Raw genomic sequence first — 110,418 nt, 5'->3', positions numbered from 1 at the left:
GCGCAGTGGCGCGCTTTCCTGGACAAGGAAGTGACCCCGCGCTTCCCGGATGGACTGACCGTGTTCGATGCGTATGGCCAGTGGCTGTTCCGCGGTGATGCCGCGCCCAACCGCCTGCGCACCAAGGTGCTGGTGGTGCTGCACGAGGACACCCCGCAGCGCCGTGCTGATATCGAAGCGATCCGCCTGGCGTGGAAGCAGCAGACCAAGCACCAATCGGTGCTGTGGTCGCGGCAAGCGGTCGAGGTATCGTTCTGAGTTGAAGGTGCCGCCGCGGTGCCGCAGGGAGCGATGATGAACTACAGGGAATGCCTGCTGGGCCTGGTATTGGCAGGTGTGCTGGCACCGACGGCGCAGGCGCGTGGGGACGATAGCGAAACGCTACGCTTCCAGGTGGCCGCGCATGTGCAGGCGCATGCCGATCCCCGGCAGGACGGCAGCATCGCAGTGCAGCTGTCACCGTGAGGCAAGCGCCAGACGCTGGCGGGTGCGGCGGATGCCGATGGCAATTCGCGATGGTCTCTCGAAGATGTCGATTTCGATGGCTACCCGGAACTGGTCGCGCGCGCCTCGGTGGGCATGGTCAACGAAGCGGTGACGGTGTACCGCTTCGATCCGTCCAGTGCCGGGTTCCGCGCGCTGCAGGCCGACACCCATGGCAAGGACAGCTGCGGTGACCTGATGGGGTTGAGCGTGGATGCTGCCACTCGAACCCTGACCAGCAGCTGCCGCAGTGGCCCGATGTGGTACGCCGACCAGTACCGGTTTGCAGGTGCGAAGCTCTATCTCTACCGCAGCGAATGCGTGCTGATGCTGGGCGACACGGTGAACGCCGCGTTGCAATGGGAACAGAGCGACGAGCAGGGCCCGTTGGCGGTCTGGCGTACCTATGATCCCGCCGGTCGTGTGCTGGAGACCGCCATCGCTGATGGCCTGGGCGCACCGCCGGATGGGCCGCTGCGTGGCCAGCAGGCCACCGTGGTGCCAGCGCGCCTGTTCCTGTTCGACCGGCCCGGTGCATCCAGCACCAAGCGTTATCTGGTGCAGGGCGACCGTGTGGAAATGCTGGATGAACAGGATGGCTGGATGAAGCTGCGCTACCGCAATCCGAAGCTGGGCGCGGTGGAAGGTTGGATCAACGTCAACGATTGAAGAAAAAAGGGGACGGAGGGAATTAAGTCGTTTGTGCCGTTAACGACTTAATTCCCTCCGTCCCCTTTTTTTGCGGTGGCATCACTTCATCGGGTCTAGCCTCGGATGTTCCCCCGTTCGAGGATGTATCCGATGAGCAAGCGCGTGGCCGAAATCGTGGTGGACGCCCTGCAGCAGGCTGGTGTCCGCCGTTGCTACGGCATCGTGGGCGATACGCTCAACCATGTGACCGATGCGATGCATGGCAGCGAGATCGCTTGGGTGCACGTACGCCATGAAGAAGTGGCAGCGTTCGCTGCCGGCGCCGATTCGCTGGTCAGCGGCCAGTTGACGGCGTGTGCTGGCTCCTGCGGGCCAGGTGGCCTGCACTTCATCAACGGTATCTTCGAAAGCAATCGCAACCGCGCGCCGATGGTGCTGATCGCCAGCCAGATCGTCACCAGCGAGCTGGGCATGGAGTTCCCGCAGGAAGTGGACTTCAAGGCGGTGTATGGCAGCTGCACGGTGTTCTGCGAGCAGGTGCACAGTGCCGAACAGGCGCGACGCGTGGTGGCGCTGGCCTGCCAGGCCGCGATCAGCCGTCGCGGCGTCGCCGTAGTGATCCTGCCGGCTGACATCAGCGAGGCCGAGGTGAAGCACGATGTGCCGTTCTCAGTGCACTACACCCAGCCGGTGCTGCGCCCGTCCGACGCCGAACTGCAGCGCATCGCCGAGCTGCTGGGGCAGGGCAAGCGCATCGGCATCTATGCCGGCGCCGGCTGCCAGGGCGCACACCCGCAGCTGCTGGAACTGGCACGACGCCTGCAGGCGCCGGTCGCGCATACCTCGCGCGCCAAGGATTTCGTCGAGCCGGACAACCCGTACAACATGGGCATGACCGGCATCTTCGGCATCGAATCCGGCTTCCACACGCTGATGGAGTGCGACACGCTGCTGCTGCTCGGCGCCGACTTTGCCTGGGGCCAGTTCTACCCGGACAAGGCCACGATCATCCAGGTCGACCGCGATGGCAGCCACCTGGGTCGCCGCCATCCGGTGAATCTGGGTGTGGTCGGTGACATCGCACCGACGCTGGATGCCTTGCTGCCGATGCTGCCGCCGCGCGAGGACTGCAGTTTCCTGGACGAGTGCATCGAGCGCCGTGACAAGGCACTGAAGAAGCGCGAGAAGGAAGAGCAGCCCGGCGAGGGCGAGCTGATCCATCCGCAGCACCTGACCGCGCTGCTGTCGAAATATGCCACCGATGATGCGCTGTTCACTGCCGACGGTGGCTCGCCGATGGTGTGGGTGTTGCGCCACATCCGCGTCAACGGACGCCGCCGCACGCTGACCAGCCTGCTTCACGGCACGATGGCCAACGCGATGCCGCAGGCGCTGGGCCTGCAGAAGGCGTTCCCCGGCCGGCAGGTGATCTCGCTGTCCGGCGATGGCGGTCTGGCAATGCTGTTGGGCGACCTGCTGACCGCCGTGCAGGAAAACCTGCCGATCAAGGTGGTGGTGTTCAACAACGGCTCGCTGAATTTCGTCGAGCTGGAGCAGAAGGTGGAAGGTCTTCTGGACAACTACACCGACCTGAAGAACCCGGACTTCGGCCGCCTGGCTGAGGTGATCGGCTTCCACGGACGCACGGTGACCCGCAGCGAGGATCTGGAGGAGGCGGTGCAGGACTTCCTGGCGCAGCGCGGCCCGGCGCTGTTGGATGTGCATACCAGCCGCGCTGAACTGGTGATGCCGCCGCAGATCGAGGCCAAGCAGGTGGCCGGTACCGCGCTGTATGCGGCCAAGGCGGTGTTGAACGGACGCTTCGACGACGTGAAGCATCTGCTGGTGGACAACTTCCTGAAGAAGTAGGGGGTTGGTTGATGCAGGGCTGCGCCCTGCACCCGCGGTAGTGCCGGCCGCTGGCCGGCAACACCAACAGCAGGAGCAGGTTTCTGAGGGATGGCGGGGTGGGTCCGGTTGCGGGGGACGCTGCAAGTACATCCATGTAAGCTCGGTCGCGCCATCCATGGCGCTCACGCCCCCGCAACCGGACCCACCCCGCCTTCGACAGATCATCGCTGCTGTTGGTAGGTGTCGACCTTGGTCGACACAGTAGATCCACGCCATGCGTGGATAGCGTGGAAATGATCGAATTGTTCTTGTAGAGCCGAGCCATGCTCGGCTGAGAGGCTTCGCGTACAGCAGCCGAGCATGGGCTCGGCGCAACAACGAGAGCCTGCCTTTGCTTTTGATCTTTTGATTCTCTTCCGTGGCTGGCACGCGCAGGAAACTGTCAGGGGCCGTTCGGGATGGGCTGCGCAGGACCGTTGGCGCCATGGATGGCGCCATCGAGCCCCAGGGATGGGTTTACGGCGTGTCCTGCGCAGCCCATCCCGACCGGCCCAACCCAGAAATCGCTGTCCGCGACCAACCCAGCCACGAGGGGCCCCGCCGTTGGCTGGAACCCATCATTCCACGACGGAATTGGCGCCCGGGCCCCGCTGGGCCTACCATCGGCGGTCCCCACCCCCACCACCCCTTCCATGTCCGCTCCCGCTTCCGCCGCACCGCGTCGCTGGTTCATCGCCGGCGACTTCAACGGCTTCTTCGGCCTGGTCGTCGACAACCTCTCCATCCTCGGCTTCATCGCCATGGCCCTGGTCGGGATCTTCCAGTTCCCCGCCGACGTGGTGTTCGGCCGCATGTTCCCCGGCACCGCCTTCGGCGTGCTGGTCGGCAACCTGCTGTACACCCTGATGGCCCGCCGGCTGGCTGCGCGTACCGGTCGCGACGATGTCACTGCCATGCCGCTCGGCCTGGATGCACCGACCAGCATCGGCATGGCGTTGCTGGTGCTCGGCCCGGCCTTCATCGCCTTCAAGCAGCAGGGCATGGATCCGCACGAGGCGGGCATCGCCACCTGGCAGCTGGGCATGGCCGCGCTGGTCATCATGGGCGTGCTCAAGTTCGTGCTGTCGTTCTTTGGCGAGGCGGTCACGCGCGCGCTGCCGCGTGCGGCGCTGCTGGGCTCCATCGCCGGCATCGCGCTGGTGCTGATGGGCCTGCTGCCGCTGCTGGAAACGCTGCGCTCGCCGCTGGTTGGCTTCACCACGCTGGGCTTGCTGCTGTATGTGCTGATCGCCAAAGGCAAGCTGCCGGTGCGTGGCCCGGGCGTGCTGCTGGCCTTCGTGTTCGGCACCGTGCTGTATTACGGCCTTGGCCTGGCCGGGCTGGGCGCACCGGGCTTCCACGTGCCGGCGTGGGTGCCGCCGCAGGTGGTGCTGCCGCTGCCGACGCTGGGCTTCCTCGACGGCCTGCCCACCGCGATGACCTACCTGCCGCTGCTGTTGCCGTTCGGCCTGCTGATGGTGGTCGGTGGCATCAACGTCTCCGAAAGCGCGCGCGCGGCCGGCGATGACTACCGCACCCGTGACATCCTGCTGGTGGAAGCGGTGGCTACGCTGGTGGCCGGTGTCTGCGGTGGCGTGGCGCAGACCACGCCGTACATCGGCCAGCCGGCCTACAAGCACATGGGCGCGCGCAGCGGCTACACGCTGCTGACCGGCCTGTTCGTCGGCATCGGCGGCATGCTCGGCATCATCTCCGGGCTGGTGCAGTGGCTGCCGCTGGCGGTGCTGGCACCGATCATCGTGTACGTGGCCATCGACATCACCACCCAGGCCTTCCAGGCCACGCCGCGCCACCATACCGGCGCGATGGTGTTCGGTTTCCTGCCGTCGGTAGCGTACCTGCTGGCGATCAAGGCGCCAGGCTGGATCGCACCGGACCAGCTGCCGCAGCTGCTGACCAAGCTCGATGGCCACGGATTGCCTGAGCTGGCGGTGATCTTCACTCTCGGCAATGGCTTCATCATCACCTCGATGCTGTGGATCTCTGCGGTGGCGGCCATGGTTGATGGCCGCCTGCGCCGCGCCTGCGGCTTCCTGCTGGTGGCGGCGGTGCTGACCCTGTTCGGCCTGATCCACTCGGTGGACCCGCGCGGTGGCATCTACCTGCCGTGGGATCTGGACGGCCTGGCGCGCATGATCAGCTGGCAGTTCGCCGGCGCCTATGTGGCATTGGCGCTGCTGCTGGGCCTGCTGTCACTGCAGAAGCAGGCGGTGAAGCCGCTGGGTGAGAACAGCTGACCCCAGGGTAGTGCCGGCCGCCGGCCCGCATCCTCATGGACCTCGGACGTAGTGTGCAGCTGCCGGCCAGCGGCCGGCACTACCGCTCTCCGTCCAGTTCCGGGTAGTGGCGGAAGATGCCGTTGGTGTTGAACGGCAATCGCCGTTCCGAGTCCAGATAGGAGGCAATGTTGGGTCGTTTCGCCACCCGCTCCTGCAGCGCGCGCAGCAGGGGCAGGGTAGGTTCCAGTGCCTGCATGCGGCGTGGGAACATGTAGTTCAGCCCGCTCAGCAGCTGGAACAGCGACAGATCCACATACGAGTGCTCGCGCAGTGCATGGCGGCCACCGTTGGCGGCCAGCACCTGCTCGAAGTAGCCGAGGAACTTCGGCAGCCTCTCGCTGCGCAGTGACGCGGCGCGTGCCTTGGCTTCGGTCTTCTGCTCTTCGTAGTACCTCGATGCAGCGATCGGATGGTGGGTGTCATGCACCTCGGCCACCAGGTCGGCGATGGTCAGCTGCAACTGCAGTGCCTGCGTCCGCCGCGAGGCCGCCTGCGGCACCAGGTCCAGCGTCGGGCCCAGGAAATCCAGGATTGCCGCGACCTGCGCGATGACCTGGCGACCGGCCTTCAGGAACGGCGGCGCGAAGGGCTGCGCACCTTCACTGCTGCCATCGAGAAACGGCTGCATCACTGCATCGCCGTGCGCCCGCGCCATGTCGATGTAGTCGGCACCGGCATCCTCCAGCGCCAGGCGCACGAACTCGCCACGGCCCTGGATGCCGGTCCAGTAATACAGCGCGTACTGCATGGCTGTGTCTCCACGGGACAGGATGCATAGCGTCGCGCTGCTCGCGCAAAGCGGGCGTGAGTGCAATGCCTACCTGGCGTTGGATGTCGGAGTGTTCAGGCCGATGGCGCGACGGTGATGATGTCGTGTTCATTGACGCTGCCAGCCAGCGTGTAGCGATATCCCTTGGCCAGCACTTCAACGTAGCTGTCATGTGCGGCAAGGATGAAAAGCTGCAGGTCGTGGACATTGCGGGGATCGTAGTGCGCGAGCAGTGCCGCCAGGCCAGGATCGTGGATGACCCGGTAGAAGCCGGGGAAAGGGCAGAGACCGGTTTGCCGCCAGTGCGCGGTTTCATCGGCTGGTCCGGTTTCCTCGACGATCTCGCCGTGGCGCATCTCGTGAAAATTTCCGCCCCGGCAACGCGCTTCATGGACAAGTTCGAAATCCACCTGCAGTGAGCGGTAACGCATGCCCGGCTGCGCTGCATAGTCCTCCAGCGTCTGTGCCTCCACGTTCACCTGTGCGCTCGCGTTCTGCTCTCGATACACCAGTGTCAGGTCGAGCGTGCTGATGCGGAAAGGCACCGGTTCCGGGCGAAGCTCCATGGGTCGTTCGTCGAAGGGGCTGGACTGCTCATTGGGCCGCCCGTCGCACTGCGCTGTCAACGCGTTTCCCGAACCTTACCGGAACGGGTGGGGAACCCACGGAAATCAGCCGGGTCACACCTTCTCCATGCGTGTGAAACGAGGTGCTGCATCATGCAGAGTGGAAAGGCGGTATGGCCCTGGGTGTTGGGTGTAGTGGTGATCGGTGGCGCGGGCGGTTGGTTGTTCCGCGATCAGCTGAAGAGCTTGGCAGACGGTGTTTCGGTGCCGGTGCAATCAACCCCTGCCAGTACCAGCGCACCGCCACAACCGCAGGCGGCCGCAGAACCCGCGCCAGCGTCGCCTCCGATCAAGCATCCGCTGGATACCGGGGCCGCGGCAGATCCGGCGCTGCCGAAGCTGGCTGACAGCGATGCCGCTGCCTGGGGCGCGCTGAGCCAGCTGTTCCAGGGCGAGGGTCCGCTGACCCTGCTGTTGCGCGACCATCTGATCCAGCGCCTGGTCACCCAGGTCGACAACCTGGACAAGCCCAGCGTGCCACCCACCGCGCTGGCCGCGCGGCCGCTGCCGGGCAACCTGCAGGTCGAGGCGGGTGAGGGCGGCGAACGCATCGCCGCCAGCAATGCGGCGCGCTATGCGCCCTACGTGCAGGCATTTGCCGCGCTCGACCCGGCGGCAACGGCTACCGCCTACAAGCGCTTCTATCCGCTGATCCAGCAGGCTTACGTGGACCTTGGCCGGCCCGAGGGCTATTTCAACGACCGTCTGGTCACGGTGATCGACCACCTGCTGGAGACCCCGGAACTGGCCCAGGCGCCGCTGGTGCAGCGCGACGAACGGGGCCGCTATCGCTTCGTCGATCCCACCCTGCAGTCACGCTCGATCGGGCAGAAGGCCCTGCTGCGCATGGATCCGGCGCAGGCGCGGGCGGTCAAGCAGCAGCTGCGGGCGATCCGCAGCGCGATCACCCGCTGAGTCCCTCCACCGCGCGGAACTGATCGGGATCAACGCGCCGACCACACCCGTTCCGGCATGCTGGCCGCAGGCTGACTGGCCTCGGGGTGCAGTCGCAGCCACCCTTGAAACGGGGTGGGGCAACCGCATCTTTCCAGCATCGCCGGCGCGGGCCGGCCCTGATGACCGATGAGGATTCGCAATGCGGATGGACAAGCTCACCTCGCGTTTCCAGCAGGCGCTGGCAGACGCACAGTCGCTGGCCGTGGGCCGCGACAACAGCATCATCGAACCGGTTCACCTGTTCAGCGCGTTGCTGGACCAGCAGGGCGGCAGCACGCGCCCGCTGCTGGCCCAGGCGGGAGTGAACGTGCCGGTGTTGCGCGAGCGCCTGACCGAGGCGCTGGATGCGTTGCCCAAGGTGTCCGGCCAGGCCGGCAACGTCTCGATGGGCAACGACCTGGGGCGCCTGCTGAACCAGACCGACAAGCTGGCCCAGCAGCACGGCGATGCCTTCATTGCCAGCGAGTGGTTCGTGCTGGCGGCGCTGGAAGACAGTGGCACGCTGGGCATGGCGCTGCGCGCCGCCGGTGCCGACAAGACCCGCCTGCAGGCCGCCATCGACAAGCTGCGTGGCGGCGAGAACGTGCAGTCGGAGAATGCCGAGGAACAGCGGCAGGCGCTGGAGAAGTACACCATCGATCTGACCGCGCGCGCCGAGAGCGGCAAGCTCGATCCGGTGATCGGCCGCGACGAGGAAATCCGCCGCACCATCCAGGTGCTGCAGCGCCGGACCAAGAACAACCCGGTGCTGATCGGCGAACCCGGCGTGGGCAAGACTGCCATTGTCGAGGGGCTGGCCCAGCGCATCATCAACGACGAAGTGCCCGAAGGCCTGCGCGGCAAGCGCGTGCTGTCGCTGGACATGGGCGCGCTGATCGCCGGTGCCAAGTTCCGTGGTGAGTTCGAAGAGCGGTTGAAGGGCGTGCTCAACGACCTGGCCAAGAGCGAAGGGCAGATCATCCTGTTCATCGATGAGCTGCACACCATGGTCGGTGCGGGTAAGGCCGATGGCGCGATGGATGCCGGCAACATGCTGAAGCCAGCGCTGGCGCGCGGCGAGCTGCACTGCATCGGCGCCACCACGCTGGACGAATACCGCAAGTACATCGAGAAGGATGCCGCGCTGGAGCGTCGTTTCCAGAAGGTGTTCGTGGGCGAGCCGTCGGTGGAGGACACCATCGCGATCCTGCGCGGCCTGAAGGAAAAGTACGCGGTGCACCACGGCGTGGAGATCACCGATCCGGCCATCGTGGCTGCTGCGACGTTGTCCAACCGCTACATCACCGACCGCCAGCTGCCGGACAAGGCCATCGACCTGATGGACGAAGCCGCCTCGCGACTGCGCATGGAGATCGACTCCAAGCCGGAAGAGCTGGACCGCCTTGAGCGCCGGGTGATCCAGCTGAAGATCCAGCGCGAGATGCTGAAGAAGGAGAAGGACGAAGCCTCGCGGCAGCGCCTGGCCGACCTGGAAAACGACATCGACGGGCTGGAGCGCGAGTTCTCCGACCTCAATGAAATCTGGAAGTCGGAGAAGGCCGCGCTGCAGGGCGCGACCAAGATCAAGGAACAGGTCGAGCAGGCCAAGCTGGAGCTGGAGGCCGCGCAGCGCCGCCAGGATTTCGCCAAGATGAGCGAGATCCAGTACGGGCTGCTGCCGCAGCTGGAAAAGCAGCTGGCCGCGGCCCAGGAGGCCGAGCACAAGGACTTCAAGCTGGTGCAGGACCGCGTGACCGACGAGGAGATCGCCGAGGTCGTATCGCGCTGGACCGGCATCCCGGTCAACAAGATGCTCGAAGGCGAGCGCGACAAGCTGTTGCGCATGGAAGAGGTGCTGCACAACCGCGTGGTCGGCCAGGAAGAAGCGATCAAGGTCGTCTCCGATGCCGTGCGCCGCTCGCGTGCAGGCCTGTCCGATCCGAATCGCCCGGCCGGCTCGTTCCTGTTCCTCGGCCCGACCGGTGTCGGCAAGACCGAGCTGTGCAAGTCGCTGGCCGAATTCCTGTTCGACAGTGCCGACGCGATGATCCGCATCGACATGAGCGAATTCATGGAGAAGCACAGCGTGGCCCGCCTGATCGGCGCGCCTCCGGGTTACGTGGGCTACGAGGAAGGCGGCTACCTGACCGAGGCCGTGCGTCGTCGCCCGTATTCGCTGATCCTGCTGGACGAAGTGGAGAAGGCGCATCCGGATGTGTTCAACATCCTGCTGCAGGTGCTGGACGATGGCCGCCTGACCGATGGACAGGGCCGTACCGTGGACTTCCGCAACACCGTCATCGTGATGACCTCGAACCTGGGCTCGCACCAGATCCAGGACATGAGCGCCGACGACAGTCCGGAGGCCTACACGCAGATGAAGGCGGCGGTGATGGGCGTGGTGCAGGCGCACTTCCGGCCGGAGTTCATCAACCGCCTGGACGACATCGTGGTGTTCCACCCGCTGGACAAGCAGCAGATCAAGCAGATCGCGCGCATCCAGATGCGCGGGCTGGAGAAGCGCCTGGCCGAGCGCGGGCTGAAGCTGGCGGTCTCCGATGCGGCCTTCGACCTGCTCGGCAACGTCGGCTTCGATCCAGTGTACGGCGCGCGCCCGTTGAAGCGCGCAATCCAGGCACAGCTGGAGAACCCGTTGGCGCAGCAGATCCTGTCCGGCGCCTTCGTCAACGGCGATACCATCGAAGTCGGAAACGACGGCGGCCGCCTGGTGTTCGCCAAAGCGTGATTCACACGGGGCGCTGCCTGGCCGCAGCGCCCCGTTTCCTGCGAAGTGGGCCGGGCCATGCCCGGCGCTCACTCAGAAGCGGTGCGTGTAGCCGCTCATCAGGCCGAACTGGTTGGGCTTCTGCACGATCGGGCTGTCGGCGGCGTCGCCAAGCAGTCGCGTGCCCTCAGCCGAGATGTACCAGTTGCCGTTGCGGCCCACGCGGTGGCTCCATTTCAGGCCAAGACCGGCACTGACCAGGCCGGCCTTCGGCGTGTGCTGGGCAAAGCCGGTGCGCGCCGCCTGTTCCGGGCTGACGCCGTACCAGGTCTGCATGTAGCCACGGTTGCCGTAGTCGGTGGACACGCTGCCGCTGACCACACCGCCGGCCAGGTCGAACAGCGGCATGCTCAGGTTCAGATGGATCTGCTGGGTGGCCAGGCCGTTCTCTGCCTTGTCCTCGTCCTTGCGGGTGAACTGCCAGGAGCCGCTCAGCACGGCTTCGCCCAGCGTATAACCAGCCGAGATGCCGACCAGGGGACGGGTATCGATATCACCCATGCCGCGCAGGAAGTCGGAACCGCCGAGCAGCGAGTCCTTTTCCTTGCGGATGCCGCTGGCGCCGACATAAGCGCGCACGCGGGTGTGCTCGCCGATGGAGGTGCCCCAGCCAATGCCACTGGTGCCCAGAAACCATCCACCCGGCGAGGTGACATCAAAGGACAACGACGGCGTCGCACGATACTCCTCGCTGCCGCTGTAGCGCGGCGCCACGCCACCGCCGGCAGCGACCTCGAAGGTCCAGTGGTCATCCTTGGCGTGGGCGATCGGTGCGGCGAACAGCGGCAACAGGGCCAGGCAGAGCAGGGCGGGGGAACGGCGAAGCTGGGACATGGAAACTCTCGACAATGGGAGGAAGGCAGCACGCGCATCCGGCGAGTGCTGCAGGGTCGCTAGCGTGGCGATACGCTGGCGACCGATCCGTCCGCAGTTGTGCGGGAGTTGTAATCAACTGTAATCGCGCCCAAGGGCGTTCAGCTGGCAGCCAGCGGCCAGTGCATTTCCATGCGCGCGCCGCCCAACGTGGCGCGGCTGATGCGAAGTTCGCCGCCGTGGCGGACGGCAATGCGGCTGACGATGGCCAGGCCCAGGCCGAAGCCCCCGGTATCGCGGCTGCGGCTGTCATCCAGGCGGGTGAACGGGCGCATCACCTTCTCGCGATCGGCTTCGGCAATGCCGGGACCGTCGTCATCCACACGCAGGCAGGCGCGGCCGCTGACACCGACCAGCGAGACTTCCACCTGCGAACGCGCATGGCGCAGCGCATTGCCCACCAGATTGCTGAGTGCCAGCTGCAGCAGGCGTGGTTCGGCATCCACCTGCGGCAACGCACTGGGCTGCACGCGCAGTACCACCCCGGCACGTTCGGCATCACGGCGCGCATCGGCCAGGCAGGCCTGCAGCCAGTCGTTGGCTTCGATGCGCTGCATCGGCTCGCCCTCGCTGGGATGCTCCAGCCGTTCGTAAGCCAGCAGTTCGCTGACCAGCCGGTTGAGTTCGGCCAGATCGCCGTGCAGGCCCCGCGCCAGCCGTTCGCGGCGTTCGCGGTCATCGCTGTCCTGCATCAGGTCCAGGCCGAAGGCCACGCGCGCGATCGGCGTGCGCAGCTCGTGGGAGATCGCATGGGTCAGGTCGCGCTGGCGCTGCACCAGTTCGGCCACGCGTGCCGCCATGCGGTTGGAGTGGTCGACGATGACCCGGATCTGCGAGCGTGGCGAGACCTGGGCACGTGCCTGCAGATCGCCCGAACCGATGCGGTCGGCATGCCGGCGCAGCGCTTCCAGGTCGCGCCAGAGCAGGCGCACCCACGCGTACAGGCTGGCGCCCACCAGCAGCAGGATGCTGAGGTAGGCGGCGATGGTCATGTACGTCGTCATCTGCACCGCGCCAGGCAGGCGCAGGTGCAGCCAGCGGCCATCGCTGCCCTCGATGGGCAGCAGGACCTGCTGGTATTGATCGCGCACGATGAAACCATCGGCCTTCACGGCCACCTGTTCCTGCGCGTCGAGTGCGGGAGGTTTGTCGAGCAGGGTCAGGGCGATGCCGTAGTGTGGCTGCCACTGCTGCAGGCGCTCACGCTGCTGGTCGGCATCCAGGCCGGCCAGGCCACTGCGCAGGGCGTACACCTGACCACGCACCTGCTGGACGAAGACGCGATCCTGCACGGGCGTGTAGATGCCGTCCAGGATGTGGTTGAGGAAGAACACCGACACTAGGAAGCAGGCACCCGTGATAAACCACAACCACAGGAACAGCCGCTTCATGCCGACCAGGACGAGGGATTGAACTGGTAGCCGCGGCCCCACACCGTCTTGATCCGCCGCGGTTCGCGCGCGTCATCGCCCAGCTTGCGGCGAAGCTTGCCGATGCTGACATCGACACTACGGTCCAGCCCGTCGAAGCCGATGCCGCGCACCGCCTGCAGGATCTGGTCACGCGACAGGATCTGCCCCGGCTGGCTGGCCAGCAGCCACAGGATCTCGAATTCGGTGGTGCCCATGTCCACCGGCTGGCCGTGCAGATGCACCTCGCGCTGCATGCGGTCGATCAGCAGCTCGCCGTGCATCAGGCGGCAGGGGGTTCCGGTGTTGCTGCTGCCATGGCGGCGGCGCAGCAGGGCGCGCAGGCGGGCCAGCAGCAGGCGCGGCTCGATCGGCTTGTGCACATAGTCGTCGGCGCCTGATTCCAGGCCGAGCACCTGCTCGATGTCGTCCTCGCAGGCCGTCAGCATCAGGATCGGCACATCGGAGAAGCTGCGGATCTGCCGGCACACATCGATGCCGCCAAGGCCGGGCAGCATCAGGTCCAGCACCACCAGTTCCGGCGCGTGCTGGCGGCAGGCCGCACCGGCGAGGTCGCCACGGGCCACATGCTGCACGGCGAAGCCATGTTCGTGCAGGTAGTCGCTGACCAGTTCGGCCAGGCGGCGGTCGTCCTCCACCAGCAGCACCGGGGTCGGCGAGCCGCTGGCGGCGGGTGTCCAGGGGGATGACTGCATGCGCTTGGGCCTCCGTGCCCGGGCAGGAGCGCCCGGCGGCGAAGCCTAGCAACGACCCATGACGGCTGCCTGAATCGCGGCCAACCTGATAACCGGTGGTACTGGCGTCATCGCCAGCAGCTTTCAGCGCGTGGTTCTGGCTGGCCTATCGTGGCGGTTTCCCCGGATGGAGCCTGGCGCAATGAGCGACCCGCAGTGGCAACTGGAAACCCTGGCCGTGCATGGCGGCTACCGTCCCGATCCGACCACCCGCGCGGTGGCGGTGCCGATCTACCAGACGGTGGCGTATGCCTTCGATGACACCCAGCACGGCGCCGATCTGTTCGACCTGAAGGTGCCGGGCAACATCTACACCCGCATCATGAACCCCACCACCGACGTGCTGGAACAGCGCCTGGCCGCACTGGAGGGTGGCATCGGCGCGCTGGCACTGGCCTCGGGGCAGGCGGCGATCACCTATGCCATCCAGACCATCGCCGAGGCCGGTGACAACATCGTTGCCTCCAGTGCGCTGTATGGCGGCAGCCTCAACCTGCTGGCGCATACGCTGCCGCAGTACGGCATCCAGGCGCGCTTCGCCGACCCGGCCGATCCGTCCGCGTTCGCCGCGCTGATCGACGAACGCACCAAGGCGGTGTTCGTCGAATCGATCGGCAACCCGCGTGGCAACGTCACCGACATCGCGGCGATTGCCGAGGTCGCGCATGCCGCCGGCGTGCCGCTGATTGTCGACAACACCGTGGCCACGCCGGTCCTGCTGCGCCCGTTCGAGCACGGCGCCGACATCGTGGTGCATTCGCTGACCAAGTACCTCGGCGGCCACGGCAACAGCCTCGGCGGCGCGATCGTCGATTCCGGCCGCTTCGACTGGGCTGCACAACCCCAGCGCTTCGCGCGGCTCAACCAGCCCGACCCCAGCTACCACGGCGTGGTCTATACCGAAGCGCTGGGGCCGGCGGCCTACATCGGCCGCGCGCGGGTGGTGCCGCTGCGCAATACCGGCGCGGCGCTGTCGCCGTTCAATGCGTTCCTGATCCTGCAGGGCATTGAAACCCTGGCGCTGCGCATGGAGCGCATCAACGCCAACGCGCTGGCTGTCGCGCAGTTTCTGAAGTCACACGCAAAGGTGGCCTGGGTGCGCTACGCTGGGCTGGCCGACGACCCCGAGCATGCCGCCGCGCAACGTTACCTGGGTGGGCACGGCTCGGGCGTACTGACCTTCGGCCTGCCGGGCGGCCGTGAAGCCGGCGCACGTTTCCTCGATGCGCTGAAGCTGTTCACCCGCCTGGTCAACCTGGGCGATGCAAAATCGCTGGCCACCCATCCGGCCTCGACCACCCATCGCCAGCTGGATGCCGCCGAACTGGCCAAGGCCGGCGTCAGCGAGGACACCGTGCGGCTGTCGATCGGCATCGAGCACATCGGCGACCTGCGTGCCGACCTGGAGCAGGCCCTGGCAGGCGCCTGATAGCCGCACGCTTGGTCGTCATCGCCACAGGCGATCACCATCGGTCACCCAATGCGCTACGGTGGAGCTGCCTCTCCAAGGCATGGCAACGTGGCGATCCAGATCCCCGGTCGATGCGGGTCGACCGGGGATTTTTTTGTTTCCGGGGTCAGATGCACCGCCGTGTCGACCAAGGTCGTCACCTACCAACAGCCGCAGGAAATTGTCGAAGGCGGGGTGGGCCCGGTTGCAGGGGCGTGAGCGCCATGGATGGCGCGACCGAGCCTCCATGGACGGATTCACGGTGTCCCCTGCAACCGGACCCACCCCGCCATCCCACGGAATGCCAGCTTTTGCTTTTGTCGTTGCCGTTGCTTCAGCAGGTGCAGGGCTGCAAGCCCTGCCGCACCCACACTCCTCACACCACCGGAATACTGTGCTGTCCCAGCCCGCGATACGGCGGCGTGGCCATCACCATCTCGGCCAGCGAGTACGCCAGCTCACGCTCGGCCATCACCGTGCCATCCGCACCGTGCTCCAACAGATGCTTCACCTCTGCATCGCTGTGTGCTCGCGCCAGCAGGGTCAGATCCGGATTGATCGCACGCAGCTTGGCCAGCGCCTCACCGGCTTCCAGCGGCTGAGGAATCGCCAGCACCGCAATCTTCGCGCGTTCCGGATGCGCTTCGGCCAGCACGCGGTCGGCAGCAGCACTACCACGGATCGCCGCCAGGCCCTTGGCGTGCGCCTGTTCGACGTGCTCCTTGTTGTCATCGATCACCAGCACCGGCACGCCACGATCGCGCAGCACCTGCGCCAGCTCGCTGCCGACCCGGCCGTAACCAATGACGATGGCATGGTCACGCAGGTCACGCGAGGGACCGGTGGCCTCTTCCGGCTCGGCGGCCTGGGGCGACTGCTCCTGCTTGGCCTGCCAACGGTCAAGCAGCCCGAACACCAGCGGGTTGAGCATGATCGACACCAGCGCACCGGCCAGCACCAGCGACTGGCCTTCCTTCGGCAGGATCTGCAGGGCGACGCCGAGGCCGGCGATGATGAAGGCGAACTCGCCGATCTGCGCCAGGCTGGCCGAGATGGTCAGCGCGGTGCTGGTCGGGTGGCCGAACGCACGCACGATGAAGAACGCGGCGGCCGACTTGCCGAACATGATGATCAGCACCGTGGCCAGCACCTGCCACGGGTGCTGGACGAGGATGTTGGGGTCGAACAGCATGCCGACCGAAACAAAGAACAGCACCGCGAACGCATCGCGCAGCGGCAGCGAATCATGCGCGGCCTTGTGGCTCAGCTCCGATTCGTTGAGCAGCATGCCGGCGAAGAACGCGCCCAGCGCGAACGAGACGCCGAACAGCATCGCCGAGCCGAACGCCACGCCCAGCGCGATCGCCAGCACCGACAGGGTGAACAGTTCGCGCGAACCGGTGCCGGCGATACGTTCGAGGATCCACGGGATGACCCGGCGCCCGACCACCAGCATCACCGCCACGAACAGGCCCAGCTGCACGAAGGTCCAGCCGATGTCGGCCAGCACGCTGCCCAGCGAGTGCGATTCCTTGGCCGCATCGGGGCCGAACACACCGGCCATCACCGGCATCATCACCAGCGCCAGCACACAGGCCAGGTCTTCCACGATCAGCCAGCCGACCGCGATCTTGCCGCGCATGGTTTCCAGCAGGCGGCGCTCCTCCATCGCCCGCAACAGCACCACGGTACTGGCGGTGGCCAGCGAGAAACCGAAGATGACGCCATGCAGGGCTGGCCAGCCCATCAGCGAGGCCACGCCCCAGCCGAGCAGGGTAGCGACCGCGATCTGGCCGATGGCACCGGGGATGGCGATGGCCTTGACCGCCATCAGGTCCTTCAGCGAGAAGTGCAGGCCGACGCCGAACATCAGCAGCATCACGCCCAGCTCGGCCAGCTGGTTGGCCAGCGCCTGGTCGGCGACGAAGCCGGGGGTGAACGGGCCTACGCAGATGCCAGCAACCAGGTAACCGACCAAGGGAGACAAGCGGAGCTTGTTGGCCAGCGCGCCGAAGATGAAGGCGAGCCCGAGGCCAACGGCAACGATGTTGATCAGGTCGGTGTCATGGTGCATCGGCACTCGCAGGAAAACGGGGGGTATCCCGATTTTCACCGATGACGCCAGATACGGCAAACCTTAAATGCGAATGGGGTCAGATCCCTCTCCCGCAGGAAAAAGGATCTGACCCCACCAGGGAGTTGCCGGCCAGCGGCCGGCACTACCAGAGAGGCGCCCGCCAGCGCTTACCAGGTGTACTTGACCCGGCCGTACACGTACGCGCCGTTGAAGCCGAACGGCGAGTAGTTGCTGTACGGCAGCATGCCGAAGGTGGAGTTCTGCAGGTCTTCTGTGCGGTCCGGGTACTTGTCCAGCAGGTTGTCGGCGCCCACGGTCAGGGTCCAGTTGCTGCTCGGCTTGTAGCTGGCCGAGGCATCCACCACCCAGGCGTCGCCATAGGTCTGGTCGCGCAGTGCGGTGGCCGAGTTGCGCACGGTGAATTTGCCGTAGCGGGTCGCGGCCAGGCCCAGTTCCCAGTGGTCCGAACGCCAGGTGCCGCTCAGGATCGCCTTGTCGCGCGGATAGCTGTCCTCGATGCGGCCGATCTCATCGCGGCCGATCAGCGACTGGGTCAGGCCCAGCGTGCCGAACACCGCCGGGGTGCCGCCGACGCGGCGCACTTCGGTGTCGTTGTAGCTGTACGCGGCGGTCAGTTCCAGGCTGCTGGCGCTGAAGGGCACCGTGTAGCTGGACACGAAATCGACACCGCGGGTGCGCGTATCCAGGCCGTTGGTGAAGTACGAGAACGCGGTCACCTGCGGCAGGCCCAGCGTGCCCAGCAGCGCGCTGGTGGCGGCGTTGGTGGTGATGCTGGACGACAATGCGATGCGGTCATCGATGTCGATCTGGTAGGCGTCGACGGTGATGTACAGGCGGTCGACCGGCTGCAGCACCAGGCCCAGGCTGTAGGAGGTGGAGGTCTCGGCCTTCAGTGGCGAGGCGCCCAGCGCCTGCGCAGCCGGGCTGGTGGTCGGGAAGGTGCCGCGCTCGACGAACACGCCGTTGAGGAACTGGCTGGTGACCGCCTGGTAGCCCTGCTGCGCCAGCGACGGTGCACGGAAGCCGCTGGACGCGGTGGCCCGCAGCGCGACCTTGTCGGTGAACGCGTAGCGCGCCGACAGCTTGCCGGAGAAGCGGTCGCCGAAGTCCGAGTAATCCTCGTAGCGGCCGGTGATGCCGGCCGAGAACTTCTCGGTCAGGTCCGCTTCCAGACCCGCATAGACCGCGTAGTTGTGGCGGTCGGCATGCACTTCATTGGTCGGGGTGAAGCCACCGAAGCCCTGCGCGCCACTGCCGGTGTACGAGTTCAGCTCGCCCGGCTTCTGGTCCCACTTCTCCTTGCGGTATTCACCACCGAAGGACAGCGTGACCGGGTAGGCCAAGCCCCAGTCCAGCGACTTGGTCAGGTCGGCATTGAAGATGTCCTGCTGGTATTTCAGCGTGCCGTCGTAGAACGAGCGCGGGCTGGTTGCGCCGAGGCTGTAGTTGATGCTGTTGCGGGTGTGGAAGTCGAGGGTGTTCTCGCCGTGGTTCAGGCTCAGGTCCCAGGTCCAGCCGTTATCGGTGTTGCCCTTGACCCCGGCCACCAGCGAGCGGTCCTTGGAGTACTGGTTGATCTCCGGCACGAAGCCGTCCGGGTAGGTCTGCGCCAGCAGCGCGCTCTGCCCGCTGTGGTTGCGCGAGCGGTAGAACGCGAACGAGGTGATGTCGCGGTTGCTGAGCAGCGCGCTGGCGTAGCCGGTCACGCGGTCGCTGAAATCGAAGCTGGCGTTGACCGAAGCCGCAGTCGCATCCACGCGCGGGTCGCCGACGATGAAGGTCTTCTGGCCGATGCTCGGGAAGTTGCCGGTGTTCGGGGTGGCGCCGCGGTACGGGCCGGCGCGGTTGCTTTCGTCCTGCTGGCTGATCTGGCCGGCCACGCGCACGCGGCCACGGCCGTTGCCGAACTCGACGCCGGTATCGCCGGAGAGCTGGTACTTGTTGCCGTCACCGGCCGAGTACTGGCCGTAGTCCACCGCCAGGCTGCCGCCACTGCCGCTGCCCTTGAGCACGATGTTGATGACGCCGGCGATGGCGTCCGAGCCGTACTGCGCCGACGCACCGTCGCGCAGCACTTCCACGCGCTCGATGGCGGCGATCGGGATCGCATTGATGTCCACCGCCGACGAACCACGGCCGATGCTGCCGTTGACGTTGATCATCGCCGAGGTGTGGCGGCGCTTGCCGTTGACCAGCACCAGCACCTGGTCCGGTGACAGGCCGCGCAGCTGCGCCGGGCGCACGCCGCTGGTGCCATCGGTCAGCGCCGGGCGTGGGAAGTTCAGTGAGGGCAGGGCGCGCGACAGTGCGGTGGCCAGCTCGCTGGTGCCAGTGGACTGCAGGGCTTCTGGGGTGATGATGTCGATCGGCGACTGCGATTCGGCCACCGTGCGGTCGGCCACGCGGGTGCCGGTGACGATCACCGTGTCCAGGGTGTTGGCGGCGGTGCCGGCCTGCTGGGCAGCGGCAACGAACGGAGAGCCACCGAGTGCGACAGCGACGGCGGCGGCGATCAGGCTGGTCTTGCGGGTCATCGGGACGGAGCTCCGGTTGGCGGGGGCGGCACCGGAATCGACATCACGGGGGTGAGGCGGACGGCGGTTGTTGCGGTGCGCAAAGCAGGAATTAACGGGATATTCAGTGCGTGTCAAATGCCGGTCATCGGAAAAAACGTTGCAGCAGCAACCATTTAGCCCGGATCGGCACTGGCGGGGGAGGGAGCCCGGGACGCGCGCGGCAAGGACGTGGGAGAGAGGAACGCCGGCCGCCGCGCATCCCGGGACGCGTCAAGTATTCGTTAACGCTAGAATTGCGTCGCAGGAACAGTGCTCACCAGCACATTCCATCTGGTTATATGGACGCCTCCCCCGATGATTTCCCTTCGTAATTTCGCCTTGCGCCGCGGCGAGCGGCTGCTGTTGTCCAATGTCGACCTGACCCTGCACGCCGGTTACCGGGTGGGTGTGGTCGGCCGCAACGGTGCTGGCAAGTCCAGCCTGTTCGCGGCGGTGAAGGGCGAGCTGGAGGCGGACAAGGGCGATGTCGATCTGCCCGGCAAGGTGCGCATCGCCAGCGTCGCCCAGGAAACCCCGTCGCTGCCCGACCCGGCGCTGAGCTTTGTGCTGGGCGGGGATACCGATGTGGCTGCGGTACTGGCTGAAGAGGCTGAAGCAACCGCGCGCGAAGACTGGGAGGCGGTGGCCAACGCGCACACGAAGATGGCCGAGATGGGGGCCTACGACGCCGAAGCGCGCGCCGGCAAGCTGCTGCACGGCCTCGGTTTCCCGGCCGAGACCCACCACCGCGCGGTGTCCTCGTTCTCCGGCGGCTGGCGCGTGCGCCTGAACCTGGCCCGCGCGTTGATGATGCCAAGCGACCTGCTGCTGCTGGACGAACCGACCAACCACCTGGATCTGGACGCGGTGTACTGGCTGGAGCAGTGGCTGCTGAAGTATCCCGGCACCCTGCTGCTGATCTCGCATGACCGCGAGTTCCTCGACAACGTGGCCACCCACACCCTGCACCTGCACGGTGGCGGCGCCAAGCTCTATCCGGGCGGCTACACCGACTTCGAGCGCCAGCGCGCCGAACAGCTGCGCCAGCAGCAGATCGCGCACGAGAAGGAACAGGCCGAGCGTGCCCACCTGCAGAGCTTCATCGACCGCTTCAAGGCGCAGGCCAGCAAGGCCGCGCAGGCGCAGAGCCGCATGAAGCGCCTGGCCAAGCTGGCCGGCACCGAAGCGGTGCGTGCCGAGCGCGAATTCCGCATCGAGTTCGCGCCGCCGGCCAAGCTGCCGTTCTCGCTGATCCGCCTGAACCACGTCGAGGCCGGCTACGGCAAGGACGCGGTGATCCTGCACAACGTCGGCTTCGGCCTGGAAGCGGGCCAGCGCATCGGCCTGCTCGGCCCGAACGGTGCCGGCAAGACCACCCTGGTGAAGACCCTGGTGGGCGAGCTGGCGCCGATCGTCGGCGAGCGCATGGCGCATCCGGACCTGAAGATCGGCTACTTCGCCCAGCACACGGTGGAGTCGCTGCACGAAGGCCAGTCGCCGATGGAGCACTTCCGCGAGATCGCCCCGGACGCACCGAACCAGTCGTTCCGCGATTTCCTTGGCAAGTGGAACTTCCCGGGCGACCGCGCGTTCGAGCCGGTCGATGGCTTCTCCGGTGGCGAGCGCGCACGCCTGGCGCTGGCGCTGATCGCCTGGCAGCAGCCGAACGTGCTGCTGCTGGACGAACCGACCAACCACCTTGACCTGGAAATGCGCGAAGCGCTGGCCGAAGCACTGGCCACCTTCGAAGGCGCGATCGTGATGGTCTCGCATGACCGCCATCTGATCGGCCTGGTCTGCGATACCTACTGGCGCGTGGCCGATGGCGTGGTCGAGCCGTTCGACGGCGACCTCGACGCCTACGCGGCCTGGCTGCGCACCCGTCCGCAGGCGCAGGGCACCAAGGCGCGCATGGAACAGGTGGAAGAGCCGGTGGTGGTTAAGACCGCGCCGGTGGCGCAGGTGGTGCAGAAGAAGCCGGTGAACCCGCACAAGCTGGCCGCCGCCGAAGCCAAGGTGGCCGAGCTGGAAAGCGCCCTGGCCGAGCTGGACCGCCAGCTGGCCGACCCGGCCAACTACGCCGATGCCACCCGCATGGCGGTGATCGGCCGTGACCGCGAAACCGCTGCCGCCCAGCTGGAAAAAGCCGAGGCAGCGTGGATGGAGCTGCTGGAGTCCTGACCGGTAGTGCCGGCCGCTGGCCGGCAGCGCGATGCGCCCACAACGATCAAGGGGTTGCCGGCCAGCGGCCGGCACTACCTACGCGCCCTGTGCCTGCAGCCATTCGCGGAACCGCTTCGCCGGCTCACGCTCGGCACGCGAGCATGGCGGTGATCGGCCGTGACCGCGAAACCGCTGCCGCCCAGCTGGAAAAAGCTGAGGCAGCGTGGATGGAACTGCTGGAGTCCTGATCGGTAGTGCCGGCCGCTGGCCGGCAGCGCGATGCGCCCACGACGATCAAAAAGCTGAGGCAGCGTGGATGGAACTGCTGGAGTCCTGACCGGTAGTGCCGGCCGCTGGCCGGCAGCGCGATGCGCCCACGACGATCAAGAGGTTGCCGGCCAGCGGCCGGCACTACCTACGCGCCCTGCGCCTGCAGCCATTCGCGGAACCGCTTCGCCGGCTCACGCTCGGCACGCGAGCATGGCGGTGATCGGCCGTGACCGCGAAACCGCTGCCGCCCAGCTGGAAAAAGCTGAGGCAGCGTGGATGGAACTGCTGGAGTCCTGATCGGTAGTGCCGGCCGCTGGCCGGCAGCGCGATGCGCCCACGACGATCAAGGGGTTGCCGGCCAGCGGCCGGCACTACCTACGCGCCCTGTGCCTGCAGCCATTCGCGGAAGCGCCTGGCCGGCTCACGTTCGGCACGCGATCGCAACCGCGTCAGCCAGTAGCGCCCCAGCTCCAGCGTGGTGCTGAACGGCTGCAGCAAACGGCCTTCAGCCAACTCCTGCTCGAACATGCGCAATGGCAGCAGCGCCACGCCGGCACCACCGACCGCGGCCATCGCGACCGTCAACGAGGAATCGAATACCGGCCCGCGCGCTTCCACGCCGCTGACCCCGGCCGCCTGCAGCCAGCGCGGCCATTCGTCGCTGCGGTAGGAACGAAGCAGCGGCAGCGTGCCCAGGTCGCGTGGCTGTTTCAGCCGCCGCGCCAGCGCCGGTGCGCACAGCGGTGCAAACGGCGCGTCGAGGATCGCCGTGCACGCCTGGCCCTGCCAGTCGCCATCACCGAAGCGGATCGCCAGGTCCAGGCCCTCGCCGGCCAGATCGATGCGATTGTTGTGGGTCTGCAGTCGCAGCTCGATGTCCGGGTGCGCGGCCTCGAACGCAGCCAGCCGTGGCAGCAGCCAACCGGTGGCGAAGGTGCCGACCACGCCCAGCGTCAGTACTTCACGGGCCGGGCCACCGGTGTAGCGCGCGATGCTGGCCGAGATACGCTCGAATGATTCGTTGAGCACCGGATACAGCGCCGCGCCCTCCTCGGTGAGCGCCACGCCGCGCGGTAGGCGATGGAACAGGCGGATGCCGAGCCGGTCCTCCAGCCCGCGGATCTGGTGGCTCAGCGCGGCCTGGCTGACGCACAGCTCCAGCGCGGCACGGGTGAAGTTCTGGTGGCGTGCGGCCGCCTCGAAGGCACGCAGGGCGTTCAGCGGCAGGGTAGGGTGCAGCATCAGAGTAGTCGTGAGCCAGGGTGATGGCTGATCCTACCTTCCCAGTAGCTAGTTCAGAAGAATTAAAGGGTTGATTGCGACAGGCATTAATCCAGCTAATGCCTTCCGCTGATTTTTCGCGCTGGTCGCCTGCGTGCGAGGCTTCAATAATCGGGCGGTCCCCAGGAGAACCCCGCATGCTCGCCCGTCGCCGATTCCTGCAGTTCAGTGGTGCCGCTGTTGCTTCCTCGCTTGCCCTGCCGTTGCTGGCACGTGCGGCGGGCAAGACCACCGCCAGTGCACCGACTGATGCCGCCCTCACCGCCGCCACCGACTTCGCCGCGCTGGAAAAGGCCTGTGCCGGCCGCCTCGGCGTGACCCTGCTGGATACCGCCAGCGGCCGCCGCATCGGTCATCGCCAGGACGAGCGTTTCCCGATGTGCAGCACGTTCAAGAGCGTGCTGGCCGCCACCGTGCTCAGCCAGGCCGAGCGCAGGCCCGCGTTGCTGGACACGCGCGTGCCGGTGCGCGATGCCGACCTGCTCTCGCACGCGCCGGTCACCCGTCGCCACGCCGGCAAGGACATGACCGTGCGCGATCTGTGCCGTGCCACGATCATCACCAGCGACAACACTGCCGCCAACCTGCTGTTCGGCGTGGTCGGTGGCCCGCCCGCGGTGACTGCGTTCCTGCGCGCGAGCGGTGATGCGGTGAGCCGCAGTGATCGCCTGGAGCCGGAGCTGAACAGCTTTGCCAAGGGCGATCCGCGCGACACCACCACGCCGGCGGCGATGGCTGCGACCCTGCAGCGCGTGGTGCTGGGCGAGGTGCTGCAGCCGGCGTCGCGGCAGCAGCTGGCCGATTGGCTGATCGACAACGAAACCGGCGACGCCTGCCTGCGCGCGGGCCTGGGCAAGCGCTGGCGCGTCGGTGACAAGACCGGCAGCAACGGCGAGGACGCGCGCAACGACATCGCCGTGTTGTGGCCGCTGGCCGGCGGCACGCCCTGGGTGCTGACCGCCTACCTGCAGGCGGGTGCGATCAGCAACGAACGGCGTGCCACGGTGCTGGCGCAGGTAGGCCGCATCGCCGATCGGCTGATCGGTTGAGGTAACCGGGGTCATTCAGAAGTGGCTTGCCGGATCGGTTCGGCGCGCGCATCCTGCGCGCGTTCGAATCACACGGAAGTCCCCCATGAGCCATGAACTGATCTACCTGCTGCTGATCTTTGCGCTGCTGGTGATCCCGCGCGCGCTGCAGCGTTTCAGCCTGCCCGCGCCGCTGACCTGCCTGCTGTTCGGCATCATCGGCATGCTCTGGCTGGGCGACCAGGCGCACGACGCGGTGATCGGTCTGTTGGCCACGCTGGGCATTTCCTCGCTGTTCCTGTTCGCCGGCCTGGAAGTGGATCTGCAGGCGCTGCGCCGTGGCATGTGGCCGCTGCTGGCGCATCTGGTGATCCGTACCGGCACGCTGTTCGGTGTGGGCTGGCTGGCCTGGCGCTACGCGGGGCTGCCGTGGCAGGCCGCGGGCCTGCTGGCGCTGGCGCTGCTGACGCCGTCCACCGGTTTCATCATGGATTCGCTGTCGCGGCTTGGCCTGAGCGAGGACGAGCGATTCTGGGTGACCAGCAAGGCCATTGCCGGTGAACTGCTGGCGCTGGCCGCGTTGTTCATCGTGCTGCAGGCCGGCGACCCGGGGCACATGGCGCTGTCCAGCCTGGCGCTGCTGGCGATGATGGTCGGCCTGCCGCTGCTGTTCATCGCGCTGGGCCGCTGGGTGGCGCCGCACGCGCCGGGTTCGGAGTTCTCGCTGCTGGTCATGGTCGGCATGGTCGCGGCGTACATCACCTATCTGCTGGGTGTGTATTACCTGGTCGGTGCCTTCATCGCCGGCCTGGTCGCGCGCCTGCTGCACCAGCGCATGCCGCTGCTGGCCTCGCACGAGAACCTGCATGCGCTGCGCCTGTTCGCCTCGTTCTTCGTGCCGTTCTACTTCTTCAACGCCGGCACCAAGGTGCCCAGCGAAGCACTGAGCTTTGAGGCGCTGGGGCTGGGCATCGTGATCACCCTGGTGGTGCTGCCGCTGCGCATCGGCGTGGTCTGGCTGCAGCGTCGGGTGATGTTCGGCGAGAGCTTCCGCAGCAGCCTGCGGGTCTCGCTGGCGTTGGCCCCGACGCTGATTTTCACCCTGGTGCTGGCGGCGATCATGCGCGAGCGTTTCCAGATTCCGGCGGTGCTGTTCGGCGCGCTGCTGCTGTATGCCGCACTGACCACGCTGTTGCCGTCGCTGGTGTTCCGCACGCCGTTCGATGTCGATCCGGTTGAACAGGAACCTGCGGGTGAAGGCGAAGCCGCGCCGGTGGCGGCCACCGAAACCCTGCCAGCGGCATCTGCAGTCGATCGCTGAGCGGATGCTGCGCGTGCGGTTTGCGCACTTCGGCCATGGCCGTTAGGGTTGGGGCATGAAACTGCCTGCCGTTGTCACCGCTTCCGCCCTCCTGCTCAGCCTTGCTGCGTGTTCGCAGCGCTCCGATACGGTCGCCCATGATCTGGCGACCGCACCGGCCGATGCCTTCATGGCCGCCATCGCCGCGCATTGCGGCCAGGCTTACGCCGGCAAGGTGGTGGAGGACACGCCGGCACCGACCGGCAAGGATCCGTTCGCCGGGCAGCGCCTGGTCATGCATGTGCGCGGCTGTGCCGATCCGGCGCACGAGCTGCGCATCCCGTTCCATGTCGGCGATGACCACTCGCGGACCTGGGTGCTGACCCGTACTGAAACCGGCCTGCGCCTGAAGCACGACCATCGCCACGAAGACGGCAGCCCCGACGCGATCACCCTCTACGGTGGCGACAGCACGCCGCCGGGCACCGCCGAGCGCCAGCAGTTCCCCGCCGACGCCGATTCGGTGGCGATGTTCCGCCGCGCCGACATGCTGGCCTCCACGCACAACACCTGGGCGATGGAGATTGATCCCGACCAGACCTTTGTCTACGAGCTGACCCGCCCGGAGGGCCGCCGCTTCCGCGTGCAGTTCGACCTGAGCAAGCCGGTTGCCCTGCCGCCTGCACCGTGGGGCGACGACAAAGCGTCCGCCCCGTGATCCCAGGGTCGGATTCCTCCTGCGGAGGGCCTCGACCCCAGAAAGGCCCTCAGTAGATCCACACCATGCGTGGATGCGGGATACCGGACCGGGATCAGAGCCCTGGCCGTCGGCAAGGGATCCGGCCGTGTGCTTACCGCGTACCGAAACGCGCGCGGCAGCCATTGCTCACCCACACCTGGCCACGTGAGTAGCCCCAGCTGCGGCCTTCCTGGCAGGCACTGCCGGACAGCTGCTGCTGCAGCACCGGGCGGCCCTGACGCTCATCCCAGTCGCAGGTCTGCGAGCGGTTGTTGTTGCTGCTGCAGGTAACTGAGTAATTGCTGTTGCCGCCCCCCCAGCCACCGCCACCACCGCCCCAGCCGCGGGCTTCGGCGAATTCGGCACGGCAGCCGCCACTGACCCAGACCGCGCCGTTGCGCACGCCCCAGGTACGCCCTTCGTTGCAGGGGCTGCCGGACAGCTGGCGGACCAGGCGGGCATTGCGCCAGCCGACCGGGCAGCTGCGCTCGCGGTTGTTCTGGCTCTCGCAGCGGATGGTCTCGCCGGGCCGGCCGTTGTTGCCGCCCCAGCCACCGCCATTGCCGCCGCCCCAGCCACCGCGGGCCTCGACGAATTCCGCGCGGCAACCGTTGGTGACCCAGATGCTGCCGTTACGGCTGCCCCAGGTGCGTCCTTCATCGCAGTCCGAGCCGGACAGCTGGCGCACCAGCTGCGCATTGCGCCAGCCGGTGTTGCAGACCCGTTCGCGGTTGTTCTGGCTTTCGCAGCGGACCACGCCGCTCTGCGCATGCGCGGAAGGGGCGGGCAGGGCAAGGGTGCCCGCGGCACCCAGGCTGAGGGTTACGGCCAGGCTGGCCAGGGACAGCGGTTTCATGGCGGCATCCCATACGGTGGCAGGTGCCCGACTATAGGGAGGGGGGCGATCAAGCCGGTGTGACTGGCCGGATTTGCCCCGGCCGGGGCCTCGGCCGCAGAATACGAGGCTTTCCGGCCCCCATCCGGTGCCGGCGTTCTCCAGCGGAGCTTCCCCCCATGCGTACCCACTTCTGCGGCCTGGTCGATGAGACCCTGATTGGCCAGACTGTCACCCTCGCCGGCTGGACCGACGTGGCCCGTAACCAGGGCGGCGTCTGCTTCATCGATCTTCGAGATCATGAAGGCATCGTGCAGGTGACCGTGGAAGTCGACAACGCCGACGTGTTCGCCGTGGCCGCGTCGCTGGGCTACGAGGATGTGCTGCAGGTGGAAGGCGTGGTGCGTGCCCGCCACGCGGTGAACGACAAGATGCGCACCGGCAAGGTGGAAGTGATCGCCACCGCCATCACCGTGCTGAACAAGGCCGCGCCGCTGCCGTTCCACGCCCACGAGAATCCGGGCGAGGAAACCCGCCTGAAGTACCGCTACCTGGACCTGCGCCGCCCGGAAATGCAGCGCATGCAGCGCACCCGCATCAAGCTGGTGCAGGCCCTGCGCCGCCATCTGGACGAAAAGGGCTTCCAGGACATCGAGACCCCGATCCTGACCAAGGCCACCCCGGAAGGCGCGCGCGACTTCCTGGTGCCGGCGCGCATGCATCCGGGCGAGTTCTACGCCCTGCCGCAGAGCCCGCAGCTGTTCAAGCAGATCCTGATGGTGGCCGGCTTCGACCGCTACTACCAGATCGCGCGCTGCTTCCGCGACGAGGCCCTGCGTGCCGACCGCCAGCTGGAATTCACCCAGCTGGACATGGAATTCGCCTTCGTCCGCGAGCGCGACGTGCAGGATTTCGTCGAGGACATGATCCGCGCCATCTTCAAGGAAGTGGTCGACGTCCAGCTGGATGCCAGCTTCCCGCGCATGACCTGGGCCGAGGCAATGCGTCGCTACGGCTCGGACAAGCCGGACCTGCGCATCGCGCTGGAGCTGGTCGACGTGGCCGAGCTGGTCAAGGACAGCGAGTTCGCCGTGTTCACCGGCCCGGCCAATGATGCTGAGGGCCGCGTTGCCGCGCTGCGCATCCCGGGCGGTGCGTCGCTGTCGCGCAAGCAGATCGACGAATACGCCACGCATGCCGCCAAGTACGGCGCCAAGGGCCTGGCCTACATCAAGATCGCCGACAACGGCGAAATCAGCTCGCCGATCCAGAAGTTCTTCAGCGAGGAATCCTTCGCCGCGCTGGTCGCCCATGTCGGCGCCGGTAACGGTGACATCGTGTTCTTCGGCGCCGGTGGCTACAACAAGGTCTCCGACTTCATGGGCGCGCTGCGCCTGAAGGCCGGCAAGGACTTCGGCCTGGTCGCCGACGGCTGGGCACCGCTGTGGGTCACCGACTTCCCGATGTTCGAGTGGGACGAGGAAGAACAGCGCTACGTCGCCCTGCATCACCCCTTCACCGCACCGGCCGTGGACGACATCGCCGACCTGCGCGCCAATGCCCGTACCGCCGTTTCGCGCGGCTACGACATGGTGCTCAATGGCAATGAAATCGGCGGCGGTTCGATCCGTATCCATCGTCCGGACATGCAGAGCGCGGTGTTCGAACTGCTCGGCATCGGCGCCGAGGAAGCCCGCGCCAAGTTCGGCTTCCTGCTCGACGCGCTGAACTACGGCGCGCCGCCGCACGGTGGCATCGCCTTCGGCATCGACCGCATCGCCGCGCTGATGGCCGGCACCGAGTCGATCCGCGACGTCATCCCGTTCCCGAAGACCACCGGTGCCCAGGATCTGATGACCGACGCGCCGTCGCCGATCGTCGACGCGCAGCTGGCCGAAGTGCACATCCAGGTTCGCCCCAAGACCAACTGATCAGGAGATCCAGGCAATGACCGAGTTTGCGTTTTCGCTGGAGTGGGAAAAGCTGGGCAATGAAGGCTCCGAGGCCACCCTGGTCACCGAGCGTGCGCGCGTGTTCGGTGGTTGGCTGGTCCGCGTCGGTACCAATCCGGCGGCGATGGCCCTGACCTTCGTCGCCGACGGCGAGGGCCGTTGGGACGGTGAAGACTTCGGCGTCGAGGATTACGAGGACGACGAAGAGGAAGAGTACGACGAGGACGAGGAAGGCGAAGAAGAGGACGAGGACGAGGACGAAGAGGAATACGAGGAAGAGGACGAGGAAGAAGAAGCGGAATCGGAATCGGAATCGCCTGAAAAGGCTTGACCCGCGCTTCGCCCTGACGTCAACTTCCTGCATGTATTCGATCCGCCGCGCCACCGTGGACGACGCGCCGACCCTGTCGGCGCTGGCTGCCCGCACGTTCACCGAAACCTTCGGCCATCTGTATCCGCCGCAGGACCTGCAGGCCTTCCTCGAGGAGGCCTACACGGTCGAGCGCCAGCGCGTGATCCTGGCCCACCCCGATTACGCGGTGTGGCTGCTGGAGCTGGACGGGGAGGCGGTCGGCCATGCCGCCGCCGGCCCCTGTGGCTTGCCGCACCCGGACGTGAAGCCCGGTGACGGCGAACTCAAGCGGCTGTACCTGGTCAAGACGCAGCAGAGCTGCGGCTGGGGCAGCCGCCTGCTGGAAACCGCGCTGGCCTGGCTGGAACACGAAGGCCCGCGCACGCTGTGGCTGGGCGTGTGGTCGGAGAACTTCGGCGCACAGCGTTTCTACGCCCGCTATGGATTCGAGAAGGCCGGCGAGTACCTGTTCCCGGTCGGTGACACCCAGGACCTCGAGTTCATCCTGCGCCGCGCACCGCGCGCGACCTGACGTTCACCGCCGCTTGCTGCGCGCGCGTGTTCAATCACCGTACGTTTCCGCCCCGCTGACCGCCAGGCTGTTTGCATGACTCCCCCCGTATTGCTGCTGCATGGCATCTGGAATGCCCGTGCCTGGGTCGGGCCGCTGGCCTGGCGCCTGCGCGCGCGTGGTTTCCAGGTGCACGCGTTCGGTTACTCCTCGGTGTTTGGTGGCCCCGACGTGGCCGTGCCGCAGCTGCTGGAGCGGCTGGCCGATGCCGGCCCGTTGTCGCTGGTCGGCCACAGCCTGGGGGGATTGCTGGCGCTGGAGGCCTTGCGCCGCCAGCCGCAGCTGGATGTGCAGCGCGTGGTCTGCCTGGGCTCGCCGCTGCGCGGCAGTGGCACTGCGCGTTCGCTGTCCGAGCACGGCTGGGGCCTGGCGTTGGGGCGCAGCAGCGATCTGCTGCTCGATGGCCTGCCGGACTGGCAGGGCAGGGCCGAGGTTGGCCTGATCGCCGGTTCGGTGCCGCACGGCCTGGGCAGCCTGTTGGGCGCCATCGACGACGCCTCCGACGGTACCGTGGCCCTGGCCGAGACACGCCTGCCGGGCCTGGCCGACCATTGCGTGGTACGTACCAGCCACAGTGGCCTGGTGGTATCGCCCGATGCCGCGCGGCAGACCGCGCATTTCCTGCGCCACGGCCAGTTCGATCACAGCCGCGACGCCGCCGCTGCATGATTGAGTGGGTGCGACGGGCCTGCCTCGGTGGGTGCGAACCGTTGGTTCGCACGCTCTCCGCCGGGCATGACCTGGCGGCATCCCTCCGCCCTAGACACGGTTGCCGCCCCCGATCAGGTAGAATCCGCGCCTTGATCCTGAAGCAGCCAGACGGTAGCACCCATGGGTAGAGGCCCCTCCATCGAAGCCCGCAAGAACGCGTCCGACGCGAAGCGCGGCAAGATTTTCACCAAGATCATCCGCGAGATCGGCGTTGCCGCGCGCGGCGGTGGAGGCGACCCCAACAACAACCCGCGCCTGCGCGTGGCCGTGGACAAGGGCCTGGCCGTGAACATGTCCAAGGACGTGATCGAGCGCGCCATCAAGAAGGCTACCGGCGAACTGGAAGGCGTCGATTACGAGGAAATCCGCTACGAGGGCTACGCCCCGGGTGGCGTGGCCGTGATCGTCGACTGCCTGACCGACAACCGCGTGCGCACGGTGGCCGATGTCCGCCATGCGTTCAGCAAGTGCGGCGGCAACATGGGCACCGAAGGCTCGGTCGCCTTCATGTTCAAGCGCCTGGGCGTGCTCAGCTTCGCCCCGGGTGCCGACGAGGAAGCCATCACCGAAGCGGCCATCGAGGCCGGCGCCGATGACATCGTGGTCTACCCGGACGACGGCTCGATCGACGTGGTCACCAGCCCTGACGCGTTCAACGCGGTCAAGGATGCGATGGCCGCCGCTGGCCATGTCGCCGACCACGCCGAAATCACCTTCCGCGCGGACAACGACATCAAGGTCGAGGGCGAGGTTGCCCTGCAGGTCAAGAAGCTGCTGGACATGCTTGAAGACCTGGACGACGTGCAGGACGTGTACTCCAACGCCGAACTCGGCGCCGACGCCTACGCCTGAGCCGTCCTTGACGGCCTGGGCGCGGGCCGTTGAACGGTCACCGCGGACAGTCATGAGCCCATACGCCTGCCAGCGCCTCCCGTTCCGCCCCGCCAGGAGTGCAGCATGACCCGCATCCTCGGCATCGACCCCGGTTCGCAGCGGACCGGGGTCGGCATCATTGATGTCGACGCCACCGGCCGCGTCAGCCACGTGCACCACCAGCCGCTGGTGCTGCTCGGCGCCGACGATTTCCCGCAGCGCATGAAGCTGCTGGTGCTGGGCCTGGCTGACCTGTGCCGCGAGTACCAGCCGCAGGAAGTGGCCATCGAACGCGTGTTCATGGCGCGCAACCCCGATTCGGCGCTGAAGCTGGGCCAGGCCCGTGGCGCGGCGATTTCCGCCGTGGTGCTGCGTGACCTGCCGGTGCACGAATACGCCGCCAGCGAGATCAAGCTGGCGGTGGTCGGACGCGGTGGCGCCGAAAAGCAACAGGTTCAACACATGGTCGGGCTCATGCTCAACCTGAAAACCAAGCTGCAGGCCGACGCGGCCGACGCGTTGGCAGTGGCGATCACCCATGCCCACGTAAGGGCAACGGCCAACCGCCTGGGGCTCAGTGCCCGCCAGGCGTGGGGCCGCAAATGAGGAGCTGCACGCAATGATCGGTCGACTGCGCGGCATCGTCGCCTACAAGGCGCCGCCGTGGCTGGTGGTGGACGTGAACGGAGTGGGCTACGAGCTGGAGGCGCCGATGAGCACCTTCTACGACCTGCCCGAGCTCGGCCGCGAGGTCACCCTGTACACCCATTACTCGCAGAAGGAAGACAGCGTCTCGCTGTACGGCTTCCTGCGCGAAGGTGAGCGGCGCCTGTTCCGCGACGTGCAGAAGGTCAGTGGCATCGGCGCGAAGATCGCGCTGGCCGTGCTGTCCGGCGTCACCGTCGAGGAATTCGCGCGCATGGTCCAGGCCGGTGACATCACCGCGCTGACCCGCATTCCGGGCATCGGCAAGAAGACCGCCGAGCGCATGGTGCTGGAGTTGCGCGACCGCGCCGCCCAGTTCGGTGCCGGCGGCGCGCTGCCCACCGGCAGCGGCCCGGCCCCGGCCGATCCGCTGTCCGATGCCACCGTGGCCCTGCAGCAGCTGGGCTACAAGCCGGCCGAAGCGGCGCGCATGGCCCGCGATGCCTTCAACGAAGGTGACGAAGTGGCCACCGTGATCCGCAAGGCGCTGCAGTCGGCGCTGCGCTGACCCGCTTTCCTTTCCTCCAACGAACCGCCTGAGCCCCGCCAGGAGTCCCATGTCCAGCAGTCAAACCCCGCACGCAGCTGCCCCAGGCGGCCACGGTCACGCCCCTCCAGCCGGAGGCCTGGCGCTGATCATCGGTGCGATCGGCGTGGTCTTCGGCGATATCGGTACCAGCCCGCTGTACACCCTGAAGGAGGCGTTCTCGCCGCACTACGGGCTCAACAGTGACCACGACACCGTGCTGGGCGTGCTGTCGCTGGCGTTCTGGGCGTTGAACATCGTGGTCACGCTGAAGTACGTGACCATCATCATGCGCGCCGACAACGACGGCGAGGGCGGCATCATGGCGCTGATGGCGCTGACCCAGCGCACGCTGCGCAACGGGTCGCGCTCGGCCTATGTGGTCGGCATCCTCGGCATCTTCGGTGCCTCGCTGTTCTTCGGCGATGGCGTGATCACCCCCGCGATATCGGTGCTGGGTGCGGTGGAAGGCCTGGAAGTTGCCGCGCCAGGACTGCACGCCTTCATCGTGCCGATCACCGTGGTGGTACTGCTGGCCGTGTTCGCGGTACAGCGCTTCGGCACCGCGAAGATCGGCAAGCTGTTCGGGCCGATCACCTCGATCTGGTTCATTTCGCTGGCGGCGATCGGCATCTACAACATCGTCGATGCACCGGAAGTGCTGAAGGCGTTCAACCCGTGGTGGGCAATCCGCTTCTTCATGGAGCATGGCTGGCACAGCATCTTCATCCTCGGTGCGGTGGTGCTGGCAGTGACCGGCGGTGAGGCGCTGTACGCCGACATGGGCCACTTCGGTGCCAAGCCGATCCGCCACGCCTGGTACTTCTTCGTGCTGCCGTGCCTGGTGCTGAACTACCTGGGGCAGGGTGCGCTGGTGCTCAACCACCCCGAGGCGGTGAAAAATCCGTTCTTCGAAGCGGTGCCGTCGTGGGCGCTGTATCCGATGATCATCCTGGCCACCATGGCCGCGGTGATTGCTTCGCAGTCGGTCATCACCGGCGCGTTCTCGGTATCGCGCCAGGCCATGCAGCTGGGCTACATCCCGCGCATGCGCATCAAGCACACCTCGCACGACACCATCGGCCAGATCTACATCCCGGGTATCAACTGGGGCATCGCGGTGATGGTGATCGGCCTGGTGCTGGCCTTCCGCAGCTCCTCCAACCTGGCGGTGGCCTACGGCATCTCGGTGTCGGCCACCATGCTGATCGACACCCTGCTGCTGGCCCTGGTGGCGCGCTCGCTGTGGCCGAAGGCGCGCAAGTGGATCCTGCCGCTGTGTGTGGTGTTCTTCGTCATCGACCTCGGCTTCGTCATCGCCAACGGCGCCAAGCTGCTGCAGGGCGCCTGGTTCCCGGTGGTGCTGGGCATCTTCCTGTTCACCATGATGCGCACCTGGCGCCGTGGCCGCGAGCTGCTGCGCGATGAGATCCGCAAGGACGGCATCCGCCTGGACACCTTCCTGCCAGGCCTGATGCTGGCGCCGCCGGTACGCGTGCCGGGCACCGCGGTATTCCTCACCGCCGACCCGACCGTGGCCCCGCACGCGCTGATGCACAACCTCAAGCACAACAAGGTGCTGCACGAGCGCAACGTGTTCCTGCACGTGGAAACCCTGCCCATTCCCTATGCGATGGAAGGGCAGCGGCTGAAGATCGAATCGGTGGGCGACGAGTTCTATCGCGTCTACGTGCGCTTCGGTTTCATGGAGACCCCGGACGTGCCGCTGGCGCTGATGCGCTCGTGCGACCACGGCGGCATCTACTTCGACCCGATGGACACCACCTTCTTCGCCAGCCGCGAAACCATCGTCGCCACCGCCAACCGCGGCATGCCGATCTGGCGCGACAAGCTGTTCGCGCTGATGCACAGGAACGCCGCTCCGGCCACGGGCTTCTTCCGGATTCCGGGCAACAGATTGGTGGAACTGGGCGCGCAGGTGGAGATTTAATCTCCACCTGCGCTACGTCCCACGATTTGCTGCGCAAACCGTGGGTCCCGCGCGCATTCCACCTTATCCCCGCGCCTGTCGGCGCGCCCCCTTGAAACGCAGGCGCCTTGGGCGCCGGCGTTCCGCGCATTCCACCTTATCCCCGCGCCTGTCGGCGCGCCCCCTTGAAACGCAGGCGCCTTGGGCGCCGGCGTTCCGCGCATTCCACCTTATCCCCCCGCCTGTCGGCGCGCCCCCTTGAACAACAAGGGGGCTCCACTTGCGGAGGCGCCGCGCGCTTGAAGCTTGGCCCACTCTGCTCTCCAGTTTCCTCCACGCCTGGATCTACCGTGCCGACCAACGGTCGGCACCCACCAAAGCAGAACGCCGTTCCGACAGGCCGCAGGAAACTGTCGAAGGCGGGGTGGGTCCGGGGGCGTGAGCCGCATGGGCCCGAGGCATGCCTCGGGCGGGTTGGGCAGGACGCCCAACCCCGGTCTTGCCGTGTGCGCAGGATTGCGCACACGAGCAAGCGGCGACCGAGCTTACATGGGTGAGGGCGCTTTGCTTGCGAAGCACTGCTTCGCAAGCGCCCGAACGCACAGCCGCCAGCGGCTGGGCCGGGCCCCGGAGGGGTACTTGCAGCGTTCCCCGCAAGCGGACCCACCCCGCCATTCCCCAGGAACTCAGCTTTGGCTGTTGCTCCGGCCGTTGCAGTTGCCTCTGCGGGTGCCGGGCGCAGCCCGGCCGAAACGCGCGCTTTTGCCGCATAATCAGCACATGACCGACGACCGCATCATCGGCGCCGGCGCCACCCGCGAGGATGACGCCGCCGACGCCAGCATCCGCCCCAAGCGCCTTGCCGACTACCTCGGCCAGGTGCCGGTGCGCGAGCAGATGGAGATCTACATCCAGGCGGCCAAGGGGCGCGGCGACGCGCTCGACCACGTGCTGATCTTCGGGCCGCCCGGCCTGGGCAAGACCACCCTCAGCCATGTCATCGCCAACGAGCTGGGCGTGGCCCTGCGGGTCACCTCCGGCCCGGTGATCGAGAAGGCCGGCGACCTCGCCGCGCTGCTGACCAACCTGCAGCCGCACGATGTGCTGTTCATCGACGAGATCCATCGCCTGTCGCCGGTGGTGGAGGAAGTGCTGTACCCGGCGATGGAAGATTTCCAGATCGACATCATGATCGGCGAGGGCCCCGCCGCCCGCTCGATCAAGATCGACCTGCCGCCGTTCACCCTGATCGGTGCCACCACCCGTGCTGGCCTTCTGACCGCGCCGTTGCGCGACCGCTTCGGCATCGTCCAGCGCCTGGAGTTCTACAGCGTCGAGGAGCTGACCCGGATCGTGCGCCGCTCGGCAGCCATCCTGGCCATCGACTGCACGGCCGATGGGGCAGGGGAGATCGCGCGCCGCGCGCGTGGCACCCCGCGTATCGCCAACCGCCTGCTGCGCCGCGTGCGCGACTATGCGCAGGTGAAGGCCGGCGGCCACATCGACGAGGCCGTGGCCCAGGCTGCGATGAAGATGCTCAAGGTTGACCCGGAAGGCTTCGACGAGCTTGACCGGCGCCTGCTCAAGACCATGGTCGACTACTTCGATGGCGGCCCGGTCGGCATCGAATCGCTGGCGGCGGCGCTGTCTGAAGAGCGCGGCACGCTGGAAGACGTGGTCGAGCCGTACCTGATCCAGCAGGGCTTCCTGGTGCGCACCGCGCGTGGCCGCATGGCCACCCACAAGGCCTACCGGCACATGGGCCTGAAGCCGAAGAACCCGCCGCAGGACCTGTTCGCGGAGGTTCCCGATGTCGGTTGAGCCCCGATTCAGTTGGCCGACACGCATTTACTGGGAAGATACCGACGCAGGTGGCGTGGTCTACCACGCCCGCTACGTGGCCTTCATGGAACGGGCCCGGACCGAATGGATGCGTGCGCTGGGCTACGGCCAGGAGCGCATGCGCGCCGAGCACGGGATGGTCTTCGCGGTGCGCTCGATGCAGATGGATTTCATCAAGCCGGCACGGCTGGATGACACCCTGCAGGTGAGTGCCCGCCTGGTCCAGCTGAAGAAGGCCAGCATGGTCTTCGACCAGCAGATCCTGCGCGACGGCGAGCTGCTGCTGTCGGCGCAGGTCCGCATCGCCGCACTGGAAGCGGCCAGTTTCCGCCCGCGTGGCATGGACGAGGCCGTCCTTGCCGTGCTGCAACCCCACCTCCACCCCGAATCCGAACACTGAGGAACAACGGATGATCGCAACGCTCCTGGCCCTGCAGGCCACGGTCACCGAGGCACTGCCGGCCGACGTCAGCAATGCCGCGACACAGACCCTTGCCCAGGCCACCACTGGCGGCGGCATCAACTACCTCGAACTGATGGCCAAGGCCAGCCTGCCGGTGAAGATCATCGTGCTGCTGCTGCTGGTCGGCTCGTTCGTCAGCTGGGTGATCATTTTCCGCAAGGCCCGCGTGTTCAAGCAGGCCACCCGCGAAGCCGACGAGTTCGAGAACCGCTTCTGGTCCGGTGCGGACCTGGGCAAGCTGTACAGCTCGGCCACCGACCGCAGCCGCAATGTCGGCGGCCTGGAAGCCATCTTCGAAGCCGGCTTCCGCGAGTACACCCGCCTGCGCGACAAGCGCCGCCTGGACGGTCGTGCCCAGCTGGAAGGCGCACAGCGTGCCATGCGCACCACCTACACCCGCGAAGTGGACCAGCTTGAGCGCAACCTGGAACTGCTGGCCAACATCGGCTCGACCGCGCCTTACGTGGGCCTGGTCGGTACCGTGTTCGGCATCATGGTGACCATGCACGACATGATCAGCAGCGGTGCGCAGGCCGGCATCGCCGCCGTCGCGCCGGGCATCTCCGAGGCACTGTTCGCCACCGCCATCGGCCTGTTCGTGGCGATCCCGGCGGTGTGGGCCTACAACCGCTTCACCACGCGCGTGGAGCGCATGTCGGTGCGGTTCGAGACCTTCGCCGAAGAGTTCAGCTCCATCCTGCAGCGCCAGAGCGCTGGCGACGAGTAAGCGCCTGACCCGGGAGTCCAAGCCATGTCCGCTGCCATCGGTCGCCGCAAGCGCCGCAAGCTGAAATCGGAAATCAACGTCGTTCCCTACATCGACGTCATGCTGGTGCTGCTGATCATCTTCATGGTCACCGCACCGCTGCTCACCCTGAGCTTCGACGTCGACCTGCCGCAGTCCAACGCCAAGGCGCTGGAGAGCAAGCAGGATCCGGTGATCGTCTCGGTGCGCCAGGACGGCCAGCTCAGCCTGAAGCTGCCCGACGCCAAGGACCCGACCGCCGTGTCGGCCGAGGAACTGGAAGGTCGTCTGGCCGGCATCGCCGCCCAGGACAAGGGCGTGCGCGTGATCGTCGCCGCCGACCGCGCCGTGGCCTATGAAAAGGTCATTGCTGCAATGGATGTGATCAAGCGCGCCAAGGTAGACAAGGTAGGCCTGGCCACCGATGCACGCTGACGCCCTGCCACCCCCGCATCAGCGCGAACCCGGCTGGGGCTTGCCCCTGGCGCTGGCGTTGCTGGTGCACCTGCTGGTCGCGCTGGTGTTCATCGTGGCCTGGTTCTGGTCGCCCGAGCGCAACACCGATGCCGCCGCCGGCGACCCCTCGGTCGAGGCCAGCCTGGCGCTGTCCTCGTCCGAGGCCTCCGCCGCGCGCCAGGCCCTGCGCCAGTCGGAGAAGCTGGAGGACCTGCCGCCGCCAGTCGCCGAGCCGATCCCGGTGCCGGAAGACACCATCCCGCCGCCGCAGCCGATTCCCGAGCCGCGCCCGCAGGACGCCCCCACGCCCCAGCAGCAACAGGCGCAGGAGCGTGTCGCGCAGCCGGACACCAAGGACCAGGAAGCGGTGAGCGCGCTGGCCATCTCGCAGGAGAAGGCCAAGCAGGAACAGGAAGCCAAGCGCCGCCAGGAACAGATCGACCTGACCGAACGCAAGCGCCAGGAAGAAGCGGAGCAGAAGCTGCGCCTGGCCAGGCAGCAGGAAGCGGACGAAAAGAAGAAGCAGGCCGAGCAGGAGCGCGTGGCGGCTGACAAGGCCGAGGCCGAGAAGCAGAAGAAGATCGCCGAGATCCGCGCCCGCCGCGAGCAGGCCGAGAAGGAAGCCAAGCTGGCCGAGCAGAAGCTGCGCCAGGTGGCAGCCGCGCGTAATGCTGCCGGCAGTGCCGCTGCCGGTTCCAGCGGTGCCTCCCAGCCGGCCGCCGGTGGCGGTGGCAACAGCGATGATCTTTCGGCCAAGTACGCGGCCGCGATCCAGGCCAAGGTGCTGTCGCAGTGGGTGCGCCCGGATACGGTGCCGCTCGGCCAGCGTTGCCAGATCACCATCACCCAGATTCCGGGGGGCACGGTGATGCAGGCCAAGGTCAGCCCGAACTGCCCGTACGACGAGGCCGGCAAGCGTTCGATCGAGGCCGCCGTGCTCAACGCGCAGCCGCTGCCGTACCGCGGCTTCGAGTCTGTGTTCGCACGCACGCTCAACTTCACCTTTACTGCCCAGGATCGCTGAGGCGGGCAGGGCAAGGTGGCTCTCGGGTCACCTGCGCCCACGGATGTCGCGCTTGCCTCTGGCGGGCCCGGTTTCAGCCGGGCAGGCTGGGGGCTGCTGTGGAATACCACCCTGCGGGGCGGTGTGGCCGGGGCAGGCGGTGCGATGTTAGCCACGACGTTAACGGTGCGTGAGAGGACGGGCTGGAACTGACCCGGAATTCACGTACCCTTGGTTCATGATTGCGAAGCGGTTCACTCCCGCTTTGCTATCCCTCGTTCCGGTTTCCCCCTATTGAGCGCTCCATGAAAAAGATGCCTCGCTGGCTTGCCGTGTTTGCGGCCCTGTTGCTGCCCTTTGCTGCCGTCGCGCAGCAGAAGGGGCTGGATATCGACATCATCGGCGGCAATGCCTCCGCGCTGCCGATCACCATCGTGCCGATGCCCTACCAGGGTTCGGCGGCTGCACCGCAGACCGACGTCGCCGGCGTGGTCCGCGCCGACCTCGAGCGTTCGGGCCAGTTCCGCACGCTGCCGGAAGCACAGATCGTCGAAAAGCCCGTGCGGGGCGGCGACATCCAGTTCGCCACCTGGCGCGCGCTGAAGCAGAACTACATCGTGGTCGGCCGCGTGCTCGACGCCGGTGCCGGCGCCTACCGTGTCGAGTACGAACTGTTCGACGTACCGAAGGGCGAGCGCCTGCTGGGCCTGGCGATGACCGCCCGTGGCAACGCCATGCGTGACGTCGCCCACCAGATGGCCGACGCCATCTACGAGAAGATCACCGGTGTGCGCGGCGCCTTCTGGACCCGCATCGCCTACGTGACCGCCAGCGGCAAGGGCGACGCCATGCGCTACGCGCTGATGGTGGCCGACTCCGATGGCTACAACCCGCAGACCATCGTGCGTTCGGCCGAGCCGCTGCTGTCGCCGTCGTGGAGCCCGGATGGCAGCAAGCTGGCCTACGTCAGCTTCGAGCGTGGCAATTCGGCCATCTACATCCAGAACATCGGCACCGGTGCGCGTGAGCTGGTCACCAGCTTCCGCGGCATCAACAGCGCCCCGGCGTTCTCGCCGGACGGCCGCAAGCTGGCCCTGACCCTGTCGCGTTCGGGTAACCCGGAAATCTACGTGATGGACCTGGGCAGCAAGCAGCTGACCCAGCTGACCAACCACTTCGCCATCGATACCGAGCCGACCTGGGCACCGGACGGCAGCGCGGTGTACTTCACCTCCGACCGCGGCGGCCGTCCGCAGGTCTACAAGGTCGGTGCGGGCGGCGGCAGCGCCGAGCGCGTGACCTTCCAGGGCAACTACAATGCCAAGCCCTCGGTGTCCTACGATGGCAAGAAGATCGCCGTCGCCCAGGGCTCGGGCAACAGCTACAAGATCGCGATGATGGACAGCTCGCTGGGTTCGCCCCGCTGGAGCACGCTGTCCCCGGGTTCGCTGGATGAATCTCCGAGCTTTGCGCCCAACGCAAGCATGGTGTTGTACGCCGCCCGCGAGGGTGGCCGTGGTGTGCTGTACGCCGTTTCTGCCGATGCGCGCGTGCGCCAGCGGTTGGTTCTGGCTGACGGAGATGTGCGCGAACCGGCATGGTCCCCATACCGTACCCAGCGCTAAAAGAGTGTTAATATTTTCGCTGTCTTGAACCCCTCATCGGCCTAGGAGCCACAAAGGTATCGCCATGAACAAGTCCACCCGCGTTCTGCTTGTTTCCCTGCTGTCTGTGGCCGTCCTGGCCGGTTGCTCGAAGAAGGTGAAGGAAGAGCCGGCAGCCCCGGTTGACACCGGCACCTCGACCACCACCCCGACCGCTCCGTCGACCTCCGGCCTGTACGGCCCGGGCGACCTGGACACCGACGCTTGCCTGCGCCAGCGCGTTGTCTACTTCGACCTGGACAAGGAAGACGTGAAGCCGGAATTCCAGGCCATCATGGCGTGCCACGCCAAGTACCTGCGTGACCGTCCGTCCTCGCGCATCACCCTGCAGGGCCACACCGACGAGCGCGGTTCGCGCGCGTACAACCAGGCCCTGGGCGAGCGTCGTGGCAACGGCGTCAACTCGGCCCTGCAGGCCAACGGTGGCTCGGCTTCGCAGCTGACCGTCGTGTCCTACGGTGAAGAGCGTCCGGTCTGCACCGAGTCGAACGAGTCCTGCTGGTCGCAGAACCGTCGCGTCGAAATCGTCTACACCGCGCAGTAATCCATGCGTATTGGCATCAAACTGATGCTGGTCGTTGCGGCAGCCCTCGTGGCTGCCGCACCGGCGCATGCACAGCGACAGAGCCTGGCCGACCGCGTTGGCGCGATCGAGCAGCAGATGTACAACAACAGTGCCAACCAGGACCTGTTGAACCAGATCAATCAGCTGCGGCAGCAGGTCACCAGCCTGCAGGCCTCGATCGAGCAGTTGCAGCACGACAACGCCCAGCTCAAGCAGTCCGCCCAGGACCAGTACCTGGATCTGGACAGCCGCCTGAACCGGTTGGAAGGGGGCAATGCCGCCCCGGCCCTGCCGCCCGTTCCGGCGAGCGCGCCGAAGGCCGCCCCGGCCCCGGCAAAACCCGCAGCGGCGGCCACTTCCGAGCGGCCGCCTTCCGTCCATGGTGATGCCGGCAGCCTTGCCGCCACCGGCGACGAGCGCACCTCCTACAACGTCGCCTTCGATTCGCTGAAGGCCGGCAAGTACGATGATTCGGCGCAGCTGTTCCTGAGCTTCCTGCAGCTGTACCCGAACGGCGTCTACGCGCCGAACGCGCTGTACTGGCTGGGCGAGAGCTACTACGCCACCCGCAATTTCCCGATGGCAGAGACCCAGTTCCGTGAACTGCTCTCGCGCTATCCGACCCACGACAAGGCCGCTGGCGGCATGCTCAAGGTCGGCCTCTCGCAGTATGGCGAGGGCAAGGTCGACCAGGCCCAGCAGACGCTGGAGACCGTCGTGGCGCAGTACCCCGGCTCGGACGCCGCGCGCACCGCGCAGGACCGCCTGCAGTCGATCCGCCTCGGCAAGCAGATCCGCTGATCCGCTGACCGGGCGTACAATGGGTGCCCTGTAGAGCCGAGCCCACGCTCGGCTGCTTTCGTTTCCGGACCGGCAAACCCGCCCGGATCCGGTAGCGCCGGGCCATGCCCGGCGGCCTGCATTACCGGCTGGGCCACACCCGACCGGCTGCAGTTGTAGAGCCGAGCCATGCTCGGCTGCTTTCGTTACCGGCCACGGTAGCCCACCCGCCACGTGTCCCACCAAGAAGTCCCCGCCATGACCGCCGTTACCTCGTCCAGCGCCGCAGCCACGCCCAGTGAGATCGTGCAGTCGCCGCTGCCACGCCTGAAGATCACCGAGATCTTCACCTCGCTGCAGGGCGAAGCCGATACCGCCGGCTGGCCGACCGTGTTCGTGCGCCTGACCGGCTGCCCGCTGCGTTGCCAGTACTGCGACACCGCCTATGCCTTCCATGGCGGCACCTGGTGGGACATCGACGACATCGTGGCCGAGGTGCTGGCCCAGGGCGTGCGCCACGTCTGCGTGACCGGTGGCGAGCCGCTGGCACAGAAGCGCTGCCTGGTACTGCTGCAGAAGCTGTGCGACGCCGGCATGGATGTCTCGCTGGAAACCTCCGGTGCGCTGGACGTCAGCGCCGTGGACCCCCGGGTATCGCGCGTGGTCGACATCAAGACCCCGGGTTCGGCCGAAGTGGCGCGCAACCGCTGGGACAACCTGCCGTTGCTGACCGCCCGCGACCAGATCAAGTTCGTCATCTGCAGCCGCGAGGATTACGACTGGGCCAAGTCCCTGTTGGCCGAGCACGATCTGGTGAAGCGTTGCACCGTGTTCTTCTCGCCGAGCAAGGGTGAGATCACCGCGCGCCAGCTGGCCGACTGGATCGTCGAGGACCGGCTGCCGGTGCGCTTCCAGATGCAGTTGCATAAAATCCTGTGGAACGACGAGCCGGGCCGATGAGCCCAGGCAGCGTTCCCTGATGTAGCTCCGGCGCGGGACAGCGTGCTGGCTTTCCCCTCCCAACCGGATGTTTTACCCATGAAGAAGGCAGTCGTGCTTCTCTCCGGCGGCATGGATTCAGCCGCCGTCATCGCCATGGCCCAGGAACAGGGCTTCGCCGTGCATGCCCTGAGCGTGCGCTACGGCCAGCGCCATACTTCCGAACTGGATGCCGCCGCCCGCGTGGCCAAGGCCCAGGGCGTTATCGCGCACAAGACCGTGGACGTGGACCTGCGCAGCATCGGCGGCTCGGCGCTGACCGACGACATCGACGTGCCCGAGGCCGGCGGTGCCGGCATTCCGGTCACCTACGTGCCGGCGCGCAACACCATCATGCTGTCGCTGGCGTTGGGCTGGGCCGAAGTGCTCGGCGCCAACGACATCTTCTGCGGCGTCAACGCCGTGGACTACTCCGGCTACCCGGACTGCCGTCCCGAGTTCGTGGCCGCGTTCCAGGCGCTGGCCAACCTGGCCACCAAGTCGGGCGTGGAAGGCGCGGGCATCAAGGTGCACGCACCGCTGCAGTTCCTCAGCAAGGGCCAGATCGTCAGCGAAGGCGTGCGCCTGGGCGTGGACTTCGGCCTGACCGTGTCCTGCTACAACGCCGACGCCAACGGCGCCGCCTGCGGCCACTGCGATGCCTGCCGCCTGCGCGCGCAGGGCTTCACCGAAGCCGGCGTAGCCGACCCGACGCTGTACGCCTGAAATACGGGTGCCGGGCATGGCCCGGCGCCGCCGGGGTCTGGAATCTGGTAGTGCCGGCCGCTGGCCGGCATTCCCGTGGGTGCCAACCTTGGTTGGCACTGTCCGCAGGGCATGGCCCGGCGCTACCGCTGCCGCAACCACCCCGACGCGTCAATAAACGCCCGCACTGCCTCCGGATCGGCATAGTCCAGTTCGATCATCCGCGCGATCGCCGCCTTCTCATCGGCCTGCTGCCGCATGTACCCCTGCGCGATGCGATACCCGGCGTAGTACCCCACATCACTCACCCCGAACGGATTGCGGGCGCTGTTGTAGAGCCAGTTGTCGAGATTTTCCCCGTTCATCTCAGCAATGAAGCGCGTGCGGATTTCCGCTTCGTGTGTTGCGCCGTAGTCGTAGAAGGGTAATGCCGGCCGGCGCCCACTGATGCGCTCCGCTACATACTCGGCCACACCCTCGCGCACCGCGTACTGGGCCAGGCTGCCGGTGGTCTCGCGCTGCTGCGTATGCACGTACTCGTGCAGGTTGTTCTGCGCGTTGTTCGCCCCCGGGCGGCTGTCGTAGAAGATCCGCAGGCGGCTGCGCATCGGCTCCGGCAGCTCGCTCACGTCCACGCGCTCATCGCCCAGCGCCATCTCCGCTCCGATCAGCACCTTGTCACCCAGCGTCGTGCCGCCGGTACGCAGAACACCGACCGCATAGGTGATGGTGGCGGGGCGCAGGGCGGGGTAAAGCTCCCGGAACGCAGCCAGGTCCCGTTCCAGGGTGGTGCTGGCCTGCTGCGCGTTGGCGGTCAATGGCCGTACTGACGTCCAGAAGCGCGGCCACGTACGCATGGCCGTGGCGTATTCGCGGGCGGTGTAGTTGCGGACCTGCATCAGCGCATGCAGGCCGGGGCTGCCCGGATCGATGTAGCGCTCCTGCACCAGTGCGACCTGGCGTTCAACGTCGGGCTCGGTGCGCACGGCGTCATAGGTAGCCCAGAAGCGGCCGATATCATCAGTGACGACTTGGGGCGGGGCGGCCAGTGCTGCGCAGGGCACCAGCAGGGCGGCAATGAGGCAGAAGGGCAGGCGCATCCGTGGCTCCGGGGAAGGATCACAGATGGGATGCGACGGAGGCCCGGAAGGTTTAAGCCGGCGGCCCAGATCGGGGTAGTGCCGGCCGCTGGCCGGCAACCTCGACGCACCAGGGTTTCACCCGGCCCGGCAAAGTAGGGTAGAATGCCCACCCCGCCGAAAGGCTGGGGCAGTGCAATGGGCCGTTAGCTCAGTCGGTAGAGCAGAAGACTTTTAATCTTTTGGTCGAAGGTTCGAATCCTTCACGGCCCACCATTGCGACAGAAGGGTTTCGGAGCGATCCGGAGCCCTTTTTGTTTTTCCGCAATCGTCAGTCTTTTCCGCAAAATCACTTCGTCGGGGTTACGCGGTCGCCCTTACGCTTTCGCGTGTAGGTCTCGGTCATCACCACGGACGAGTGACCCAACTGTCGCTGCGCTTGGCGGATATCTGCCGCCGCGTCCGCCTTGTCAGTGCCGGCCTTGGCCCGCAGGTCCCGGAACTGGAAGGCCTCCTTGGCAACGCCTGCACGTGCGCGCGCTGCATCGAATCGGCTTCGCAGTTGGCCCTTGCTCAGCGGCTGGCCATACTCATCCAGCAGCAGCGCCGTGTGCACGATCACCGCACCTTTCTGCTTGCCGCGGCGCTTGAATGTCCTGGCACCGAAGCGCACCAGCAGCTCGGCCAGCTCACCCTCGATGGCAATGCGCAGCTTGTGCTTGGTCTTGCTCTGGCTGATATGCAGGAAGCCATCCCGCACGTCTCGCCGATCCATGCTGAGAGCATCGGACGGGCGCTGGCCAGTCAGGTAGGCCAGATCCAGCGCATCGCGCAGCGGCTGATCTGCTGCATCCCACACTGCCCGGTATACGTCATCCTCGACGTACACATCGCGGCCCGCTTCGCCGTAACCACGCACGCCCTTGCAAGGGTTTTCCGCGTCGGTGAAGCCCCATTCCCTGCACTTGTTCCACAAATGGCTCAGCAGCGCTTTCTCTCGGTTGGCGCTGACCATGGCCACCGTCCCGTTCTTCGTTCTCCAGTCCAGGTACTGCCGAACGTGAAGCGGCCGGATCTTCGCCAGCGGCGCTGGTGGATTGCAGAAGAATTCTTCCAGCTTCGCCAGTTCTGCCAGGTTGACCTTGGCCGTTGATGCGCGCTTCTTGGGGATAACCAATTGTTTGTAGCGAGCCGCTGCATCCCGGAAGGTCACGATCTCCGGAACAGCCGCTTCGGTCGCCATCAGCTCCGCCCACTTGCGAACGGCCTCCGGGTAGCTTTTACCCAGCGGAGTTTCTCGCCGCGGCTTACCGCCATGGTCGAAGAAGTAATACGTGGTTTTTCCCCGCGGCCGCTTCCGCATGTGCGGGATCGCGCCCGGATCCTTTGAACGTCGTCCCATTACGCAGCAGGCCTCAACGCGTTGCTTGACCACCCACCTTCTACATCAGGTGCTTTCTTCGCTGACCCATCGACGGCCGACCACATCACCACCGGCCAGCCGGCTGCGTTGATGGTATGGGGGATTCCGTTCCGGGCCAGATTCTGGATCTGCCGACGCTTGGTGTGTGCGCCTGTCAGCTCCGCCACATCGCCGTGCGCGCCAGGACGCATGATTTTGTCAGCCGTTGACACGGCGCACCTCCCGCGGCGAGCCCAGCAGTGGAAGCTGCAGCACATTCTCTGGCAAAGCCGGTTCTGCCTTGCGCGCGCTGCGCGCGGGGCGGTTGAGCCTGCGCCAAGCGGCGATGGCCGCGTCGGGCTCCGCGTGCTTGCTGGTCGACCTGCAGGCGCACTCGACCAGGTGGCCGCCGCCGGCGGAGGCGCAGCGCTTGTCGTGGATGTGGCGCGCGCGGTGGCCGGCGGCGCAGTTCGGCAACCCTTCCGGGTGGCTGATATGTTCCTGGGTCATGGCTTGTTGCACTCCTCGATGTGGGCTTCGAGCTTTTCGATCAGGAAGGTGGCTTCGGTGGCCCGGCGGCGGCGTTCGTGCGTGCTGACCGGCGCGGGACCGGCGTCCCGGATCCACTTCAGCGGTTCAAGGAGCCAGCTCGCCTCAACCGGGAGCCTGGTGCGCGGGTCGACTTTCTGGATCAGTGGCTCACAATCCGGCCCGGCCCAATCCTCGCTGTCGCCGCAGCGGACGCACACGCGCCCCCGGAACTCGTGCAGCTTCTCCGGCTGGATTACGCGAGGTGTCTCGAATAGGGCGCGGACAACGAGCCCACGCTGGTGGGCGGCGTAGACGTGCCCTGCATCGGCCTGGACCCAACAGCCTGGCGCGAAGTCGTCCTTGCGCCGGTACTCCCAGCGCACGGGCTGCGCGCTGTAGAGCGCTTTCAGGAGGGTGTCGGCCCAAGCGTGCACCTGTTTGGCGGCAACGCTGCCGCTGGCGGGATCGACACGTCGCATGGCAGCGACGACCGCAGCGACAGGCGACGATGCTTTGGTGGCCTCGACAACGGTGGCCGGGGAAATTGGCAGTGGTGCGGTCATACGAACAGATCCAGTTGGGCCGGCAGTGCCAGTGCGCGCGGCGGAGTTGGCAGTGGGGCGGGAGTGCTGGCGCGCAAACGCGCGCGCTGAGCGGCGTTGAACGAGAACCAGTAGCCGAGGCCATTCCGTCGCGCTCGCGCCTCGCTGAGGAAGACGCGCGCTGTGTGCTTGGCCTGTGCAGCGGTGAGCAGTTGGTCAGCCATGGTCGGACTCCGCCTGATTCACCCGCATGGCAGAATGCAGCTCAATCCAAAGGGAGGCGCCTGAATGGGTGTGTTGGATGGAATAAGTCAGTGCTGGTGGCTTGGTGAGACATGTGCCGTGAACTGGAATGCTTGGGCGGCAATAGGAACCGTTGCGGCGGTCTTCACGGCGATTTTTGCTCCATCCGTGCAACGACTGTTGATCAGACGAAAAGCGAATGCACTTTTTGCGCTCGCGTATCGAGGGGACGTGCTTACTGTCCTCGTCAAGTTGGCCTCCATCCGAGGCCGATTCCCACTTCACGAGGAGCAAGGGGCTGCGTGGGCCGCGCAAGAGCTTCTCCAGCGGGACGAGTCTGCTCGAATGGAACTCTTGGCGAAGGCCAGGTCTCTCGACGTTCTCACGAAGAGAGAGCTTGATATGAGTAAATGGCCGGCTGTGGACCTCGATCTTGCGGCCACGGTGGCACGTGCGATGGAATCGGTTCGACACTTTCAAACGGGCGCGGAGGTTCTTGCAGTTCCAGAAGGCGACCGCAACTGGGAGCTGATGTTTGGCACCATAGATGAGGCACTTCGCGAGGCTCTGGCGATGGTTGATCGAGCAGAGCTGTCCTTGATGAAAGCCCTTGTTGCGATGCCAAAGACCTAGCACAGCTGGTCGCATCTCGCGGTAGTTGTAGACTTCAGCCATTGCGCACCGCCGTGTCGTTGGTGATCGCCTTCATCGCCAGCCCCGCAGGTACTCGCCGAACGTCACGCCACCGTCGTAGCGCAGGAACTGCTGGTAGCGCTGCTGCGACCTGGTCAGTTTTGGCGGAGGCGGGGTGTGCTCCTGCACCGCGGCTCGGCCGGCCTGCGTGACGTTGAACAGGTCGCTGCCGCCGGTGAGCGCATTGCCCTCGCGCCGGACCATGAATCCACGCTCGACCAACACCATGCAGTGCTTGTAGTCGGTGCCGCCTGGGCCGGTGACGAAGTGACTGCGGTAGCTGCGCTCCCGGCCGTACTCGCCGACGCCCAGGGCGTGGCGAAGGATCTGCAGCTCGGCATCCGGCAGTGCGCCGGCGTTGGTCTGGTCAGCCATTGCCCAACGCCTGGCTGTCTATCAGGGCGCGCAGGCGGCGTGCCTGTGCATAGATCACACGGGACTGCGGCTGCTTCTCGGCACTGAACGCGAACTCCTCGCCAAACTCGGCAAGCGCCCGGAACTGCCCCAGGTCCACGGCCTGCGCGGGCGGGGCGGCGTAGAGCTTGGTCCCGATGGGTGGCATCGGTCCGATCCACAGAAGACCCCCACCACCGAAGGCGCCATTCTCGATCACTGCCACCGGCTCCCCCACCGGCTCCCCCACCGGCTGGCGGGCGGCGAGGGCGGCTACCAGCGCGTCGTAGGTGGCCATCGAAATCGTGCCGCCGTAGTCGCCGCTATCAACGTCGCTGATTACGCGGCGCGCGGCATCGGCCAGTGCATCCTGACCACCCGGGGAGGGCTGGGCGGATAGTTCGCTCAGAACTTGAGCTGCAATGCGGCAGTCGCGGGCACGGTCAGCCCACTCGGCAAGCCCAGTTGGCATGTAGGTGCTGAGCCGGTGTGCAACCTCGCCGATGCTGCCGGATAGCCATTTCAGATCAACGTCGCCGTGATATGCCACCTGGGAGGGCTGGGCGGAGAGGGCGGCATTCCATCCGAGCTTCGCCGAGTTGAGGTGGCTGTCAACGTAGTTGCCATGCTCGTCAGCGGCGACGCAGGCGCCGATGCTGCGCGCCCACGCCTGAAACTCAAGCCGATCCAGCTCGGCCTGGTCCCCCAGCCTCACCCTCCCACCGGGCTGTGCGTCCGCCAGGGTCTTGTTGTCGTTGCTCATGCCTGCATGTCCTTGCTGTTGGTGGAGCGCGCGCTGTGCGCGGCGAGGTGTTCCCAGCGTTCGGCTTCGCCCACGTAGTACTCGTGTCGTTCCTGGCGGACGGTGGCGGTGAACTGCACGTCGGTCAGTGCACGCTCGGCAGCAGCGCGGTTGGCGGCTGCCATGCGGGCCGGGTCGTGATCGAAGATGTCGAGCTGGTTACGCACGCTGGACTCCTGGAATGGGTTGCCGGCTGGTGGAACCCGGCCGGCGCGGGTTCCCTGCGCTACAGGGTGAGAGCGCAGGGCAGGGGGTCAGTGGGTGTCGTCAGCGGTCAGCGGCGCGCGCTGCCGCTCTTCGTGGCGGCGCTGCATCTCGTCCTTGAAGTCGGGCCAGCTGGTGTTGAGGTCTTCCCAGCAGCGCCATGCGAAGAACACGGCGCCGATGGCGCAGGCGAGGGCGACGGCGTCGACCTGGTTGCGCAGGGCCCAAGCGAGCAGGGCGAGGAGCAGGCCGACGACGACGGCGCAGAAGAAGGGTAGGGCCAGGTGGCGCATTACTCGGCCCCGCACAGGAAGCCCGCGCTGGCTTCTTCCAGCCACGTCCGCATGGTGGTCATCTCGCCGGTCGGCTGTTCGTCTTCGCCGAATTCAGGGATCGACCGATCCAGTTCTGCGGCGGACACCTCGCGGGGATAGCCGTCATCGCAGGGATCGCCCATGTCTTCCTCATACAGACGGGCGGCATCTTCGGGCGTAGCGGCGGCGTAGATGGTCGGCATGTCATCGACGTAGAAGGCTTTCAGCTTGGTCATGGGGTTCTGCTCCTCGGTGATGGCGTAGAACGCGCCGTCGGCGGTGATGCCGACTTCGGCGTGCATGTCGGGGCCGTTGGCCAGGTCCATGCCGATCCAGATCGGGGCCGGCCCGGCGGGCGGGGTGATGGGCGGGATGCCGACGGCCATGGCGGCGAAGAAGTCGTGGTCGGTCACGAGTGCACCCCCGTGAAGCTGAAATTGCAGGCGCGCTGACAGTTGCCGTTCCTGGCTTCCCAACGCAGCGAGGCGATCTCTTCCTCATGCGGCGTCAGGGCGTCTTTGATGGCCTGGAACGAGGGCAGCGTGAAGTCCTGGAAGGCCGACAGCTTCTCGGCCAACCAGATGGCGCGGTAGTGGGTTGGCAGGCCGCGCTGCACGCACGCTCCGGTGTCCACGTGCGTGACCTGCCAGTCGCCCAACTCGGCCGTGGTGCGATCGCCCATCATGGTCGACTCGTCGTCGCTGTAGACGTGGTGGCAGAAGAACGGGCCGACCACAAAGCCGGTGAACTTGCTCGGCGGCGAGGCGTCTGCTCGCTGTAGGTCTTCGCCGCGCGGCAGGGTGAAGGTCTGCATTGCGGCCGGCACGGAGGGGAATGTGGTCATGCGACACCGCCTTTGACGCGGATGCTGGGCTTGCCGTCGACTTCGACCGAGGGATAGAAAACTCGGTACTTGCCGGTTTTCAGGTTCTTCGTGCGTACATTGATTGACGCCCACGGCTTTTCGTTGACGGTGAGGTGCAGGTGGACAGTGGTGCGGACGATCAATGCCTCGCGCTCGACCGGCGGGTGGCCATAGCGTTGCGTGCGAACGATGCAGCGCGCACCCGGCGGATATGCGTCCCAGCCGGCGTCAAACGCGTCCATTGCCGCGCCTTCCAGCACCGAGAGATGAGTGTCCAGTGCCGGGTGGTCGTCGCGATACTGACGGCTCATGCTGCACCGCCTTTGACGCGGGCGAGGGCAGCCGCGCGGCGGTCCCATGCTGCGCGAGCTGCAAGGAATTCGTCGTGCTTGGAGGGATCCGACAGCCATGCCGCCCGGGCGCGGTCGTACTCCGAATCAGCAGCGATCAGGTCGGTTACTGCATCCCGCAGCGAGTTGACCTCGCGATACTCGGAAGGGTCGCCGGATGCCGCCCGTTCGCAGAGGGCATCCAGCAGCGCCATCGCATCGACAGGGGCGCTCATGCCCCGATAGGTTTCGCGGCAGCGTTCGATGGACTCGCCGCAGCAATGGCAGCGCTGCTCGTGGGGTTGAACATGGACAAGGGCGCTCATGCAGCACCGCCTTGGGCGCGCGCTGCGCTGCGGACGGCGGCGACGGCGCCGGCAGCGCTCTTGCCCTGCCGCAGGACGGCATTGGCGGCGATGCTGGAGGCAGCGACGACCTGGTGGGGGAGGAGGCCCCAGCGGCGCCCGGCGCGGGCGACGATGCCGGCGGCGGCAGCGGCACGCTGGGCGTTGGAGTGGTGGGCGAGGGCGGCGCTCATGCGGCTGCGTCCTGGCTTTCGCCGCGCAGCTGATGCGCGGCGTGCTGGATCTCCACCGAGAGGTGGTCGGCCTCTGCCAGTTCAATGTAGAGGCTGGCGGCGCCTACCTTGATGGCGACCACGCCGAGGGAAGGAATCGCTACGACGGTAGGTGGCGCCTTACTGACGCCCAGGGAAAGGGTGGCCATGCGTGATCTCCTGCGCCCGGCCCCGGGATGGGGTGGTGTTGGGCGACCGGGCTAGATTAGGAGTGGCTAATCCTCCAGTCAATAGGAGTGGCTAATATTTTTCTGAACGGACTTCCTAATGGGGGACGGGCTTACGTAGGGGTGGGGCTGATCACCCCTGCAAGTGATACGGCTGAGCCAGGCTGGGACACTGTCCAGGAGGCAGATCGGAGGCAGGGACGCGCCCAGTCGTGTTTAACGTTAAACGGATCGACCAGTTGCCCATGCAGCGTCGGTACTGCAATGCATCACCAAGATGAACGGGTATTCAGGGCTGCACTTTGAGCCTGTTCAATCAGGTACTTAGCGCTCCATTTATCCACCGGTTCATAGAGGATCTGCGCAAACGGGTCGACCTAAGTTCATCGTGGAACCTTGGGGGCGGACCAGGCGTGGTGGGAATTGCACCGTCTATGCGACGTGCCTTGAAGCGTTGCCGCTATTGGCTTCACTAAGGTTTGACGACCAAAAGCCGACAGTCTTTTCGAGGGTGGAATTCGTGTGACTTGTTTCACGGAGCGCTACCAAACATGACCGCCAGTTTTGTGTCAACAAACATGTTGTTGTTTTTGCGGAAGTGAAACCCTAAGATTGCTCGCGTAGTAGGTAGCAAATTGCTACCCACCACTTATTGATGTATCGGCAGACCGCCCGGCTGCCTAATAGAGCTGCCCACGGAGGGTCAGCATTTGGAGAACTCTATGCGTCCGAACCAGCTACTTCTGCGTTGCTTTGCGGAACGCGAGGATGGGTTGTGGGTGGCGTATTGCCTCGATCTGTCGCTTGCTGCCCAGGCTGACAGCCTAGCCGAGGTCAAGCACAAGCTTGATCAGCAAGTCCGCGAGTATGTTGCGGATGCTCTGGCTGGCCAAGATCGCAAGCATGCAACGTACCTGATGACCCGCAGAGCCCCTCTCGGCCTTTGGGCGCGGTACTACTTTGCACGGCTGATGGTTGCGCTGAATGGGCTAATTCATAGCCAAGTTCCGCGAGACGAGAAGGTGTTCCGAGAGCCCGTTCCGATGGTCCCGGCTGGCTGCCGATAGGAGAGTATGGTCAGGGAGCGGCCGGTTACTCATAAGGAATTTACGGCGGTACTCAAGCATCTGGGCTTCGAACCCCGCGCGCAGACGAGTGGAACTTCGCACGTGCAGTGAATCGCCCAGGGTTTTCTAGACAGTCGTCAGCCGTTTAGTGCGTACTGCTTCTCGAACTCTACCGGGGACAGCCCGTCGTTGGAACTGTGCCGCCGTTTTGGGTTGTAGAACATCTCGATGTACTGGAAGACGTCGGCCCGTGCCTCGTCGTGATTGCTGTAGATCCTCCGCTTAATACGCTCCCGCTTCAGTAGCTGGAAGAAGCTCTCCATCGCTGCGTTGTCATGGCAGTTTCCTCGTCGACTCATGCTGCACACGATGTCGTGCTCGCGCAGGAAGCTCTGCCAGTCTTCGCTGGTGAACTGGGTTCCCTGGTCGGAGTGAAGCAGAAGCCCGGGGCTTGGCTTGCGCCGCCACACTGCAGCCAATAGCGCCTGCAAAACCAGGTCCGTATGTTGAGTTGGTCGGGTTGCCCATCCAACGACCTGACGCGAAAACAGATCAAGCACTACCGCCAAGTACAGGAAGCCGTCGTACGTGCGGATGTAGGTGATGTCCGTGACCCACGCGCGATTTGGCTCACTGACTTTGAAGCCGCGAGCCAGAACGTTCTTGGCGACTGATCCAACAGGGCCGCTCAATGGGCGTGGTCGCCGACCGTAGCCGACCATTGCCCGCAGCCCCTCGCTCTTCATCAAGCGTGCCACGCGATGACGACTACACGTCTCGCCAAGCTCGCGCAGATCTGTGGTCACTTTGCGGTGGCCATACACAGAGCCGCTTTCCAGCCAGCTGTGCTTGATTAGGCCGAGCAACCGCTGATCGTCCTTGTCGCGAGCGCTTGCCGGCTCTTTTAGCCAGGCGTAGTAGCCACTGCGATGGACGCCAAGCATCCGACACATCGCCGCGAGGCCGAACTCATCTGCGTGTTGCTTCATGAAGGCGTACTTTGCTCTTACCCCTTTGCAAAGTACGCGGCGGCTTTTTTTAGGATGTCTCGCTCTTCAGTGACCCTGCGTAGCTCAGCCTTGAGGCGGCGCACTTCCGCGTTCTGGTCCTGCTCGACACGCCGGCCAACATCGCCTTTGCCTTGTTGCCGCTTCCAGCCGTAAAGACTATGGATCGACACGCCCAGTCGCTCGGCAACCTCCGCTACCGGACGGCCGTACTCAACGATCTGTCGGACCGCCTCGATCTTGAACTCATCGGTGTACCGCTTCGTGCTCATAACCACCTCCGCCTAAGCCATAGTTTATGGCTGCGAGGTGTCTACGGAACCCTGGGCGATTCACAGTGGGTGAAGGAGACGCCGAACGGGATCCTCAAGGTGACCGTAGACGAGCATCATGCCCCATATCACAGAGGGCTCCTCAAGTTGATGATGGCGCAAGCTGGTCTAAAGAAAAAAGACTTCTTTGCCTTGCTTGATCAAGTGTGAGCCCCGCCTAGGCGGGGCTTTTCTGTTGTCCCAAATTGGGACGGTAGTAGAAATTTTCTCGCTACTTAGAACTTCCGCAGGCCGGCGTGGATCAGCGCCTTACCCAAGATGCTCACATCGCCAGGATCTGGCCTATAGGCCGGGAAGTCAGTGTTGACGCTTACGACGTAGAGACCGTCGCCGCGCTTCTGCAGCATCTTGATCTGCGTCTCGCCCCCGATGTTGATCAGGTAGTAGTCATCGCCGTCGAAGTAGTCGCAGCTTGTGTCGATCCAGACAATGTCGCCGTCTTCGAGCTTGGGTTTCATCGACGGCCCACGGCCGGTAATGATCTGGATTCGGCCTGGCTTAGGTAGGTAACCGAGCTTCCTGCGGACTTCCCATTCTGCGACCTCGATGGTCTTCACCACCTCTGGGTAGTCCTGGTTGACCATCCCTGCACCCATTCCCGCACCCCCTTCAAACAAGTCGAAGCGAACATAGCCGGGTGGCGTCTCAATCTCTCGGACTGGCGAGATCCACTCAGTCGGATCCGTGCTGGACTGCATCTGCCCCTTGCCAGTGGCAAGCCACGTCTCGTTCACGCCCAGGGCTTTGGCGGCGGCCAGCAGGTTCTCGCCGCGGAGAAATTTTGCTTTGCCGCTGAACCAGCCATTGACACTGGGCGCGGAGATTCCGACGCGCCGGGCAAGTTCGGCCTTGGTCAGCTGGGCGTGCTCGATTGCGAGCGTCAAACGTTCGGCAAGAGTAGTCATTAGGAAAGGCTAACTACAATTGAATTAGGACTGGCTATTGACTGGCGCATTAGCTAGTCCTAACCTTGGCGGCATGGACAACCTTACTGCTTCCGAGATCATCGACCGCTTGGGCGGCACCTCCGAGGTGGCCCGCATCTGCCGCATCAAGCCGCCGTCCGTCAGTGAGTGGCGTGCCAGTGGAATTCCCCCAGCGCGCAGGCAGTTCCTCGAATTGCTGCGGCCGGAAGTCTTCGTGGGGTCCAGCATTGCGGCTGTCCGCCAGCTGGTCGACAGCCGCATGAGTAAGCGCGCGCTGCGCGCCAAGCTTGGTATGGCCAGTGACAAGCACTTGGCCACCCTGCTGCAGCTTCCCGTCGAAGAGGTTGCGGCATGGCCAGAGGAGGGCGTTCTGCCCGCCTTGCCGCAGATCCAGCGCTTGCTCGGCGCTGAGCCCCAGGCCGCTGCTGAGCCAGCGAACGATGATCCCGACGCCAATCGCATCGCCCCGGTCGACACCGCCTGAAAGGCCGTCCCTGGCCGTCGTCCCTGACTTGTTGATCTCCATGGCGCCCATCGTGCGCCACCCGGGCCCAGCCCGAAACCTTGAAACACAGCCTTCCCCAAGGTGACCCATGACCTGCCGTACATCTGCACTCAACTGGCTCGACGTTCTCTACAACTCGGTGCGCAAGACGCCCGGCGGTGTGGTGGACGCAGCCGCTTTCTTGGCCGACCGCCGCGGCAAGTCGATGCACCCGGAGACGCTGCGCGCGAAGCTGCGCGGGTTGGAGGGTGAATCGGTGACGATGGAAATCGCCGAACTGCTGACCGAGTGGATGCAGGAGAAGGCCGGCGGCAGCGATTACGCCCTGGACTGGATGCAGGCGCTGGCGGGCCAGTTCGGCATGGCCGTGGCCACCGTTCCGCCGCCGCCGGAGGGCGGCTGGTCGGACGAGATTGGCGCCATCCAGACGAAGCTGCTGGAGATCACCACGCGGGTGGGGCGCCTGTCGGGTACGGCAGTGGAAGCCATCGCCGACCGCCACATCGACAGCGACGAAGCCAAGCTGATGGTGGAAGAGGCCAACTCGCTGATCACGATGGCGCACCGGCTGATCCGCAACGTGTCGCGCGCTGCAGCGAAGGGGAGGGCGCGAAATGTCTAACTGCCCGCGAAATCCCTTGAGTTGGCCTACAACGCTGGAGATCTATGCAATGACCATTGGAAGCATCTTCAGCGAGGTGTATCCATGAACGTTCCGGCCCGCTCCACTGATCCGCAGTCCAGCCACATCGCCGCAGCTGACCTCGCTGCCAGCGGCGCGCTTCGTGTCCAGCACGCCAAGACAGAGGCCGCTGTGACCCGCCATCCCGGCCACAGCAGTCTGCATCTCTCGGTATTGACCGGCCTGGACCGCCACATGCTGGGCCGCCGTCTGCCTGAGTTGGCCCGAGAGGGGCGAATTTGGCGTGGGCCGACCGCTCCGTGCGCCACCACCGGCAAGCCTGCGTGCACCTGGTGGCCTGTTGCGCCGGGCCAGAACATGACGCTGGGGCTCTGACATGTCGACCATCATCATGTCGCAGTGCTGGCCGCTGCAGGGCCTGAGCGTCACGCAGAAGGCCGTGCTGATCTCGCTGGCCGACCAGGCGAACGACGACGGCGTGTGCTGGCCAGCGGTCGGCACCATTGCCGCGCGCTGCTGCATGTCGGCGCGCGCTGTGCGTAGCGCCATGGATCACCTGGAGGCCGTTGGCCTGCTGGCGCGTGATCGCCGATTCAACAGCAGCACCGTCTACTCGGTTACGCCGGCCAAGTTCAACGCTGCCGCTGCGCCGTCCAAGGGCACCCGCAAGACCGGAAAGAACGGTACTGCACCGGGCGCAGGTGCTGCGCCCCATGCAGGGGGTGCGCCCGGTGCAGGCGGGGATGCGCCCGCTGCAGGAGGGGATGCACCGGGCGCAGGTCTGGAGGTGCGCCCCGTGCCGCCTAACCGTCATATAACCCCCATTGAACCGTCAGATGAACCGCCAATTGCGCCGCCGGTGGCGCCGCCGCCGACGAAGGCGGAGCTGGAGGAGCAGATGCAGTTGGCCTGCAAGGCGACGTGGGGCGCCTACCGAGCCGCCTACCGCAATCGGCACGGCGTGGACCCGGTCCGCAACGCCAAGGTCAACACCAACGTTCGGGATCTGGTGAAGCGTCTTGGTCGTGAAGAGGCGCCGCTGGTGGCTGGGTGGTTCGTGAGCGTCAACGAGCAGTACGCCGTGAAGCGCATGCACGACCTGGGTGTGCTGCTGGCCGGCGCCGAGGCTTACCGCACGCAGTGGGCCACCGGTCGCCAGGTGACCGCCACCATCGCCCAGCAGCAGGACCAGACCCAGGCCAACGCCTCGGCCGCCGACGACGCCAAGGCGCTGCTGCGCCGCATGAAGGGGAACGCCAATGCTCAGTGATGCCGACCAGGACAGGCTGGTCGAAATGCTGGTGGCCACGGCTGAGGTGATGGGCGAGCAGATCCGCCCGGCCGCTGCGGCCTACATGGTTGCCGACCTGGCGACCTATCCGCTGCCGGTGCTGGCCACCGCGCTGACCGCCTGCCGCCGCGAGGTGAAAGGCAAGCTCAGCCTGGCCGCGATCATGGAGCGCATCGACGACGGACACCCGGCACCCAACGAAGCGTGGGCCGTGGCCATCCGCGCCGCTGACGAGGCGGTGACGCTGGTGTGGAGCGAGCAGACCCGTGACGCATGGACTGCGGCGCTGCCGCTGGTGGAGGCTGGCGACAAGATCGCAGGCCGGGCTGCATTCCTGGAGGTCTATACCCGGTTGGTGAAGGAGGCGCGCGCTGCAGGCGGCTGCGCCGTCTACCAGCCGTCGTTGGGCCACGACGCGGGTGCCCGCGACGCCGCGCTGCAGCAGGCGGTCAACGCTGGTCGCTTGGCGCATGAGCAGGTTGCCGAGTACCTGTCGCTGCCACCGGCCACGCCGGCGTTCAATCCGCTGGCACTGCTGGCCGGCCGAGTGGAGGCGAGCCCGGAAGCGAACGAACGCACCCGGAAGCGGCTGGCCGAGATCGCCGAGCTGTTCGGCTCCGCTCAGGACGCTGCGGCATGAGCCAGGACCACGTCGAACTGGAAGTGCGCCCGGTGTCCGAGCCCGTGGCGGTGGCCGGCTGGTATCTGGCCTATGGGTACGGGATCAAGCCGCTGGTGCTGTACGCCACCCGTGGCACGCGCGTGTGGCGCGATGGCATGCGCCAGATCCCGATTACCCGCTATGCCGGCCCGATCCCGGAGCTGCGCTGATGTGGTGGTCGCTTTCGCTTGGCCCACCTCCTTCCCAGGAGGAAAGGGCCCGGATGGAGCTGGCAAAGACGGGCCCTTGCATGGCCTGCCTGGCGTTGCAGATGCAGGAGCTGCTGGAGCCGGAGCTGGTGGTCTACGGCTGCGACTACAACCACGCCAAGAGCGGGAACCTGCGGCGCGGTCACATGTTTGGCTACGCGCTCTGCAAGTGGCACCACATGCGGCATCCGATGGAGGGGAACACCTTCGCGACGATGCGCCAGATCTACGGCCCGAGCCTGATGGATGGCTCGCGGACCTTCCACGAGACGTACGGCTCCGACGACGAGCTGATTGCAAACCAGACATTCATCAACGAACTGAGGGCAGCAGCATGATGGACAGGAGCAAGACCAATGCAGGCCGAGTGCGCGCGCTGTTCGAGCGCCGGCCATCCGCGGCGCTGGTGGCTCGCGAGATCTACCAGGGCGTGGGTGCAACGACGCCCACCGACCGTGACCGAATCCGCAGCGCGCTGCGAGACCTGACCGAGGCCAGCTACCTGGTGAAGGATGGCATTGGCCAACGGGCGTTGTTCCGGCTGTCGGGTATAGGCATGCCCAGGGCATTCGTTGTGACGGACGAGCAGCGCGAGCGCTGCCGTCTCGACAAGGCACACAAGGAAGCGCTGCGCCGGGCCGCAAGGCGAGGTAAGGCGGCCGGCCCGCGCACGGCGGACAAGATGACCATCAGCCGGGCGCGGGTGGAGCGGCTTTCAGGTTTGGCTCCGGCGAAGGCGTGGGGCAAGGAAAAGGACGGCCAGCGACCGGCCGAGACGGTGGAGGAGTTCCAGGCGCGCGGCGGGCAGGTGCAGCGCCTGACGGCCAGCTGGGAGCAGCGCGCATGAACGCCGTGTTTCGCGTGGGCCAGTTGGTCGTCGTGAAGGAGGATCCGGACGTATTCCCGTTCTGTGGCGAGATCGCACGTGTTTCCGTTCTCGATGTCCCTTGTATGGATGGGATCGGAATGGAGGTGGTCAGCGATCAACTGGGCCGGTTCAAGGGCACCTACGAGCAGTTTGAGCCGATTCCTGAAATCAAAGCGAGGCACTGATGGACGGCATCGAGAAGCGGGCGCGATCGCGCGCTGAACAAGCAAACCACCAAGGGGAAGGCGCATGCAAATGAACAATGCTCGAGAACTGCTGTCCAGCCGGACTGGCCCAAAAACGATGAGCTTTGACGGGTCTGCCGGTGGCCCGTCCACCCAGGAGATCGTCGCTGCATTGGCGTACGTTCCGCATGGGCTAGGGCATGAGCTGCTGCAGGCACTATGGTGGCCCGAGAGCGGCCAGCGTCGGCGTGAGCAGTTGCGCCAGGCCGTCGTTGGCTTGGTCGCGCCGGAGTTCACCCGCCAGATGCACGATCTTGCCGATGCCCGCACGGAGTTCGGGATCGCCAAGGCCAGCATGGGCTGGGGCGGGCGCACGGTGACGGATGTGCAGCGACGTGAACTGCGGCGTGCTGAGCAGGCGCTGGAAGATGCAAGGGCGGCGGCGTGGCCGAACAACACGATGGAGCAACTTGGCGGGCTGGCCGGGGCGGTGATCGAAGAGATGGCCGGTGCATGCGAGTGTTCCCGCTGTGGAGGCAAGAAGGTCCTTTTGGACCCGACGATCGCGGGGATCGTGAACTGCGACAGCTGCGGTGGGAGTGGCTTCGATCCGCTCAGCGGGCGGAAGCGTGCAGCCGCCATCGGTGCCGACTGGTCCGCCTACAGCCGGTTCTGGCGACCGGTCTATGAGTGGATGCTCTTCAACTTCCGCGCTGCGGAGGCGCGCGCTGCAAGGCAGTTCAGCAAGGCACTCACGCAGGCGGCATAGCGATGACTTCCTAGGTCATCGAAAAAGGCGGCAATCTTGCCACCATCCAATCGCAAGCCCCGGCCCAGCCGGGGCTTTTTCTTTGCCCGCGTCCCAGCCGGACAAACTCTCGTGCCCAGCCGGCGCTAGGGGCGGGCACCAATCAACCGGGAGGGGCATATGCCGAACCGGACGAGCTACGGGGCCACCATGAAGGACGAAATCATTGGCACTGCCGCTGGTGCTGTAGCGAAGGCTGCTCCACCGGTGACGGTAGCTGGCGCGGTCGCCGCAGGAGCGAACCTCGACCGCGTGGTGGTAGTTCTGACGATCATCTACCTGGTGGGCCAGATCAGCTATCTGGGCTGGCGCTGGGTTCGCGAGTGGCGGCAGAGGGCGCGAGCATGAAGGCCAAGATCGTTGGTAGCAGCGCCGCCGCCATCATTGCTCTGACTGCGGCCGCGCTGGTGAAGCCATGGGAGGGCTACTCGGCGACTCCCTATGTCGACATGGTCGGCGTTGCCACCTACTGCTACGGCGATACCAGCCGCCCGGAAAAGGCGGTCTACACCGAGCAGGAGTGCGCCGAGAGGTTGAACAGCCGGCTTGGGCAGTACCTGACCGGTATTCAGGCATGTATCCGCGTCCCACTACAGCCCCACGAGGCTGCGGCTCTGCTCAGCTGGACCTACAACGTGGGAGTAGGCGCTGCTTGCCGCTCAACACTGGTGGGGCGGATCAACGCTGGCCAGCCCGCCGCGCGCTGGTGCCCGGAGCTGGACCGCTGGGTCTACGCCGGCGGCAAGCGCGTGCAAGGATTGGTGAACCGCCGCGCGGCAGAGCGGGCCATGTGCGAGGGCAAGTCATGAGCCGTATCGCCGTTGTGGTCGTCGCACTCGGCTTGTGGTCCGTCGCCATGTTTGGTGCCGGCTGGACTTGGCGAGGTGACCGGGCGGAGGCGAGGGAAGCCCATCAGCGTGGCGCCGCAGCCTCCGCCGTGGCCGAACAGGTGAATCAGGCCCGAGCCGTCGAACACCGCCAGGCGGACAGCCTGGCAACCATCGGAGCGAAACATGAAGAAGACCGCGCTGCGGCCGAGACCGTCCCTGCTGCTGTTGTGGCTGACCTGCGCGCTGGTCGTCTCCAGTTGCGCGACGACCTCGCCACCTGCAATGCCGCTCGCCTGTCCGCAGCCGTCGCCGGCGCCGTCGAACGTGACCAGGCAGCCCAACTACGAGCAGAGGTCGCGGGCGCTCTTGTTCAAATCGGACGAGACGCCGACGACCACGTCCGGGCCTGCCAGGCCGTGATCGCAGTTGACCGTCAACCGGTGACGCCATGAACCGCCGGCTGCTGGCACTGGGCCGGTTGAAGACCGGCGAGATGAACAAGACCGAGACCGCGTATGCCGAGCGGCTGCGCGCGCTGCAGGCTGCGGGCGAGGTCCAGTGGCACCGGTTCGAGGGCCTGAAGCTGCGTCTGGCCGACAACACGTTCTACACCCCGGACTTTGCCGTCCTTGTTGCCGATGGCGTCATGGAGTGCCACGAGGTGAAGGGTCACTGGCAGGACGATGCCAGGGCCAAGATCAAGATCGCCGCCGCCATGTACCCGTTCCGCTTCATTGCGGTGAAGGTGAGGCCCCAGCGGGACGGCGGCGGCTGGGCAGTGGAGGAGTTCTGATGGCTGCGACAGTGCGCGCGGCAGTACGTATGCGGTGGTGGCTTCGTTGCTACCTCGCCGTAGTGATGTGGTTCGCCCGGGCAACCGGGATGGAGCCGGACTGGGATCGGGTGGACCGGTGGATACGTCGTGGCCTGGTGCTGCAAACAACAGGGGTTACTGATGGACGTTGCACGGATTGAGGCGCTGGCCACTGAGCTGGCCACCGAGCGGGCTGCGCGCGCTGCTGCCGATGCAGCCTTGGCTGCTCGCCTTGACTGCAGCACCGACGCGCGTATCGATCGCTTGATCGGGGCCATCGAGACACTGGGCAAGCAGACCGGCGAGTTGGCGATGCACAACGGGCTGCTGGTGCAGGCCGTGGCCCAGCTGCTGGGTGAGGAAGCCGGTGCACCGGTGCAAGACGAAGGTGCCGAGCCAGAGCGAGTCGACCTGGACGGGAAACCGTACTGATGGCTGCAGGTGATACCCCGCGCCGCGGCAGGACCCGACAAACAGGCGGCAGCGCCTTCGCGCACCTGTATGGCACCGCGCGCTGGCAACGCACGCGCAAGGCGCAGTTGGAGCGTGAGCCGCTGTGCAGCAGGTGCAAGGCCAGAGGCCACGTCACGGTCGCCACGGTGTGCAACCACACCAACGGCCATCCCGCCGGAGAGACGGAGGAGATGTTCTGGACAGGACCCTTCGACAGTCAGTGTGCCAACTGCCATAGCAGCGACCAGGCGCGACTGGAGCGCGGCGCCGCGCAGGTTCGCGGGTGCGACAACGACGGTTGGCCGATAGGTCACTGACGGTTCCACGGCCCGACGTTCCACGTCGAGGGGGTAGGGGGGGCGAATTTATGACGTCGGCCGGCTCCTAGACCGTGCGCCCCCCCAAACACGCGTATCCACAATTCACGGGACGACCCTCTCATAGGTAGTTCCAGCCCAGAAAACCCGCACTTTTCAGAGGAAAACATGGCACGGCCTCGACTGCCCGTCGCAAAAGCTGCGACAAGCGGCGCCGCCATCAAAAACCCAGGCCGGCACGCCGGCAGGAAGAAGCCAGCGGGCACGCGAACCTTGGGGGAGCCATACAAGGCGATGACCGCGGCGGAAAAGCGGGCATGGAAGGAGTTCGCGACGGAAATGCCCTGGCTCAACGCGAGCCACCGAGTACTGCTCCGCCTTGCCTGCCTCTGGACGGCTCGGATGGATGACCCGAAAGCCGAATTCGGCGTGTCAGCAACCCAGGCGCTCAGCTCGATCCTTTCGAAGCTGGGCGCCACACCTGTGGATGAATCGAAGGTCTCGCATGGCGGTGACGAAGACGACCAGGGCGAAGAATTCTTCGGTGGCCCCAGCTCCGGCCGACCGCACTAAGGCGTATGCGCTGGATGTGGTGGCTGGCCGGATCGTTGCCGGCCCCCATGTCCGAAACGCGTGCCGGCGCCACCTGCAGGATCTGATCGAAGGCCCCGAAAGGGGCCTTTACTTTGACCACGCGGCTGCGGAGTACGCCTTCCGGTACTTCGAGAACGTGCTGATGCTCTCCGAGGGCCAGTTCGAGGGACGGAAGTTCGAACTGCACCCCTCGCAGGCGTTCATCATCGGCTCGCTCTTCGGTTGGAAGGGTGCAGACGGCCTTCGCCGGTTCCGCCGCGCGTACATCGAGCAGGGTAAGGGCAACGGAAAGAGCCCGCTGGCCGGCGGGCTGGGTCTGCTGGGCATGACTGCCGCAGGCGAGGCTGGCGCACAGATCTACTCAGCGGCAGCGAAGAAGGACCAGGCGGGCATCCTGTTCGCCGATGCGGTGAAGATGGTCAAGAAGTCGCCGCTCTTGGCCAAGCGAATCGAGTTCGCTGGCGGTGAGGGCCGGGAATTCAGCATGGCCCACCACGCCAGCGCGAGCTTCTTCCGCCCGGTTTCGCGCGATACGGGGCGCACCGGTTCCGGTCCCCGACCGTTCTTCGTGCTGGTCGATGAGGTGCACGAGCTTCCCGACCGCCGAATCATCGAAATGCTGGAGCGCGGCTTCAAGTTCCGCCGCGAGCCGCTGCTTTTCATGATCACCAACTCCGGCAGCGACCGGACCTCGGTGTGTTGGGAGGAGCACGAGCATGCCGTCAAGGTCGCCGCAGGCCACACCGAGGCGGTGAACGATCCGACCTTCGTTGGTGACGTGATCGATGACCGCACCTTCAGCTACGTGTGCAGCTTGGACGACGGGGACGACCCGCTCGAGGATCCCAGCTGCTGGGCGAAGGCCAATCCCCTGTTGGGGGTAACTATCACCGAGCAGTACCTGGCGGACGTGGTGGCGCAAGCCAAGGCCATCCCCGGGTCACTGAACGGCATTCTTCGTCTGCACTTCTGTGTGTGGACCGATGCGGAGACCGCCTGGATGACGCGCCCAACGCTGGAACCGGCGCTGGCCGACTTCGACCCGCGCGTGCATGAGGGACGCAAGGTTTACCTCGGCCTCGATCTGTCGCAGGTTCGCGATATCACCGCGATGGCGGCGGTGGTGGAGACCGGCACAGTGCCGGTGGAGGTTGAAGTCGAGGGCGAGAAGCTCGTCATCGAGAAGCCCACATTCGACGCCTGGATCGAGGCTTGGACGCCCGGCGACACGCTGGACGCGCGGCAGCTGCAAGACAAGCTGCCATACCGCACGTGGGTCAACGGTGGATACCTGCACGCGCCACAAGGGCAGGCCATCAACTTCCGGCACGTGGCCCAGGTCATGGCCGAGTACGACAACCGGTATGACGTGCAGCTGGTCGCGTACGACCGCTACGCGTTCCGCAGGTTCGAGGAAGATGTCAACGACATTGGCTTGTCGGTGACCTTCGCCGAGCACCCGCAGGGCGGCTGCAAGAAGGGCAAGCCTTTGGAGGCCGCGGTCGAGGCCGCAGAGCAGTCGGGACAGCCGGCGCCCGAAGGCATGTGGATGCCCGGATCGCTACGCCTGCTGGAGGAGGCGCTGCTGGAAGGCCGCCTGCGCCTGCGCCGGAACCCCGTTCTGGTGTCCGCAATTATGTCCGCCGTCATCGAATCGGACCGCTGGGGCAACAGCTGGCTGTCGAAGGCCAGGTCGGCAAACAAGATCGACGCCGCCGTGGCCCTTTGCATGGCCATCGGTGCGGCACACGCCATGCCGCCGGACGCCGGCGGCATCGATGACTACCTGGAAAACGGGTTCTTTGGACTGATCGGATGACAACCTTTCGCTGGTACAACCCGCTGAGCTGGCGGTTCTTCGGGTACGACGACCCGGCAACGGGCAACTACGTCGAAGTCGACCTATCCACCGGTGGCCGCGGCACGAAGGCGGGTGTTCGGGTCACTCCCAAGAAGGCACTGACGGTCAGCATCGTCTGGTCCTGCGTCAAGGTCCTGTCCGAGTCGGCCGCGGGGCTGCCCTGGAAGCTGTATGAGGACAAGGGCGGCGTACGAGCGCTAGTCAAGGGAAGCAGCCCTCAGCGCCGGCGACTCCTGCGCCTGCTCAGCAAGCCCAACCCCTACATCAAGTGGCTGGACCTGATCAAAGCGGTTGTGGTGAACATGGCTTTGCGCGGCAACGCCTTCATCATCATTCGACGCGATGACAGCGGCGAATGGATCGGCCTGATCCCCGTGGCGGTGGATAGCGTCCGCATCGACACCGACGACGGGCTGATCTACTGGGCAACGATCAACGGCAGTGAAACGCCGGTGTCGCCGCAGAACATGCTGCACTTTAAGTTGTTCAGCCCAGATGGCATCGCTGGCCTGTCGCCAGTTGAGTATCAAGCCGAAACAATCGGCCTGGCGCGCGCAGCGCAGGATTGGTCGGCCCGCTTCATGCGCAAGGGTGGCTTCACGGGCGGATACATCATCTATCCCGGCTTCCTGACCAAGGAGCAGCAGGCGCAGATCAAGGCGAAGTTGCCGGATATCCGGCAGGGCGACGTGGACGATCTGGGCAAGATGGCCATCCTGCAGGGCGGTCCGACGATCACGCCGGCCGGCCTGACGCAGAAGGACAGCCAGTTCATCGAATCGCAACAGTTCCAGGAAGAGGCGCTCGCCGGCATCTGGGGCGTTCCGCTCTATCTGACGAACCGCGCCCGGTCCACGTCGGTGCTGGGCTCCAATCTGGAGCAGCAGACCAGCGGCTTTGTCACCTTCGGGCTGAAGCCGTACCTCGATGCGATCGAGAGCGAGATCAACGACAAGCTGTTCGCTGATGGCGACATGTTCGTGGAGGCCGTTGTAGAGGGCCTGCTACGCGCCGACAGCGGCGCCCGCTCCACCTACTACAAGACCGCCCTGGGCGGCTCTGGCGGCTCGGGGTGGATGACGATCAACGAGGTTCGGGTGAAAGAGAACCTGCCTGTGCTCGATGGCGAGCAATACAACCAGGTCACCCGGTGGACCAGCAACAAACCTGATTCCAGTAGCGACGACCCAACGGGAGATCCCGCCAATGCTTAGCAAGTACTCCTGCCCGTTCGAGGTCAAGGCGGCAGACGATGCCGGCAACTTCGAAGGCTATGCCTCGGTGTTCAACAACGTGGATCTCGGTGAGGACCTGATCCTGCCGGGCGCCTTCGTCAAGGTGAAGACGACCCGGACTGGCCGACTACGCCTGGCGCTGTACCACAACCTGACCCGTCTGATCGGCGATGCCCAGTTCAAGCAGGACGACAACGGCCTGCACCTGAAGGGCAAGGTCAATCTCAACGTCAGCTACGCCAAGGACGCCTACGAGCTGATGAAGGCCGGCACCTTGGACGAAATGTCAGTCGGCTTCAACACGTTGGAGGACGCGATCGAGAACCGCGAAGGGCGGCGGGTGCGCGTCATCAAGAAGGCCGAATTGTGGGAGGCATCGGTCGTCCCCTTCGGCATGAACCCGGAAGCACAGGTGATGAGCGTCAAGTCCGACGTTCGCGCCTTCGAATCGGCCCTGCGCGAACGCATGGGGCTGTCCCAGAAAGAGGCGGCGGCCGTCGCCTCGCTCGGCTTTCCCGCAATCCACCGTGACGGTGGCATTGGGGACACGGAGACCGTGAAGCAGCTGAAGCAACTCGGCACATCCATCGAATCCATTTTCAAAGGTATGAACCAATGAGCGAGAACATCAGCGATATCCGTGATGGCCTGGAAAAGCAGCTGAAGGATGGCTTTGCCGGCCTGCAGCAGAAGTACGACAGCGCCTCGGCCGAGATCGAAAAGGGCAACCAGGTCACCACCGATCTGAAGAAGCAGATCCAGACCGCCACCGATGAAATTCAGAAGGTGGTCGACAAGGTCCTGAAGCTGGAAGAAAAGGGCATCGGCCTGGGCAACCAGCCCGGCACGAAGAAGGGCTTCATCGACTTCATCAAGGGCAACGACGAGTACAAGTCGCTGATCGGCCGCGAGAAGTCTGCCGCTGAGATCGAGATCAAGAAGGACGAACTGGCGTCCATGCAGGAGACCAAGGCGGTCACCAGCGCAGGCATCGTCGTGCCGAATTTCGACCCGACGATCCAGCCGGGCATCCGTCAGGAACTGCGCATCCGCGACCTGATCCCGTCGATCTCCGTCACCGGCCAGAGCTACACCTACTTCCGCGAGAAGCTGCATAGCCGCGGCGCTGGCCCGGTCGGCGAAGGCGGGACCAAGCCGCAGAGCAACGTCGCCTTCGAGCAGAAAACCGATCTGGTGAAGAAGCTGGCGGTCTGGATCCCGGTCACCGACGAAGCGCTGGACGACGTGCCGCAGATGTACGGCTACCTGCAGCAGCTGTTGCGCTACGACCTGAAGCTGGAAGAAGAAGTCCAGATCCTGAAGGGCGACGGCCTGGGCAACAATCTGCCGGGCCTGATGACCGACGCCACACTGTTCGATGACGATCTGTCCAAGACCAGCGACACCTCGATCGACACGGTCCGCCGCGCGATCTACCAGGTGCGCAAGCAGTCGAAGCTGTCGGCCGATGCCACGGTGATGACCGAGCTGGACTGGATGAACATCGAGTTGGAGAAGGACAGCCAGAACCGCTACCTGTTCGCCAACCTGCAGGGCTTCGTGACCCCGATCCTGTGGGGCCGCCCGGTGGTTGCCTCGGACAGCATGGACGAAGGCGACGGCACCACCACCGGTGGCGAGTTCCTGGTGGCCAACTTCCAGCGCGGTGCCACTATCTACGACCGCATGAGCTTCCTGTTCAAGGTCGGCATGATCAACGACGACTTCGTCAAGAACCAGCGTGTGCTGCTGGTGGAAGAGCGCCTGGGCTTGGCCAAGCGCCGCGTCGAGGCATTCGTGAAGGGCCGCTTCAAGCCGCAGGCGTGATAGCGAGCTGATCCCGAACGAGGCCGGCCACGTGCCGGCCTCTCTCTTTCGATACGGAGCAGAAACATGAAGATCAAAGCCAAATGGGGCTTCCGCGGCGACGCCCCGAAGCTCAATGCGGAGTGTGCCGATGTGAAGGCAGGTCAAGTGTTCGAAGACGTGGATCCGGAATACGGCCACGCGCTGGTCGGCAAGGGCCTGGTGGAGCCGATCCACGAAGGTGCCGCACCCCAAGAAACGAAGCCGGCCAAGCCCAACGAACTGAAGGCGGTCGAGAACGGCGCTGTTGGCGAAACAACCAACACTGGCGGACCGACCGACGCTGCAGGCACCCAGTCAGCCGATGGTGATGCATCCGGCGATGCTGGTCCGGCCGACCCGGCTGCCGATGCGGCAGCAGGAAGCCCGGCCCCTACGGACCAAGGCGGCGCCGATGAGCGGGCGCTGCTTATCCAGCAGCTCGAAGCAGCTGGCGTCGAGTTCGACCGCCGCTGGGGCGCTGCTCGACTGGCCGCTGCACTGGCTGAAGTCAAGAAGAACGAGGATCCCGCGTAATGGCAATCACCCTCAACCTTGCGCTCGTGCGTGAGCAGTGCCGCGTCGTGGACGAGATCACCGACGCTTTGCTGCAGTCGTACGTTGATGCTGCCCTCGTCCACGTGCAGATGCACTGTGATCGTCGCCTGGTTGAGGGTGAACCATCCAGTGAAGAGGAGATGGCGCTGACGGCGGACGTGCATCAAGCAGTTCTGTTGATGGTCGGCAGCTGGGCGGAGAACCGCAGTGCCCTGGGTGAACTGACCTCGGAAATTGCCCTCGGTGTGTCACGACTGCTTTGGTACAGGAAGCGATTCTGATGGCTACTTCAGCAGGGCAGCGTCGTCACCTGATCCGATTCGAGCGCGCAGTCGACGTCCGTGATCCGCTTGGAGGCCCGCCCAAGAAAGAATGGCAGTTCGTTGCCGAGGCGTGGGCAAAGAAGACCAATCAGCTCAGCGCAACGGCAGAGGCGATCGCCGCAGGGGCCGAACGATACCGCGAGCAGGTCCGGTGGGACTTGCTCCCGCGTCATGTTGAGCCTACCTGGCGCATTGTCGAGCGGGGCAAGCCCTACGCGATCAAGAGCATTGCGCCGAGCAACGACGGTAGTGAGATGGCGATCATCGCCGTAGCGGGGTTGAGCAATGGCTGAGCAAGTGTCAATTCAGGGGCTGGATGGCCTGTTGCGCTCGCTGCGGGAGGTCCCCAAGGCGATCCAGGGAAGGGCGGTGCAGGCCGGCATGCGCAAGGGTGGCAACGTCATTCGGGACGACGCCAGGCGTAGGGCGCCCAAGGCGTCCGGATTCATGGCCTCGCAGATCGTGACGCGCAGAGCCAGCGCCAAGGGCCGGCAGCGTGCAGGGGTAGGTCAAGGCGGCGAGTACTTCACCGTGGGCGTGAAGACTGGACGCCGGCGCAAGTACGCCAACACCAAGCGCAATCAACGGAGTGGGCGAACCGGTAAAACCTATGTCGATCGAGGCTGGGCCTACTACTGGCGGTTCGTGGAGTTCGGCACCAAGAAGATGCGGGCATCTCCATTTCTCACGCCCGCCGGTGAGGCCAAAGGTCCGGAAGCAGCTCAGGTGGTCATCGATGAGACCTGGGCGGCGCTGGATAAGCAGCTGAAGAAGGATGGCTGGCGATGATGGTTCCCCTGATCCAATCGCTGCTGGAAGGCGATCCGACCGTCCGGCAGCAGCTCGGCGACCCCGTCCGCCTGTTCCTGGGCAGCGCGCCTCAGAACACGCCGCTCCCGTACGCAACCTGGGAGGTGGTCAACGGCTCGCCAACCGCGATGCTGTCCGATCCGCCGCCGGCTGACGGCTGGCGGGTCCGCATGACCGTATGGGGCGGGGTCCTGAGCCAAGCCAACGGCGTTGCCGTCGCTATCCGCGATGTGGTGGAGCGCGTGGGCAGCATCGAGTCGTACAACCCAACGCCAGACAGCGACGGCACGGATGCGATAGGCATTTCATTCGACGTGCGGCTGCTGCAGCTGCGCTGATCCACACAACGGCAACCCACCGGCCCCGCGAGGGGCCTTTTTCATGCCCGGCGACGGGCACAACGCAAGGAAACCCCTATGGGACAGGTACTCAAGTCGAAGCACACTCAGCTGTTCATCGCCATCGGCGCGGCAGAGGTCATCAAGGTGACCCGTGTCCGTTCGGTCGGCTTCCCTGATGGCCAGGCGTCGGAAATCGACATCTCGGACTTCGATGACGACTGGGATCAGTTCGTCGCTGGCCGCAAGGCGACCGGCAGCACGAGCATCGAGGTGATCTATGACTCCGTCGATTCCGAGGCGCTGGAGGAACTGCACCGCACTGGCGCGGTCGTCAACTTCCTGGTCACCGCGCCGGCCAGCGAAACGGCGGGTGCGGCCAAGCCGGTGGCGGTCGATGGTGTCATCACCCCGCCGACGACGGTTGTGTCGAAGCAGTTCAATGGCTTCGTGCAGAACTTCGCGGTGACGGTGGCCGACAACGATGTGTGGAAGGCAACGATGACCATCCGCGGCTCCGGCGCCGTCACCACGCACCGCCCGACGCCGTAAGGCTGCGGCAACGGCGCACACCCCGGCCCGCTCCGGCGGGCCATCTCTCTGACAGGGCGCGCGGATCCTCCGCGTGTTAGCCGTGCGCGGCCCGCGCGCCCTGTCGCCACTGAAGGAAACGGCCAATGAGCAAGACCAACGAAACCACCGAAACCCAGCCGCAGCAGCCCGTGAGCATCCTGCAGTCGTTCACTGACCTGGGCATGTTCGCGTCCAAGGACGTGCACGCTGACACAATCACCCTGCCGAACGGCGCCAAGGCACAGTTCCACGTGCGCGAGCTGCCGGATGCGGAGTTCCGCAAGCTGTGGGGTGAGGGCGACCGTGCAAAGCTGATCGCGGCCACCATCTGCGACGAGGACGGCAAGCCGGTCATGAACGTGACGCAGGCCGCCCAGCTCAAGCCGCTGGTGGCCGCGGAGCTGCAGCGCGTGGCAATGAAGCACTCCGGGTTCGGCGACGCCGCCGCCCAGGCGCAGGCCGACGCGGGAAACGGCTAAGGCAGCGCGGCGAGGACTGGTTCTGGAAGGTCCTCGCCGGTCACCTGCACCGGACGGTGTTGGACTTGCGGGCCACCATGTCGCGTCGCGAGTTCCTGGAATGGTGGGAGTTCCACAAGCGGAACCCCATCGACCCCGTGAGCCTGCACATCAAGCCCGCCGCCTTCGCCGCGTACATCACCGCCTTGCACAGCCAGGGTGGGACCAAGCGCTCCTTTCAGCACTTCCTCGACGCCCTCTTGCCCCGCTCCGATGAGGACGAGGCGCAGGACTGGTTCGACGGACTGGGATGACCATGACCGACACTTTCGGGCGGTTCGCCGCCACGCCCATTGGCCCGGTACTCGCTGCGCGAGATGGCGGGCTTACCTTGGCCACCACTGGCGCCACCACGCTGGCCAGTCACGCGCGTTCCGACTTCAGCCTTGATGCCGGGACGGTGGGCGTGGAGTTTGCCGTGTGGGGTGATGACGCCGTTGCAGCACTCGTAGGCTTCGCCACTGGCCCGGCAGCGCTGAACAAGGCGCTGGGTGCGGACCTCGCCAGCATCGGCTGGGACCTCGCCGCCGGGCGCCTGCTACAGGCGGGCGGTGCGATCGCCACTGGCCTGCCGGTGGCTACCCATGGCGACATTGTCGGGCTCCAGGTGGCCTTCGGGGCACCGCGCCAGATCCGGCTTTACCTCAACGGCGCGCAGATCCTGGTGCGCGAGCTGCAGCTGTCCGGGCCACTGTTCTTCGCCGCTTCGCTGGGAGCTTCGAAGGCTGGCGGGCTCTGCCTGGCTGTCAACGCCGGCCAGTGGGGGCCGCGAAGCGAGGCAGCAGCTGCAGGCTGGCGGTTGCCCTCTGCATCCGTCAACCCGACCCGGCTGGCGGACGTGGACTGGCTGTCAGCCCCCGGCGACAGCCCGGCGAACGCTCGCTACGAGGGTCTCGTGGCCGAAGGCGTCAACCTGATCCAGGAGTTGGCGTTCTGGCCGTGGGGCGGTGATCCGGTGTCGCAGGCAGCGGCCGCCGAGTGCGTCGTGGTCGACGCGGAAGGTTTGCTGGACGGGTTGGCGGGCACCGGTGCCTCTGGCAGTTCGGTGCAGATCCTGCTGGCACCCGAGAGCGGCATGCGGGCCGACGCGGTCCCAGCTTTCCGTTGCGCGATCGAACAGATCGAGATCAATGATGATGGCACCAAGACGCTGCACCTGCGCGATGCGCACGACTACCTGGACGAGACGATCAACCGGGGCGTGTTCCTGCCGAATGTCGCGTCACTGGCGTGGAAGCCCCAGCCGGTGGTTATTGGCGCAGTGGCCAGCATCCCGGCCATGGGCGCCAATTCGGACGCAACATCGATGTTCGTCGCTGACAGCCGGGTCTACGTCAATGCGGTGATGGACCGCGGCGACCTGATGGAGATCAACACCTACAACGAGGCGCCGGACGGGCAACAGCTGCTGCTGAAGTCGCCACCGGTGACGCCGGTGGTGGTTGACGCCTCCAGCATCGGCGCGGGCATGATGCCGGCACGGCTGGAGCAGGCGGTGGGTGATGTGATGGCCCGGTTGGGCCGAGCGGCGTGGTCGGCCAGCGACTGTGCGGTGATCGACCAAGCCACGGGCTACATGGGCATCGGCTATTACGCAGGAACAGCCATCACCGGCCGCGCGGCGCTGAATTCCCTCCTGCCGAGCTACGGCGCCGGCTGCTACCAGGATCCTGCTGGCGTGTTGCGCTTTGTCCGCGTGACCGCGCCCGAGACACATGCCGGTGCGTTCGCCTTCGACCTGTCGGAGGATGATCTGGCGGCTGATCTGGTCATGGTGCCCGATGACGCCCCCAACCTGACCCGACGCATGGCCTACCGGCCCAACGGCCAGGCGCTGGGCGCATCGGACCTGGTCACCGACGTTGTCGACGTGCCTCAGTCCCGGCGCGATGAGCTGACCGGCCTCTATCGGGGGCAGGTGTATGGTGCTGGTCCGCTGCACGCCCACTACCAGCGGGCAGAGGCTGCGGACCCGGTCATCTCGTTGTTCTGGCACGCGGCCGATGCGCAGCAGGAGATTGAGCGCGTCCTGGCCATGTACCAGGTGCAGCGCCACTTCTACCAGCTCGCGGTCCGTGGTGATCAGGATCTGGCGCCACTGCCCGGGCAGATCGGTCGGCTTACCTACGGTCGCTACGGCCTTGAGGACGGCAAGCCGGTGCTGGTGCGTCGGGTAGAACGCAACCCTGCCACGGGGGACGTGGTGCTGACGGTGTGGGGATGATGACGTGTTGATTGGATATGGCATGCCGGCAGTCACGACAGTGACCCTGACCGGTGGCACGTGGTTGAGTGCGGATCAGGGCTCGGCGCTCTTCGACGGGAAGCCAGGCAGGGCCTCTCGGATCCGGCGCACAAGCTCGCTGGCGATCACGATCACCCTGGCCGACGCTGTCGTCCCGGGGATCATCGCGATTCTCGGCCTCAACATTCCGCCGGGTGTACAGGTCAGCGCTGCCGGCGCGACCGGGACCACTGTGCGTCTGCCCGACGGCAGCGTCTGCGCCTGGCTGTTCCCGCAGGCCAGCGCCTTGGTCTCGGTGGTGTCCGTGGAGATCGCCACCACCGCCACCAACGTGGACGTGGGCGAGATTGCGATCTTCCGGGCGGTGGACGTTGGTATCAAGGACGGCTGGGCCGTGGCCGCGATCGACGCCAGCGTTCATGCCAGAACCAAGGGCGGCCAGGTCAATACGGTTTCCGGGGCGCTGTACCGCCGCCTGACTTGCACGCTGTCGGGCCGCTCCACGCCGGTTGTGCGCGGCAACGGTCTCGGCGGCATGGATTGGGAGACGATCGGGGCCGCACTCTCGGGCCGGCGGCGCTCCTGTGTAGTGACCCAGTACCGGGATATGGTCACGAAGGCGTTTGATCCAGCACTGGCGGCGCGGTCCGCTCTCTATGGCTTTCCGACCCAGCTACCCAGTGCCGAGAACATCAGCCGGCAGTACTTCTCGGGATACATGGAGTTTGAGGAAATCCCGGCCTGATTTTGTTGTGCAGGTTGCCCGCTGGCACAATCCCGATCTCAACGAGCAGGGAGCGGCAATGATTGAACACACGAGCAAAGTCGATGTACCGGAGGGGGATCCCCGGCCAGAAAAGCTGCCAGCCAAGGCTGGATCTGGGCTGGAGGACGTGGGCCGATTGATGGTGCTGCTGTCGCTGGTTGCGGGAGTGGTTGGCGTGTTCGCCTTTGGACGTGTGCCCCGCGTTACGTCGTGGGGCGGGGTTTCCCACGACTGGAACCTGCTCAACGTGTTCGCGGTGGTGCTGAGCACCGGGTGGGCGCTGGCCATGTCATGGGCCGTTTACCGACTGGGGACCGCCCTCTGCTGGCTTGAGCGAATTGGGAAGAAAGTCGAAGTTGAGTAGAGATCGGGCGCAAAGCCCGGAAAACCTGTAGCCCAAGGCCCGCCCAGTGCGGGCCTTTTTTATGGATGAAACCATGAGCCTGTACACCCTCACTGTCGACCTTCTGTTGAAGTCCGGATCGTTCGAGCGGGACAGCGGCAAAGCGGCCCGAGTAGTGCAACGGGACATGTCGAGCATTCAGTCGGCGATGTCTGAGGCAGCGCGACGTGGTGCCGATGACGTGGCGGCAGGGTTCCGTCGCGTGACGCTTGAGGCGGTCGGGATGGGCTCGGCTCTGGCGGCAGTCAAGGCGACAATCGGCCGGGCTGACGAATGGACCGGGATGAGCAACCGCATTCGCCTGGTCACCGCCTCGCAGGCCGAGTTTGTTGCGGCCCAGCAGGATGTGGTCCGGATCGCCAAAGCGACATATCAGCCGTTGGACGCCACCGCGAGTCTCTATCAGAACCTGGCAATGGTTCAGGATCGACTCGGCGTAACGGGCGCGCAGACAGCGCGGATCGTGGAGACGGTGAACAAGACGATTGCCATGTCGGGTAGTAGCGCAGCTGCGTCGGAGGGCGCGCTTACTCAGTTTGGCCAGGCCCTGGCGGCAGGTACGTTGCGCGCCGAAGAGTTCAACTCGATGGTCGATGGCGCATCCAAGCTGGTGCAGACCATTGAAGACGGAATGGGCATCGCCCGCGGCAGTCTCCGCAAGTTCGTGGTGGATGGCGGTGTCGCAGCCGATCAGATCGTCAACGCTCTGCTGAAAATGTCTGACGGCGTTGATGACTCGTTCGGGAAGATGCAAGTCCGTGTCTCGCAGTCGATCACCAACCTAAATACCAACCTGACTGAGATGATCGGCAGGGCAGATGAGGCAACGGGGGCTTCCCAAGCGCTTTCTGCGGGCATTGGGGCGCTTGCCAGCAACTTGGAAATGGTAGCGGTTGCTGGCGCTGCCGTGGCATCTGGCCCACTACTGAAGGCCCTACTGGCGAGGGTAGCTGCAGCTAACGCTGGAATGGCAGCAGATCGGGCCGCAGCCGCGCAGAACGTCGCCGCGGCGCAGCAGCTTGAGCTACGGACCCGCGCAGCAATGCTTGATGCTCAGGCGGAGGTGCGGCGCGCCGCTGCGATCGGCGGAAGCGTGTCTGTCAGTTCCAAGGCAGCTGCCGCGACCCTGGAGCATCGGCAGGCCGTCCTCCTGCTTGCTCAAGCACAAGGACAGGCCGCTGCCGCAAATGCCGGATGGGTGGCGCGCGCTGGAGCTTCGACGCTCGCGATGCTTGGAGGCCCGGCCGGTATCGTCACGATGCTGGCCACCGCCGCAGCCGGGTGGCTGATCTTCCGCGACAACACCGCGATAGCATCGGCCGCGCTGATCGATTTCGGTGGTGCAGCTGACACCGCCATCGAGAAGTTCAAGACCCTCAACGCCCAGATGCAGGCCGGTGAAATTCTGCGCCTGCAGAAGGAGATCGATGAGAACTATCGGACCATCACAGGTTCGATCACTGAGATGGTGGCGGCGGCGACGAACTTCGCTACAGCGAGCCAGGCATCCGAGTTCATTCAAGAAACCCAACGGATCGACGCTGCCTTCAAGGCTGGAAAGATTGGCGCCGATGAATTCTCCAGCGGATTGGAGGCAGCATGGCGGGCGATGATTGCTGGCTCGCCCGCTGCCGCTACGGTGGCCAAGAGCCTCACGGAAGAGACCGCCGCCGCTGCGACTGCCGGTAGGGAGGTCGATCGCAAGCGGGCGATCTTGGATGCGTTCACTGGCAGCAGCACTCAAGCGAAGGGTGCCACCGACGCGCTGTCGGGCTCCTTCAATGCACTGGGGGACTCGGCCGGCGCTGCTGGGAAGCGGATCGCGTCGGCGATGCAGTCGCTGCCTGGCCAGCTGGCGCGCGTTGGCAAGAGCGCGGCAGAGGTGGCAAAGCTGGACGTGGGCGACTGGTTCAAGGAGGCCCAAGCCAGCGGCGTCGACTTCTCCAAGCGCGACGACCCGAAGGTCAAGCAGTACCTTGAACAAGGCGCCCAGTACATCCGGCTGCAGACCGAGCTGGCCGCGGCGCAGAAGAACTTCACCGAATCGCGCAAGGCTTCGTCGGCCGCAGAGCGTGCGGGAGCGAAGGACCGCAAAGCCGACGCGGAGGCAATCAAGCGCTACGGCGAGCAGGCGGCGATGGCTGCCGCGACCATGGCTGGCCCGCTGGCTGAGGCCACCGAGCGCCAGAAGCAGCTCGAGGACAAGCTGAAGGAAGCGCTCAAGGAAGGGCGCATCGAGCGTGCCGCGTACAACACGCTCGTGCTGGAGTCGCAGAAGGCGTTGGAGCAGTCCAGCGCTGAGATCAAGAAGGCCCTGGCCAGTCCGGAATCGCTGCTGGCGACCATGGACGCCGAGGTGGCCATGCTCGGCAAGGTCGGGCGTGCGCGAGAGCTGTCGCGCCGGCAGATGATGAACGAGCGCGACATGAGGCAGGAGCTGCAGAGGGCCGTGGAGGCGGCAGGCAGCAAGGAGGAGCTGGCCAGGAGGAAGGGTGTCGCCTCCTATGAGGCGTATGAGCAGTCCATGCTTGCTGCGGCTCGCGCCTCGGCCAATCTGTCGCTGCGGGTGGAAGAGGCCGCAGCGAACGTAGAAGCATGGGCCAACGTGCTGGTGTACGGCGTCGGCGATGCCGCAGATGCCATGGCGGACTTCGTTGCGGGCGGCCTGCGCGACTTCGACAACCTGTGGGACGACCTGAAGGACGCCGCCAAGCGTGGCCTGCGCGATCTCGCTCGCGAGTTCCTGCAGCAGAAGCTGGTGATCCCGATCCAGACGCAGATCCTCAACGGGATGAGCGGTCAGGGCGGCGGACTGAACCTGCAGAGCTTGATGGGGTTGTTCGGCGGCAACGGCTCGGCGGCGGGAGGTCAGAACCTGAGTACGGTGGCCGGCCTGCTCTCCAAGGGGCAGGGCCTGTTCGGCTTCGGTCGTTCGGCAGGTGCCGCGGCGGGAACCCTGACAGGCTTCGGCGACGTGACCAGCATGGCCGGGATGACCGGTTCCAGCTTCTCGGGGCTGATCGGCGGCGGGAGCGCCGGCGCTGGTGCCGGTGCAGGGGCTGGTGCGGCCGGCTCTGCAGCTGCGGCGGTGCCGATCATCGGCTGGATCGTGGCCGGCATGATGAAGAACGCCCAGCTGTTCGATCAAGGCTGGAACATCGCCAATGGGGAGAGCTGGGCCGGCAAGATCGCCACCGCCGGGGCTGTCGGCTTGGCCGACAAGGGGTTCCGTGCCCTGGGCTTCAACGACAAGGTCGCTTCGATCCTGTCTGGCTCCAGCATCCACGCCAAGCTGTTCGGTCGACAGGCGCCCAAGGTCACAGGCCAAGGCATCACCGGCAGCTACGGCTTCGGCGGGTTCGACGGCCAGAGCTATGCGGATATCAAGGCCAAGGGTGGCCTGTTCCGCAGCGACAAGAAGTGGACGCAGTTCGGCGCGCTGGATCCGGGCATCGATCGCACATTCGATATGGCCGCGCGCCAGGTGCGTGGTGCTGCGACCGATCTGGCCAAGCAGTTGGGTGTGGACCTGACCCAGAAGCTCGGCAGCGTGCGAGTAGACCTGGGCAAGCTCCAGCTGTCGGCGGACTCCACCGAGGCCAAGGCGCAGCTAGAGGCTTACCTCGCCGAAATGACTAATCGGTTGTATACCGAGGCGGTCAAGGCGGCTGGGTTCGGTGGTCAACTCGACGGCTACTTCGAGTCGGCGGACGTGTTCACCGCGCTCAGTGCATCGATCGCGCTGGCAGTGGGCAATGCCGACGAACTGGGGCGAGCCCTCAACGGGCTAGAGGTCGACAAGGTCAACAAGGCGGTCGACTACTTCCAGGACCTGGCCGGCGTCGCTGGCACGGACTTGGCCACCCAGGTGCAGAAGGTGACCGGGCTGCTCGGCAACTACGCCAGCCTCATGGCCGACGTGAGCACCCAGCTGATGACGGCCAACCTGACGCAGTACCAGTCGCAGGCGTTGTCGATCGAGCGCACGTATCGCCAGCAGGTGAAGTCGGCCAATGACTACGCCAAGGCGCTTGGCTTGTCCGGCGCCCGCGCGGAAGACCTGGCCAAGATCGAGGCGCTGCGTGCCACCAACATGGGCAAGCTGCAGGCGCAGATCGACAAGGACAAGAAGGCCATGCAGTACGGCCTGTCGATCAGCGATCTTTCGCCGCTGACGGACCAGGAGAAGCTGGGCGAGGCGATGAAGGAGCTGGAGCGGGCGGTGTCCGGTGGCGACACCAGCGCCGCGCAGGCTGCCGCTCAGGCCGCGCTGGGCTTCGGTCGGAACCTCTACGCCAGCGGGCAGGACTTCAACAGCCTGTACGGCCGCGTGACCGGCCTGATTGATGGCATGAAGGTCGGCGACCTGGACCAGCAGGACGGCACCAGCATGGGGGCGCTGGCCGACGCTATCGAGGCGTTGCCGGACAACTTCAGCCGGGCCGTGTTCGATCTGGTCGTGAACAACGACGCTCAGACCCAAACCACCGCCGCCGTACAGCAGAGCAACGCTCTGCTCGCCGAGCAGAACCAGCTGCTCCGCCAGCTCGTCTCTACCACTACCCAGGGCGTACGCAACGCCAGCAGTTCAGCGCTGCGCGAAGCACTCAACGCGAGGTAATCAGCAATGCAAGCAAGGAAACTCACGCTGGTGGAAATCGGCGTGGGCGGGCTGCCGTCCGCGTCTCCGGTCACACCGCGCTTTTCCACGTGGTTCCCGGTGCCCTTCAAGGCGCCGGACGTGCCGCCGGCGAACGGGGTCAGCCCCACGCCGGTGGCAGACGGCGTCGTGCTCGAATGGGACGCCGTCAATCTGGAGGGCGTGGTCTACGTCATCTCACGCAGCGAGAGCCAGGATGGGCCCTGGACGGAGATCCACCGCACCACCGAGACGCGGTACGTCTATAGCGACGGTAGCGGCAAGACCTGGTGGTTCCAGATCACCCCGACCGTGCGCGGCAAGACAGGCACCGGAACCGTGGTGGGCGTTGTTCCGCCCACCACCTCCAAGGACCTGGCCGAGCAGCAGGCCAAGCTGACGGCGGAGATCAGTGCCCGCATCCAGGCGATCGCAGACGAGGCGGCGGCACGCGCTGCAGGGCTGGCGCAGGCGGCACAGGATTTGGTCGCGGAAGCGCTGCTGCGACAGCAGGGCGTGACCGAGGCCTTGCAGGCGATCAGTGCGGAGGCCCAGGCACGGATCGACGCCATCCTGAACGAGAAGATGGCGCGCGAGGCGGCGATCACCCGCGAGGAGCAGTTGCGACAGAGCGCCGATGAGTCGTTGGCGCGCGCGGTGTCGGAGGTCGCGGCCGGCAGCGGGACGCAGTTCGACAGCATCAAGCTCTGGCCGTTCAATCAGACCATTGAAGGGTGGACGGGCAACGGCGCGCCGACGCTCGTGGACGGCTGGCTGCGGCCCGCCAACCATGCCACCGCGCCGTGGGTGCAGTCGCCGGTGGCCTTGGCCGTAGACGGCAGCGCATACCGCTTCGTGAAGCTGCGCGTGAAGCGCGTTGGCTCGCCGACGTGGAGCGGGTTCCTGCAGTGGATCACCGCCACGGACCAGGCATGGAATACGCAGAAGCGTGCAGCCATCCCAGAACCGGCGTGGGACGTGAACGGCGTGGCCACCGTGGACGTGCAGGACATTGCCTGGTGGCCGGCCACGGTTGATGCGATCCGCCTGCAGCTGGCGTCGGCGCAGACCGTCGCCAACTACTACCTGATCGATTACATCGCCGTCGGGCGTCCGCAGCCTGGCGCGTCGGTGGCGTTGGTGCAGGAGGAAACCCAGGCGCGTATCACCGCAGACGCCGCCGAAGCTCTCCAGCGCAACACGCTGGCCGTTCAGATGCGAGGCAACTACACCGGAACGGATCCGCTGCAGCTGACTGCAGGGCTGGCCTACGAGGAGCTGAAGGCCCGTGTGGCTGCGGACTCGGCGCAGGTGCAGCGCATCAGCACGATGGAAGCCCGCATGCCGGCCGGTGCCGGTTCGCTGGCAACTGCGGCATCGGTGACGGCGCTGCAGGAGGCTACCGCCACCACCACCAACGCGTTGGCGCAGTCGATCACCAGCATCAACGTCTCCCTCCAGAACATCGGCGGGGACAATCTGCTGCCGAACAGCAGTTTTGAAACCAGCCAATTACCGAACAGCACACTTCCCGACTGGTTCGCGTCCAACAGCATCGCGCAGACGGTGAGCTATGGCGCAACCTATGCAGTGACCGGATCTGCGCGGGCCATCCAGGTCGGTTCGACCAACGCCCTCACAGCCGCCGGCCAGTACATCGGCGTTGAAGTGGCGACTGCCAACAGGCCGAAGCCCGTGCCGGGGGCCAAGTACACGCTGTCGGCGTGGGCATGCCGAATGACTGCCACCGTCGGCCGAATTCAGTTGTTGGTGCAGTGGTTGGATAGCGCCAACGCAGGAATCGGGCCGGCGCAATACGCTCCGATCGTCGACCTGACCGACGTCATGACGCGGTACACCGGGACGTTCACTGCGCCAGCCAATGCTGTCAGCGTGCGCATCTTCATCCGTGCTGCCGGCACTGCGGCAGGGCAGTGGCTGGCTATCGCGATCGACAACGTGATGTTCCAGCAGGGAGAGATAGCAACCAATTGGATGCCCAGCGGTACTGAGTTGCAAGGAACGATCAATGCCACGGCCTCGGCACTCTCGGGTTTGACCACGACCGTGACCCAGCTTGGGTCGACGGTGGATTCCCAGTCCGCGCTGATCACAGCACTACGCAATGACGTGACTGATGTGTCTGGCAGGACCACCGCGAACACCACGGCGCTTCAGCAGCTCGGCGGACGTGTCACCACAGCTGAAGGGAAGATCGAGGCCACCGGCTCGAGCGTCACCAAGCTGGAGGGGCAGATCGTCAGCATCGGCGGCGACAACCTGCTGTGGAACAGCAGCATGGAAGACGCTCCGGCAGCCGCCGCGGCTCCAACTGGTTGGAACCTGGAACGTATCCGCAGTGACGTGGGTGGGACCTTCTCCTACGTCGATTCGCCGCTATCCGGTGGCGGCAAGGCTGTGCGTCTCGATTGGACCGCTGCCAACGCCAAAGACTGGGTGGGCCTGAACCGAGCCGGTCCTGGCACCAACTACGTCAAGGTCGACCCGACCACTGACTACACACTGTCCAGCTGGGTAAGGGGCTCAGTCGGAACCAAGGCGCAGCTTTACGTTCAGTGGATGAACGCATCGGGTGGAACGGTCCTCGGGACGGTGACCTTGCCGGAAGTGGCCATGACCGGGCAGTGGCAGCGGCTGATACTGCCCGCCCGCTCTCGTGGTGACGCGGTGCTTGCTCGCGTCTACGTTGGCCGGCAGTTCGCAGACCAGGCGGGGTCGTACTGGCTCGAAATCGACAACGTGCAGTTCCAGCGTGGGTTGGTTGCCACGGAGTATCGCCCGAGCGGTCAGGAGGCGATCAACGTCACGTCGCAGAACGTGTCCGCTGTTTCCGGCCTGACCACCCGCATGGTCAACGCCGAGAACAAGGCGACCGCGCAGGCGGATCAGCTGACGAGCCTCACGTCGTCGGTGAACGCCAGCTTCAACCGTGGCGACAACATCAACACCAATTCCGCATTTGACGGGTCGGCACAGCCGTTCGCGCTTGACGGGGCGGTGGAATGGGTAAGCGGTGGGGGGCAGGTAGGGTCCGCTATCCAGATGACCCACGTCGAGGGAGCGACGAACCCAGCGGTGCGAGCTAACCGTGGCGCTTGGTCTCCACTGCGGGCGGGCACAGGACGGCGCATGCGTACCGTCATCGTGGCACGCGCCACGTCGGGTTCCATTTCCTTGACGGCGCGGTGCCGGGTCCGCACGGGAGGCGTGGCGGGCGAGGGCAACAACGACCAGACGACCCCCGTTCTGACAACTGCCTGGCAGCGGTTCGCCCTGGAACACCCCATTGGTGATGACCGCACCGAAGTAATGTCCCACGTGTGGGCAACGAACCGGGGAACCGGAACCGCTGTGGTGCTAGTGGATCGCATCGAGTTCTACGACGTGACCAACGAGCTACTGATCAGCGCCAATGCTTCGGCGACGGCCGGGCTGACCACGGCGGTTAACCAGCAGGGCAGCAAGCTGGACGCGACTGCGCAGGACCTGGTGAGCCTGAAGACGCAGGTGGGTGATGTGTCGGCCAGCGGCTTCAACCAGCTGAAGACCCAGGTCACGCAGCAGGGGCAAACGCAGGCGGCGCAAGCACAGCAGATCACGGGCATCCAGACCTCACTGGGAGAAAAGGCCGATGCGGCTGTGGTGGTGGAGATGGGAACCAGCATCAAGAACCTTGGAGAGTCTGGCAACCTTCTGCAGAACTCCACGTTCCCGTTCTGGTCAAGGAACGGTTGGGAGTGGACGACAAACCCCGACAATTGGTGGAATGAACTCGGCAACCCGACAGGTGGCGGCGACTGGAACCCCCAGGGTGTGTTTGGCCTAGGAGCAGTAGCGAAGGGCGGCATGGCGGCCGGTCAGGTGTCATCGACATCCACGACCTACGACACCGCCGTACTTCCAAACCGCACGTACTGTTTCAGCGTGTGGCTTCAGACGCATCGGTGTGATAGCCAGATCGAGATTGCATTCTATGATCGTGGTGGCAACCACCGGGGCAGCGCCTACAGCGGTTGGTCCCCCGCGAACGGTGGCAACGCGTCGTGGGGCTTGGACGCCATTCCGCGAACCTATGTGTTCGGAAAGGCACCGCCAGAAGCTACCTTCGCCCGAGTTCGTGTCTTCCTGCGAGGTGTTGGTGGCCTACAGGCTCCGTACTGGTGGATGTTCCGGCCGATGTTCAGTCAGGTGGCAGAGGGGGCGACTGCCCCGCCTGCATGGAACGCGGGTGGCCTTGAAGCGAACGCTAACTGGGGTGTGAACGTTCGTGCTGACGGGAAGATCGGCGGCATCCAGCTGGCGAGTAACGGTGCGATTTCGTCGTTCGACGTAGTGGCCGATGTGTTCCGTGTCTCCGCCCCTGGTAATGGGGGGCAGCGCACCGAGTACAGCGACGGTCACTGGCGTTGCTTCTACCCGAATGGGCAGCTGGCCACGCGCATGGGCTGGTGGCAATAGCGAAAAGGCGGGAGGGGCAAACGTCCTCCCGTCAATCAATAGAGGAGTAGAGCGCATGCCTGCGGGCATTCAGACCTTCAATCTCGACGGGTCGCTGGAGATCGACTACACGACCCGCTTGGGGCTTTTCATCGGCACGGTTCAGACCGACACTGTGCACGGTAATTCGACTTGGGTGGGACCGCTGCCCCCCGGGGATTTCCTCTTCTATGTGGTGCCTCCGCCGGCACAGCCTGGCCGCACGCCAACCGTTTGGTACTCGGATGGCCGGGTCTACTGGGGAACGGATGTGGATGCCAACGGGCAACCAGTCTTCTCCCTGGTCCCTGCAACTGTGCTGTACGGAGTGCACTGATATGCCAGCAGGCTTTGAGGCGTACACCCCATCTGGAACAGTGCAGGTCCGCAGTGATCTGCTCAACTTCCACCTGCGCCACAAGTTCGATATCAACGAAGCTGGCGCCGTTGCGTACCAGGTGTCGGGGATCGTGGTAACCCGGTACGTCACGCGTGACTTCCAGGCCAAGAGCCCGGTGGTTGCGGTCACGGGTCCGAACAACAACTTCGGGCTCAGCGTGATTCTGACCAATCTCGGCGGCAACAACTGGCGAGTGTCGGCCTACACGGGCTCATCGTTTGTGTTCGGCACGGTGTGGGTATACGACTCGGTCGTGACTGGAACGCCGGGTAAGACCGGCATTGAGGTCTACCGAGAGCACACTGGCGAGCTGGCTTTCGCTTCCTGGGCAAAGCCCCTTCGCATTGTGGGCGTGACAACTGCCCCCTTCGGGGCGGCAGAGGGGGCCTACGTGCAAGTCCCGGCCGGTCGGCGCTACGCGGTGATCTCGTCTCGTTCGTGTCAGCGGATCGAGCGTGGCGTGGGGTTCCGGTTGACCGGGCCGCAGGGGGACGGGACGGGCTCAGCGGGTTCGGGGCGCTTCTACTATGCCGGCGCGACTGCCCTGATCCCCCAGTCCGACAATGCGACGCAGTTCAGTGCATCCGGCCACTTCGTGCTGATCGACGTGACCGGCCACTAAGCTGCAGCGTCACGGCGAATGAACGAAGGGGCGTGTCAGATTGCGCCCATGTGCTATTCCGCCCAGATCACCGCCGCCTATCAGAAGCTGGTCTGGATGACCGGCGCCACCCTGTCGCTGCAGGAGTTCGCCGCACTCTATGCCCACGACCCGGGCAAGAAGCGGCCCAAGACCCCGAAGGCGATGGACGACGCCTTCCGCGCGGGCGCGAGCCCGGCGGAGCTTGCGGTGTGGGCTGAGGTGGAACAGTGGAACCGGGCAGAGGCCGTGGTGCTGGAACAGGAGCTGTTCGCCAACCGCAAGCGCCTGGCCGCTGCCGAGCGCGCGCTGCAGGTGAAAGAAACCAAGAAGGCCCGGGAAGATGTGCGGATTGCCGGGAACAAGATTGATCGGGCCCTGGCCAAGCTGGCCGATCTGAAGCGTACCGAGCCGAAGGACCGCGATAACCGCATCTTCCCTGGGGTCTATGCCCCGGTGATTGTCTCCGAGGGCGGCAAGCTGGTGATCCAACCCATGCGCTACCAGTGCCGTCTGGCCGGAAAGCCGGCCAACTACGACCAACGCTTCCCGGGCACCTACAACGCCCGCCGCGACAGCCTGGAGAAGTTCTGGGCGCCGGCCTTCGGCCATACGCACGGGCTGCTGGTGGTCGACACGTTCTTCGAGAACGTGGAGGGGCCGGACGGTAAGAACCAGGTGGTGCAGTTCACCCCACGCACGGGCGAGCCGATGCTGGTGGCCTGCCTGTGGTCGCACTGGAAGGACCCGGCCGGCAAGGAGCCGGATCTGCTGTCGTTCGCCGCCATCACCGACGACCCGGAGCCCGAGGTGGCCGCCGCCGGCCACGACCGGACCATCATCAACATCAAGCCCGAGCACGTGGACGCCTGGCTCAACCCGGACCCGACCGACCTGGCCGCGCTATACCGGATCTTTGACGACAAGAGGCACCCCTTCTATGAGCACCGGTTGGCGGCGTAGGGAGAACCCCGAACGTCAGTGGGTGGTTGCCCGATAGCGCGGATACGCTGAGGAAGGCATCCTGACCTTGCCGGATCCGGGGCCGCAGGCAGCTCAACCCGGGGGCGCGTGAGCAGCGCCGCGCCGGCACCGATTCCGAACGGTTCAGGCACGTGGCAGCCACGTTCGCAGGATCTGCGACGGTCCGCCGTATTCTCCCGGCCATGCCACTTCCCGCCGACTTCCGCTGGACGACCAGGTCCGCCAGCCGCCCGGATGACCCCCTGACCGTCATCGCCTGCCATGGCGTGTGGGTGGTGGCCATGGCCCAGCGGGTGAACGATGGCATCTGGATCGCCTCGCTGGATCGGCACCGGCATGGCCCCGGCGGTCCGTTCCGCTGGTGCAGCAGCTACGAGCAGGGCCGGGCAGGGGCCGAGCTGTGGGTGGCCAGGCACGAGGCCCGACTGCGCGAGGACGTGGCCAAGATCCGGGAGTACCGGGAGGCGATCGCGGGGAACCGCCTCCTGAGGGACAGCCTGAAGCCGCCGTTCGGGTGGATGGGGTAGGACTTGCCGAAGCCTGCTGGAGGGTTGGAAATCCGTTCCGCAAAATTCCAGCGCCCTTTGTGTCCCAAGGCTTTCAATTGTCAGCTTCGAAGATTGAAGCGGAACGGATAGAGACGCAACGCATTGAAAACAATGAAGTTGTCCAGTGACTTTTAATCTTTTGGTCGAAGGTTCGAATCCTTCACGGCCCACCATTGCATCCAATGACCCAGGTCATTCAGAAAGGCACCGCAATGCGGTGCCTTTTTTGTGGCGCTCGTCCAGGTCAACTACTTCGTCCGCGCATTCTTCGCTTTAGCCGCCGCCGCGTCGGCAGCCTCCTGTGCGGCCGTTGCTGCCGCATTCGCAGAACGTGCCGCCTCCGCTCTTGCCGCCTCGAAATAGGTGAGCCGCTGCAGACTGGTTCTGCGTTCCAGTTCCATTGCTGCGGCGAAGCTCTCCGGATGCTTTGCAGCACAGGCCTCCTGCACCAGTTGCACGGCACGATCAGACAGCCCGGGCTGGATGTTGCCGAGCAGGCAATCGGCATACGGTACGGGCGCGGCCGGGCTGGCGGCCAGCGCGGCGATGAGCACGGCACTCAACATGCAAACCTCCTTGTAGGTTTCGAAGGGACTGGCGACCAGCCCGTCCCAAGTATGGACCGGTTCTGGGTGCAACGGCGGGTACGCCGGCCGGATATCCCGGCACACCCGTTCCGCCAGCCTGCGGCAGGCGAAGAACAACCCATCGCCCCCCTTCATCCAGATGGCAGTCGGGCGTGGCCATCGACCGGCAGCGCTCAGTGGCGTGCAGCATTTCCGCCACGGTCAGCATGCCAACGGCGGCACGCTTCGCGCGTGCCATCGCCTGTTCCCGCCCGGGCGGCAGATCGGTTTCCGGCCAGGGCAGGCCGTCGGCGCCGTCGCCATCGCGGATGCGCTTGAGGCATCCCCAGAATGCGCATCCACGCATGGCGTGGATCTACTTTCGCCTGAGGACAATCGCTGCGATGACGGCTGCGATGCCGACCGGGATCAGGACGACCGCCAGAAGAATGATCCAGTGCCAAATGCTGAAGCCCCCCATGTCCCAACTCCTTGTAGGAAACGACGAATGCTAGCAAACGCGATTGCAGTCATTTCCCGATACAGTTCAAGCATCGCGCAGCGCCATAGCATACTTGCAGGCATGCCGCATCGGCCGACGCCTTGGCCTTGGCGTTATGCTCGGCACTTTCCCAGGATGGGCCGCTCCATGCGCTTGATCGTGCTGTCGCTGTTGTTGTCCGCTGTCTCCGCCGCGCCGTTGATGGCCGCCGAGCCGGCGCCGTCCGCACAGGCCGCCGCCGCAACCCCGCTGGTCATCGGCGAGACCTTCACCATTGAATCGAAGGCGCTGGGCGAAACCCGCCGCATCAATGTCTACCGCCCGCAACCCTGGGGTCTGGACCCGAAGGCACCATTGCCGGTGCTGTACATGGCCGATGGCGGCATCGGCGAGGACTTCCTGCATGTGGCCGGGCTGGTGCAGGTGCTGAGTGGCAACGGCAGCATGCGTCCGTTCCTGCTGGTAGGTATCGAGAACACCGAACGCCGCCGCGACATGACGGGCCCCAGCAGCGACCCACAAGACCAGAAGATCGCGCCCCGCATCGGCGGTTCAGCGGCCTACCGCAGCTTCCTGCGCGATGAACTGATGCCGCAGGTGCGCCAACGCTACCCGACCACCGACGAGCGCGCGCTGATCGGTGAATCGCTGGCCGGCTTGTTCGTGGTCGAGACGTTGCTGCAGGAGCCGACACTGTTCAACAGCTACATCGCGCTGGACCCCAGCCTGTGGTGGAACCGGGGCGCGATGTTGGCCGCTGCGGCCAAGCAGTTGCCGGCGGTGACGCGTGCGCAGCCGCGCGTATTCCTGGCCAGCAGTGGGCAGCCGGAGCTGGCTGCGTCCGCCGCGCAGTTGGCCACGCTGCTGCAGCAGGCGTCGCCGTCGCCGCTGGTGAAGTACCTGCCACTGCCGGAGGAAACCCACGCGACGATCTATCATCCGGCCGCCTTGCAGGCGCTGCGCACGCTGTTCCCGGCACCGCCGCCGGCCTCGCCCTGATCCGGCGTGGCACTGCACCGCACGACGTGTGAGGATGCGGTAGCGGCGCCACCTGAGGGCGTCGCCCGCAACGGGAGAGCGTGGATGCAGCGTGTGCGTGGATGGAGTGTGGTGGCCTGCCTGGCCGTGGGTGGCTGTGCGATGTCGGTGGCACCACCGGCAACGCAGAGTGACGCGAAGGAAAGCGCGGCAACGGCGGTGCCGGGCGTGGTGCTGCCGGATACCGAAGCGCTGCGCGTACATGACCCCGTGGGGCGCGATTACCCGATCTGGGTGGCGCTGCCGGCCGACTATGCGGCGCATCCGGAAAAGCACTATCCGGTGCTGTACGTGACCGATGCGCTGTACAGCTTCCCGCTGGTGCGCAGCGTGCGCAATCTGGTGGGGCAGCAGGGTGTCAACATCGAGAATTTCATCCTGGTCGGTCTGCCGCCGCAGGAAGGCCTGACTTCAAAGCAGAGCCGCTCGCGCGACTACACGCCCAGCAATCCGGCGCGCACGGTCGATGGCTATTACAGTGATGACGTCACCTACGGCGGTGCCGCGCACTACCGTGATTTCCTGGCGACACAGGTGCTGCCGATGGTCGATGCGCGTTATCGCACCGATCCCGCCCGGCGCATGTTCGCCGGTCATTCCTATGGCGCGCTGTTCGGCGCCTATGTGCTGACCACTCAACCGGACATGTTCAGCACCTACATCCTGTCCAGTCCTTCGCTGTGGTTCGACCAGCTTCTGCTGCCGCGCATGCAGGATGGCGCCGTCATCCCTGCGCAGCCTACGCGCGTGCTGCTGTCGGTGGGCAGTTACGAGACGGACAAGCCAGGGCCGCGTTATTCAACCGGCAACGACATGCTGAGGCAGACCGCGGACTTCACTGCCCAGCTGAAGCGCACGGGTCGCAAGTTGAATGTGGACAACGTGGTGATTGACGGCGAGGACCATCTCACGGTTTACCCGCGGGTGATCACTCGCGCACTGCTGGAGGTGATGCCGGGTGAAGGGCCGTACACCGGCGGTTGATGGAGGGCTGCATCCACGCATGGCGTGGATCTACCGGTGGTGTTGACGTGGATCCATGCCGAAGAGAAACGGAATCAGTAGATCCACGCCAGGCGTGGATGATTGCCTCAGGCCGCGCTGGCCTGCGGCGGCGGTATCAGCGTGGCATCCGCTGCGTGCCGGAAGCACAGCCGGATGGCATCGAGCAGCTCGCTCATGCTGTACGGCTTGGGCAGGAAGTGGATGCCGGCGCGCAGCTGCGGCAGCACGCGGTGCTGGTCCATGCCGGAGGTGACCAGGATCGGCAGCTGCGGCAGGTGCTCGCGCACGCGGTTGGCGGTTTCGATGCCGCTGATGCCGCCCAGGCAGACGTCGGTGAACAGCAGGTCGAACGGTTCGCCGGCGTTGAGCAGGCCCAGTGCGGCCTCGGCGCTGCTGACAGCGGTGACCTGGCAGGCCTGGCTTTCCAGGGCGAGGCGACTGAGTTCCTGGGTTTCCTCGGCGTCCTCGATCAGCAGGACGCGCGGTTCCACAAAGCGCTTGGACAGCAACATGACGCGGCAACTCCGGACAACAGGGGGAGCGAAAGGCGCGCAAGTATGCGCAAGCCGGTAGTGATCCCGGCGTGCACGGCAAGCTAAGTGGGCGTTACAGCTGTCTGCGTCGCTGGCGGCGCACGTACCAGGCCAGGATTGCGACCGCGAGCAGGGCGGTGCCGATACGCAGGCTGGTGGCCTGCCAGCCGAGCGCGACGGCGTCATCAAGGCTGAACACATTCCAGGCCAGGTTCATCGAAACGTGCAGGACCAGGCCGCACCACAGGGTGTCACCGTCGAGGTGGTCGAGCCAGGCGAAGATGAAGCCGCCGAGGGCGATCACCGCGCCGACGAGCAGCGCGATGCCGCCACCGTCGAACCCACCGAAGTCCAGCCAGTGCACCATGCCGAACAGCAGCGCCTGCGGCAGCGCGAGCAGCGGCCACGGACCACGCACGATCTTCACCAGCAGCACGAAGCCCAGGCCGCGGAACAGCACTTCCTCGGCCAGTGGGAACAGCACGGCCAGCATCGTGGCATCCAATGCGGTCAGCGCGGTGTTCGGGGTACCGAGCAGCGCCAGGCCCAGCCAGCAGGGCAGGCTGGCCAGCAACACCCACATTGGGCCGCCCCAACCATTCCCGCGCAGCCCGAGGCTGGCCAGCAGGCCCATGCCACGGGGCCGCAGCAGCGTGGCCAGCAGTAGTGCCACCAGCACCGCCAGCGCGTTGTCCAACAGGCTGCCGCCGTAGGGTATGGGCAGGGCGGGAATCGGTGTGCCGATGGCTGAGGCGATATCGCGCAGGTTCAGGCCCAGGCCGACGCCCAGCAGGACCAGCAACAGGCGCGCGGCGTTGGGCAGGCGGGACAACGCGGTCATGTACGCACTCCCTGCGGAACAGGGGCCCAGTGTGTGCGACTGCCGCCGCATCGGCACGCGTCGGAAGTCCCTGTGCCATCGGTCATGCGTTGCCGCACAGTCATCACCGCACAGGTACAGTCGATGCAGGACCGACAGGAGCAATGCCGATGCTGTGCCCCGTGTGCAAGACCCAGACCCTGCAGATGGCCGAACGCCATGGCATCGAGATCGACTATTGCCCCGGCTGCCGGGGCGTGTGGTTGGATCGTGGTGAACTGGACAAGATCATCGAGCGTGCCGGTGCCGGTGCGGCCGTGCCGCCGCCCGCGCCTGTACAGCAGCATCCGGCATCCTCTCCGCCGCCGGTGATGCACCGTGATACCCGCCACTTGGGCCAGCGCTACGAGGACAATCGGGGCCACGGATACAAGAAAAAGAAGAAGGACAGCTTCCTGTCGGAGCTGTTCGACTTCTGAGGCGTTGTAGAGTCGAGCTTGCTCGACTGGCTCTTGTTACCAATAGTCGAGCAAGCTCGACTCTACGGATCAGGTGCAGTCGAGCATGGCTCGACGCTACATGGAGCGCGTGATCACGGCCGCCGCAGGATGAACTCGCGGTCGTGGGTGTCGCCGACGATGAAGTCGTACTCGCCAACCTTGCTGCAGCCGTAACGCGCATAGAAGCGCTGTGCGCCGAAATTCTCTTCCCACACGCCCACCCACAGGGTACGGCGCTGCGGCTGGTCCAGCCAGGCCATGAACGCGTCCATCATGCGTGCACCATGGCCGCCGTTCTGGTGTGCGGCCAGGATGTAGAACCGCTTCAGTTCGATGTCGCCCTCGCGTGCATCCGTGTGCGGCAGGGTGTTGGCACCGGCGGCCAGATAGCCGACCACCGACTCACCGTCCATCAACAGCCAGATGGCACTGCGTGGATCGGACAGTTCGATGCGTTGCGGTTCGCTGCTGTAGTGCGCCTGCAGGAAATCGTGCAGCTCCTGCGGCGGATAGGAATCGCCCCAGGTTTCGTTGTAGGTGGCAATCGCGATGGCCGACAGCGCGTCGACGTCGGCAAGGGTGGCGCGGCGGATCTGCAACGACATGGCGGTGCCTGCATTGGAACGTGGCGCAGTGTAGCCGGCCCCGGCGGCTGCCGGGGCTGGCCATTGCTCACGATCTGCTGCTCAGAACCACATGCGCACGCCAGCCACCCAGCGCGTGTCGCGCGCGTGGTCACCGGCATAGTCGGCGGTGTCACCAAACGTGCGTTCGTGGCTGATGCCGATGTAGGGCGCGAAGCGGCGGCTGAACTCATAGCGCAGTCGCAGCCCGGCTTCGACCTTGTTCAGGCCACGACCGATGCCGTACTCCTTCTCGTCCTTGGCCGCGACGGTGGCTTCCAGCAGCGGCTGCAGGATCAGGCGGTTGGTCAGCAGCACGTCGTACTCGACTTCGGCCTTGGCCAGCACCTGGCCGCCGGAGCCCATGTACAGCGTGGCCGAGCTCTCGAACTTGTACGGCGCCAGGCCCTGGATGCCGACGGCCGCCCATGTGCGCGAGTCGGCCGGGCGGAAGTCCTGGCGCACGCCGACCAGCACGTCCCACCACGGCGACACGCTGCGGCCATAAAGCGCTTCCAGCGACGACGATTCGGTGCGGCCACGACTACGCTCGCCATCGGTGCGCAGCCACAGGCGGTTGATGTTGCCGCCGATCCAACCGGTCGCCTCCCAGGCCTGGCCATTGCTGCTCTTGCCATCCCAATGTTCCAGACGGTCGATCAGCAGCAGGCTGTTGATCTCCGGCGCATGCTCCATCGCACCGTGGGCGATGGGCGGGAAGGCCGCGGCGCGGTCGGCGTCGGTCGGCACCGGGATGGGTTCGCGCGGTTCGGTCGGTGCAGGCGATCCGTGGTCCATCGCGGCGTGGTCCATCGTGGAATGGTCCATCGTCGCCGGCTGCCTCGCGCCATGGTCCATCTTCGAGTGATCCATGGCTGAGTGGTCCATCGCGCCCGAATCCATCTTCGAATGATCCATCTTCGAATGATCCATCTTCGAATGATCGACCGGTTCGACCGGTGCCTTCACGGTCTTCGCGGGCGGATCCATCGCGGCCATGTCGTGACCAGCGTGCGACTGCGCGAACACGGGCAATGCAGCGGCCAGGCCCAGGGCCAGCAGGCTGGGGGAAAGCAGTGAGCGGCTCATTCTTCGATCCTCACTTCGCGCATCATGCCCGCTTCCATGTGGTACAGCAGATGGCAGTGGTAGGCCCAGCGGCCGAGTGCATCGGCGCGCACGCGATAGCTGCGGCGGGTGCCCGGCGGCATGTCGATGGTGTGCTTGCGCAGCTGGAACTCGCCCTGTGCGTTTTCCAGATCGCTCCACACGCCGTGCAGGTGGATCGGGTGCTGCATCATGGTGTCGTTGACCAGCACGATGCGCATGCGCTCGCCGTAGTTCAGCCGCAGTGGTTCGGCGCTGGCAAACGGGATGCCATCGAACGACCAGGAGAACTTCTCCATGTGTCCGGTCAGGTGCAGTTCGATCTCGCGGTTCGGCTCGCGGCCATCCGGGTCTTCGAACAGGCTGCGCATCGCACCGTAGGTCAGCACCTGGCGGCCGTTATCGCGCAGGCCGATGCCGGGGTCGTCCAGCTTCGGTTCGGAGGCCGAGCTCTGCATGTCCACCAGCGGGTTGTTGCGTTCGCTGGCGGGGTGCTTCGGTGCCTTGCTGGCGGCATCGCCGCCGCCGTGCGCGCCGTGGCCCATGCTGGCGCCGCAGCCACCTTCCATGCTCTTCATCGCGGCCATGTCGTGACCGCCGTGGCCACCACTGCCCATGTCGTGACCCATGTCGCTCATCGTCAGCAACGGACGTGGGTCGCGCGCGGGAATCGGTGCCAGCAGGCCATGGCGAACCGCCAGTGTTCCGGCGGCGTAGCCGGTGCGGCCCATGTCCTGGCAGAAGATGGTGAAGGCGTCCTGGCCGCTCGGTTCGACGATCACATCGTAGGTTTCGGCCGGGGCGATGCGGAACTCATCGATGCTCACCGGGTGGATGTACTGGCCGTCGGCAGCGACCACGGTCATCTTCAGGCCAGGAATGCGTACGTCGAAGTAGGTCATCGACCCGCCATTGATGAAACGCAGCAGCACCTTCTCGCCGCTGCGGAACAGGCCGGTCCAGTTGCCGGCCGGGGCGGTGCCGTTCATCAGGTAGGTATAGGTGTGCGCGTTGATGTCGGAGATATCGGTGGGCGTCATCCGCATCCGGCCCCACATGCCACGATCGGACAGCGCCGCCGACCAGCCGTCGCGTTTCGCGTCGCGCAGGAAGTCGGGCAGGGTGCGCTTGTAGTAGTTGTCGTGCTCGGCCAGCTTCTTCATGCGGCGGAACAGCGCGCCCGGGTCCATGTCGGTCCAGTCCGACAGCATGATCACGTGCTCGCGGTCGTGGTGGTACGGCGCCGGTTCGGCCGGGTCGATGATCAGCGCGCCGTACAGACCAGCCTGCTCCTGGAACATGGAGTGGCTGTGGTACCAGTAGGTGCCCGACTGCTTCAGCTCGAAGTGGTAGTGGTAGGTCTCACCAGGGCCGATGCCGTTGAAGCTCAGGCCGGGCACGCCGTCCATGTTGGCGGGCAGCAGGATGCCGTGCCAGTGGATCGAGGTCGGGTGGCGTTCCAGCGTGTTGCGCACGAACAGGTCGACGGTCTGGCCTTCGCGCCAACGCAGGATCGGTGCCGGCAGCGAGCCGTTGACGGTAATCGCCGGGCGGGTGCGGCCGGTGAAATTGGCGAGCGATTCGCCGATGGCCAGTTCGATGCGGGTGTCGCTTAGCACGGCGGGGGCGCCGGCCAGCCGGGGGGCGGCCGTGGCGGCAGCGAGCGCGCGCTGCGGCACGCCGACAGCGGCGATGCCGGCAACCACGCCGCCGGCGGCCAGGCCCTGCACGAACAGGCGGCGCGACGGCATGGGCACAGCGCCCGGACCGGGGGGAATGCGGGTATTCATGGTGGTGACTCCAGACACGTAAAGACGCCGGCAGGCGGCCGGCTGCGGTGCGCAGGGCGCACGGTGCGTGTGGAATCAGCCGATGGGAGGACGCGAAATCGGCGGCAGTGGCGGCGCCGGACGGCCAGTGGCCGGCATCGGCTGCGGGGCCAGCGACAATGCCGGGCCGGCCATGACCGGCAACGGCAGCACTACCAGCAGCGGGTGCTGGGCACAGCTGCGCACGCAGTCCTTGATCTGGCAATGAGCGTCATGGGCGGGGCCTTGGCCTGCGGAGCCTCGTCGGCCTGCATGCCGGCGTGGTGGTGGCAGTCGGCGGTGCCGCCGTCAACAGCAGTGGCTACGGCGTGCGCCATCCGGCCCATTTCCTCGTGACCACTGGCCATGGCCGCGTTCAGCCCGTTGAGCAACAGGCTGAGCATGAGCACGACACGGAGCAGGGTCGAGGCCAAGGACATGACACTAATCTAGCTGCAAGCGGGCGCGGATGCACTTCCGGCTGAATGGCCGGTTCAAGGTTGGAGTAGCACCAATGTAGAGCCGCTACCCTTCTTCGCGCACGATCTCGACCAGGCGCGGGCCGTAACGGCTCAGCTTGGTGCCGCCGATGCCGCCGACCCGGGCCAGTTCGTCCAGGCTGGTCGGGCGCTGTTCGGCGATGTTGCGCAGAGTGCTGTCGTGGAAGATCACGAAGGCCGGCACGTTCTGTTCGCGGGCCAGTTCGGCACGCAGGCCGCGCAGCGCGTTGAACAGGGCCAGATCCTGCGGCAGCACCGACAGCCCGGTACGCTGTGCGCTGCGCTCGCGGCCGCTGGTACTGCTGGCCGGATCGCGGCGCATGCTGATCTGGCGGCGGCCGGTCAGCACGTCGCGGCTGGCATCGGTCAGGCGCAGGCCACCATGGCCCTCGCTGTCCACTTCCAGCAGGCTGGCGGCGACCAGCTGGCGGAACACGCTGCGCCAGGTGCGCGCGTCGAGGTCGCGGCCGATCGCGTAGGTGCTGAGCTTGTCGTGGCCCTGCTGCTTGACCTTTTCGTTCTCGCTGCCGCGCAGGACATCGATCAGGTGGCCGACGCCGAAACGCTGGCCGCTGCGATAGACACAGCTCAGCGCCTTCTGCGCCGGAATGGTCGCGTCCCAGGAGGCGGGCGGGGTCAGGCAGTTGTCGCAGTTGCCGCAGGGCTGGGGATAGGTCTCGCCGAAACCGGCCAGCAGCACCTGGCGGCGGCACTGCATGGATTCGCAGTAGCCCAGCAGGTGATCGAGCTTGCCCCGCTCCAGCTGCTTGCGCTCTTCGCCGGCTTCGGACTGCTCGATCATCTGCTTGAGCAGCACCACGTCGCCCAGGCCGTAGCACAGCCAGGCCTCGGCGGCCTCGCCATCACGGCCGGCGCGGCCGGTTTCCTGGTAGTAGCCTTCCATCGACTTGGGCAGGTCGGTATGCGCGACGAAGCGCACGTCCGGCTTGTCGATGCCCATTCCGAAGGCGATGGTGGCGCACATCACGATGCCATCCTCGCGCAGGAAGCGGCGCTGGTTGCTGGCGCGTACTTCCGGTGGCAGGCCGGCATGGTAGGGCAGGGCGTTGAAGCCCTGGCCGCAGAGGAATTCGGCGGTCTCTTCGACCTTGCGCCGCGACATGCAGTAGACGATGCCGGCCTCGCCGCGGTGGCCGCGCAGGAAATCGGTCAGCTGCTTGCGGGCGTTGTCCTTCTGCACCACGGTATAGCGGATGTTGGGGCGGTCGAAGGAGCTGACGAAGTGGCGTGCTTCCTGCAGATCGAGGCGCTCGGCGATCTCGCGCTGGGTCGGCGGATCGGCGGTGGCGGTGAGCGCGATCCGCGGGATCTGTGGCCAACGCTCGTGCAGCACGGTCAGCTGGCGGTACTCGGGGCGGAAATCATGGCCCCACTGCGACACGCAGTGTGCTTCGTCGATGGCGAACAGGGCGATCTGGCTGCGCGACAGCAGCGACAGGAAGCGGCCGGTCAGCAGGCGCTCGGGGGCGACATAGAGCATGTCCAGCTCGCCCGCGAGCAGTTCGCGCTCGACGCGGCCGGCGGTCTCGGCGTCCAGGGTCGAGTTCAGGTACTCGGCACGCACGCCGAGCTGACGCAGGGCTTCGACCTGGTCCTGCATCAGCGCGATCAGCGGCGAGATGACGATGCCACAACCGTCACGCAGCAGGGCCGGCACCTGGTAGCAGAGCGACTTGCCACCGCCGGTGGGCATCAGCACCAGGGCATCATGACCGGCAGCCACATGCTCCACGATGTCCTGCTGGGGACCACGGAAATCGTCGTAACCAAAGACGCGTTGGAGCAGGTCGTGCGCGGGACGGGAAGCCATCCGGCTAGTTTACCCCGGCGGGGGTGTCTCGGCAGGGCTGCGCCCTGCACCTGCAGAAGCCTTCAAGCCAGAGCAACGTCAAAGGCAACAGCCGGCTCTGGGGTGATCCGTGGGTTGGCGGGGCGGTGTCGGATTGCGGGGACGCCGCAAGTACGTCCCTGTAGGCTTGGCAGCCGCATCCATGCGGCTGACACCCCGCAATCCGACACCGCCCCGCCCTCGACAGGTTCACGCGGCTGTTGGTAGGTGTCGACCTTGGTCGACACATCTGTCAGATATCGAATGAATTCATCCGCGTCGACCAAGGTCGACACCTACCAGAGCGGACGCTGTCCCGGCAGATCGCGAAAAACTGTCGAAGGCGGGGTGGGTCCGGTGGCAGGGGTGTCCGCGGCATGGATGCCGCGGCCAAGCCCCCATGGGTGAGGGCGCTTTGCTTGCGAAGCACTGCTTCGCAAGCGCCCGAACGCACAGCCGCCAGCGGCTGGGCCGGCCTGGGGGTTTACGGCGTCCCCTGCCACCGGACCCACCCCGCCTACCCACAGGAAACCAGCTTTTGACGTTGATGTTGACGTTGATTCGGCGGGTGCAGGGCTGCAAGCCCTGCCGACCCCCCCTCAACCCTTACTGCAGCAGCGAGCGCAGCATCCAGGCGTACTTCTCGTGGGTCTGCAGGCGCTGGGTCATCAGATCCTCGGTCGGGGCGTCGTCACCCTTGGCCGCCACGTCCAGCACTTCACGTGCCGTACGGCAGACCGCTTCGTTGGCGACCACCAACTGGCGTACCATTTCACGCCAGTCCGCACTGTCGGTCAGGCCCGGTTCCTCGGCGATCGAGGTCAGCGCAGCGAATTCCCGGTAGGAGCCCGGGGCATTGAAGCCCAGCGCGCGGATGCGCTCGGCCACGTCGTCCAGTGCCGCCCACTGCTCGGTGTACTGCGTCTCGAACATGGTGTGCAGCGAGTTGAACATCGACCCGGTCACGTTCCAGTGGAAGTTGTGCGTCTTCAGGTAGAGCGTGAACGCATCGGCCTGGAAGCGCGAGAGACCGTCGGCGATCTTCTTGCGGTCGCCCTGGGTGATCCCGATATCGATGTTCGGCGCCGACGGTGCCGCCGCTGCAAGCTTCTGCTTGCCGGTCTTGGCCTTGGTCGTGCTCTTGGTCTTCGCCATGGGGTTCCTCCTTGTGGAATCGTTGGCCTTCACAATAAACCGGTCGTGATGACTGGTCGCTTTCAAAGTTTTGAACGAACCGATTGATGAACTCTATCGATAAAAATCCATCGCCCCGCCTGCGCCAACAGCGCGCCGCCATCGACGGCGCCATGAGCCGCGACCGGGGCCGTTTGCTGGGGATGCTCTCGCGTTGCCAGGCCAAGCCACAGGATGCGGCATTGGCCGCCACTTTCGAGCAGGCCTTGCAGGCGTCGGTGCAGCGCCGGATGACACGGGCGCAGCAGCAGCCGTCCATTACTCTGGACCCGCAGCTGCCGATTGCGCGTGAAGCCGACGCCATCATCGGGCTGATCCGCGACCACCAGGTCGTGGTGATCGCTGGTGAAACCGGCTCGGGCAAGACCACCCAGCTGCCGAAACTGTGCCTGGCCGCAGGCCGTGGCCAGGCCGGCATGATCGGCTGCACCCAGCCGCGACGGATTGCCGCACGTGCGGTGGCCAGCCGCGTGGCGCAGGAACTGCAGAGCGAACTGGGACAGCTGGTCGGTTACCAGGTGCGCTTCAACGACAAGGTCGGCGAAGACACCCGCATCAAGTTCATGACCGACGGCATCCTGCTGGCGGAAATTGCCAGTGACCGCTGGTTGTCGAACTACGACACGATCATCGTCGACGAGGCGCACGAACGCAGCCTCAACATCGACTTCCTGCTGGGCTACCTGAAGCAGCTGCTGCGTAAGCGCCCGGACCTGAAGCTGATCGTCACTTCGGCCACCATCGACACCGAACGCTTCGCCCAGCATTTCGACAATGCGCCGGTGATCAGCGTTGAAGGCCGCACCTACCCGGTGGAAGTGCGCTATCGCGCGCTGGAAGGCGAGGGCGAAGACCAGGGCGAACGTACCGTCAATGACGCCATCGTGTCGGCCATCGACGAAATCACCCGCCTGGATGCGCGCGGCGACGTGCTGATCTTCCTGCCGGGTGAGCGCGAGATCCGCGATGCGCACCAGTCGCTGGAACGCCGCAAGTACCGCAATACCGAGGTGCTGCCGCTGTACGCGCGCCTGTCCAACCAGGACCAGGACCGGGTGTTCAACCCCGGGCCGAACCGGCGCATCGTGCTGGCCACCAACGTGGCGGAAACCTCGCTGACGGTGCCGCGCATCCGCTACGTGGTCGATCCGGGCTTTGCCCGCGTCAAGCGCTACAGCCCGCGCAACAAGCTGGACCGCCTGCACATCGAGCCGATCTCGCAGGCCAGCGCCAACCAGCGCAAAGGTCGCTGCGGACGTATCGCCGAAGGTATCTGCTACCGCCTGTACGCCGAAGCCGATTTCCAGGCGCGGCCCGAATTCACCGATCCGGAAATCCGCCGCTCCAGCCTGGCCGGGGTGATCCTGCGCATGCTGCAGCTGGGCCTGGGCCGCATCGAGGAGTTCCCGTTCCTGGAAGCGCCGGACGAACGCGCGGTGGCCGATGGCTGGCAGCAGCTGACCGAACTGGGCGCGATCGACGCCGAGCGGCGCATGACTACCATCGGCAAGCAGATGGCACGCCTGCCGGTGGACGTGAAGCTGGCGCGCATGCTGGTCGCCGCGCAGGCCGCCGGCTGCCTGCGGCCGATGCTGGTGATCGCCTCGTTCCTGGGCATCCAGGACCCGCGCGAACGCCCACCCGAAGCGCGTGGCGCGGCCGACAGCGCGCACGCGCAGTTCGCCGATGGCCGCTCCGAGTTCGTTGGCGTGCTGCGCCTGTGGGATGCCTATCGGCAGGCCCACGAAGACCTGACCCAGTCCAAGCTGCGTGACTGGTGCGGCCGCCACTTCCTTGGCTTCCTGCGCATGCGCGAGTGGCGCGAGCTGCATCGCCAACTGCGCCTGCTGTGCGAGGAACTGGGCTGGAAGGAAGAAGCCAACGAGGCCTCGATGGCACCGCTGCTGGCCGGCAGCAGCGCACCGGCCCCGGCGCGTGATGATGCCGCCGCAGTGAAAGCCACCCGAGGCCAGCTGCACCGTGCCGCGCGCCTGGCCCGCGAAGGCAAGGCCGAGGCCGTACCGGCGCCGGTAGCCGTGCGTGCGCAGAAGGAACAGGCGCCGGTGGGCGGCGGTTTCAGCGAGCGCGTGCGTGCCGCTGCGTACCAGACCCTGCATCGCGCGCTGGTGGCGGGCCTGCCGACGCAGATCGGCCACCGCACCGAGAAGGGAGATTTCCAGGCGCCACGCCAGCGCCGCTTCCTGCCGTTCCCGGGTTCGGCGCTGTCCAAGCGGCCGCCGCCGTGGCTGCTGGTGGCCAACCTGCTGGATACGCAGAAGGTGTGGGGCATGACCCTGGCGGCGATCGAGCCGGACTGGGTAATCGCCGAACTGCCGCACCTGCTGCTGCGCAAGCACTTCGATCCGCACTGGTCGCGCGCGCAGGGCCAGGTGCTGGCCTCCGAGCAGATCAGCCTGTTCGGCCTGGTGCTGGCGCCGAAGAAGCCGGTGCACTACGGTCGCATCGCGCCGGGCGAAGCGCACGACATCTTCGTGCGCCAGGCACTGGTGACCGGCGAGATCAACACCCGCGCCAGCTTCGTGGCGGACAACCAGAAAGTGCTGGAGATCGCCCGCGAGGAAGAAGCCAAGCTGCGCCGCGCCGGCATCGTCGCCGACGAGGACTGGCAGGCGCGCTGGTATCTGGACCGGGTGCCGCCGCAGATCCATTCGGCGGCGGGTCTGGATACCTGGTGGAAGGGGCTGGCGCCGGAACAGCGCAAGACCCTGCACTGGTCGCTGGTCGATCTGTTGCCGGGTGAGGGCAGCGAACAGGAGCGCTATCCGAAGTACCTGCCGCTGGGCCAGGCGCGCCTGCCGCTGCATTACCGCTTCGAACCGGGTGCCGACGACGATGGCGTGACCCTGGACGTACCGCTGCACCTGCTCAACGCACTGGACCCGGTGCAACTGGGCTGGCTGGCGCCGGGTTTCGTCGCCGACAAGGCCTCGGCACTGATCCGCAGCCTGCCCAAGGCGATGCGCCGCAACTACGTGCCGGCACCGGACTTCGGCCGCGCGTTCTACGAGGCGTTCCCGCAGCCGAGCGCCGATGCCATTACCGGCGAACTGGCGCGCTTCCTGTCACGTGCGACCGGCGCAACGGTGACCGCGCTCGATTTCGAGCCTGGTTCGATCGAACCGCACCTGCACATGAACCTGCGGCTGCGCGACGAGCAGGGCAAGGTGCTGGCGACCTCGCGCGATCTGGATACGCTGCGCGCGAAGTTCGGTGGGCGTGCCGGCGATGCGTTCGCTGCACGCGCTGGGCGCGAGATGGCCGCCGATGGCCTGCGCACGTTCCCGGCCACGCCGATTCCGCTGCAGGTACCCGGTGAAGCAGGCGTGCCGGCCTATCCGGCGCTGCTGGACGAGGGCGACAGCGTGGCGCTGCGCATCTTCGCCGATCGCCAGCAGGCGCTGGAGGCCCATCCGCTGGGCGTGCGCCGTCTGCTGGAGATTGCCCTGGCCGAGAAGGTGAAGCAGGCACGCAAGCAGCTGCCGGTCGGTGCCAAGACCGGCCTGTTGTATGCGGCGATCGAGTCGCAGGAGCGCCTGCGTGGTGACCTGGTCGATGCGGCGATGAACGCGGTGCTGGCCGAGGGGCTGGAAGACATCCGCGATGCGGCAGCCTTCGAGCAGCGTCGTGAGCACGCGGCCAAGGCGCTGTTTGGCGAGGCCATGTCGCGGCTGAAGCTGGCCGAAACCATCCTGGCGCTGGTGGCGGAACTGAAGCCGATGCTGGAAGCACCGTTGATGGGCTGGGCGCGCGGCAATCTGGACGACATGGAAGCGCAGCTGGTCGGCCTGATCCATCCCGGCTTCCTGCGCGATACGCCGGCTGACGCGCTGGCACAGTACCCGCGCTATCTGAAGGCCATGATTCTGCGCACCGAGCGCGCCAAGCGTGATCCGCCGCGTGACCAGGCGCGCATGCTGGAACTGCACCCATTCCTGGAAGCGCTGGACGTGGGGGAGCAGCAGGGACTGCGCGAGCGCCCGCAATGGCAGGCCCTGCGCTGGGACCTGGAAGAGCTGCGCGTATCGCTGTTCGCGCAGGAGCTGGGTGCGCGCACCGGCATCTCTGCGAAGAAGCTGGCGCAGCGGGTGACCGCATTGCGCCAGGCGTGACGTCGTTGCTGCAGAGCCGAGCCCTCGCTCGGCTCTGCAGCAACGTCACGGCGTTACTTGGTTCGGCGCACCTTCGGCTGGGTGTTCACGCCGTCGACCTTCAGGTACCACACGCCCATCACACCGGGCTTGATGCTGACGGCGGGGGACTGCTTGCGCACACCGGCCAGGGTGCTTGCATCGGTCTGCTCCCATTCCTGGCCGTTGTCCAGCACGTAGACGCGGCCCTTGCCGAAGCCGCGGAACTCGCCCTGCAGCACGCCGGTGATCGGCTCGCTGCTGCCGAAATCGAAGAAGCCGCGATTCTTCACGATCACTTCCTGACGGCCTTCCTCGCGCGCCGTTTCCCGTACGGCCGCAACCGCCTGGGTGGTGGCCGCTTCGACCTTGCCCTGCAGCCAGCGGTTCAGCGTGGCCAGTTCCTGCGCGTTGAGCTTGTCCAGGCCGGCCGCCTTGAACTCGGCCGGTGACATCTGCTGCTGCAGGTCACCCTCCACCACGCGCTGGGCCAGCGCAGGCGCCGACAGGGACAGCAACAGTGCGGCACAGGCCAGCAGCCGTAGGCGGAAACGCGGGACGATCGAGGACATGTCGGGACTCTCCTGGGTTTGCCCGCGAGTGTAGCGGCATGTCTTCATGCCGGGTGATGGTGGCCGCAGTGATTGTCCCTGAACGGCGCCGGCGCTAGTGTAGGGGCCTCTGTCTTGCCTGCTCGATGCTGTGAACCGCGCTTCCGTCCCCGGCCTGGATGCCTTGTTGAACCGCCCCTCGGCAGCCGTGCTGCCTGCTCCGCTGCGCCAGGCCCTGCGCGGGCACTGGGAAGCGCCGGACTGCGACCATCAGATGCGCGCCAGCTGGTCGGTGCTGGGCGACACCCTCGACGCACTGGCGATGCTCTCGGCCGACGAAGGCGCGGTGGTCGCGGCCCTGCTGTTCGATCTGCCCGGCCTGCGCGCCAGCCTGGAGCAACTGCCGCTGGGCAACCACAAGGCCGCAGTGATCGGCCTGCTGGATGGCCAGGATGCGGCCGATCCGGTGTGGGCGCTGCACGCCGGCCGCGAGGCCGGGCGCAACAGCGAGGGCCTGCGCCGCCTGCTGCTGGCGATCATCCGTGACCTGCGCGTGGTGCCCATCCTGCTGGCGCGGCAGCTGGCGCGCATGCGCGCGGCCGACAAGCTGGACGACGAGCAGCGCCGCGCGCTGGCGCAGCTGACCCGCGACATCCATGCGCCGTTGGCCAACCGCCTGGGCATCTGGCAGCTGAAGTGGGAGCTGGAGGACCTGGCGTTCCGCCACCTGGAACCGGAGACCTACCGGCGCATTGCGCGGGAGGTGGACGAAACCCGCATCGCCCGCGAGCGTTACGTCGAGAACGTCAAGAAGGTGCTGTCGCGCGAACTGGTCGCGCAGGGCATCAAGGCCGAGGTCAGTGGCCGCCCGAAGCACATCTACAGCATCTGGCGGAAGATGCAGAAGAAGCGGCTGGCGTTCGACCAGCTGTACGACATCCGTGCGGTGCGCGTCATGGTCGACGATGTCGCCGCCTGCTACGCCGCGCTGGGCGTGGTGCATGCACTGTGGGCGCCGGTGCCCAGCGAGTTCGACGACTACATCGCCCGGCCCAAGGCCAACGACTATCGCTCGTTGCATACCGCCGTGGTCGGCCCGGAAGGGCGCACCATCGAAGTGCAGATCCGTACCCACGAGATGCATTCGCAGGCCGAGCTGGGCGTGGCCGCGCACTGGAAGTACAAGGAAGGCGGCAAGGGCGCGGAGAAGTCCTTCGACCGCAAGATCACCTGGATGCGCCAGCTGCTGGAGCAGGCGCAGGACGGGCAGGGCAATGAACTGGCCGGGGCGCTCGATGCCGAGCTGACCGAGGACCGGGTCTATGCACTGAGCCCGAAGGACGAGGTGCTGGACCTGCCGCAGGGCGCCACGCCGCTCGATTTCGCCTACCAGGTGCACACGATGGTGGGCCACCGCTGCCGTGGTGCGAAGGTCAATGGCCGTATCGTGCCGCTGACCTACCGCCTGCGCAGCGGGGACCGCGTCGAGATCCTGACCGGCAAGGAGGCCGATCCGCGCCGCGACTGGCTGATGCCGGCCAACGGTTTCCTGGCCAGCAACCGCTCGCGCGAGAAGGTACGCAGCTGGTTCCACAAGCTCGACCGCGCGCGCAACGTGCAGGCCGGTCGCGAGTTGCTCGAGCGCGAACTGAAGCGGCTCGGCCTGCAGCACTCGGACCTGGCCGTCGCCGCGAAGAAGTTCCATGCCGACAGTGTCGATGACCTGTACATCCAGGTGGCGCTGGGCGACACCGGCCCGAACCAGGTCAGCCGTACGCTGCTGGAAGCGGAGCGTGCCGCCAGCCAGCCGGCGCCCGCGACGCCCCTGCCGCGGCCGACCGCGCGCCGCGAGAACCTGGGCAAGTCCAAGTTCACCGTGCAGGGCGTGGGCAACCTGCTGGTGCAGCTGGCACGCTGCTGCCAGCCGGTGGCCGGCGAGCCGATCGTCGGTTACCTGACCCGTAGCCGTGGTGTCACCGTGCACCGTGCAGACTGTGCCGCGCTGGCCCGGCTGGCAGCCACCAGCCCGCAGCGCATCCTGCCGGTGGAATGGGGCCAGGCCGGCGGTGGCTATGAAGTGGACGTGGTGGTGACTGCCGTCGACCGCCGCTGGCTGCTGAAGGACATCACCAATCTGATCGCCCAGGAAGACGCCTACGTGCTCGACATCCACAGTGACAACGTGCGCAACAGTGGCCGTGCCCACCTGCGCCTGCGCCTGAAGGTGAGCGACTACGGCCAGCTGTCGACCCTGCTGGGCAAGCTGGATGCGCTGCCCGGCGTGAGCGAGGCGCGTCGCCTCGGCTGAGCTTCACGCTGCCCCGGCTACCCTGCACGCATGGAACGCGAGCCTCCGCATCGCCCGCATGGCGCTGAACATCCTGCGCTGGACCGCGTCCGCCGCGAAGGCCGTTGGTGGTGGCTGCAGGCACGTCACGCGCGCCGGGTGTGGCGCTGGGCGCTGGTCGCGGCGCTGGCGGTGTTCGTGCTGCTGGTGCTGCTGCGCAAGCCGCTGGCCGACTGGTTCTGGGATGAGCCTCAGATTGAACAGTTGCTGGCCGAAGGCGATCGCGCACTGGCGGCTGGGCGGCTGAGTGCCGCCGATGGCAGTGGTGCGCGTGAGCGCTACCAGGCCGTGCTGGCGCTGGATGGTGATCGTCCGCAGGCCCGTGAGGGGCTGGCCCGTACCGGCGCCGCGGCCCTGCAGCAGGCCAGCGAAAAACTGCAGGCCAACGACCTCGAAGGCAGCGCGCAGGCGCTGGCACTGGCCCGGGAACTGCAGGTGCCGCAGGGCGATGCGGATGCCGTGGCACGCCAGCTGCAGGCCCGGCGCAGCGCAGGCGCCGGCATCGGTGCACTGCTGGCGCAGGCGCGCAACGCCTTTGCAGCGGGCCGGCTGGACGACGGTGACAGCAGCGCGCTGCCCCTGTTCCAGCGCATCCTGGTACTGCAGCCGGACAATCTGCCGGCGCTGGAAGGTCGCGAGGACGCACTGAGCGATCTGCTGCAGCAGGCCCGCATCCTGGCCGGGCGCGGCGAGCTGGCCGAGGCAGCCGCGATGCTGCAGCGTGCGCGCCAGTTCGATGCCGGCCACGCCGATCTGCCCGCCAGCCAGGAAGCATTGGCACAGGCCGTCGACCAGCGCCTGCGCCAGGCCCAGCGCGCCTTGCAGCGTCGGCAGCTGGAATCCGCAGCGAAGGGATTCCTCGCCGTGCTGGCAGTGGCGGTTGATGATTCCAGTGCCCAGCGCGGCCGCGAACAGACCTTGCAGGCGGTGCTGGCACGCAGCCAGAAGCAGGCCGACGATTTCCAGTTCGAAGCGGCGCAGGCCGATGCCGCACTGGCAGCGGAACTGGGTGCTTCGCCGGCGGCGCAACAGCAGCTCGCGCAACGCCTGCAGCGCGCCCAACTGGCGCAGAAGGCGCTGCAGCAGCCGGCGGTCAGCAACACGCAGCGCGAGCGCCAACTGCGCGACCACCTGCGCAGGATCGAGCGCGCCGAACGTGCCGGGCAATGGATCAGCCCCCCCGGGCACAGTGCGTTCGACGCGTTGCGCGAAGCGCAGTCACTGTCGCCACGCGATGCACGGGTGAAGGCTGCCGCAGCGCGGCTGCTGCCCGCCAGTCGCCGCTGCTTCGACGACAACCTGCGGCAGAACCGCGTGCAGGCCGCAGGTGCCTGCCTGCAGGCGTGGCAGACCCTGTCGCCGACCGCGGTTGGACTTCCCTCGGCACGCCTGCGCCTGGCCCAGCGCTGGCTGGCGATCGGCAGCGAACGGCTCGGCAACGGCGATCTGGCTTTCGCGGCACACGCCGCCGAACAGGCCCGGTTGCTGCAACCGGACCTGGCCGAGCTGCCGGCGTTCGAAGACCGCCTGCGCCGCGCCGGCGGTCGCCCGGATTAGGTGAAGAACACCCGCTGCACGGTCGCGCGGGCAGCGTCGAGGGAGAAGTGCTCTGCGATGTTGGCCAGGCCGGCGTCGGACAACTGCTGCCACAGCTGCGGATCCTGGTACAGGCGGACCACCGCATCGGCGAAGCCCGCCGCATCATCTGCCACCAGCACGTCCTGGCCCGGGTGCAGGTGCATTCCTTCCACGGCGCAGGTGGTACCTACCACCGGCTGGCCATGGGCCATGCTCAGGTTGATCTTGCCCTTCACGCCGGCGCCGAAACGCAGCGGCGCGATGGAAATGCGTGCGCCGTCCATGTAGGGCGTGATGTCCTCGACGAAACCGTGCATCTGCACGCCGGGCTGGCGTGCGGCCAATGCCAGCAGCGATTCCGGTGTGGCGGCACCGATGCAGTGCAGGCGTACCTCGGGCAGGCGGGCGCGGATGCCGGCAAAGACTTCGCCGATGAACCACTCCATGGCATCCAGGTTCGGCGGATGACGGAAGCCGCCGACAAACACCAGATCATGGCGCTGTTCGAACGGCTTGCCGGCGCCGGCGACGTCGTGCAGGTTGGAGATCAGCTCCACCTGCACGGAAGGGGCGTCGGCCTGCAGCTGCTCGCGCTCGGCGGCACTGACCAGCACGGTGACGTCGCACTGCTCCATCACCGCCAGCTCGCTGGCGCGGGTGCGCTCGGCGGCGCGCAGCAACCCGGCATCACCGGCGACTTCGGCACCACGACGTTCGCGCAGGTAGTGCAGGTCCACGGTGTCGAACACAGTGCGGGCCTGCGGCGCATAGCGCTTCAGCAGCGGCAGGCACTCGTGGGCGACATGGTGGCGGACCAGCAGCGCCACGTGGAAACGCGCACCGTGCGTTCGCAGCCAGCTGGCGACGCCATCGAGGAACGGCGCATACCAGACTTCCACGCCCATCCGCTGCAGTGCTTCGGTGGCGGCACCGCCATGTTCGCGGCGGGTGGGAACAAACACCACATGAGCGCCGCCCTGCAGCAGCAGGCGGATCAGGTTCACCTGGCGCAGTGACGCCGAATCGCGATCCGGCTGGGGTACTTCCTCGTCCAGGATCAACACCTGGCGTCGGCCACGCAGCAGCAGCGCGGGTGACGGCACTTCGCCCACCGCCGGATGGTGGGCCAGCTCGGTGGCCCAGCGGGCGGCGAAGATGGCCTGGTTGCGCACCTGGTAGGCCTTCACCCCGCTGCCGGTATCGGTGCCGTTGCTGGTGCCTTCATCGTGGATCACCCGGCTGGCTGGTTGCACCAGCACACGCAGGCCCTGGGCGCGAACGCGGAAGGCCAGATCGGTGTCCTCGTAGTACGCCGGCTTGTAACGGGTATCGAAGCCGCCCAGCTGCTGCCAGAGGGCGCGCGGCAGCATCAGCGCCGCGCCGGAGCAGTAGTCGACGTCGCGCAGGCTGGCAAAGCGTGGGTCGTCCGCCGCCTCGAAGCGGCCGTAGCTCCAGCCGCTGCCGTTAGCGAAGATCACACCCCCTGATTCCTGCAGGCGGCCATCCGGGTACAGCAGCTGGCTGCCGACCAGACCGGCGTCGGGTGCGCTGGCGAACGTGTCCAGCAGGGCATCCAGCCAGCCCGGCTGTGGCACCGTATCGTTGTTGAGCAGCACCACATAGCGGCCGCGTGCGCGCGACACGCCATCGTTGCAGGCCTCGATGAAGCCGCCGTTGTACTCGCGCACTTCATAGCGCAGTCCGGCGACCTGCGGCATCCATTGCACGGTGGCGTCGCTGCTGCCGTCATCCACGACCAGGATCTCGCACGCCGCCAGCGGCGGATGTGCCGCCAGGGCGCGCAGGCAGGCCAAGGTATGGCCGACGTGGTTGTAGACCGGGATGACGATACTCACTTCCGGCGTTTCGCTGAACGGCACCGTGAAGGGGGCGAAATCCTGTGCCGGCGGCAGGAACAGCGGCGTTCGCGGCGCGGGAACGGCGCGCTGGGTATGCACGCGGATGCGCTGCCAGGTCGCCCGCCACCCACGGGTACGCAGGCTGGCCAGGCTCCGGCGGGCCAGGCCCGTGAGGCGGTTGATCAGGTATCGGATCTCGGCCAGAGACATCGCCATCCGGTTGCAACTCCAGCTTAAGCAGGGGAACCCGGGAGAATTCGCCAGCCGCAGCGGCTGGGGTAGACTCGCCAGACCCTACATTCTCGCATTCCCGTGCCCCGACGCTACGATTCCGACGACATCGACGATTTCGACGACGACGACCAGCAGGACAACGGCCCGCTGTGGCGGCGCCGGCTGATCACCTGGAGCATGGCTGCGGTCGCGTTGGGATTGGGTTTCCTCATTCCCTATACGCTGTACCTGAACCAGCAGGTGACCCAGCGTTTCGGCGAGCTGCGCTGGCAGATCCCGACGCGCGTCTACGCGCGCCCGCTGGTGCTCACCCCCGGCAAGGCGATGGATGCGTCCACGCTCAAGACCGAGCTGGCCGCCTCCGCCTACCGCGATGACGGCCAGGGCAAGGAGCCGGCCACCTATGCGGTGAACGGCGGGCGCTTCGTCATCTCCAGCCGCGGCTACAACGACGTCGATGGCCGGGTTGCCCCGCGCCGGCTCGAGTTGTCACTGGCCGATGGTGCGGTCGCCTCGCTGCGCGACGCCGACAACCGCAAGGCCTTGAAGGCCGCGCGGTTGGACCCGGCCCGCATCGCCACCCTGTACGGCCAGAAGCAGGAAGAACGCCGCCTGATCCGCATGGACGAGGCGCCGGACCTGCTGGTGACCGGCCTGCAGGCGGTGGAGGACAAGGACTTCAACCGCCACCACGGCATCGACCTGTCCGGCATCGCCCGTGCGGTGTGGGTGACCATCCGCTCCGGTGGCCAGAGCCGCCAGGGCGCCTCTACGCTGACCCAGCAGCTGGCCCGCAGCGGCCTGC

Annotated in this window: 110 protein-coding genes, 1 tRNA gene and 2 pseudogenes (2 of these 113 running past the window's edge); 74 read left to right on the top strand and 39 right to left on the bottom strand. The window is 66.1% G+C overall.

The window, feature by feature from the left end; all coding sequences use genetic code 11:
* From ACZLHH_RS18495 to ACZLHH_RS18480, 4 genes and pseudogenes are all read left to right on the top strand, one after another.
* Positions 1-258, top strand: the 3' portion of a protein-coding gene (locus ACZLHH_RS18495; protein ID WP_071229653.1) for a DUF3574 domain-containing protein. 225 nt of this gene lie to the left of the window's left edge; the window shows 258 of its 483 coding nt (coding positions 226-483); the start codon falls outside the window, past its left edge; its stop codon occupies positions 256-258.
* A gap of 36 nt (positions 259-294) precedes the next feature.
* Positions 295-1,152, top strand: a pseudogene (locus tag ACZLHH_RS18490) (SH3 domain-containing protein).
* A gap of 132 nt (positions 1,153-1,284) precedes the next feature.
* The gene (locus ACZLHH_RS18485; RefSeq protein ID WP_180845412.1) at positions 1,285-3,003 is read left to right on the top strand and encodes a thiamine pyrophosphate-dependent enzyme; all 1,719 of its coding nucleotides are present in this window, start codon (positions 1,285-1,287) and stop codon (positions 3,001-3,003) included.
* A 674-nt stretch (positions 3,004-3,677) separates the two neighbouring features.
* The gene (locus ACZLHH_RS18480; RefSeq protein ID WP_180845400.1) at positions 3,678-5,282 is read left to right on the top strand and encodes a SulP family inorganic anion transporter; all 1,605 of its coding nucleotides are present in this window, start codon (positions 3,678-3,680) and stop codon (positions 5,280-5,282) included.
* A gap of 79 nt (positions 5,283-5,361) precedes the next feature.
* Here the strand turns inward: ACZLHH_RS18480 and ACZLHH_RS18475 are convergent, their stop codons facing one another.
* The gene (locus ACZLHH_RS18475) at positions 5,362-6,072 is read right to left on the bottom strand and encodes a glutathione S-transferase (RefSeq protein WP_180845401.1); all 711 of its coding nucleotides are present in this window, start codon (positions 6,070-6,072) and stop codon (positions 5,362-5,364) included.
* 95 nt (positions 6,073-6,167) lie between these two features.
* Complete coding sequence (locus tag ACZLHH_RS18470) at positions 6,168-6,659, bottom strand: hypothetical protein (protein ID WP_049400792.1); 492 nt, start codon at positions 6,657-6,659, stop codon at positions 6,168-6,170.
* 153 nt (positions 6,660-6,812) lie between these two features.
* On the opposite strand from ACZLHH_RS18470, the gene ACZLHH_RS18465 reads away from it, so the two are divergent.
* Together ACZLHH_RS18465 and clpB are read left to right on the top strand one after the other, a co-directional pair.
* Positions 6,813-7,634, top strand: coding sequence for a DUF3014 domain-containing protein (locus tag ACZLHH_RS18465; protein ID WP_180845402.1), 822 nt, complete (start codon positions 6,813-6,815; stop codon positions 7,632-7,634).
* A gap of 181 nt (positions 7,635-7,815) precedes the next feature.
* On the top strand, positions 7,816-10,401 hold the full coding sequence (gene clpB, locus ACZLHH_RS18460; protein WP_180845403.1) for an ATP-dependent chaperone ClpB: 2,586 nt from the start codon (positions 7,816-7,818) through the stop codon (positions 10,399-10,401).
* A gap of 72 nt (positions 10,402-10,473) precedes the next feature.
* On the opposite strand, the gene ACZLHH_RS18455 is transcribed toward clpB, so the two are convergent.
* The 3 genes from ACZLHH_RS18455 to ACZLHH_RS18445 all read right to left on the bottom strand — a co-directional run bounded on the left by ACZLHH_RS18455 (position 10,474) and on the right by ACZLHH_RS18445 (position 13,438).
* Positions 10,474-11,274, bottom strand: a complete 801-nt coding sequence (locus ACZLHH_RS18455) for a MipA/OmpV family protein (RefSeq protein ID WP_180845404.1) — start codon at positions 11,272-11,274, stop codon at positions 10,474-10,476.
* Positions 11,275-11,414: 140 nt separating this feature from the next.
* Positions 11,415-12,704: an ATP-binding protein gene (locus ACZLHH_RS18450; protein WP_107431477.1), complete on the bottom strand. Its 1,290-nt coding sequence runs from the start codon at positions 12,702-12,704 to the stop codon at positions 11,415-11,417.
* Complete coding sequence (locus ACZLHH_RS18445) at positions 12,701-13,438, bottom strand: winged helix-turn-helix domain-containing protein (RefSeq protein ID WP_107431476.1); 738 nt, start codon at positions 13,436-13,438, stop codon at positions 12,701-12,703. The genes ACZLHH_RS18450 and ACZLHH_RS18445 overlap by 4 nt, the downstream gene beginning before the upstream one ends.
* A gap of 181 nt (positions 13,439-13,619) precedes the next feature.
* On the opposite strand from ACZLHH_RS18445, the gene ACZLHH_RS18440 reads away from it, so the two are divergent.
* Positions 13,620-14,906 carry an O-acetylhomoserine aminocarboxypropyltransferase/cysteine synthase family protein gene (locus ACZLHH_RS18440; RefSeq protein ID WP_107431475.1) on the top strand — a complete coding sequence of 429 codons (1,287 nt, stop codon included), beginning with the start codon at positions 13,620-13,622 and terminating at the stop codon, positions 14,904-14,906.
* A gap of 397 nt (positions 14,907-15,303) precedes the next feature.
* Here ACZLHH_RS18440 and ybaL read toward each other — a convergent pair whose 3' ends face one another.
* Together ybaL and ACZLHH_RS18430 are read right to left on the bottom strand one after the other, a co-directional pair.
* Positions 15,304-17,001 (bottom strand): YbaL family putative K(+) efflux transporter, encoded by a 1,698-nt coding sequence (ybaL, locus tag ACZLHH_RS18435; protein WP_071229663.1) that lies wholly within the window; start codon positions 16,999-17,001, stop codon positions 15,304-15,306.
* A 170-nt stretch (positions 17,002-17,171) separates the two neighbouring features.
* A complete protein-coding gene (locus ACZLHH_RS18430; protein ID WP_478478726.1) occupies positions 17,172-19,559 on the bottom strand; it encodes a TonB-dependent receptor plug domain-containing protein in 2,388 nt (795 codons plus the stop codon).
* Between the two features lie 336 nt (positions 19,560-19,895).
* Between ACZLHH_RS18430 and ACZLHH_RS18425 the strand changes: the two genes are divergently transcribed.
* Positions 19,896-21,761 carry an ABC-F family ATP-binding cassette domain-containing protein gene (locus ACZLHH_RS18425; protein ID WP_132810663.1) on the top strand — a complete coding sequence of 622 codons (1,866 nt, stop codon included), beginning with the start codon at positions 19,896-19,898 and terminating at the stop codon, positions 21,759-21,761.
* Between the two features lie 627 nt (positions 21,762-22,388).
* On the opposite strand, the gene ampR is transcribed toward ACZLHH_RS18425, so the two are convergent.
* Positions 22,389-23,255, bottom strand: a complete 867-nt coding sequence (gene ampR / locus ACZLHH_RS18420) for a LysR family transcriptional regulator AmpR (RefSeq protein ID WP_071229666.1) — start codon at positions 23,253-23,255, stop codon at positions 22,389-22,391.
* 176 nt (positions 23,256-23,431) lie between these two features.
* Here ampR and blaL2 point away from each other — a divergent pair, with 176 nt between their 5' ends.
* The 3 genes from blaL2 to ACZLHH_RS18405 all read left to right on the top strand — a co-directional run bounded on the left by blaL2 (position 23,432) and on the right by ACZLHH_RS18405 (position 26,340).
* Entirely contained in the window at positions 23,432-24,343 is a 912-nt protein-coding gene (gene blaL2, locus ACZLHH_RS18415) for a L2 family extended-spectrum class A beta-lactamase (protein ID WP_180844948.1), read from the top strand.
* A gap of 85 nt (positions 24,344-24,428) precedes the next feature.
* Entirely contained in the window at positions 24,429-25,643 is a 1,215-nt protein-coding gene (locus ACZLHH_RS18410; RefSeq protein ID WP_032128538.1) for a cation:proton antiporter, read from the top strand.
* 55 nt (positions 25,644-25,698) lie between these two features.
* Positions 25,699-26,340, top strand: a complete 642-nt coding sequence (locus ACZLHH_RS18405; RefSeq protein ID WP_049422905.1) for a hypothetical protein — start codon at positions 25,699-25,701, stop codon at positions 26,338-26,340.
* Between the two features lie 133 nt (positions 26,341-26,473).
* Here the strand turns inward: ACZLHH_RS18405 and ACZLHH_RS18400 are convergent, their stop codons facing one another.
* Positions 26,474-27,217 carry a DUF3011 domain-containing protein gene (locus tag ACZLHH_RS18400; protein ID WP_032128536.1) on the bottom strand — a complete coding sequence of 248 codons (744 nt, stop codon included), beginning with the start codon at positions 27,215-27,217 and terminating at the stop codon, positions 26,474-26,476.
* Positions 27,218-27,375: 158 nt separating this feature from the next.
* Here ACZLHH_RS18400 and aspS point away from each other — a divergent pair, with 158 nt between their 5' ends.
* The 18 genes from aspS to queC all read left to right on the top strand — a co-directional run bounded on the left by aspS (position 27,376) and on the right by queC (position 44,038).
* Positions 27,376-29,127, top strand: a complete 1,752-nt coding sequence (aspS, locus tag ACZLHH_RS18395) for an aspartate--tRNA ligase (protein WP_107431470.1) — start codon at positions 27,376-27,378, stop codon at positions 29,125-29,127.
* Positions 29,128-29,143: 16 nt separating this feature from the next.
* Positions 29,144-29,479 carry a DNA primase gene (locus ACZLHH_RS18390; RefSeq protein WP_180844949.1) on the top strand — a complete coding sequence of 112 codons (336 nt, stop codon included), beginning with the start codon at positions 29,144-29,146 and terminating at the stop codon, positions 29,477-29,479.
* 31 nt (positions 29,480-29,510) lie between these two features.
* The gene (locus ACZLHH_RS18385; protein ID WP_107431468.1) at positions 29,511-30,032 is read left to right on the top strand and encodes a GNAT family N-acetyltransferase; all 522 of its coding nucleotides are present in this window, start codon (positions 29,511-29,513) and stop codon (positions 30,030-30,032) included.
* A gap of 75 nt (positions 30,033-30,107) precedes the next feature.
* A complete protein-coding gene (locus ACZLHH_RS18380; RefSeq protein ID WP_032128532.1) occupies positions 30,108-30,740 on the top strand; it encodes an esterase/lipase family protein in 633 nt (210 codons plus the stop codon).
* Between the two features lie 162 nt (positions 30,741-30,902).
* Positions 30,903-31,634: a YebC/PmpR family DNA-binding transcriptional regulator gene (locus tag ACZLHH_RS18375; RefSeq protein ID WP_032128531.1), complete on the top strand. Its 732-nt coding sequence runs from the start codon at positions 30,903-30,905 to the stop codon at positions 31,632-31,634.
* Positions 31,635-31,739: 105 nt separating this feature from the next.
* Positions 31,740-32,261, top strand: coding sequence for a crossover junction endodeoxyribonuclease RuvC (ruvC, locus tag ACZLHH_RS18370; RefSeq protein ID WP_032128530.1), 522 nt, complete (start codon positions 31,740-31,742; stop codon positions 32,259-32,261).
* A gap of 13 nt (positions 32,262-32,274) precedes the next feature.
* The gene (gene ruvA / locus ACZLHH_RS18365) at positions 32,275-32,868 is read left to right on the top strand and encodes a Holliday junction branch migration protein RuvA (protein WP_005410756.1); all 594 of its coding nucleotides are present in this window, start codon (positions 32,275-32,277) and stop codon (positions 32,866-32,868) included.
* A gap of 49 nt (positions 32,869-32,917) precedes the next feature.
* A complete protein-coding gene (locus ACZLHH_RS18360; RefSeq protein ID WP_032128529.1) occupies positions 32,918-34,837 on the top strand; it encodes a potassium transporter Kup in 1,920 nt (639 codons plus the stop codon).
* A 759-nt stretch (positions 34,838-35,596) separates the two neighbouring features.
* Positions 35,597-36,637, top strand: a complete 1,041-nt coding sequence (ruvB, locus tag ACZLHH_RS18355) for a Holliday junction branch migration DNA helicase RuvB (protein WP_010481595.1) — start codon at positions 35,597-35,599, stop codon at positions 36,635-36,637.
* Complete coding sequence (gene ybgC / locus ACZLHH_RS18350; RefSeq protein ID WP_071229045.1) at positions 36,627-37,058, top strand: tol-pal system-associated acyl-CoA thioesterase; 432 nt, start codon at positions 36,627-36,629, stop codon at positions 37,056-37,058. The genes ruvB and ybgC overlap by 11 nt, the downstream gene beginning before the upstream one ends.
* 10 nt (positions 37,059-37,068) lie before the next feature.
* Positions 37,069-37,848 carry a protein TolQ gene (tolQ, locus tag ACZLHH_RS18345; RefSeq protein ID WP_006438802.1) on the top strand — a complete coding sequence of 260 codons (780 nt, stop codon included), beginning with the start codon at positions 37,069-37,071 and terminating at the stop codon, positions 37,846-37,848.
* Between the two features lie 24 nt (positions 37,849-37,872).
* Positions 37,873-38,301: a protein TolR gene (gene tolR, locus ACZLHH_RS18340; protein WP_049400778.1), complete on the top strand. Its 429-nt coding sequence runs from the start codon at positions 37,873-37,875 to the stop codon at positions 38,299-38,301.
* Positions 38,291-39,346, top strand: a complete 1,056-nt coding sequence (gene tolA / locus ACZLHH_RS18335; protein WP_180844950.1) for a cell envelope integrity protein TolA — start codon at positions 38,291-38,293, stop codon at positions 39,344-39,346. Before tolR ends, tolA begins: the two co-directional genes overlap by 11 nt.
* Positions 39,347-39,630: 284 nt before the next feature.
* On the top strand, positions 39,631-40,950 hold the full coding sequence (gene tolB / locus ACZLHH_RS18330; protein WP_032128528.1) for a Tol-Pal system beta propeller repeat protein TolB: 1,320 nt from the start codon (positions 39,631-39,633) through the stop codon (positions 40,948-40,950).
* 64 nt (positions 40,951-41,014) lie between these two features.
* Entirely contained in the window at positions 41,015-41,533 is a 519-nt protein-coding gene (pal, locus tag ACZLHH_RS18325) for a peptidoglycan-associated lipoprotein Pal (protein ID WP_032128527.1), read from the top strand.
* A gap of 3 nt (positions 41,534-41,536) precedes the next feature.
* Positions 41,537-42,355, top strand: coding sequence for a tol-pal system protein YbgF (gene ybgF, locus ACZLHH_RS18320; RefSeq protein ID WP_180844951.1), 819 nt, complete (start codon positions 41,537-41,539; stop codon positions 42,353-42,355).
* Positions 42,356-42,592: 237 nt separating this feature from the next.
* Positions 42,593-43,294: a 7-carboxy-7-deazaguanine synthase QueE gene (gene queE, locus ACZLHH_RS18315; protein ID WP_049463254.1), complete on the top strand. Its 702-nt coding sequence runs from the start codon at positions 42,593-42,595 to the stop codon at positions 43,292-43,294.
* Between the two features lie 78 nt (positions 43,295-43,372).
* The gene (queC, locus tag ACZLHH_RS18310; RefSeq protein WP_049422913.1) at positions 43,373-44,038 is read left to right on the top strand and encodes a 7-cyano-7-deazaguanine synthase QueC; all 666 of its coding nucleotides are present in this window, start codon (positions 43,373-43,375) and stop codon (positions 44,036-44,038) included.
* Positions 44,039-44,160: 122 nt separating this feature from the next.
* On the opposite strand, the gene ACZLHH_RS18305 is transcribed toward queC, so the two are convergent.
* Positions 44,161-45,117: a DUF2268 domain-containing putative Zn-dependent protease gene (locus ACZLHH_RS18305; RefSeq protein ID WP_180844952.1), complete on the bottom strand. Its 957-nt coding sequence runs from the start codon at positions 45,115-45,117 to the stop codon at positions 44,161-44,163.
* A 179-nt stretch (positions 45,118-45,296) separates the two neighbouring features.
* Here ACZLHH_RS18305 and ACZLHH_RS18300 point away from each other — a divergent pair.
* Positions 45,297-45,372: transfer RNA gene (locus ACZLHH_RS18300), tRNA-Lys, on the top strand.
* A 73-nt stretch (positions 45,373-45,445) separates the two neighbouring features.
* On the opposite strand, the gene ACZLHH_RS18295 is transcribed toward ACZLHH_RS18300, so the two are convergent.
* From ACZLHH_RS18295 to ACZLHH_RS18210, 18 genes are all read right to left on the bottom strand, one after another.
* Positions 45,446-46,498, bottom strand: a complete 1,053-nt coding sequence (locus tag ACZLHH_RS18295; RefSeq protein ID WP_478478789.1) for a tyrosine-type recombinase/integrase — start codon at positions 46,496-46,498, stop codon at positions 45,446-45,448.
* Positions 46,498-46,710, bottom strand: coding sequence for a DUF4224 domain-containing protein (locus tag ACZLHH_RS18290; protein ID WP_223276989.1), 213 nt, complete (start codon positions 46,708-46,710; stop codon positions 46,498-46,500). Before ACZLHH_RS18290 ends, ACZLHH_RS18295 begins: the two co-directional genes overlap by 1 nt.
* A 7-nt stretch (positions 46,711-46,717) precedes the next feature.
* Positions 46,718-47,008: a hypothetical protein gene (locus ACZLHH_RS18285; protein WP_107432069.1), complete on the bottom strand. Its 291-nt coding sequence runs from the start codon at positions 47,006-47,008 to the stop codon at positions 46,718-46,720.
* On the bottom strand, positions 47,005-47,592 hold the full coding sequence (locus ACZLHH_RS18280) for a hypothetical protein (RefSeq protein ID WP_478478725.1): 588 nt from the start codon (positions 47,590-47,592) through the stop codon (positions 47,005-47,007). Before ACZLHH_RS18280 ends, ACZLHH_RS18285 begins: the two co-directional genes overlap by 4 nt.
* Positions 47,589-47,795: a hypothetical protein gene (locus tag ACZLHH_RS18275; RefSeq protein ID WP_478478724.1), complete on the bottom strand. Its 207-nt coding sequence runs from the start codon at positions 47,793-47,795 to the stop codon at positions 47,589-47,591. The genes ACZLHH_RS18280 and ACZLHH_RS18275 overlap by 4 nt, the downstream gene beginning before the upstream one ends.
* Positions 47,788-48,489 (bottom strand): hypothetical protein, encoded by a 702-nt coding sequence (locus tag ACZLHH_RS18270; protein ID WP_478478723.1) that lies wholly within the window; start codon positions 48,487-48,489, stop codon positions 47,788-47,790. Before ACZLHH_RS18270 ends, ACZLHH_RS18275 begins: the two co-directional genes overlap by 8 nt.
* 30 nt (positions 48,490-48,519) lie before the next feature.
* Positions 48,520-48,882 carry a hypothetical protein gene (locus tag ACZLHH_RS18265; RefSeq protein WP_478478722.1) on the bottom strand — a complete coding sequence of 121 codons (363 nt, stop codon included), beginning with the start codon at positions 48,880-48,882 and terminating at the stop codon, positions 48,520-48,522.
* Entirely contained in the window at positions 48,875-49,663 is a 789-nt protein-coding gene (locus ACZLHH_RS18260) for a hypothetical protein (RefSeq protein WP_478478721.1), read from the bottom strand. Before ACZLHH_RS18260 ends, ACZLHH_RS18265 begins: the two co-directional genes overlap by 8 nt.
* Positions 49,660-49,869 (bottom strand): hypothetical protein, encoded by a 210-nt coding sequence (locus ACZLHH_RS18255; RefSeq protein WP_107432075.1) that lies wholly within the window; start codon positions 49,867-49,869, stop codon positions 49,660-49,662. The genes ACZLHH_RS18260 and ACZLHH_RS18255 overlap by 4 nt, the downstream gene beginning before the upstream one ends.
* A gap of 87 nt (positions 49,870-49,956) precedes the next feature.
* Positions 49,957-50,199 carry a hypothetical protein gene (locus ACZLHH_RS18250; RefSeq protein WP_478478720.1) on the bottom strand — a complete coding sequence of 81 codons (243 nt, stop codon included), beginning with the start codon at positions 50,197-50,199 and terminating at the stop codon, positions 49,957-49,959.
* On the bottom strand, positions 50,199-50,633 hold the full coding sequence (locus ACZLHH_RS18245) for a hypothetical protein (protein ID WP_478478719.1): 435 nt from the start codon (positions 50,631-50,633) through the stop codon (positions 50,199-50,201). Before ACZLHH_RS18245 ends, ACZLHH_RS18250 begins: the two co-directional genes overlap by 1 nt.
* A complete protein-coding gene (locus ACZLHH_RS18240; RefSeq protein WP_478478718.1) occupies positions 50,630-51,064 on the bottom strand; it encodes a hypothetical protein in 435 nt (144 codons plus the stop codon). Before ACZLHH_RS18240 ends, ACZLHH_RS18245 begins: the two co-directional genes overlap by 4 nt.
* A complete protein-coding gene (locus tag ACZLHH_RS18235; RefSeq protein WP_478478717.1) occupies positions 51,061-51,396 on the bottom strand; it encodes a hypothetical protein in 336 nt (111 codons plus the stop codon). Before ACZLHH_RS18235 ends, ACZLHH_RS18240 begins: the two co-directional genes overlap by 4 nt.
* Entirely contained in the window at positions 51,393-51,740 is a 348-nt protein-coding gene (locus ACZLHH_RS18230; protein ID WP_478478716.1) for a hypothetical protein, read from the bottom strand. The genes ACZLHH_RS18235 and ACZLHH_RS18230 overlap by 4 nt, the downstream gene beginning before the upstream one ends.
* Complete coding sequence (locus tag ACZLHH_RS18225) at positions 51,737-51,952, bottom strand: hypothetical protein (RefSeq protein ID WP_478478715.1); 216 nt, start codon at positions 51,950-51,952, stop codon at positions 51,737-51,739. The genes ACZLHH_RS18230 and ACZLHH_RS18225 overlap by 4 nt, the downstream gene beginning before the upstream one ends.
* Positions 51,949-52,140: a hypothetical protein gene (locus tag ACZLHH_RS18220; protein WP_046983589.1), complete on the bottom strand. Its 192-nt coding sequence runs from the start codon at positions 52,138-52,140 to the stop codon at positions 51,949-51,951. The genes ACZLHH_RS18225 and ACZLHH_RS18220 overlap by 4 nt, the downstream gene beginning before the upstream one ends.
* A 1,222-nt stretch (positions 52,141-53,362) precedes the next feature.
* Positions 53,363-54,504 (bottom strand): IS3-like element ISStma9 family transposase gene (locus ACZLHH_RS18215; protein WP_087944428.1). Its coding sequence is split into 2 segments (ribosomal slippage): positions 53,363-54,267 and positions 54,267-54,504, totalling 1,143 coding nucleotides; the frame shifts between segments, so codons are not numbered across the junction.
* A 275-nt stretch (positions 54,505-54,779) separates the two neighbouring features.
* Positions 54,780-55,469 carry a LexA family transcriptional regulator gene (locus ACZLHH_RS18210; RefSeq protein ID WP_478478714.1) on the bottom strand — a complete coding sequence of 230 codons (690 nt, stop codon included), beginning with the start codon at positions 55,467-55,469 and terminating at the stop codon, positions 54,780-54,782.
* A 73-nt stretch (positions 55,470-55,542) separates the two neighbouring features.
* Here ACZLHH_RS18210 and ACZLHH_RS18205 point away from each other — a divergent pair, with 73 nt between their 5' ends.
* The 37 genes from ACZLHH_RS18205 to ACZLHH_RS18025 all read left to right on the top strand — a co-directional run bounded on the left by ACZLHH_RS18205 (position 55,543) and on the right by ACZLHH_RS18025 (position 86,830).
* Positions 55,543-55,974, top strand: a complete 432-nt coding sequence (locus ACZLHH_RS18205; protein WP_478478713.1) for a hypothetical protein — start codon at positions 55,543-55,545, stop codon at positions 55,972-55,974.
* 109 nt (positions 55,975-56,083) lie between these two features.
* Positions 56,084-56,617 carry a phage regulatory CII family protein gene (locus ACZLHH_RS18200; protein WP_478478712.1) on the top strand — a complete coding sequence of 178 codons (534 nt, stop codon included), beginning with the start codon at positions 56,084-56,086 and terminating at the stop codon, positions 56,615-56,617.
* A gap of 84 nt (positions 56,618-56,701) precedes the next feature.
* Positions 56,702-57,013: a winged helix-turn-helix domain-containing protein gene (locus ACZLHH_RS18195; RefSeq protein WP_478478711.1), complete on the top strand. Its 312-nt coding sequence runs from the start codon at positions 56,702-56,704 to the stop codon at positions 57,011-57,013.
* 1 nt (position 57,014) lies between these two features.
* Positions 57,015-57,908: a helix-turn-helix domain-containing protein gene (locus ACZLHH_RS18190; RefSeq protein WP_478478710.1), complete on the top strand. Its 894-nt coding sequence runs from the start codon at positions 57,015-57,017 to the stop codon at positions 57,906-57,908.
* Positions 57,898-58,569 (top strand): hypothetical protein, encoded by a 672-nt coding sequence (locus ACZLHH_RS18185; protein ID WP_478478709.1) that lies wholly within the window; start codon positions 57,898-57,900, stop codon positions 58,567-58,569. The genes ACZLHH_RS18190 and ACZLHH_RS18185 overlap by 11 nt, the downstream gene beginning before the upstream one ends.
* Complete coding sequence (locus ACZLHH_RS18180) at positions 58,566-58,760, top strand: hypothetical protein (RefSeq protein WP_058982029.1); 195 nt, start codon at positions 58,566-58,568, stop codon at positions 58,758-58,760. The genes ACZLHH_RS18185 and ACZLHH_RS18180 overlap by 4 nt, the downstream gene beginning before the upstream one ends.
* Before the next feature lie 53 nt (positions 58,761-58,813).
* Positions 58,814-59,137 (top strand): Ref family recombination enhancement nuclease, encoded by a 324-nt coding sequence (locus ACZLHH_RS18175; RefSeq protein ID WP_478478708.1) that lies wholly within the window; start codon positions 58,814-58,816, stop codon positions 59,135-59,137.
* Positions 59,138-59,166: 29 nt separating this feature from the next.
* Entirely contained in the window at positions 59,167-59,646 is a 480-nt protein-coding gene (locus ACZLHH_RS18170) for a hypothetical protein (protein ID WP_478478707.1), read from the top strand.
* The gene (locus ACZLHH_RS18165; RefSeq protein ID WP_478478706.1) at positions 59,643-59,852 is read left to right on the top strand and encodes a hypothetical protein; all 210 of its coding nucleotides are present in this window, start codon (positions 59,643-59,645) and stop codon (positions 59,850-59,852) included. The genes ACZLHH_RS18170 and ACZLHH_RS18165 overlap by 4 nt, the downstream gene beginning before the upstream one ends.
* Positions 59,853-59,922: 70 nt before the next feature.
* Positions 59,923-60,621, top strand: a complete 699-nt coding sequence (locus ACZLHH_RS18160; protein WP_478478705.1) for a hypothetical protein — start codon at positions 59,923-59,925, stop codon at positions 60,619-60,621.
* A gap of 189 nt (positions 60,622-60,810) precedes the next feature.
* A complete protein-coding gene (locus ACZLHH_RS18155; RefSeq protein WP_032954460.1) occupies positions 60,811-61,008 on the top strand; it encodes a hypothetical protein in 198 nt (65 codons plus the stop codon).
* Positions 61,005-61,469, top strand: coding sequence for a lysozyme (locus tag ACZLHH_RS18150; protein ID WP_478478704.1), 465 nt, complete (start codon positions 61,005-61,007; stop codon positions 61,467-61,469). The genes ACZLHH_RS18155 and ACZLHH_RS18150 overlap by 4 nt, the downstream gene beginning before the upstream one ends.
* On the top strand, positions 61,466-61,942 hold the full coding sequence (locus ACZLHH_RS18145; protein WP_478478703.1) for a lysis system spanin subunit: 477 nt from the start codon (positions 61,466-61,468) through the stop codon (positions 61,940-61,942). The genes ACZLHH_RS18150 and ACZLHH_RS18145 overlap by 4 nt, the downstream gene beginning before the upstream one ends.
* Entirely contained in the window at positions 61,939-62,283 is a 345-nt protein-coding gene (locus ACZLHH_RS18140) for a DUF1064 domain-containing protein (RefSeq protein ID WP_478478702.1), read from the top strand. Before ACZLHH_RS18145 ends, ACZLHH_RS18140 begins: the two co-directional genes overlap by 4 nt.
* 162 nt (positions 62,284-62,445) lie before the next feature.
* Entirely contained in the window at positions 62,446-62,736 is a 291-nt protein-coding gene (locus ACZLHH_RS18135; RefSeq protein WP_478478701.1) for a hypothetical protein, read from the top strand.
* A gap of 740 nt (positions 62,737-63,476) precedes the next feature.
* Positions 63,477-63,647 carry a hypothetical protein gene (locus tag ACZLHH_RS18130; RefSeq protein ID WP_005418717.1) on the top strand — a complete coding sequence of 57 codons (171 nt, stop codon included), beginning with the start codon at positions 63,477-63,479 and terminating at the stop codon, positions 63,645-63,647.
* Positions 63,580-65,487: a terminase large subunit gene (locus ACZLHH_RS18125; protein ID WP_478478700.1), complete on the top strand. Its 1,908-nt coding sequence runs from the start codon at positions 63,580-63,582 to the stop codon at positions 65,485-65,487. Before ACZLHH_RS18130 ends, ACZLHH_RS18125 begins: the two co-directional genes overlap by 68 nt.
* Positions 65,484-66,743 (top strand): phage portal protein, encoded by a 1,260-nt coding sequence (locus ACZLHH_RS18120; protein WP_285308866.1) that lies wholly within the window; start codon positions 65,484-65,486, stop codon positions 66,741-66,743. Before ACZLHH_RS18125 ends, ACZLHH_RS18120 begins: the two co-directional genes overlap by 4 nt.
* A 67-nt stretch (positions 66,744-66,810) precedes the next feature.
* The gene (locus ACZLHH_RS18115; RefSeq protein ID WP_478478699.1) at positions 66,811-67,383 is read left to right on the top strand and encodes an HK97 family phage prohead protease; all 573 of its coding nucleotides are present in this window, start codon (positions 66,811-66,813) and stop codon (positions 67,381-67,383) included.
* The gene (locus tag ACZLHH_RS18110; RefSeq protein ID WP_478478698.1) at positions 67,380-68,591 is read left to right on the top strand and encodes a phage major capsid protein; all 1,212 of its coding nucleotides are present in this window, start codon (positions 67,380-67,382) and stop codon (positions 68,589-68,591) included. The genes ACZLHH_RS18115 and ACZLHH_RS18110 overlap by 4 nt, the downstream gene beginning before the upstream one ends.
* A gap of 66 nt (positions 68,592-68,657) precedes the next feature.
* Positions 68,658-69,146, top strand: a complete 489-nt coding sequence (locus tag ACZLHH_RS18105; protein WP_478478697.1) for a hypothetical protein — start codon at positions 68,658-68,660, stop codon at positions 69,144-69,146.
* Positions 69,146-69,448, top strand: a complete 303-nt coding sequence (locus tag ACZLHH_RS18100) for a head-tail connector protein (protein WP_478478696.1) — start codon at positions 69,146-69,148, stop codon at positions 69,446-69,448. The genes ACZLHH_RS18105 and ACZLHH_RS18100 overlap by 1 nt, the downstream gene beginning before the upstream one ends.
* Positions 69,448-69,783 (top strand): phage head completion protein, encoded by a 336-nt coding sequence (locus ACZLHH_RS18095; RefSeq protein WP_478478695.1) that lies wholly within the window; start codon positions 69,448-69,450, stop codon positions 69,781-69,783. The genes ACZLHH_RS18100 and ACZLHH_RS18095 overlap by 1 nt, the downstream gene beginning before the upstream one ends.
* A complete protein-coding gene (locus tag ACZLHH_RS18090; protein WP_478478694.1) occupies positions 69,776-70,279 on the top strand; it encodes an HK97-gp10 family putative phage morphogenesis protein in 504 nt (167 codons plus the stop codon). The genes ACZLHH_RS18095 and ACZLHH_RS18090 overlap by 8 nt, the downstream gene beginning before the upstream one ends.
* Entirely contained in the window at positions 70,276-70,638 is a 363-nt protein-coding gene (gp17, locus tag ACZLHH_RS18085; RefSeq protein ID WP_478478693.1) for a tail completion protein gp17, read from the top strand. Before ACZLHH_RS18090 ends, gp17 begins: the two co-directional genes overlap by 4 nt.
* A gap of 78 nt (positions 70,639-70,716) precedes the next feature.
* Positions 70,717-71,190 carry a phage tail tube protein gene (locus ACZLHH_RS18080; RefSeq protein WP_478478692.1) on the top strand — a complete coding sequence of 158 codons (474 nt, stop codon included), beginning with the start codon at positions 70,717-70,719 and terminating at the stop codon, positions 71,188-71,190.
* A 125-nt stretch (positions 71,191-71,315) separates the two neighbouring features.
* A complete protein-coding gene (locus tag ACZLHH_RS18075) occupies positions 71,316-71,690 on the top strand; it encodes a hypothetical protein (RefSeq protein WP_478478691.1) in 375 nt (124 codons plus the stop codon).
* A gap of 77 nt (positions 71,691-71,767) precedes the next feature.
* Complete coding sequence (locus tag ACZLHH_RS18070) at positions 71,768-71,983, top strand: hypothetical protein (protein ID WP_478478690.1); 216 nt, start codon at positions 71,768-71,770, stop codon at positions 71,981-71,983.
* 2 nt (positions 71,984-71,985) lie between these two features.
* On the top strand, positions 71,986-73,953 hold the full coding sequence (locus tag ACZLHH_RS18065) for a hypothetical protein (RefSeq protein ID WP_478478689.1): 1,968 nt from the start codon (positions 71,986-71,988) through the stop codon (positions 73,951-73,953).
* Between the two features lie 22 nt (positions 73,954-73,975).
* A complete protein-coding gene (locus ACZLHH_RS18060; protein WP_478478688.1) occupies positions 73,976-74,719 on the top strand; it encodes a hypothetical protein in 744 nt (247 codons plus the stop codon).
* Positions 74,720-74,726: 7 nt separating this feature from the next.
* A complete protein-coding gene (locus tag ACZLHH_RS18055; RefSeq protein ID WP_107432117.1) occupies positions 74,727-75,104 on the top strand; it encodes a hypothetical protein in 378 nt (125 codons plus the stop codon).
* A gap of 73 nt (positions 75,105-75,177) precedes the next feature.
* Positions 75,178-79,764: a tape measure protein gene (locus ACZLHH_RS18050; protein ID WP_478478687.1), complete on the top strand. Its 4,587-nt coding sequence runs from the start codon at positions 75,178-75,180 to the stop codon at positions 79,762-79,764.
* A gap of 6 nt (positions 79,765-79,770) precedes the next feature.
* Positions 79,771-84,261, top strand: a complete 4,491-nt coding sequence (locus ACZLHH_RS18045) for a hypothetical protein (RefSeq protein WP_478478686.1) — start codon at positions 79,771-79,773, stop codon at positions 84,259-84,261.
* A 55-nt stretch (positions 84,262-84,316) separates the two neighbouring features.
* Complete coding sequence (locus tag ACZLHH_RS18040; RefSeq protein ID WP_478478685.1) at positions 84,317-84,616, top strand: hypothetical protein; 300 nt, start codon at positions 84,317-84,319, stop codon at positions 84,614-84,616.
* A gap of 1 nt (position 84,617) precedes the next feature.
* Positions 84,618-85,301 carry a hypothetical protein gene (locus ACZLHH_RS18035; protein WP_478478684.1) on the top strand — a complete coding sequence of 228 codons (684 nt, stop codon included), beginning with the start codon at positions 84,618-84,620 and terminating at the stop codon, positions 85,299-85,301.
* A gap of 48 nt (positions 85,302-85,349) precedes the next feature.
* Positions 85,350-86,282 (top strand): SOS response-associated peptidase family protein, encoded by a 933-nt coding sequence (locus ACZLHH_RS18030; protein ID WP_478478683.1) that lies wholly within the window; start codon positions 85,350-85,352, stop codon positions 86,280-86,282.
* Between the two features lie 203 nt (positions 86,283-86,485).
* Complete coding sequence (locus ACZLHH_RS18025; RefSeq protein ID WP_478478682.1) at positions 86,486-86,830, top strand: hypothetical protein; 345 nt, start codon at positions 86,486-86,488, stop codon at positions 86,828-86,830.
* A gap of 269 nt (positions 86,831-87,099) precedes the next feature.
* Here the strand turns inward: ACZLHH_RS18025 and ACZLHH_RS18020 are convergent, their stop codons facing one another.
* Positions 87,100-87,417, bottom strand: a complete 318-nt coding sequence (locus ACZLHH_RS18020) for a hypothetical protein (RefSeq protein WP_049463266.1) — start codon at positions 87,415-87,417, stop codon at positions 87,100-87,102.
* A gap of 649 nt (positions 87,418-88,066) precedes the next feature.
* Between ACZLHH_RS18020 and ACZLHH_RS18015 the strand changes: the two genes are divergently transcribed.
* Both ACZLHH_RS18015 and ACZLHH_RS18010 read left to right on the top strand, forming a co-directional pair.
* Positions 88,067-88,918, top strand: a complete 852-nt coding sequence (locus tag ACZLHH_RS18015) for an alpha/beta hydrolase (protein ID WP_071228994.1) — start codon at positions 88,067-88,069, stop codon at positions 88,916-88,918.
* An 84-nt stretch (positions 88,919-89,002) separates the two neighbouring features.
* Entirely contained in the window at positions 89,003-89,941 is a 939-nt protein-coding gene (locus ACZLHH_RS18010; protein ID WP_180844966.1) for an alpha/beta hydrolase, read from the top strand.
* Positions 89,942-90,048: 107 nt separating this feature from the next.
* Here ACZLHH_RS18010 and ACZLHH_RS18005 read toward each other — a convergent pair whose 3' ends face one another.
* Both ACZLHH_RS18005 and ACZLHH_RS18000 read right to left on the bottom strand, forming a co-directional pair.
* A complete protein-coding gene (locus ACZLHH_RS18005; RefSeq protein WP_049400506.1) occupies positions 90,049-90,474 on the bottom strand; it encodes a response regulator in 426 nt (141 codons plus the stop codon).
* A 94-nt stretch (positions 90,475-90,568) separates the two neighbouring features.
* Positions 90,569-91,336 carry a CPBP family glutamic-type intramembrane protease gene (locus ACZLHH_RS18000; RefSeq protein WP_180844967.1) on the bottom strand — a complete coding sequence of 256 codons (768 nt, stop codon included), beginning with the start codon at positions 91,334-91,336 and terminating at the stop codon, positions 90,569-90,571.
* Between the two features lie 149 nt (positions 91,337-91,485).
* Between ACZLHH_RS18000 and ACZLHH_RS17995 the strand changes: the two genes are divergently transcribed.
* Positions 91,486-91,794 (top strand): TFIIB-type zinc ribbon-containing protein, encoded by a 309-nt coding sequence (locus ACZLHH_RS17995; RefSeq protein ID WP_132810656.1) that lies wholly within the window; start codon positions 91,486-91,488, stop codon positions 91,792-91,794.
* A 113-nt stretch (positions 91,795-91,907) separates the two neighbouring features.
* Here the strand turns inward: ACZLHH_RS17995 and ACZLHH_RS17990 are convergent, their stop codons facing one another.
* The 6 genes and pseudogenes from ACZLHH_RS17990 to ACZLHH_RS17965 form a co-directional block, all read right to left on the bottom strand.
* Positions 91,908-92,420: a GNAT family N-acetyltransferase gene (locus ACZLHH_RS17990; RefSeq protein ID WP_180844968.1), complete on the bottom strand. Its 513-nt coding sequence runs from the start codon at positions 92,418-92,420 to the stop codon at positions 91,908-91,910.
* Positions 92,421-92,501: 81 nt separating this feature from the next.
* On the bottom strand, positions 92,502-93,527 hold the full coding sequence (locus ACZLHH_RS17985; RefSeq protein WP_134951605.1) for a copper resistance protein B: 1,026 nt from the start codon (positions 93,525-93,527) through the stop codon (positions 92,502-92,504).
* On the bottom strand, positions 93,524-95,335 hold the full coding sequence (locus tag ACZLHH_RS17980) for a copper resistance system multicopper oxidase (RefSeq protein ID WP_132810653.1): 1,812 nt from the start codon (positions 95,333-95,335) through the stop codon (positions 93,524-93,526). The genes ACZLHH_RS17985 and ACZLHH_RS17980 overlap by 4 nt, the downstream gene beginning before the upstream one ends.
* Positions 95,336-95,410: 75 nt before the next feature.
* Positions 95,411-95,793, bottom strand: a pseudogene (locus ACZLHH_RS17975) (CopL family metal-binding regulatory protein).
* 85 nt (positions 95,794-95,878) lie between these two features.
* The gene (gene recQ / locus ACZLHH_RS17970; RefSeq protein ID WP_180844970.1) at positions 95,879-97,684 is read right to left on the bottom strand and encodes a DNA helicase RecQ; all 1,806 of its coding nucleotides are present in this window, start codon (positions 97,682-97,684) and stop codon (positions 95,879-95,881) included.
* A 624-nt stretch (positions 97,685-98,308) separates the two neighbouring features.
* A complete protein-coding gene (locus tag ACZLHH_RS17965; RefSeq protein ID WP_006439098.1) occupies positions 98,309-98,857 on the bottom strand; it encodes a Dps family protein in 549 nt (182 codons plus the stop codon).
* An 86-nt stretch (positions 98,858-98,943) separates the two neighbouring features.
* On the opposite strand from ACZLHH_RS17965, the gene hrpA reads away from it, so the two are divergent.
* The gene (gene hrpA, locus ACZLHH_RS17960) at positions 98,944-103,026 is read left to right on the top strand and encodes an ATP-dependent RNA helicase HrpA (RefSeq protein ID WP_180844971.1); all 4,083 of its coding nucleotides are present in this window, start codon (positions 98,944-98,946) and stop codon (positions 103,024-103,026) included.
* 53 nt (positions 103,027-103,079) lie between these two features.
* Here hrpA and ACZLHH_RS17955 read toward each other — a convergent pair whose 3' ends face one another.
* Positions 103,080-103,616, bottom strand: coding sequence for a hypothetical protein (locus ACZLHH_RS17955; protein WP_032130197.1), 537 nt, complete (start codon positions 103,614-103,616; stop codon positions 103,080-103,082).
* Between the two features lie 130 nt (positions 103,617-103,746).
* On the opposite strand from ACZLHH_RS17955, the gene ACZLHH_RS17950 reads away from it, so the two are divergent.
* Together ACZLHH_RS17950 and ACZLHH_RS17945 are read left to right on the top strand one after the other, a co-directional pair.
* A complete protein-coding gene (locus ACZLHH_RS17950) occupies positions 103,747-105,903 on the top strand; it encodes a RelA/SpoT family protein (RefSeq protein WP_180844972.1) in 2,157 nt (718 codons plus the stop codon).
* A 30-nt stretch (positions 105,904-105,933) separates the two neighbouring features.
* Entirely contained in the window at positions 105,934-107,499 is a 1,566-nt protein-coding gene (locus ACZLHH_RS17945; RefSeq protein ID WP_180844973.1) for a hypothetical protein, read from the top strand.
* Here the strand turns inward: ACZLHH_RS17945 and ACZLHH_RS17940 are convergent.
* Positions 107,496-109,595, bottom strand: coding sequence for a glycosyltransferase (locus ACZLHH_RS17940; RefSeq protein WP_180844974.1), 2,100 nt, complete (start codon positions 109,593-109,595; stop codon positions 107,496-107,498). The genes ACZLHH_RS17945 and ACZLHH_RS17940 overlap by 4 nt on opposite strands.
* Before the next feature lie 96 nt (positions 109,596-109,691).
* Here ACZLHH_RS17940 and mrcB point away from each other — a divergent pair, with 96 nt between their 5' ends.
* On the top strand, positions 109,692-110,418 hold the 5' end (the start) of the coding sequence (gene mrcB, locus ACZLHH_RS17935) for a penicillin-binding protein 1B (RefSeq protein ID WP_180844975.1). 1,712 nt of this gene lie beyond the right edge of the window; 727 of the gene's 2,439 nt are visible here — the first part of the coding sequence; its start codon is at positions 109,692-109,694; its stop codon lies off the right edge, out of view.

The organism is Stenotrophomonas sp. 28608_Sma, from assembly GCF_056486185.1.
Note: the sequence above shows the minus strand (reverse complement) of the source record. Positions and strands in the feature narration are given on the sequence as shown.

What these genes read in the sequence shown, in the direction of transcription:
- ACZLHH_RS18185 (WP_478478709.1), top strand. Translation starts at nt 57,898, where the DNA reads ATGCTCAGTGATGCCGACCAGGACAGGCTGGTCGAAATGCTGGTGGCC.
- ACZLHH_RS17990 (WP_180844968.1), bottom strand. Translation starts at nt 92,420, where the DNA reads ATGTCGTTGCAGATCCGCCGCGCCACCCTTGCCGACGTCGACGCGCTG.
- queC (WP_049422913.1), top strand. Translation starts at nt 43,373, where the DNA reads ATGAAGAAGGCAGTCGTGCTTCTCTCCGGCGGCATGGATTCAGCCGCC.
- tolR (WP_049400778.1), top strand. Translation starts at nt 37,873, where the DNA reads ATGTCCGCTGCCATCGGTCGCCGCAAGCGCCGCAAGCTGAAATCGGAA.
- tolQ (WP_006438802.1), top strand. Translation starts at nt 37,069, where the DNA reads ATGATCGCAACGCTCCTGGCCCTGCAGGCCACGGTCACCGAGGCACTG.
- ACZLHH_RS18220 (WP_046983589.1), bottom strand. Translation starts at nt 52,140, where the DNA reads ATGGCCACCCTTTCCCTGGGCGTCAGTAAGGCGCCACCTACCGTCGTA.
- ACZLHH_RS18165 (WP_478478706.1), top strand. Translation starts at nt 59,643, where the DNA reads ATGAACGCCGTGTTTCGCGTGGGCCAGTTGGTCGTCGTGAAGGAGGAT.
- ACZLHH_RS17995 (WP_132810656.1), top strand. Translation starts at nt 91,486, where the DNA reads ATGCTGTGCCCCGTGTGCAAGACCCAGACCCTGCAGATGGCCGAACGC.
- ACZLHH_RS18060 (WP_478478688.1), top strand. Translation starts at nt 73,976, where the DNA reads ATGCCGGCAGTCACGACAGTGACCCTGACCGGTGGCACGTGGTTGAGT.
- ACZLHH_RS18150 (WP_478478704.1), top strand. Translation starts at nt 61,005, where the DNA reads ATGAAGGCCAAGATCGTTGGTAGCAGCGCCGCCGCCATCATTGCTCTG.
- ruvC (WP_032128530.1), top strand. Translation starts at nt 31,740, where the DNA reads ATGACCCGCATCCTCGGCATCGACCCCGGTTCGCAGCGGACCGGGGTC.
- blaL2 (WP_180844948.1), top strand. Translation starts at nt 23,432, where the DNA reads ATGCTCGCCCGTCGCCGATTCCTGCAGTTCAGTGGTGCCGCTGTTGCT.
- ACZLHH_RS18190 (WP_478478710.1), top strand. Translation starts at nt 57,015, where the DNA reads ATGTCGACCATCATCATGTCGCAGTGCTGGCCGCTGCAGGGCCTGAGC.
- ACZLHH_RS18230 (WP_478478716.1), bottom strand. Translation starts at nt 51,740, where the DNA reads ATGAGCGCCCTTGTCCATGTTCAACCCCACGAGCAGCGCTGCCATTGC.
- ACZLHH_RS18390 (WP_180844949.1), top strand. Translation starts at nt 29,144, where the DNA reads ATGACCGAGTTTGCGTTTTCGCTGGAGTGGGAAAAGCTGGGCAATGAA.
- ACZLHH_RS18385 (WP_107431468.1), top strand. Translation starts at nt 29,511, where the DNA reads ATGTATTCGATCCGCCGCGCCACCGTGGACGACGCGCCGACCCTGTCG.
- ACZLHH_RS18175 (WP_478478708.1), top strand. Translation starts at nt 58,814, where the DNA reads ATGGAGCTGGCAAAGACGGGCCCTTGCATGGCCTGCCTGGCGTTGCAG.
- ACZLHH_RS18455 (WP_180845404.1), bottom strand. Translation starts at nt 11,274, where the DNA reads ATGTCCCAGCTTCGCCGTTCCCCCGCCCTGCTCTGCCTGGCCCTGTTG.
- ruvB (WP_010481595.1), top strand. Translation starts at nt 35,597, where the DNA reads ATGACCGACGACCGCATCATCGGCGCCGGCGCCACCCGCGAGGATGAC.
- ACZLHH_RS18465 (WP_180845402.1), top strand. Translation starts at nt 6,813, where the DNA reads ATGCAGAGTGGAAAGGCGGTATGGCCCTGGGTGTTGGGTGTAGTGGTG.
- ACZLHH_RS18360 (WP_032128529.1), top strand. Translation starts at nt 32,918, where the DNA reads ATGTCCAGCAGTCAAACCCCGCACGCAGCTGCCCCAGGCGGCCACGGT.
- ACZLHH_RS18080 (WP_478478692.1), top strand. Translation starts at nt 70,717, where the DNA reads ATGGGACAGGTACTCAAGTCGAAGCACACTCAGCTGTTCATCGCCATC.
- ACZLHH_RS18425 (WP_132810663.1), top strand. Translation starts at nt 19,896, where the DNA reads ATGATTTCCCTTCGTAATTTCGCCTTGCGCCGCGGCGAGCGGCTGCTG.
- ACZLHH_RS18470 (WP_049400792.1), bottom strand. Translation starts at nt 6,659, where the DNA reads ATGGAGCTTCGCCCGGAACCGGTGCCTTTCCGCATCAGCACGCTCGAC.
- ybgC (WP_071229045.1), top strand. Translation starts at nt 36,627, where the DNA reads ATGTCGGTTGAGCCCCGATTCAGTTGGCCGACACGCATTTACTGGGAA.
- ACZLHH_RS18210 (WP_478478714.1), bottom strand. Translation starts at nt 55,469, where the DNA reads ATGACTACTCTTGCCGAACGTTTGACGCTCGCAATCGAGCACGCCCAG.
- ACZLHH_RS18265 (WP_478478722.1), bottom strand. Translation starts at nt 48,882, where the DNA reads ATGGCTGACCAGACCAACGCCGGCGCACTGCCGGATGCCGAGCTGCAG.
- ACZLHH_RS18180 (WP_058982029.1), top strand. Translation starts at nt 58,566, where the DNA reads ATGAGCCAGGACCACGTCGAACTGGAAGTGCGCCCGGTGTCCGAGCCC.
- ACZLHH_RS18200 (WP_478478712.1), top strand. Translation starts at nt 56,084, where the DNA reads ATGACCTGCCGTACATCTGCACTCAACTGGCTCGACGTTCTCTACAAC.
- ACZLHH_RS18025 (WP_478478682.1), top strand. Translation starts at nt 86,486, where the DNA reads ATGCCACTTCCCGCCGACTTCCGCTGGACGACCAGGTCCGCCAGCCGC.
- ACZLHH_RS18105 (WP_478478697.1), top strand. Translation starts at nt 68,658, where the DNA reads ATGAAGATCAAAGCCAAATGGGGCTTCCGCGGCGACGCCCCGAAGCTC.
- ACZLHH_RS18050 (WP_478478687.1), top strand. Translation starts at nt 75,178, where the DNA reads ATGAGCCTGTACACCCTCACTGTCGACCTTCTGTTGAAGTCCGGATCG.
- ACZLHH_RS17945 (WP_180844973.1), top strand. Translation starts at nt 105,934, where the DNA reads ATGGAACGCGAGCCTCCGCATCGCCCGCATGGCGCTGAACATCCTGCG.
- ACZLHH_RS18160 (WP_478478705.1), top strand. Translation starts at nt 59,923, where the DNA reads ATGAACAATGCTCGAGAACTGCTGTCCAGCCGGACTGGCCCAAAAACG.
- ACZLHH_RS18100 (WP_478478696.1), top strand. Translation starts at nt 69,146, where the DNA reads ATGGCAATCACCCTCAACCTTGCGCTCGTGCGTGAGCAGTGCCGCGTC.
- ACZLHH_RS18290 (WP_223276989.1), bottom strand. Translation starts at nt 46,710, where the DNA reads ATGCGTCCTGGCGCGCACGGCGATGTGGCGGAGCTGACAGGCGCACAC.
- ACZLHH_RS18485 (WP_180845412.1), top strand. Translation starts at nt 1,285, where the DNA reads ATGAGCAAGCGCGTGGCCGAAATCGTGGTGGACGCCCTGCAGCAGGCT.
- ACZLHH_RS18225 (WP_478478715.1), bottom strand. Translation starts at nt 51,952, where the DNA reads ATGAGCGCCGCCCTCGCCCACCACTCCAACGCCCAGCGTGCCGCTGCC.
- tolB (WP_032128528.1), top strand. Translation starts at nt 39,631, where the DNA reads ATGAAAAAGATGCCTCGCTGGCTTGCCGTGTTTGCGGCCCTGTTGCTG.
- ACZLHH_RS18205 (WP_478478713.1), top strand. Translation starts at nt 55,543, where the DNA reads ATGGACAACCTTACTGCTTCCGAGATCATCGACCGCTTGGGCGGCACC.
- ACZLHH_RS18375 (WP_032128531.1), top strand. Translation starts at nt 30,903, where the DNA reads ATGGGTAGAGGCCCCTCCATCGAAGCCCGCAAGAACGCGTCCGACGCG.
- ybaL (WP_071229663.1), bottom strand. Translation starts at nt 17,001, where the DNA reads ATGCACCATGACACCGACCTGATCAACATCGTTGCCGTTGGCCTCGGG.
- ACZLHH_RS17965 (WP_006439098.1), bottom strand. Translation starts at nt 98,857, where the DNA reads ATGGCGAAGACCAAGAGCACGACCAAGGCCAAGACCGGCAAGCAGAAG.
- ACZLHH_RS18235 (WP_478478717.1), bottom strand. Translation starts at nt 51,396, where the DNA reads ATGAGCCGTCAGTATCGCGACGACCACCCGGCACTGGACACTCATCTC.
- ACZLHH_RS17940 (WP_180844974.1), bottom strand. Translation starts at nt 109,595, where the DNA reads ATGGCGATGTCTCTGGCCGAGATCCGATACCTGATCAACCGCCTCACG.
- ACZLHH_RS18155 (WP_032954460.1), top strand. Translation starts at nt 60,811, where the DNA reads ATGAAGGACGAAATCATTGGCACTGCCGCTGGTGCTGTAGCGAAGGCT.
- ACZLHH_RS18000 (WP_180844967.1), bottom strand. Translation starts at nt 91,336, where the DNA reads ATGACCGCGTTGTCCCGCCTGCCCAACGCCGCGCGCCTGTTGCTGGTC.
- hrpA (WP_180844971.1), top strand. Translation starts at nt 98,944, where the DNA reads ATGAACTCTATCGATAAAAATCCATCGCCCCGCCTGCGCCAACAGCGC.
- ACZLHH_RS18285 (WP_107432069.1), bottom strand. Translation starts at nt 47,008, where the DNA reads ATGACCCAGGAACATATCAGCCACCCGGAAGGGTTGCCGAACTGCGCC.
- ACZLHH_RS18015 (WP_071228994.1), top strand. Translation starts at nt 88,067, where the DNA reads ATGCGCTTGATCGTGCTGTCGCTGTTGTTGTCCGCTGTCTCCGCCGCG.
- ACZLHH_RS18405 (WP_049422905.1), top strand. Translation starts at nt 25,699, where the DNA reads ATGAAACTGCCTGCCGTTGTCACCGCTTCCGCCCTCCTGCTCAGCCTT.
- ACZLHH_RS18410 (WP_032128538.1), top strand. Translation starts at nt 24,429, where the DNA reads ATGAGCCATGAACTGATCTACCTGCTGCTGATCTTTGCGCTGCTGGTG.
- ruvA (WP_005410756.1), top strand. Translation starts at nt 32,275, where the DNA reads ATGATCGGTCGACTGCGCGGCATCGTCGCCTACAAGGCGCCGCCGTGG.
- ampR (WP_071229666.1), bottom strand. Translation starts at nt 23,255, where the DNA reads ATGCTGCACCCTACCCTGCCGCTGAACGCCCTGCGTGCCTTCGAGGCG.
- ACZLHH_RS17955 (WP_032130197.1), bottom strand. Translation starts at nt 103,616, where the DNA reads ATGTCCTCGATCGTCCCGCGTTTCCGCCTACGGCTGCTGGCCTGTGCC.
- ACZLHH_RS18480 (WP_180845400.1), top strand. Translation starts at nt 3,678, where the DNA reads ATGTCCGCTCCCGCTTCCGCCGCACCGCGTCGCTGGTTCATCGCCGGC.
- ACZLHH_RS18095 (WP_478478695.1), top strand. Translation starts at nt 69,448, where the DNA reads ATGGCTACTTCAGCAGGGCAGCGTCGTCACCTGATCCGATTCGAGCGC.
- ACZLHH_RS18075 (WP_478478691.1), top strand. Translation starts at nt 71,316, where the DNA reads ATGAGCAAGACCAACGAAACCACCGAAACCCAGCCGCAGCAGCCCGTG.
- ACZLHH_RS18135 (WP_478478701.1), top strand. Translation starts at nt 62,446, where the DNA reads ATGGACGTTGCACGGATTGAGGCGCTGGCCACTGAGCTGGCCACCGAG.
- ACZLHH_RS18140 (WP_478478702.1), top strand. Translation starts at nt 61,939, where the DNA reads ATGAACCGCCGGCTGCTGGCACTGGGCCGGTTGAAGACCGGCGAGATG.
- ACZLHH_RS18430 (WP_478478726.1), bottom strand. Translation starts at nt 19,559, where the DNA reads ATGACCCGCAAGACCAGCCTGATCGCCGCCGCCGTCGCTGTCGCACTC.
- ACZLHH_RS18305 (WP_180844952.1), bottom strand. Translation starts at nt 45,117, where the DNA reads ATGCGCCTGCCCTTCTGCCTCATTGCCGCCCTGCTGGTGCCCTGCGCA.
- ACZLHH_RS18275 (WP_478478724.1), bottom strand. Translation starts at nt 47,795, where the DNA reads ATGGCTGACCAACTGCTCACCGCTGCACAGGCCAAGCACACAGCGCGC.
- ACZLHH_RS18045 (WP_478478686.1), top strand. Translation starts at nt 79,771, where the DNA reads ATGCAAGCAAGGAAACTCACGCTGGTGGAAATCGGCGTGGGCGGGCTG.
- ACZLHH_RS18030 (WP_478478683.1), top strand. Translation starts at nt 85,350, where the DNA reads ATGTGCTATTCCGCCCAGATCACCGCCGCCTATCAGAAGCTGGTCTGG.
- ACZLHH_RS18250 (WP_478478720.1), bottom strand. Translation starts at nt 50,199, where the DNA reads ATGCGCCACCTGGCCCTACCCTTCTTCTGCGCCGTCGTCGTCGGCCTG.
- recQ (WP_180844970.1), bottom strand. Translation starts at nt 97,684, where the DNA reads ATGGCTTCCCGTCCCGCGCACGACCTGCTCCAACGCGTCTTTGGTTAC.
- ACZLHH_RS18020 (WP_049463266.1), bottom strand. Translation starts at nt 87,417, where the DNA reads ATGTTGAGTGCCGTGCTCATCGCCGCGCTGGCCGCCAGCCCGGCCGCG.
- ACZLHH_RS18400 (WP_032128536.1), bottom strand. Translation starts at nt 27,217, where the DNA reads ATGAAACCGCTGTCCCTGGCCAGCCTGGCCGTAACCCTCAGCCTGGGT.
- ACZLHH_RS18260 (WP_478478721.1), bottom strand. Translation starts at nt 49,663, where the DNA reads ATGAGCAACGACAACAAGACCCTGGCGGACGCACAGCCCGGTGGGAGG.
- ybgF (WP_180844951.1), top strand. Translation starts at nt 41,537, where the DNA reads ATGCGTATTGGCATCAAACTGATGCTGGTCGTTGCGGCAGCCCTCGTG.
- ACZLHH_RS18010 (WP_180844966.1), top strand. Translation starts at nt 89,003, where the DNA reads ATGCAGCGTGTGCGTGGATGGAGTGTGGTGGCCTGCCTGGCCGTGGGT.
- aspS (WP_107431470.1), top strand. Translation starts at nt 27,376, where the DNA reads ATGCGTACCCACTTCTGCGGCCTGGTCGATGAGACCCTGATTGGCCAG.
- ACZLHH_RS18130 (WP_005418717.1), top strand. Translation starts at nt 63,477, where the DNA reads ATGGATGACCCGAAAGCCGAATTCGGCGTGTCAGCAACCCAGGCGCTC.
- ACZLHH_RS18070 (WP_478478690.1), top strand. Translation starts at nt 71,768, where the DNA reads ATGTCGCGTCGCGAGTTCCTGGAATGGTGGGAGTTCCACAAGCGGAAC.
- ACZLHH_RS18040 (WP_478478685.1), top strand. Translation starts at nt 84,317, where the DNA reads ATGCCTGCGGGCATTCAGACCTTCAATCTCGACGGGTCGCTGGAGATC.
- clpB (WP_180845403.1), top strand. Translation starts at nt 7,816, where the DNA reads ATGCGGATGGACAAGCTCACCTCGCGTTTCCAGCAGGCGCTGGCAGAC.
- ACZLHH_RS18280 (WP_478478725.1), bottom strand. Translation starts at nt 47,592, where the DNA reads ATGACCGCACCACTGCCAATTTCCCCGGCCACCGTTGTCGAGGCCACC.
- ACZLHH_RS18475 (WP_180845401.1), bottom strand. Translation starts at nt 6,072, where the DNA reads ATGCAGTACGCGCTGTATTACTGGACCGGCATCCAGGGCCGTGGCGAG.
- tolA (WP_180844950.1), top strand. Translation starts at nt 38,291, where the DNA reads ATGCACGCTGACGCCCTGCCACCCCCGCATCAGCGCGAACCCGGCTGG.
- ACZLHH_RS18270 (WP_478478723.1), bottom strand. Translation starts at nt 48,489, where the DNA reads ATGGCTGAAGTCTACAACTACCGCGAGATGCGACCAGCTGTGCTAGGT.
- ACZLHH_RS18125 (WP_478478700.1), top strand. Translation starts at nt 63,580, where the DNA reads ATGGCGGTGACGAAGACGACCAGGGCGAAGAATTCTTCGGTGGCCCCA.
- queE (WP_049463254.1), top strand. Translation starts at nt 42,593, where the DNA reads ATGACCGCCGTTACCTCGTCCAGCGCCGCAGCCACGCCCAGTGAGATC.
- ACZLHH_RS18295 (WP_478478789.1), bottom strand. Translation starts at nt 46,498, where the DNA reads ATGGGACGACGTTCAAAGGATCCGGGCGCGATCCCGCACATGCGGAAG.
- ACZLHH_RS18065 (WP_478478689.1), top strand. Translation starts at nt 71,986, where the DNA reads ATGACCGACACTTTCGGGCGGTTCGCCGCCACGCCCATTGGCCCGGTA.
- ACZLHH_RS18380 (WP_032128532.1), top strand. Translation starts at nt 30,108, where the DNA reads ATGACTCCCCCCGTATTGCTGCTGCATGGCATCTGGAATGCCCGTGCC.
- ACZLHH_RS18090 (WP_478478694.1), top strand. Translation starts at nt 69,776, where the DNA reads ATGGCTGAGCAAGTGTCAATTCAGGGGCTGGATGGCCTGTTGCGCTCG.
- ACZLHH_RS18145 (WP_478478703.1), top strand. Translation starts at nt 61,466, where the DNA reads ATGAGCCGTATCGCCGTTGTGGTCGTCGCACTCGGCTTGTGGTCCGTC.
- ACZLHH_RS18195 (WP_478478711.1), top strand. Translation starts at nt 56,702, where the DNA reads ATGAACGTTCCGGCCCGCTCCACTGATCCGCAGTCCAGCCACATCGCC.
- ACZLHH_RS18120 (WP_285308866.1), top strand. Translation starts at nt 65,484, where the DNA reads ATGACAACCTTTCGCTGGTACAACCCGCTGAGCTGGCGGTTCTTCGGG.
- ACZLHH_RS18110 (WP_478478698.1), top strand. Translation starts at nt 67,380, where the DNA reads ATGAGCGAGAACATCAGCGATATCCGTGATGGCCTGGAAAAGCAGCTG.
- ACZLHH_RS18440 (WP_107431475.1), top strand. Translation starts at nt 13,620, where the DNA reads ATGAGCGACCCGCAGTGGCAACTGGAAACCCTGGCCGTGCATGGCGGC.
- ACZLHH_RS17985 (WP_134951605.1), bottom strand. Translation starts at nt 93,527, where the DNA reads ATGAGCCGCTCACTGCTTTCCCCCAGCCTGCTGGCCCTGGGCCTGGCC.
- ACZLHH_RS18445 (WP_107431476.1), bottom strand. Translation starts at nt 13,438, where the DNA reads ATGCAGTCATCCCCCTGGACACCCGCCGCCAGCGGCTCGCCGACCCCG.
- gp17 (WP_478478693.1), top strand. Translation starts at nt 70,276, where the DNA reads ATGATGGTTCCCCTGATCCAATCGCTGCTGGAAGGCGATCCGACCGTC.
- ACZLHH_RS18240 (WP_478478718.1), bottom strand. Translation starts at nt 51,064, where the DNA reads ATGACCACATTCCCCTCCGTGCCGGCCGCAATGCAGACCTTCACCCTG.
- ACZLHH_RS18035 (WP_478478684.1), top strand. Translation starts at nt 84,618, where the DNA reads ATGCCAGCAGGCTTTGAGGCGTACACCCCATCTGGAACAGTGCAGGTC.
- ACZLHH_RS18005 (WP_049400506.1), bottom strand. Translation starts at nt 90,474, where the DNA reads ATGTTGCTGTCCAAGCGCTTTGTGGAACCGCGCGTCCTGCTGATCGAG.
- ACZLHH_RS18450 (WP_107431477.1), bottom strand. Translation starts at nt 12,704, where the DNA reads ATGAAGCGGCTGTTCCTGTGGTTGTGGTTTATCACGGGTGCCTGCTTC.
- ACZLHH_RS17980 (WP_132810653.1), bottom strand. Translation starts at nt 95,335, where the DNA reads ATGAATACCCGCATTCCCCCCGGTCCGGGCGCTGTGCCCATGCCGTCG.
- pal (WP_032128527.1), top strand. Translation starts at nt 41,015, where the DNA reads ATGAACAAGTCCACCCGCGTTCTGCTTGTTTCCCTGCTGTCTGTGGCC.